Origin of the sequence: Pseudomonas sp. Irchel s3b5 (assembly GCF_900187435.1) — a bacterium.
Classification (GTDB): domain Bacteria; phylum Pseudomonadota; class Gammaproteobacteria; order Pseudomonadales; family Pseudomonadaceae; genus Aquipseudomonas.
In genome coordinates, this window is record NZ_FYDY01000001.1 from 1 (window position 1) to 115,343 (window position 115,343).

General features: G+C 60.2%; 94 protein-coding genes and 1 pseudogene (1 of these 95 running past the window's edge). 50 read left to right on the forward strand and 45 right to left on the reverse strand.

Going from position 1 to position 115,343, the window contains the following annotated elements:
• The coding region (locus tag CKW15_RS00005; RefSeq protein WP_143498303.1) for an NAD-glutamate dehydrogenase domain-containing protein at positions 1–2,665 on the reverse strand (2,665 nt) is incomplete at its 3' end.
• A gap of 503 nt (positions 2,666–3,168) precedes the next feature.
• Between CKW15_RS00005 and CKW15_RS00010 the strand changes: the two genes are divergently transcribed.
• The 11 genes from CKW15_RS00010 (at position 3,169) to CKW15_RS00060 (ending at position 18,748) form a co-directional block, all read left to right on the forward strand.
• A complete protein-coding gene (locus tag CKW15_RS00010; protein WP_095059872.1) occupies positions 3,169–3,525 on the forward strand; it encodes a hypothetical protein in 357 nt (118 codons plus the stop codon).
• Between the two features lie 736 nt (positions 3,526–4,261).
• On the forward strand, positions 4,262–5,983 hold the full coding sequence (locus CKW15_RS00015) for an ATP-binding cassette domain-containing protein (protein WP_095059936.1): 1,722 nt from the start codon (positions 4,262–4,264) through the stop codon (positions 5,981–5,983).
• Positions 5,984–6,137: 154 nt separating this feature from the next.
• Positions 6,138–7,097 carry a MoxR family ATPase gene (locus tag CKW15_RS00020; RefSeq protein WP_053158878.1) on the forward strand — a complete coding sequence of 320 codons (960 nt, stop codon included), beginning with the start codon at positions 6,138–6,140 and terminating at the stop codon, positions 7,095–7,097.
• A 5-nt stretch (positions 7,098–7,102) separates the two neighbouring features.
• Complete coding sequence (locus CKW15_RS00025) at positions 7,103–8,047, forward strand: DUF58 domain-containing protein (protein ID WP_095059873.1); 945 nt, start codon at positions 7,103–7,105, stop codon at positions 8,045–8,047.
• A complete protein-coding gene (locus CKW15_RS00030) occupies positions 8,044–8,538 on the forward strand; it encodes a DUF4381 domain-containing protein (protein ID WP_095151214.1) in 495 nt (164 codons plus the stop codon). Before CKW15_RS00025 ends, CKW15_RS00030 begins: the two co-directional genes overlap by 4 nt.
• Positions 8,531–9,613 (forward strand): VWA domain-containing protein, encoded by a 1,083-nt coding sequence (locus CKW15_RS00035; protein ID WP_095151215.1) that lies wholly within the window; start codon positions 8,531–8,533, stop codon positions 9,611–9,613. The genes CKW15_RS00030 and CKW15_RS00035 overlap by 8 nt, the downstream gene beginning before the upstream one ends.
• Positions 9,610–11,349 (forward strand): VWA domain-containing protein, encoded by a 1,740-nt coding sequence (locus tag CKW15_RS00040; protein WP_095059876.1) that lies wholly within the window; start codon positions 9,610–9,612, stop codon positions 11,347–11,349. The genes CKW15_RS00035 and CKW15_RS00040 overlap by 4 nt, the downstream gene beginning before the upstream one ends.
• A complete protein-coding gene (locus tag CKW15_RS00045) occupies positions 11,346–12,986 on the forward strand; it encodes a BatD family protein (protein WP_095059877.1) in 1,641 nt (546 codons plus the stop codon). Before CKW15_RS00040 ends, CKW15_RS00045 begins: the two co-directional genes overlap by 4 nt.
• A gap of 286 nt (positions 12,987–13,272) precedes the next feature.
• Positions 13,273–14,517, forward strand: coding sequence for an exonuclease SbcCD subunit D C-terminal domain-containing protein (locus CKW15_RS00050; RefSeq protein ID WP_095059937.1), 1,245 nt, complete (start codon positions 13,273–13,275; stop codon positions 14,515–14,517).
• The gene (locus CKW15_RS00055) at positions 14,514–18,155 is read left to right on the forward strand and encodes an AAA family ATPase (protein ID WP_095059878.1); all 3,642 of its coding nucleotides are present in this window, start codon (positions 14,514–14,516) and stop codon (positions 18,153–18,155) included. Before CKW15_RS00050 ends, CKW15_RS00055 begins: the two co-directional genes overlap by 4 nt.
• Positions 18,152–18,748: a glutathione S-transferase gene (locus CKW15_RS00060; RefSeq protein ID WP_095151216.1), complete on the forward strand. Its 597-nt coding sequence runs from the start codon at positions 18,152–18,154 to the stop codon at positions 18,746–18,748. The genes CKW15_RS00055 and CKW15_RS00060 overlap by 4 nt, the downstream gene beginning before the upstream one ends.
• Positions 18,749–18,927: 179 nt before the next feature.
• On the opposite strand, the gene CKW15_RS28595 is transcribed toward CKW15_RS00060, so the two are convergent.
• From CKW15_RS28595 to CKW15_RS00120, 12 genes are all read right to left on the reverse strand, one after another.
• Positions 18,928–19,053 (reverse strand): hypothetical protein, encoded by a 126-nt coding sequence (locus CKW15_RS28595; protein ID WP_256580366.1) that lies wholly within the window; start codon positions 19,051–19,053, stop codon positions 18,928–18,930.
• A gap of 207 nt (positions 19,054–19,260) precedes the next feature.
• Positions 19,261–19,440 (reverse strand): hypothetical protein, encoded by a 180-nt coding sequence (locus tag CKW15_RS00065; protein ID WP_095059880.1) that lies wholly within the window; start codon positions 19,438–19,440, stop codon positions 19,261–19,263.
• 156 nt (positions 19,441–19,596) lie between these two features.
• Entirely contained in the window at positions 19,597–20,766 is a 1,170-nt protein-coding gene (locus CKW15_RS00070; protein WP_095059881.1) for a lactonase family protein, read from the reverse strand.
• Positions 20,759–21,055 (reverse strand): DUF5629 family protein, encoded by a 297-nt coding sequence (locus CKW15_RS00075; RefSeq protein ID WP_095059882.1) that lies wholly within the window; start codon positions 21,053–21,055, stop codon positions 20,759–20,761. Before CKW15_RS00075 ends, CKW15_RS00070 begins: the two co-directional genes overlap by 8 nt.
• 151 nt (positions 21,056–21,206) lie before the next feature.
• Complete coding sequence (locus CKW15_RS00080; protein WP_095059883.1) at positions 21,207–23,591, reverse strand: RND family transporter; 2,385 nt, start codon at positions 23,589–23,591, stop codon at positions 21,207–21,209.
• A gap of 28 nt (positions 23,592–23,619) precedes the next feature.
• A complete protein-coding gene (locus tag CKW15_RS00085) occupies positions 23,620–24,672 on the reverse strand; it encodes a YCF48-related protein (RefSeq protein WP_095059884.1) in 1,053 nt (350 codons plus the stop codon).
• 628 nt (positions 24,673–25,300) lie between these two features.
• A complete protein-coding gene (pepN, locus tag CKW15_RS00095; RefSeq protein ID WP_095151217.1) occupies positions 25,301–27,958 on the reverse strand; it encodes an aminopeptidase N in 2,658 nt (885 codons plus the stop codon).
• Between the two features lie 10 nt (positions 27,959–27,968).
• Positions 27,969–28,799, reverse strand: coding sequence for a DUF2797 domain-containing protein (locus CKW15_RS00100; RefSeq protein ID WP_095151218.1), 831 nt, complete (start codon positions 28,797–28,799; stop codon positions 27,969–27,971).
• Positions 28,796–29,056: a YeaC family protein gene (locus tag CKW15_RS00105; protein ID WP_053158810.1), complete on the reverse strand. Its 261-nt coding sequence runs from the start codon at positions 29,054–29,056 to the stop codon at positions 28,796–28,798. Before CKW15_RS00105 ends, CKW15_RS00100 begins: the two co-directional genes overlap by 4 nt.
• A 32-nt stretch (positions 29,057–29,088) precedes the next feature.
• Positions 29,089–29,958 (reverse strand): rhomboid family intramembrane serine protease, encoded by an 870-nt coding sequence (locus CKW15_RS00110; RefSeq protein WP_095059887.1) that lies wholly within the window; start codon positions 29,956–29,958, stop codon positions 29,089–29,091.
• Positions 29,955–30,929 carry a metallophosphoesterase gene (locus CKW15_RS00115; protein WP_371856278.1) on the reverse strand — a complete coding sequence of 325 codons (975 nt, stop codon included), beginning with the start codon at positions 30,927–30,929 and terminating at the stop codon, positions 29,955–29,957. Before CKW15_RS00115 ends, CKW15_RS00110 begins: the two co-directional genes overlap by 4 nt.
• Positions 30,926–31,816 (reverse strand): NAD(+) kinase, encoded by an 891-nt coding sequence (locus CKW15_RS00120; protein WP_053158802.1) that lies wholly within the window; start codon positions 31,814–31,816, stop codon positions 30,926–30,928. The genes CKW15_RS00115 and CKW15_RS00120 overlap by 4 nt, the downstream gene beginning before the upstream one ends.
• 115 nt (positions 31,817–31,931) lie before the next feature.
• Between CKW15_RS00120 and CKW15_RS00125 the strand changes: the two genes are divergently transcribed.
• Positions 31,932–32,882, forward strand: coding sequence for a DUF1853 family protein (locus CKW15_RS00125; RefSeq protein WP_095151219.1), 951 nt, complete (start codon positions 31,932–31,934; stop codon positions 32,880–32,882).
• Positions 32,883–33,047: 165 nt separating this feature from the next.
• Here CKW15_RS00125 and CKW15_RS00130 read toward each other — a convergent pair whose 3' ends face one another.
• A complete protein-coding gene (locus tag CKW15_RS00130; protein ID WP_095059890.1) occupies positions 33,048–33,608 on the reverse strand; it encodes an NADPH-dependent FMN reductase in 561 nt (186 codons plus the stop codon).
• A 174-nt stretch (positions 33,609–33,782) separates the two neighbouring features.
• Here CKW15_RS00130 and CKW15_RS00135 point away from each other — a divergent pair, with 174 nt between their 5' ends.
• Together CKW15_RS00135 and CKW15_RS00140 are read left to right on the forward strand one after the other, a co-directional pair.
• The gene (locus CKW15_RS00135) at positions 33,783–34,007 is read left to right on the forward strand and encodes a hypothetical protein (RefSeq protein ID WP_095059891.1); all 225 of its coding nucleotides are present in this window, start codon (positions 33,783–33,785) and stop codon (positions 34,005–34,007) included.
• 88 nt (positions 34,008–34,095) lie between these two features.
• The gene (locus tag CKW15_RS00140) at positions 34,096–34,989 is read left to right on the forward strand and encodes a LysR family transcriptional regulator (RefSeq protein ID WP_095151220.1); all 894 of its coding nucleotides are present in this window, start codon (positions 34,096–34,098) and stop codon (positions 34,987–34,989) included.
• On the opposite strand, the gene CKW15_RS00145 is transcribed toward CKW15_RS00140, so the two are convergent.
• The 5 genes from CKW15_RS00145 to CKW15_RS00165 form a co-directional block, all read right to left on the reverse strand.
• Positions 34,955–35,569: a GNAT family N-acetyltransferase gene (locus CKW15_RS00145; RefSeq protein WP_095059893.1), complete on the reverse strand. Its 615-nt coding sequence runs from the start codon at positions 35,567–35,569 to the stop codon at positions 34,955–34,957. The two genes, CKW15_RS00140 and CKW15_RS00145, sit on opposite strands and share 35 nt — an antisense overlap.
• 14 nt (positions 35,570–35,583) lie before the next feature.
• The gene (locus tag CKW15_RS00150) at positions 35,584–37,839 is read right to left on the reverse strand and encodes an arginine/lysine/ornithine decarboxylase (RefSeq protein WP_095059894.1); all 2,256 of its coding nucleotides are present in this window, start codon (positions 37,837–37,839) and stop codon (positions 35,584–35,586) included.
• A 212-nt stretch (positions 37,840–38,051) separates the two neighbouring features.
• Positions 38,052–38,804, reverse strand: coding sequence for a DNA polymerase III subunit epsilon (gene dnaQ / locus CKW15_RS00155; protein WP_095059895.1), 753 nt, complete (start codon positions 38,802–38,804; stop codon positions 38,052–38,054).
• A gap of 191 nt (positions 38,805–38,995) precedes the next feature.
• Positions 38,996–39,448: a ribonuclease HI gene (gene rnhA, locus CKW15_RS00160; protein ID WP_095059896.1), complete on the reverse strand. Its 453-nt coding sequence runs from the start codon at positions 39,446–39,448 to the stop codon at positions 38,996–38,998.
• Between the two features lie 90 nt (positions 39,449–39,538).
• Positions 39,539–40,297 carry a class I SAM-dependent methyltransferase gene (locus tag CKW15_RS00165; protein ID WP_095059897.1) on the reverse strand — a complete coding sequence of 253 codons (759 nt, stop codon included), beginning with the start codon at positions 40,295–40,297 and terminating at the stop codon, positions 39,539–39,541.
• A gap of 65 nt (positions 40,298–40,362) precedes the next feature.
• Between CKW15_RS00165 and gloB the strand changes: the two genes are divergently transcribed.
• From gloB to CKW15_RS00210, 9 genes and pseudogenes are all read left to right on the forward strand, one after another.
• Entirely contained in the window at positions 40,363–41,130 is a 768-nt protein-coding gene (gloB, locus tag CKW15_RS00170; RefSeq protein WP_095151221.1) for a hydroxyacylglutathione hydrolase, read from the forward strand.
• A gap of 99 nt (positions 41,131–41,229) precedes the next feature.
• Positions 41,230–42,684, forward strand: a complete 1,455-nt coding sequence (locus CKW15_RS00175; protein WP_095151222.1) for a transglycosylase SLT domain-containing protein — start codon at positions 41,230–41,232, stop codon at positions 42,682–42,684.
• Positions 42,685–42,949: 265 nt separating this feature from the next.
• Complete coding sequence (locus CKW15_RS00180) at positions 42,950–44,779, forward strand: extracellular solute-binding protein (protein WP_095151223.1); 1,830 nt, start codon at positions 42,950–42,952, stop codon at positions 44,777–44,779.
• Positions 44,776–46,617: an extracellular solute-binding protein gene (locus CKW15_RS00185; RefSeq protein ID WP_095151224.1), complete on the forward strand. Its 1,842-nt coding sequence runs from the start codon at positions 44,776–44,778 to the stop codon at positions 46,615–46,617. The genes CKW15_RS00180 and CKW15_RS00185 overlap by 4 nt, the downstream gene beginning before the upstream one ends.
• A 4-nt stretch (positions 46,618–46,621) precedes the next feature.
• On the forward strand, positions 46,622–47,695 hold the full coding sequence (locus CKW15_RS00190) for a microcin C ABC transporter permease YejB (protein ID WP_034146535.1): 1,074 nt from the start codon (positions 46,622–46,624) through the stop codon (positions 47,693–47,695).
• Between the two features lies 1 nt (position 47,696).
• Positions 47,697–48,716 carry an ABC transporter permease gene (locus tag CKW15_RS00195; RefSeq protein WP_095059902.1) on the forward strand — a complete coding sequence of 340 codons (1,020 nt, stop codon included), beginning with the start codon at positions 47,697–47,699 and terminating at the stop codon, positions 48,714–48,716.
• A 1-nt stretch (position 48,717) separates the two neighbouring features.
• A complete protein-coding gene (locus CKW15_RS00200; protein ID WP_095059903.1) occupies positions 48,718–50,328 on the forward strand; it encodes an ABC transporter ATP-binding protein in 1,611 nt (536 codons plus the stop codon).
• Positions 50,329–50,348: 20 nt separating this feature from the next.
• Complete coding sequence (gene fabI, locus CKW15_RS00205; protein ID WP_095059904.1) at positions 50,349–51,143, forward strand: enoyl-ACP reductase FabI; 795 nt, start codon at positions 50,349–50,351, stop codon at positions 51,141–51,143.
• Positions 51,144–51,375: 232 nt separating this feature from the next.
• Positions 51,376–51,579 (forward strand): annotated as a pseudogene (locus tag CKW15_RS00210) (VOC family protein); the annotation flags it as partial.
• A gap of 145 nt (positions 51,580–51,724) precedes the next feature.
• Here CKW15_RS00210 and CKW15_RS00215 read toward each other — a convergent pair.
• The 6 genes from CKW15_RS00215 to CKW15_RS00240 all read right to left on the reverse strand — a co-directional run bounded on the left by CKW15_RS00215 (position 51,725) and on the right by CKW15_RS00240 (position 57,170).
• A complete protein-coding gene (locus tag CKW15_RS00215; RefSeq protein ID WP_095151225.1) occupies positions 51,725–52,306 on the reverse strand; it encodes a GGDEF domain-containing protein in 582 nt (193 codons plus the stop codon).
• A 74-nt stretch (positions 52,307–52,380) separates the two neighbouring features.
• Positions 52,381–52,959: a hypothetical protein gene (locus tag CKW15_RS00220; RefSeq protein WP_095151226.1), complete on the reverse strand. Its 579-nt coding sequence runs from the start codon at positions 52,957–52,959 to the stop codon at positions 52,381–52,383.
• A 1-nt stretch (position 52,960) separates the two neighbouring features.
• Positions 52,961–55,129: a xanthine dehydrogenase family protein molybdopterin-binding subunit gene (locus CKW15_RS00225; RefSeq protein WP_095151227.1), complete on the reverse strand. Its 2,169-nt coding sequence runs from the start codon at positions 55,127–55,129 to the stop codon at positions 52,961–52,963.
• 11 nt (positions 55,130–55,140) lie between these two features.
• Entirely contained in the window at positions 55,141–55,596 is a 456-nt protein-coding gene (locus tag CKW15_RS00230) for a (2Fe-2S)-binding protein (RefSeq protein WP_095059908.1), read from the reverse strand.
• A 171-nt stretch (positions 55,597–55,767) separates the two neighbouring features.
• Entirely contained in the window at positions 55,768–56,922 is a 1,155-nt protein-coding gene (locus CKW15_RS00235) for an NnrS family protein (RefSeq protein WP_095151228.1), read from the reverse strand.
• Positions 56,922–57,170 (reverse strand): transmembrane sensor/regulator PpyR, encoded by a 249-nt coding sequence (locus CKW15_RS00240; RefSeq protein WP_095151229.1) that lies wholly within the window; start codon positions 57,168–57,170, stop codon positions 56,922–56,924. Before CKW15_RS00240 ends, CKW15_RS00235 begins: the two co-directional genes overlap by 1 nt.
• A gap of 281 nt (positions 57,171–57,451) precedes the next feature.
• On the opposite strand from CKW15_RS00240, the gene CKW15_RS00245 reads away from it, so the two are divergent.
• From CKW15_RS00245 to CKW15_RS00265, 5 genes are all read left to right on the forward strand, one after another.
• Positions 57,452–57,976: a sigma-70 family RNA polymerase sigma factor gene (locus CKW15_RS00245; RefSeq protein WP_095151230.1), complete on the forward strand. Its 525-nt coding sequence runs from the start codon at positions 57,452–57,454 to the stop codon at positions 57,974–57,976.
• Entirely contained in the window at positions 57,973–58,956 is a 984-nt protein-coding gene (locus CKW15_RS00250) for a FecR domain-containing protein (protein ID WP_095151231.1), read from the forward strand. Before CKW15_RS00245 ends, CKW15_RS00250 begins: the two co-directional genes overlap by 4 nt.
• Positions 58,957–59,039: 83 nt before the next feature.
• Positions 59,040–61,529, forward strand: a complete 2,490-nt coding sequence (locus CKW15_RS00255) for a TonB-dependent receptor (protein ID WP_095151232.1) — start codon at positions 59,040–59,042, stop codon at positions 61,527–61,529.
• Positions 61,530–61,617: 88 nt separating this feature from the next.
• The gene (locus CKW15_RS00260; protein ID WP_095059914.1) at positions 61,618–62,121 is read left to right on the forward strand and encodes a VOC family protein; all 504 of its coding nucleotides are present in this window, start codon (positions 61,618–61,620) and stop codon (positions 62,119–62,121) included.
• A gap of 33 nt (positions 62,122–62,154) precedes the next feature.
• On the forward strand, positions 62,155–62,988 hold the full coding sequence (locus CKW15_RS00265; RefSeq protein ID WP_095059915.1) for an AraC family transcriptional regulator: 834 nt from the start codon (positions 62,155–62,157) through the stop codon (positions 62,986–62,988).
• A 140-nt stretch (positions 62,989–63,128) separates the two neighbouring features.
• On the opposite strand, the gene CKW15_RS00270 is transcribed toward CKW15_RS00265, so the two are convergent.
• Positions 63,129–63,716: a LysE family translocator gene (locus CKW15_RS00270; RefSeq protein WP_095059916.1), complete on the reverse strand. Its 588-nt coding sequence runs from the start codon at positions 63,714–63,716 to the stop codon at positions 63,129–63,131.
• 100 nt (positions 63,717–63,816) lie between these two features.
• Positions 63,817–65,148, reverse strand: a complete 1,332-nt coding sequence (locus CKW15_RS00275) for a PLP-dependent aminotransferase family protein (RefSeq protein WP_095151233.1) — start codon at positions 65,146–65,148, stop codon at positions 63,817–63,819.
• Between the two features lie 90 nt (positions 65,149–65,238).
• Here CKW15_RS00275 and CKW15_RS00280 point away from each other — a divergent pair, with 90 nt between their 5' ends.
• From CKW15_RS00280 to CKW15_RS00300, 5 genes are all read left to right on the forward strand, one after another.
• Entirely contained in the window at positions 65,239–66,135 is an 897-nt protein-coding gene (locus tag CKW15_RS00280; RefSeq protein WP_095059918.1) for a DMT family transporter, read from the forward strand.
• Between the two features lie 208 nt (positions 66,136–66,343).
• Entirely contained in the window at positions 66,344–67,426 is a 1,083-nt protein-coding gene (locus tag CKW15_RS00285; RefSeq protein ID WP_095059938.1) for a bifunctional transcriptional activator/DNA repair enzyme AdaA, read from the forward strand.
• A 22-nt stretch (positions 67,427–67,448) separates the two neighbouring features.
• Complete coding sequence (locus CKW15_RS00290; protein ID WP_095059919.1) at positions 67,449–68,072, forward strand: DNA-3-methyladenine glycosylase; 624 nt, start codon at positions 67,449–67,451, stop codon at positions 68,070–68,072.
• Positions 68,073–68,454: 382 nt separating this feature from the next.
• Positions 68,455–68,853, forward strand: a complete 399-nt coding sequence (locus CKW15_RS00295) for a PaaI family thioesterase (protein ID WP_095151234.1) — start codon at positions 68,455–68,457, stop codon at positions 68,851–68,853.
• A 165-nt stretch (positions 68,854–69,018) separates the two neighbouring features.
• A complete protein-coding gene (locus CKW15_RS00300; RefSeq protein WP_095151235.1) occupies positions 69,019–71,268 on the forward strand; it encodes a TonB-dependent siderophore receptor in 2,250 nt (749 codons plus the stop codon).
• 129 nt (positions 71,269–71,397) lie between these two features.
• Here CKW15_RS00300 and CKW15_RS00305 read toward each other — a convergent pair whose 3' ends face one another.
• A complete protein-coding gene (locus CKW15_RS00305; RefSeq protein WP_095059922.1) occupies positions 71,398–72,006 on the reverse strand; it encodes a tRNA-(ms[2]io[6]A)-hydroxylase in 609 nt (202 codons plus the stop codon).
• Between the two features lie 161 nt (positions 72,007–72,167).
• On the opposite strand from CKW15_RS00305, the gene CKW15_RS00310 reads away from it, so the two are divergent.
• Complete coding sequence (locus CKW15_RS00310; protein ID WP_095059923.1) at positions 72,168–73,031, forward strand: universal stress protein; 864 nt, start codon at positions 72,168–72,170, stop codon at positions 73,029–73,031.
• Positions 73,032–73,134: 103 nt separating this feature from the next.
• Here CKW15_RS00310 and CKW15_RS00315 read toward each other — a convergent pair whose 3' ends face one another.
• Positions 73,135–73,605: a DUF1289 domain-containing protein gene (locus tag CKW15_RS00315; RefSeq protein ID WP_095059924.1), complete on the reverse strand. Its 471-nt coding sequence runs from the start codon at positions 73,603–73,605 to the stop codon at positions 73,135–73,137.
• Positions 73,606–74,063: 458 nt separating this feature from the next.
• Between CKW15_RS00315 and acnB the strand changes: the two genes are divergently transcribed.
• Positions 74,064–76,664, forward strand: a complete 2,601-nt coding sequence (gene acnB, locus CKW15_RS00320; RefSeq protein ID WP_095059925.1) for a bifunctional aconitate hydratase 2/2-methylisocitrate dehydratase — start codon at positions 74,064–74,066, stop codon at positions 76,662–76,664.
• Positions 76,665–76,798: 134 nt separating this feature from the next.
• On the opposite strand, the gene CKW15_RS00325 is transcribed toward acnB, so the two are convergent.
• Together CKW15_RS00325 and CKW15_RS00330 are read right to left on the reverse strand one after the other, a co-directional pair.
• Positions 76,799–78,451, reverse strand: coding sequence for a SulP family inorganic anion transporter (locus tag CKW15_RS00325; protein ID WP_095059926.1), 1,653 nt, complete (start codon positions 78,449–78,451; stop codon positions 76,799–76,801).
• Between the two features lie 152 nt (positions 78,452–78,603).
• Positions 78,604–79,884: a serine/threonine transporter gene (locus tag CKW15_RS00330; RefSeq protein ID WP_095151236.1), complete on the reverse strand. Its 1,281-nt coding sequence runs from the start codon at positions 79,882–79,884 to the stop codon at positions 78,604–78,606.
• A gap of 426 nt (positions 79,885–80,310) precedes the next feature.
• On the opposite strand from CKW15_RS00330, the gene CKW15_RS00335 reads away from it, so the two are divergent.
• The 3 genes from CKW15_RS00335 (at position 80,311) to CKW15_RS00345 (ending at position 83,410) form a co-directional block, all read left to right on the forward strand.
• Positions 80,311–81,276 (forward strand): 2-hydroxyacid dehydrogenase, encoded by a 966-nt coding sequence (locus tag CKW15_RS00335; protein WP_095151237.1) that lies wholly within the window; start codon positions 80,311–80,313, stop codon positions 81,274–81,276.
• Between the two features lie 143 nt (positions 81,277–81,419).
• Positions 81,420–82,487, forward strand: coding sequence for a phosphotransferase family protein (locus tag CKW15_RS00340; RefSeq protein ID WP_095059929.1), 1,068 nt, complete (start codon positions 81,420–81,422; stop codon positions 82,485–82,487).
• A gap of 155 nt (positions 82,488–82,642) precedes the next feature.
• Positions 82,643–83,410 carry an SDR family oxidoreductase gene (locus CKW15_RS00345; RefSeq protein WP_095151238.1) on the forward strand — a complete coding sequence of 256 codons (768 nt, stop codon included), beginning with the start codon at positions 82,643–82,645 and terminating at the stop codon, positions 83,408–83,410.
• 497 nt (positions 83,411–83,907) lie between these two features.
• Here CKW15_RS00345 and CKW15_RS00350 read toward each other — a convergent pair whose 3' ends face one another.
• The 5 genes from CKW15_RS00350 to CKW15_RS00370 form a co-directional block, all read right to left on the reverse strand.
• Positions 83,908–84,159: a DUF1652 domain-containing protein gene (locus CKW15_RS00350; RefSeq protein ID WP_095059939.1), complete on the reverse strand. Its 252-nt coding sequence runs from the start codon at positions 84,157–84,159 to the stop codon at positions 83,908–83,910.
• A 179-nt stretch (positions 84,160–84,338) separates the two neighbouring features.
• Complete coding sequence (locus tag CKW15_RS00355) at positions 84,339–85,838, reverse strand: helix-turn-helix transcriptional regulator (RefSeq protein ID WP_095151239.1); 1,500 nt, start codon at positions 85,836–85,838, stop codon at positions 84,339–84,341.
• Between the two features lie 169 nt (positions 85,839–86,007).
• The gene (locus tag CKW15_RS00360) at positions 86,008–86,898 is read right to left on the reverse strand and encodes a LysR family transcriptional regulator (protein ID WP_095059932.1); all 891 of its coding nucleotides are present in this window, start codon (positions 86,896–86,898) and stop codon (positions 86,008–86,010) included.
• Between the two features lie 6 nt (positions 86,899–86,904).
• Entirely contained in the window at positions 86,905–89,109 is a 2,205-nt protein-coding gene (locus tag CKW15_RS00365) for a xanthine dehydrogenase family protein molybdopterin-binding subunit (RefSeq protein ID WP_095151240.1), read from the reverse strand.
• Complete coding sequence (locus tag CKW15_RS00370) at positions 89,109–89,573, reverse strand: (2Fe-2S)-binding protein (protein ID WP_095151241.1); 465 nt, start codon at positions 89,571–89,573, stop codon at positions 89,109–89,111. The genes CKW15_RS00365 and CKW15_RS00370 overlap by 1 nt, the downstream gene beginning before the upstream one ends.
• A 118-nt stretch (positions 89,574–89,691) precedes the next feature.
• Here CKW15_RS00370 and CKW15_RS00375 point away from each other — a divergent pair, with 118 nt between their 5' ends.
• The 9 genes from CKW15_RS00375 (at position 89,692) to CKW15_RS00415 (ending at position 100,675) form a co-directional block, all read left to right on the forward strand.
• Positions 89,692–90,582, forward strand: a complete 891-nt coding sequence (locus tag CKW15_RS00375) for a LysR substrate-binding domain-containing protein (RefSeq protein ID WP_095059935.1) — start codon at positions 89,692–89,694, stop codon at positions 90,580–90,582.
• Positions 90,583–91,309: 727 nt separating this feature from the next.
• Positions 91,310–92,239, forward strand: a complete 930-nt coding sequence (locus CKW15_RS00380) for an amidohydrolase family protein (protein ID WP_095151242.1) — start codon at positions 91,310–91,312, stop codon at positions 92,237–92,239.
• A 4-nt stretch (positions 92,240–92,243) separates the two neighbouring features.
• Positions 92,244–93,149: an amidohydrolase family protein gene (locus CKW15_RS00385; protein WP_053158646.1), complete on the forward strand. Its 906-nt coding sequence runs from the start codon at positions 92,244–92,246 to the stop codon at positions 93,147–93,149.
• 74 nt (positions 93,150–93,223) lie between these two features.
• Positions 93,224–94,609, forward strand: coding sequence for a UbiD family decarboxylase (locus tag CKW15_RS00390; RefSeq protein WP_095151243.1), 1,386 nt, complete (start codon positions 93,224–93,226; stop codon positions 94,607–94,609).
• Positions 94,606–95,259 carry a UbiX family flavin prenyltransferase gene (locus CKW15_RS00395; RefSeq protein WP_256583013.1) on the forward strand — a complete coding sequence of 218 codons (654 nt, stop codon included), beginning with the start codon at positions 94,606–94,608 and terminating at the stop codon, positions 95,257–95,259. Before CKW15_RS00390 ends, CKW15_RS00395 begins: the two co-directional genes overlap by 4 nt.
• A 67-nt stretch (positions 95,260–95,326) precedes the next feature.
• Positions 95,327–96,373 (forward strand): GTP-binding protein, encoded by a 1,047-nt coding sequence (locus CKW15_RS00400; protein WP_095057830.1) that lies wholly within the window; start codon positions 95,327–95,329, stop codon positions 96,371–96,373.
• Between the two features lie 241 nt (positions 96,374–96,614).
• Positions 96,615–97,982 (forward strand): nucleobase:cation symporter-2 family protein, encoded by a 1,368-nt coding sequence (locus tag CKW15_RS00405; RefSeq protein ID WP_095151244.1) that lies wholly within the window; start codon positions 96,615–96,617, stop codon positions 97,980–97,982.
• Positions 97,983–97,994: 12 nt separating this feature from the next.
• Positions 97,995–99,383, forward strand: a complete 1,389-nt coding sequence (locus CKW15_RS00410; RefSeq protein WP_095151245.1) for an amidohydrolase family protein — start codon at positions 97,995–97,997, stop codon at positions 99,381–99,383.
• A gap of 140 nt (positions 99,384–99,523) precedes the next feature.
• On the forward strand, positions 99,524–100,675 hold the full coding sequence (locus tag CKW15_RS00415) for an XdhC family protein (RefSeq protein ID WP_095151246.1): 1,152 nt from the start codon (positions 99,524–99,526) through the stop codon (positions 100,673–100,675).
• Between the two features lie 80 nt (positions 100,676–100,755).
• Here CKW15_RS00415 and CKW15_RS00420 read toward each other — a convergent pair whose 3' ends face one another.
• Both CKW15_RS00420 and CKW15_RS00425 read right to left on the reverse strand, forming a co-directional pair.
• Positions 100,756–102,039 (reverse strand): Zn-dependent hydrolase, encoded by a 1,284-nt coding sequence (locus tag CKW15_RS00420; protein ID WP_095151247.1) that lies wholly within the window; start codon positions 102,037–102,039, stop codon positions 100,756–100,758.
• A gap of 141 nt (positions 102,040–102,180) precedes the next feature.
• Positions 102,181–103,665 carry an NCS1 family nucleobase:cation symporter-1 gene (locus CKW15_RS00425; protein ID WP_095057825.1) on the reverse strand — a complete coding sequence of 495 codons (1,485 nt, stop codon included), beginning with the start codon at positions 103,663–103,665 and terminating at the stop codon, positions 102,181–102,183.
• A 602-nt stretch (positions 103,666–104,267) separates the two neighbouring features.
• Between CKW15_RS00425 and hydA the strand changes: the two genes are divergently transcribed.
• From hydA to preA, 3 genes are all read left to right on the forward strand, one after another.
• Positions 104,268–105,707: a dihydropyrimidinase gene (gene hydA / locus CKW15_RS00430; protein WP_095151248.1), complete on the forward strand. Its 1,440-nt coding sequence runs from the start codon at positions 104,268–104,270 to the stop codon at positions 105,705–105,707.
• Positions 105,708–105,861: 154 nt separating this feature from the next.
• Positions 105,862–107,229 carry an NAD(P)-dependent oxidoreductase gene (locus CKW15_RS00435; RefSeq protein WP_095151455.1) on the forward strand — a complete coding sequence of 456 codons (1,368 nt, stop codon included), beginning with the start codon at positions 105,862–105,864 and terminating at the stop codon, positions 107,227–107,229.
• Positions 107,230–108,504 carry an NAD-dependent dihydropyrimidine dehydrogenase subunit PreA gene (gene preA, locus CKW15_RS00440; RefSeq protein ID WP_095151249.1) on the forward strand — a complete coding sequence of 425 codons (1,275 nt, stop codon included), beginning with the start codon at positions 107,230–107,232 and terminating at the stop codon, positions 108,502–108,504.
• A 114-nt stretch (positions 108,505–108,618) separates the two neighbouring features.
• Here the strand turns inward: preA and CKW15_RS00445 are convergent, their stop codons facing one another.
• The 7 genes from CKW15_RS00445 to pqqB all read right to left on the reverse strand — a co-directional run.
• The gene (locus tag CKW15_RS00445; protein WP_095057822.1) at positions 108,619–109,239 is read right to left on the reverse strand and encodes a TetR/AcrR family transcriptional regulator; all 621 of its coding nucleotides are present in this window, start codon (positions 109,237–109,239) and stop codon (positions 108,619–108,621) included.
• A gap of 54 nt (positions 109,240–109,293) precedes the next feature.
• A complete protein-coding gene (locus CKW15_RS00450; protein WP_095057821.1) occupies positions 109,294–111,021 on the reverse strand; it encodes a NahK/ErcS family hybrid sensor histidine kinase/response regulator in 1,728 nt (575 codons plus the stop codon).
• The gene (gene ercA / locus CKW15_RS00455; RefSeq protein ID WP_095057820.1) at positions 111,005–112,168 is read right to left on the reverse strand and encodes an alcohol dehydrogenase-like regulatory protein ErcA; all 1,164 of its coding nucleotides are present in this window, start codon (positions 112,166–112,168) and stop codon (positions 111,005–111,007) included. Before ercA ends, CKW15_RS00450 begins: the two co-directional genes overlap by 17 nt.
• A gap of 208 nt (positions 112,169–112,376) precedes the next feature.
• Entirely contained in the window at positions 112,377–113,519 is a 1,143-nt protein-coding gene (gene pqqE / locus CKW15_RS00460) for a pyrroloquinoline quinone biosynthesis protein PqqE (protein WP_095151250.1), read from the reverse strand.
• A complete protein-coding gene (gene pqqD / locus CKW15_RS00465) occupies positions 113,497–113,769 on the reverse strand; it encodes a pyrroloquinoline quinone biosynthesis peptide chaperone PqqD (protein ID WP_095057818.1) in 273 nt (90 codons plus the stop codon). The genes pqqE and pqqD overlap by 23 nt, the downstream gene beginning before the upstream one ends.
• A complete protein-coding gene (gene pqqC, locus CKW15_RS00470) occupies positions 113,766–114,518 on the reverse strand; it encodes a pyrroloquinoline-quinone synthase PqqC (RefSeq protein ID WP_095151251.1) in 753 nt (250 codons plus the stop codon). Before pqqC ends, pqqD begins: the two co-directional genes overlap by 4 nt.
• Before the next feature lie 48 nt (positions 114,519–114,566).
• On the reverse strand, positions 114,567–115,343 hold the 3' portion of the coding sequence (pqqB, locus tag CKW15_RS00475) for a pyrroloquinoline quinone biosynthesis protein PqqB (RefSeq protein WP_095151252.1). The gene runs 138 nt beyond the window's last position; only the last 777 of its 915 coding nucleotides appear in the window; its start codon lies beyond the right edge, outside the window; its stop codon occupies positions 114,567–114,569.

A 115,343-nucleotide genomic window follows, 5' to 3' on the forward strand; every position in this document is an offset into this window, starting at 1 on the left:
GGTTGTCGGTGATGTCCAACAGACCGGAAATGAAGATGCGGTAGCAGGCAATGCCCTCGGCCGCGATCTCGTCACGGCTGCCGCCCAGTGGCAGGCGACGCGGCAGGAAGCCGCCCTTCGCACCCACCGGCACGATGACCGAGTTCTTCACTTGCTGGGCTTTTACCAGGCCCAGGACTTCGGTACGGAAGTCCTCTTCACGGTCGGACCAGCGCAGACCACCCCGAGCGACGTTGCCGAAGCGCAGGTGCACGCCTTCGACGCGCGGCGAGTAAACGAAGATTTCGAACTTCGGAACCGGCTTCGGCAACTCAGGAATCAAGTGCGGGTTGAACTTGAAGCTGAAGTACGACTTGTTATGGCCGTTGGCATCGGTCTGGTAGAAGTTGGTACGCAGGGTCGCTTTGATCAGATCAAGGTAGCGACGCAGGATACGGTCTTCGTTCAACACCTGGACGTCGTCCAGCGCGGCCAGAATGGCGTGTTCCAGACGTTGTTCGAGGTCGTCGCTGCTCAGCTTGCGCGCCAGGTAGAAACGGGTCTTGAACAACCGGGTCAGCTCGCGAGCGATGTCGGTGTGGTTGTTCAGGGTGCTGGCGATGTAACCCAGGTCGAAGCCCAGACGAATCTGCTTCATGTAGCGGGCGTAAGCACGCAGCAGTGCAACGTCACGCCATGGCAGGCCGGCGGTCAACACCAGGCGGTTGAACGCATCGTTTTCGGCATCGCCGCGCACGATGTGGACGAAGGCGTCCTGCAGCGTGTCATTGAGTTGCTGGATGTCGAGTTCCAGGCCTTCGGCAGCAGTGAACGCGAAATCGTGAATCCAGAACTCGCGGCCACTGTTGTGGCGCAGGCGATACGGGAATTCACCCAACACGCGCAGACCGAGGTTTTCCAGGATCGGCAGTACGTCAGACAGCGCCAGCGGGGTGTCGGCGTGATACAGCTTGCAATGCAGCATGCGCTGACCGGACACCTGGCCCAGCGGCTGATAGAAGCTCATCACCAACGGATTTTTTTCGTTGAGGCTCAGCAGATGCTGCATGTCGACCACAGCCGAATGCGCTGCGAAACGCTCGCGATAACCGGCCGGGAAGCCTTTCGGGAAGTCGGCCAGCACGTTGGTGCCGTGGGCTTCGCCGAAACTTTCGACGGTCAGTGCGGCGTAGTCGTCCTGCCAGCTGCGGCAGGCCTGAACCACTTCTTTTTCCAGCAGCAGCGGGTCGATATCCAGGCGGTTTTTCGGATCAACACGCAGGATCAACTGCACGCGGGCCAGCACGGACTCGGAGAAGAAGGTCCAGAACTCGCAGTCCGAAGCTTTCAGGCGATCCATCAGCACTTGCTGGATCTTCTGGCGCACTTCGGTGGAATAGATGTCACGCGGCACGTAGGCCAGGCAGTAGCAGAAACGGCCGTACGGGTCTTTGCGCAGGAACACGCGGATCTTGTTGCGTTCCTGGATCTGCACGATCGACATCACGGTGCTGAACAGCTCGTCGACCGGGGTCTGGAACAGGTCATCGCGCGGCAGCACTTCGAGCACCTGCGCCAATTCCTTGCCCAGGTGAGCCTTGGACTGGAAGCCCGAACGGTGTTCGATTTCCTCGACCTTGCGGCGGATGAACGGGATGACCCGCACGCTCTCGCCATACACCGACGAGGTGTACAGGCCCATGAAACGACATTCCTTGATGACCTTGCCATCGGCGTCGATTTCACGGATCGACACGTAATCGGGGTAAGCCGGACGGTGTACACGGCTTGGGTGTGCGGCCTTGGCGAACGACAGCAGGGTCGGTTCGCGCAGGTAGTTCACGGCGTAGTCTTCGATGCGCAGGTCATCGTAGGTCAGGCCGGCGCGCAGCAGTTTGGTCAGGCCGAGGAAGGAGTCCTTGTCGTAGACGATGTGGCCGCCATCGGCCTCGTCGTTGACCACAAATTCTTCGTAGCCGAGGAAGGTGAAGTGGTTGCCCACCAGCCATTCCAGGAAACTCTTGATTTCGTTCTTTTCGTCGGCATCGACGGCGAACTGGCTGTTGTCCAGTTTGGTCAGGATGTCCTGAACCTTGGCCTTCATCGGCTCAAAATCGCCCACTGCAACGCGGACTTCGCCGAGCACTTGCTCCAGCTCTTTGGTCAGCACATTGAGTTCGGCGGTATTGGCGCAACGGTCGATTTCCAGGTACATCAACGACTCTTGCAGGATGTCGTCGCCCTGGGTGCCTTTCGGCAGGATTTCCAGCAACTCGCCCTTGCTGCCACGACGCACGCTGAGCACGGTCGTTTGCAGGGTGTGGATGCTGTAACCGCGGCGGTTCAGCTCGGTGCGCACCGAGTCCACCAAAAATGGCAGGTCGTGGTGCAGCACTTCGACCGCAGTGTGGGTCGACTGCCAGCCGTGGCGTTCGTAATCGGGGTTGTAGACGCGCACTTGGGGTTGCGCGTGATCGAAGCGCTCAAGCAGGCGCCACGCAGAAAGAGTACAGCCAGCGAGGTCGGACAACCGACGTTGAGTCAACTCGTCCAGGGAAATGATGCCGAAGAATTGTTCAGCGAACAGCGCCACTTGTGGCAGTGCCTGTTCACTGATGTGCTGCGCCAGTGCCGCTTGCAGTTGGTGCTGGAAGTCGGCTTTGCTGGCTGCGGTGAAGAACGCCATCTGTGGTACTCCGCTTGGGCTTGTTATTGATGGAAGCGTCGCGTGCAAAACCCCTGTTCGGGGCTACCCGTCACCCCGCTCCTGATTCTCGGGCAGAGGAAACAGGGTGACAGGTGGGTGAAGCTGGACGGGACACTCGGGTCACATTCACCTTCCGTGAATGGGCATCTGCAAAAACGACTGGGCTGCGAACAGCGCAATGCCTTTACGGGTGCTCATCCGTTGCGCAGCTTAACCAGAGCGGCAAGGCCCGTGCTTGCGGTGCTGCGACATATTCGGTCAACGGTACGCAGCTCAAGGCGTACGCTTGGAACAACACTAGCATTCGCACAGGAAAATGACGGTTTTCTGTGCGGTTTTACGGGACGTACGTACTAGAAATGACCGGTAACACACTGACTGTCCGTTAGCGGGACATTGACGCTCAACGAGCAGAAATGTGTGCGGGCTGGCAGAATTGCCCTTTGTTGCGTTTACCACGCTCGTCGAGCCAGGAATTTCCCATGAAAATGAAAACCGCCCTCTTGATCGTCAACCCTTGCGACGACGAAGAAGACAACATGGCCATGGTCTGCTGCCACAGCGCCCAGGGCGAGATGTTCCTGATGAGCCGCTACCCGGATGAAGACGAGCTGGAGATCACCCTCGATGGCGAGCCTTCGACCCTCGATGGCGTCAAAGTGACCCTTAGCCCTACGCTGCTGAAGATCGAAATCGCGGCGGCGGATGCCGATGCGCTGAATGGGGATGATGTGCTGGAGATCACCTTTGATGCTGACATGGTGGATCTGGCTGAAGTGGAAGAAACCTTGCAGAACATTCTGAAAGGGACTGGAACGTATATCAGCCAGCTGGCCTGACAGACCGCTTTCGCTGGCAAGCCAGCTCCTACAGTCGATTTGCATCGCATTAGACCCGTAGGAACAGGCTTGCCAACAAAGGTGCCAGCGAGATCCCTTCATCACTCCCCCTAAAAAGTCGGATGTCCGTAAGTACGGACTACATTCCGCTTCCTTCCCAGTACAAAACTAAACACGCCATCCCATTGAATCAAAAACAAAAAAAACGATACAACAACACAATCAGAAAATTGACGACTTTCATCCTACATCCCGCCAAGAGCGGGCCTACATCGGCTTAGGAAGTGATGAACTGTCCGCACCACAAACTCACTGCTATTAATTAATCACTTCCGAAAAAAAGCCGTAACAGAACAATTTCAAGTCGACGCACTTTATGACGACACACAAGAAGCCAAAGACAGAAAAACACTAAACTTTCTAGCGAATTCAAAAATATTACGATGCCTTATCGACCTGAACCCCGTAAAAAACCTGAGACTTCCACTGCTGGACCTCCCTCTCAGAGCTTACGTAGCAAGTGTTCCTTCGCAACTAGACGCGCTGAGACAAAATCTATTGGCGACCAACAGGACCATTTACCACAGAGTCGTCACTCAATACGCTGATGACGGCATTGTCTGCCAGGCTTATATTCCTGGCCTTGAACGCTTCAACATCATAAGAAATGGGAGCCTGGTCGCCCCACAACGAATCCTACGCCAACCTCGAAACCCACTTGTTTTTCAGGCAACCCATGCAGACAATTATTAGAACAACCTGCAAAAAATACACTGCATTGCTGATCTCAACATGCACCACTATATTCGCACTAAAAATAATGTCGCTAGCCCCACCATTACTATTGGGTAAAATTGTCGACACCCTGAACAGCAGCAATCCGTCCACACTCAACACACTCTTATTGTTAACAGCAGGCTTCACACTGGCCGGATGTATTCAGGCAATCATTCACCCACTGCAAATTTTCTTCCTGTCCAAGTTGGTACAGCAGGCCGTAATGAATGCATCCATCGAGTGGATTGCCCAACTTATGCGCAAAGAATTCCTTCAATTCAGTTCTTGGCGTATTGGTTACTTTATAAAGTCAGTTGAGCGTGGGATAACGGCAAATGAGCAACTGCTGACATTTTTTGTGACCGTTGGCCTTCCTCTGTGCGTGGAGTTTCTGATTGTCGCCAGTGCTTTTGTCTACATGGGTGGCACCGGAATTTTTCTGGCAATGACCTCTCTTGGCATTGTCTATCTCTTCGTGGCTCACCAGATCATCAGGTGGCGCCGAAAGCACATCGATGCAGTCAATGAACAAGAGGATGAGCTGAGCGGCGTCTTGTTCAACACCATCAACATTGGCAAGTCTATAAAACTGGAACGCGCAGAGCACACCGCAACAAAGCCTCTGAACCGGGCCTTCGTCCAATACGCCGAAGCCGCGGTTATCGCGGCAAGCTCTGGCGGTTTCCTGAACGGAGCGAAAGTCCTGTTTGTAAGTCTCTCTACGGGAGGGCTCCTCAGTTGGGGGGTTCTCGGTCAGCTTTCAAGCGAACCTGGTATCAGCGTTGGGCAACTGGTTGCCATTTTTTCCATTGCTGGAAGCTTTTTGCTGAACATCACTGCGTTGACGGAGGGTTATCGGGTACTTGATCAGTTTCTGGCGGATCAACGACGCATGCAGCAGCTTTTGGCACTGCCAAACTTTGACGATAGTAATCGCCAGACCGACATCCAATCCCGACGCGTCTCGAAGCTGGTCCTTGAGCCTTGTGTGGTGGGCGACGCCGACACAACCCGACTCTCAATTGAGAGCAGCGTTACTTTCTCTCAAGGCCAGTCAGTAGCCATTACCGGGCCCAGCGGTGCGGGTAAATCCACATTGCTTGAGACGCTGGCCGGGTTAAATGCTTCAGTGAGGAATCACTTGAGCATTGATGACATACCGATCTCCCGCTTAAGCGCCGAGGCCCATTTGAACTCGCTGAGGTATTGCCCTCAATTACCGCAGTTTCTGGAGGGTCAATTCGATATCTCCGTATTGTTCGGAATGCCTCCCTCCCCCCATCTGAGCGATGCAATACAACGGCTTGACCTTGAAGATATCGTTTCCCATCGCAACATCAGCGAAAACGCATCCAACATATCGGGTGGAGAGGGCAAACGATTGTCATTGCTGCGCGTGATCAACAGGCCAGGGCGGTTCAATTTGTTCGATGAACCCAGTGCATCGATCGAGCCGAAGCTCGCTACGCCAGTGTGGGATTTGTTGTTTGAAACATTTGCCGCGCATGGACTGATTTGTGTAACCCATGATGTCCGGCATCTGCATCGCTTTGATCGAGTCATCGTCATGCAGGAGGGCGCCATTGTTGACGACGGTCCGTGGTGTGAATTGGTCAAACGCAAAGCCGTAAAACTGCTGCTGAGCGACCTTCAAACAGAGGAGCATTACCTGCATGGCTGATCCCTTTTCCCTGCGAAGGGCGCGAACAGGTTCAAATCCCTGCAAATTGCACAAAATGCCGTTAGTCGCCGCCCCCCGCGATGGATTAAAGTAACGCCCCCAGCCTTGGCGTATTTCGAACGCCTCGGCCACCCTTTTCCAGGAACAGTCATCGATGGAACATCGTGAGGCGCTGCTAGCGCTGCGAACCTTTCTTTCAACGCAGATTCTCGGCCAGGAAAAACTCATCGAGCGCTTGCTCATCGCCCTGCTTGCCGACGGCCACATGCTGGTCGAGGGTGCCCCTGGCCTGGCCAAGACCAAGGCCATCAAAGAACTCGCTGAAGGCATCGAAGCCCAGTTCCATCGCATCCAGTTCACTCCGGACCTGTTGCCGGCCGACATCACCGGCACGGAAATCTATCGTCCGGAAACCGGCAGCTTCGTGTTCCAGCAAGGCCCGATTTTCCACAACCTGGTGTTGGCGGACGAAATCAACCGTGCTCCGGCCAAGGTTCAGTCGGCATTGCTCGAAGCCATGGCCGAGCGTCAGGTCAGTGTCGGGCGCAGCACGTATGAGTTGTCACCGCTGTTTCTGGTGATGGCCACGCAGAACCCGATCGAGCAGGAAGGCACCTATCCGCTGCCCGAAGCCCAACTCGACCGTTTCCTGATGCACGTCAAAATCGGTTTCCCCGATGCCACCGTCGAACGCCGCATCCTGCAGCAGGCCCGGGGCGAAGCCCTGAACGGCGAAACCAAACCCGAGCGCCGGGTCAGTCAGCAGGCAATCTTCGCCGCACGCAAGGAAATCCTCGGTTTGTACATGGCCGACGCCGTGGAGGAATACCTGGTGCAACTGGTCATGGCCACGCGCACCCCGGCCAAGTTCGACCCGGAAATGGCCGAGTGGATCGCCTACGGCGCCAGCCCTCGCGGCTCCATTGCCCTGGACCGCTGCGCCCGCGCCCATGCCTGGCTGGCCGGTCGTGACTTCGTCAGCCCCGAAGACATTCAGGCCGTGCTGTTCGACGTACTGCGCCACCGCATCATTCTTTCCTTTGAAGCCGAAGCCGCCGGCATCGATCAGGACCGGGTGGTCCAGCGGATTCTCGACGTCGTAGCCGTCGCTTGACCCCGATGAATGCGATCCTGCCGCCCGAACCGGGCATCCGCGTCAGCCTCGCCGAGCTGATCGAGATGCGCCATCGCGTGCGTGAAGTGCAGTTGTTCTCCACACCGAGCCAGCGCAGCCCGCTGATTGGCCTGCACCACTCCAAGTTGCGCGGACGCGGTGTGGACTTCGATCAGGTGCGGGTCTATCAGGCCGGCGACGATGTGCGCACCATCGACTGGCGCGTGACTGCCCGGACGCAGGAGCCACATACCAAGCTGTTCCATGAGGAGCGCGAGCGGCCGATTTTCATCATGGTCGAACAAAGCCGCCGACTGTTTTTCGGCTCGGGGCTGATGTTCAAATCCGTGCTCGCCGCTCAAGCTGCGAGCCTGATCGGCTGGGCCGCGCTGGGTCATAACGACCGGGTCGGCGGGCTGGTGTTCGGCGACAACGAGCACTACGAGATCAAGCCCCGACGCAGCAAACAAAGCCTGCTGCAACTGCTCAACCGGCTCGTGCGGGTCAACCAGTCACTGCACACCGAAAGTGAGCCGGACCGCGATGCCTTTGGCATTGCCCTGCGCCGCGCCCGAGAGGTTTCGCGCCCGGGCAGTCTGGTGATCGTGATCTGCGACGAACGTGCCCTTTCAGACAGTGCCGAACAACAATTGAGCCTGTTGTCGCGACATTGCGACCTGTTGCTACTGCCGCTGTCCGATCCGCTGGATCATGCCCTCCCCGCCGCCGGACTTTTGCGCTTCGCCGAGCGCGGCGCGCAACTGGAACTCGACACCCTCAATTTCGAACTGCGCCAGACGTATCGCGCCCAGGCCGAAGTGCGTATCGCCCGCTGGGAACTGCTGGCGCAGAAATTGCGCGTATTGATGATGCCTTTGAGCACCCAAAGCGAAATGGTCGAGCAACTGCGCGAGTACCTGAACCCACAGAATGCGGGGAAAGGACGATGAGCGGACTCGATCAACTGCAACCGCTGATTCTCCCGCCTCCGATCGGTTTCTGGCCGCCGGCGCCGGGCTGGTGGTTGCTGCTGTTATTGCTGCCACTGATAGGTTTCGGTGTGTGGAAGCTGCCGAGTTTTTTTCCGAAAAAGCAGCCTGTGGTACGCGCCGAACAGCCACTGGACCCAGTGCGTCTCGCCGCGCTGGCGGAACTGGCGCTGATGCCGAAACCCTACGATGGCGCGCCCGCCGGTGCCTGGCTGCAACAACTGAACGGCTTGCTCAAGCGTTTGTGCCGCAACCATTACCCCTACAGCCAAAGCCACACGCTCAACGGACGTAAATGGCTGGCATTCCTCGATAACCGCTGCCCTGCGGCGGGACTGACGCGCTGGATGGTGCTGGTGGAAGGCGCCTACAAACCCGAATGCAAACTCGACGACAAGGCCATCGCCGGCCTGACCCAAGCCGTCGACACGTGGATTCGCAAGCATGTTTGAATTCGCCTGGCCGTGGATGTTCGCCCTGTTGCCGTTGCCTTGGCTGATGCGCCTGGTGTTGCCGGTGGCCGACAGCGGCGAACCCGCACTCAAGGTCAGTTTCCTCAGCGACCTCGAAGGCCTCGCCGGGCGCCGTGCCCGGGCCAATCTGCCAGCGTGGCGGCAACAGGCACCGTTCATGCTGATCTGGTTGTTTCTGTTGGTGGCCGCGGCGCGCCCGCAATGGCTCGGCGAGCCACTACCCATTGCCGCCAGTGGCCGTGATTTGCTGGTGGCGGTGGACGTCTCCGGCTCGATGGACTTCCCGGACATGAAGTGGCAGGACGAAGAAGTCAGCCGGCTTGAGCTGGTTCAGCACTTGCTCGGCGACTTCCTTGAAAACCGTGAGGGCGATCGCGTCGGTCTGATTCTGTTCGGCAGTCAGGCTTACGTGCAGGCACCGCTGACGTTCGATCGACGCACTGTTCGCGTGTGGCTCGATGAAGCGCGCATCGGCATCGCTGGCAAAAATACCGCCATCGGCGACGCCATCGGTCTAGCCCTTAAACGCCTGCGCCAACGCCCGGCGCAAAGCCGTGTGCTGATTCTCGTCACTGACGGCGCCAACAATGGCGGCGAAATCGACCCGCTCACCGCTGCGCGACTGGCCGCCAAAGAAGGTGTAAAAATCTACCCGATCGGCATCGGTGCCGATCCGGAACAAAGCGGTACCGTCGGTTTTCTCGGCGTCAATCCGAGCCTGGACCTGGACGAACCGGCCCTTCAGGCCATCGCTGCGGCCACCGGCGGCCAGTATTTCCGTGCCCACGATGCCAAGGAGTTGCAGGCGATCAAGGACACCCTCGACCAGCTGGAACCGGTGACTCAGCAACCGACCCAGGCCCGCCCGGCCCAGGCGTTGTATCACTGGCCGCTGACCCTGGCACTGTGGTTGAGCCTGTTGCTGGTGGGCCGTACGCTCTGGCCGGACAATCCGCTGCAACGCCTGATGACCAAACAAATGTTCGCTCAAACGCAACTGTTGCCTGACTGGCGCGAACGACTCAAACGCCTGCGTCTTCGGAGGCGAAGATGAGTGCGTTGTGGCCGTTCTGGTTCCGACCCTGGTGGTTGCTGTTGTTGCCGCTGCTTGGCTGGCTGCTGTGGCAACTCTGGCACCGCAAGAAGCGCGCCGGGCGCTGGCAAATGATTCTGCCGCCTGCCTTTCATGCCGCGCTGCTCAGTGGCGGCGACGGCCGCGACAGCAAGTTGCCATGGATCGCCCTGGGTCTGGCGTGGATGTTGACCGTACTTGCCCTGTTGGGGCCGGGCTGGACTCGCGTCGAACAGACCAGCCAGAAACCCGCCGACCCACTGGTGGTAATTCTTGAACTGACGCCGGAAATGCTCGCCACCGACGTGACGCCGAATCGACTGGAACAGGCCCGACGCAAACTGCTCGACCTGTTGCAGGCCCGCAGCGACGCCCAGACCGCGATCGTCGTCTACGCCGGCAGTGCGCACACGCTGGTGCCGCTGTCGGATGACCTGTCCACCAGCCGCAACCTGCTCGATGCGCTCAAGCCATCACTGATGCCCGAGGCCGGCCATCGCGCCGACCTGGCCGTGGACAAGGCCCTGAACCTGCTGCAACAGGGCGCCCTCGGTGACGGTCGGATCCTGTTGATTGGCTCGTCACTGACGGAACAGGAGCGCCAGGGCATTCGCCGGGCAATGCGCGGTCAATCGACAGAGTTTTTGATGCTTGGCATCGGCACCGCCGAAGGGTCGCCGATCACTCAGGAGGACGGCAGCTTCCTCAAGGACGAACAGGGCGCGATCCTGGTGTCACGTCTGGACGAGCCGGGCTTGAAGTCCTTTGTCAACGACCTGGATGGACGCTATCGCCACGCGCGCCTGAGTGATAGCGACTTGCGCGCCCTCGGCCTGCTCGACGGTCCGCGCACCCTGCGAAACGATGGCCAGACGTTGCGCCTCGACACTTGGGCGGATCAGGGTTACTGGCTGCTGCTTCCGCTGTTGCTGCTCGCGGCATGCGCGGGTCGCCGTGGCTGGCTGTTCTGCCTGCCGCTGCTGTTCGCGTTGCCGCAACCCGTCTATGCATTCGATTTCGAAGACCTGTGGCTGCGCCCCGATCAGCAAGGCCTGCATTTGCTCAAGAAAAAACAGCCGGCTGAAGCTGCGCAGCATTTCGAAGACCATCAATGGCAAGGCGTGGCACTCTATGAAGCCGGTGATTACGCCGCAGCCGCCGAACGCTTCGCCGAAGGCGATGACGCCCACGCCCACTACAATCGGGGTAACGCCCTCGCAAGAAGCGGTGAGCTGGAGGCTGCGCTCGACGCTTATGAACAGGCACTGGAACGGCAACCGGATTTGCGCCCGGCCCTGACCAACAAGGCGTTGGTAGAAAGTCTGCTCAAGCTGAAAATCGATCCGACGGCCCCTGAACCGGAGAAAACCCCGAGCACCCAGCCCGATATCGATCCGCCCCCTGCACCACCAAGCGCCGCCATCGAGCCATCGAACAGCGACGAAGCCAGTGCCGAGGGCAAACCAGCCGAGCCGGGCGACGAGCCACCGCCCACCGCACCGCCAAAACCCGGTTCCAATGAAGTCCCGGGCAGCGAACTGGGTGATGAGCAACACACCACGCCGCCCTTGCGTCCCGTCACCGACAGCCTTGAAGGTGAGCAGCGCCAGGCACTGGAGCAATGGCTACGGCAGATCCCGGATGACCCCGGTGAATTGCTCAGGCGCAAATTCTGGTACGAACAGCAACAACATCAGGATCAGGAAAATACTCGATGACCCGCTTCACCGCTTTATTGCTCGCCCTGCTGATTTGGGCAGTACAGGCCCAGGCTGGGGAGCTGGTTGCCAGTGTGGATCGCAGTCGCCTGAGTTCAGGCGAAACAGTCGAACTGACCCTGGAATCCACCGATGTCACACAGTTCGGCAAACCTGACCTGATACCACTGGAACCGCTGTTCGACGTGCGCGGCACTCGCCAGGTCAACCAGTTGAATACCCTCAATGGTGACAATCGGGCCACCACGCGATGGATCATCACCCTGCTGCCCCGCCAAAATGGCAGCGTGGTCATTCCCTCACTGCAACTGGGCGACCTCCAGAGCCAGCCGATCACCCTGCAAGTGATCGAGAGCGAAACACCCGATAACCCGAACAAACGCGCGCCGGTGTTCATTGACGCCAGCCTCGATCAAAGCAGCGTCTACGTGCAGGCTCAGGCCATATTGACCCTGCGCGTCTACCATTCGGTGTCTCTGTACGACGACAGTAGCCTGCCGCCTCTGCAAATTCCCGACGCGCGCATCGAATCACTGGGTGACCCGCGCACCTACGAAAAAGACATCGACGGCCTGCGCCACGGGGTGATCGAAAAGCGCTATGCAATCTACCCGCAACACAGCGGTGAGCTGATTATTCCGGCCCAGAACTTCAGTGCCGCGCTCGTTGCCGCACAGGCGCAACACGACTCTGGCGCTCAGGATCCGAGGTCCGGCAAACTGATGCGCGTCAGTTCCACTGAGTTGCTGCTGACCGTCAAGGCCAAACCCGCGACCTATCCGGCCGACGCCCCTTGGCTGCCTGCGCGCAGCCTGTCCCTGAGCGAAAGCTGGAATCCGGAACCGGATCGCGCACAGGTCGGCGACTCGCTGACCCGCAGCCTGATCGTGAAAGCCGATGGATTGGCCAGCACGCAATTGCCGCCCTTGCCCGGCACAGAGGTCGCCGGGCTGCGCCGCTACCCCGATCAGCCGGTGCTCGGCAACCAGAACACCGAACGGGGTCTGGTCGGCAGTCGGGAAGACCGTGAAGCCCTGGTGCCGACCCGTACCGGCGCCGTTGACCTGCCCGGCGTCGACGTGGTGTGGTGGAACACCTTTGAAGATCATCTGGAACACAGCAGCCTGCCCGCCCGCACGCTGCTTGTGGCGGTCAATCCGAGCCTTGTAGTCGATACACCGGCCAGCACCTCACCCGTCGAATCCAGTGCCGACAGCGGAACACTCTGGCGCTGGAAACTCAGTACGCTGATCCTCGCCTGCACCACCCTGCTCGGCTTCGGTCTCTGGTGGCGCGGTCGCTGGAAACCGGCGCTCCTGCGCACGGCCCAAACCGGCCCGAGCCCGCGCACCGTGCTCGACGACCTCAAGCGCGCCTGCCAGGCCAACGACTCCCACGCCACCCGCCAGGCCCTCGATGCCTGGGCCCGGCAACAGCCGGAAACCCTGGCCGACATGGCCGCCCGCTTCGTCCCCCTGTCCGACGCCCTAGACGGCCTGAACGGCGCGCTCTACAGCGAAACCGGCCAGCACTGGCAAGGCGAAGAGCTGTGGCGTGCGATCAAGGCGATCCCGATTGCCGAGCGGGTTCAGGATCCGGTGGGTGACAGTGGGTTGCCGCCGCTTTATCCGAAATAGCCCCCATCCTGATGGCAATGAATTTTGGCTGGGATCAGATGTTTTTCCGTGGCGAGGGAGCTTGCTCCCGCTCGGCTGCGCAGCAGTCGTCATTCGGCTTGCACAATATTCATCAAAGGTCTCAAGGGGGCAGCTTCGCCGCCCAGCGGGAGCAAGCTCCCTCGCCACAGGCATAAGGTTCCAAAACATCCACCGAGCGACAGGACTTTTTTGCCAGTAAACTCTCTCCCCTTTCGCCGCCTTCATTTTCCACGCGGCCATCACCTATTTTGTAGCGGAGTCCGCCTTGCGCTTGTTTCACACCTCCGACTGGCATCTCGGGCAGAACCTGCACGGCCAGGATCGCGATTTCGAACACGGCTGTTTCCTCGACTGGCTGCTGCGTCAATTGAAGCTGGACCAGCCTGATGCGCTGCTGATTGCCGGCGATATCTTCGACACGGTCAACCCGCCGGTCAAAGCCCAGGAGCGTCTCTACGACTTCATCGTCAGCGCCCACGAACAACAGCCGTTACTGACCATCGTGATGATTGCCGGCAACCACGATTCCGGCTCGCGCATCGAACTGCCCGCGCCGTTGATGCGCCGTTTGCGTACCCATGCGTTGGGTCGGGTGTTGTGGCTCGATGACGGTCAATTGGACGCCGAGCGCCTGTTGCTGCCCTTGCCCGATGCCAGTGGTGAAATCACCGGCTGGTGCCTGGCGTTGCCGTTTCTGCGGCCCGCCGAAGTCACCGGCGCGCATCTGGGCGACAATTATTTGCGCGGCATCGGCCAGGTGCATGAATGGCTGATCGAAGCGGCAAATGCCAAACGCCAGAAGGGTCAGGCACTGATCGCCATCAGCCACGCGCACATGGCCGGCGGCTCGGTATCGGAAGACTCCGAGCGCAGCCTGATCATCGGCAACGCCGAGGCCCTGCCCGCCAGCCTGTTCGGGCCGAGTATCAGCTACGTTGCCCTCGGTCACTTGCACAAGCCGCAGAAGGTCAATGGCGAGGAGCGCATTCGCTACTGCGGTTCGCCGATTCCGTTGTCGTTTTCCGAGATCGGTTATCAGCATCAGATTCTTCACGTCACGCTCGACGGCGAAACCCTGGTCAGCGTCGAGCCGAAACTGATTCCCCGCGCAGTCAATTTGCAGCGCATCGGCCCGGCACCGCTGGCGGACATCCTCCTGCAACTGGCGGACCTGCCGAACATCGACCTGCTGGCCGATCTCCAGCGTCAACCGTGGCTCGAAGTACGGGTGCATCTTGACGAGCCGCAGCCGGACTTGCGCCACCAAGTGGAAACCGCCCTGCAAGGCAAAGCCGTGCGCCTGGTGCGCATCGCCGCCGAGTACGCCGGCAACGGCAGCCGTGACGGTGCAGACGATGGCAACGCGTTGATCGAACTGGACCAGCTCACGCCCCAGGAACTGTTCAGCCGTGCCTGGCAAGACAATTACGGCAGCGAGGTCGACGAACAGACCCTCAAGGACTTTGCCGAGCTGTTGCAGGACGTACAAATGGAGAGCGAACAGCCATGAAAATTCTCGCGATCCGCCTGAAAAACCTCGCCTCGCTGGCCGGGCCGTTTGAAATCGATTTCACTGCCGAACCCTTGGCCAGTGCCGGACTGTTCGCCATCACCGGCCCGACCGGCGCCGGCAAAAGTACCCTGCTCGATGCCTTGTGCCTGGCGTTGTTCGGTGCCGTACCCCGCCTGAACAACACCGGTCGTGACGCCAAGGTGCCGGACGCCGATGGCGAAATCGGCACCGGTGATCCGCGCACCCTGCTGCGACGCGGTACCGGCGAAGGTTATGCCGAAGTGGATTTCGTCGGTATCGACGGCCGCCGCTATCGGGCGCGCTGGGAAGCCAACCGCGCCCGCGACAAAGCCGCCGGCAAACTGCAAGCCAGCCGCCAAAGCTTGCGTGACATCGATCAGGATCAACTGCTCGCCAGCCAGAAAGGCGAGTACAAGACCCAGCTCGAAGCCGCACTGGGCCTGAACTTCGAACAGTTCACTCGCGCCGTGCTGCTGGCGCAAAGCGAATTCAGCGCCTTCCTCAAGGCCGATGACAACGACCGCAGCGAGCTGCTGGAAAAACTCACCGACACCGCGCTGTACACCCGTCTCGGTCGCCGGGCTTTCGACAAGACCAAAGAAGCCCGCGAGGCCCACAAACTGCTGCAGGATAAGGCCAGCGGTGTCACACCGCTTTCGCCCGAAGCCCGTGCCGAACTGGACCAGCGTTTCGGTGAGGCACAGCAACAACTCAAGACCCAGCAGGCACAGCTCAAGCAACTCGAGCTGCAACACACCTGGCTCAAGGACCTGCGCCAATTGCAGGACCAGCAACGGGCCGCCACCGAACAATTGCAGTCAGCCCAACAGCATTGGGACAGTCTGGCCGGCGAACGCTTGAAGCTGACCCGCCTGGAACAACTGGCGCCGCAACGCCACCAGTTCGCGCGCCAGACCGAACTCACTGCCCAGCTCACGCCTCTGGCAGCGCAGATTCAGCAGCACACGGCGCAGCAAGAGCAATCGCAGGCGCGCCAGGCCCAGCTCGAAGCCAGCCAGATTGCCGCTCAATCCGCCCTGACCGAAGCGCAAAGCCAACACAGCGCCAACGCACCACTGCTGCGCCAGGCCTTCGACGAGCAAAACACCCTCGCCCGCCTGGTCAAAGACACCCGCCTGAGTGCGGACCTCAAGCAGCAAGCCGAATTGGCCTGCACGCAGGGACAAACCACGATTCAAGGCCTGCTCGAACAGCAGAAGTTGGTTGCCGAGCGCTTGCAACGGATCGGCACCGAGCTTGAGCAAAGCGCTCATCTGGCACCGTTGAGCGATGCCTGGAACGCTTACCGGGATCGCCTGCAACAGTTGATGCTGGTGGGCAACCGCCTGAACAAAGGCCAGGCCGAACTGGCCGCGCTGGAACTCAGCGCCACCCGCGCCGCCGAAGAACTGGCCGCGCAAAAGCAACATTTGGAAGTGCTCTACAAAGAGGCCGGCGCCGAGCCCGAAGCGGTAGCCGAACAGATCCAGATTCTTGGCAGCCTGTTGCAGGACAACCGCAAGCAATTGCGCGCCTTCGAAGAACTGACACGGCTGTGGGCCAGCCAGCAGGAACTGGACCAGCGCAGCGGCGAATTGCAACAACGTCAACTGACGGCGCAGCAAGACCGTGAACGCCTGACCCAGGACGGCGTGCAGGCCAAGCATGAACTGGCGGTCGCCGAACAGACCTTGAGCGTCACCCGCGAGTTACTTGAACGTCAGCGTCTGGCCCGCAGCGCCAGCGTTGAAGAGTTGCGCACCCAGCTGCAAGACGATCAACCGTGCCCGGTCTGCGGCAGCGCCGAGCATCCGTATCATCAGCCCGAAGCGCTGCTGCAAAGCCTCGGTCGCTTTGATGAAAATGAACAGGCCACTGCGCAGAAAGCCGTGGACCTGCTCAAGGAGAAGCTCACCGACCTGCGTGCGGAAGTCGGCGGCGTGATCGCCCGACAAAAAGAACTGCTGCAACAACAGGAACAACTGGCGATTCAGCAGCAGAGCCTGGCGCCGAGTCTGGAAGCACATCCGCTGTCGGGGCAGTTGCTGGGCCAGGACGCCGCCAAACGCGATGCCTGGCTGGCGCGACAAAACAGCCAGTTGAACCAGAGCATCGCCGACGACGAACAACGCCAGAGCGCCCTGCTCACCCTGCAACAGGATGCTGCACGGTTGGCTCTGCAACTGCGCAACGCTGAAACGGCCAGTCAGCAAGCGACCCAGCATCTGCTCAACCAGCAACGCGAATTGACCAGCGATCGCCAGCGTCTGGACGAAGAACTGACCGCGTTCAGCACCCTGCTCCCCGCCGACACCCTGCAAGCGCTGCGCGACGAACCTGCCGCAACGTTCATGCAGCTCGACCGGCAGATCGCCCAGCGCCTGGAACAGCTTGATCAACAGCGCGAAGAGCTCGACGAACAGCAACAGCGCCAGCAGACACTGGAAAAGGAGCAGGACCGCCAGCTCACCCGGACTCAGCAACTGGACGCAACCAGCCAACAGTTCACCGCGCTCAACGAACAGCAACACGCCATCCAGCAGAAGCTCTTGCAACTGCTCGGTCAGCACACCACAGCTGAACAATGGCAGCAGCAACTCGATCAGGCTGTCGCTCTGGCACGCTCGGCGGAATCCGCCGCCGCCCAGGAACTGCAAACGGTTCGTACGTCACTGGTGCAACTGGCCGCGGAACTCAAGGCCCAGCAAGAACGCCTGCTGGCACTGGAAACCGAAAATCGAGCCTTGAGCGGCAAGATCGCCGACTGGCGAGCCTTGCACCCGGAGCTCGACGACGGCGGTCTCGATGAACTGCTGAGTATCGACGACCAGCAGGTCAGTGACTTGCGTCATCGCTTGCAGCAAAGCGAAAAAGCCATCGAGCAAGCCAAAGTCCTGCTTCAGGAACGCGATAAGCGCCTGGCGGAGCATCAGGCACAGCACAACGGCAACCTCGACGCCGAGCAACTCGCCACCGCACTGACGGACTTGCAGCACCTGTTCGGAACCAGCGAACAGCGTTGCGCCGAATTGCGCGCAGAGCAGGCCGAAGACCAGCGCCGGCAAAACGCCAATCAGGCCCTGGCGCAGCAAATCGCCGATGCCTACAGCGAGTACCAGCGCTGGGCACGTCTCAATGCATTGATCGGCTCGGCCACCGGCGACACCTTTCGCAAGATCGCCCAGGCTTACAATCTCGACTTGCTGGTGCACCACGCCAACGTGCAATTGCGCCAACTGGTGCGCCGCTATCGCCTCAAGCGCGGCGGCAGCATGTTGGGCCTGCTGGTGATGGACACCGAAATGGGCGACGAACTGCGCTCGGTGCACTCGTTATCAGGAGGCGAAACGTTCCTGGTGTCGCTGGCACTGGCGCTCGGGCTCGCGTCGATGGCGTCGAGCACCTTGAAGATCGAATCGTTGTTCATCGACGAAGGTTTCGGCAGCCTCGATCCGGAATCCCTGCAACTGGCCATGGACGCCCTCGACGGCTTGCAGGCGCAGGGGCGCAAGGTCGCGGTGATTTCCCACGTACAGGAAATGCATGAACGGATTCCAGTGCAGATTCAGGTCCGCCGCCAGGGCAACGGCCTGAGCACCGTGGAGGTGAAATGAACACGCTGTATTCCTTCCGCCGTTGCCCGTACGCGATGCGGGCGCGCATGGCCCTGCGCTACTCGGGCGTGGCCGTGGACATTGTCGAAGTCAGCCTGAAGGCCAAGCCCGCCGAAATGCTCGCGCTGTCGGGCAAAGGCACGGTGCCGGTGCTCAGCGCCGATGGCCGGGTGATCGACGAAAGCCTCGACATCATGCGCTGGGCCCTGGCACAGAACGATCCGCAGGACTGGTTGCTCAAGGATGATCCTGGCGCAGCGGTGCAAATCGCCCCTTTGATCGAACAGAACGATCAGGTGTTCAAGGTGCACTTGAATCGCTACAAGTACGCCGAGCGTTATCCCGAGCAGCCGATGGAGGTTTATCGCGGCGAGGGCGAGGTGTTTTTGCAAAGGCTGGATGAATTGCTGGAGGGACGTGATTATTTGCTGGCCAGCCATCCAAGCCTGGCCGATGTGGCGTTGATGCCGTTCGTGCGCCAGTTCGCCCACGTCGACCGTGACTGGTTCGCGCAGACGCCGTATCGGCGCTTGCAGGACTGGTTGCAGCGGTTTCTGGACTCGGAGTTATTTACCGGCGTAATGCGCAAGTAAACAATGTGGTTCTGTAGCTCTGTGGCTCTGTGGCTCTGTGGCGAGGGAGCTTGCTCCCGCTCGGCTGCGTAGCAGCCGCAAATTGGCTAACTGGGTATACCTGAAAAAAACAGGGTCGCTTCGCAACCCAACGGGAGCAAGCTCCCTCGCCACAAAAAACCCCAGCCCGTTGAACTGTTTCAGCCTTCGATAAAACTCATCAAGCGTTCGCGGGCCGCTTCCGGTTCACCGGAAACAGTCTCCACGGAGGAAAGAATGGGGGCTGAATAGAGAAACAGGAAAACCAATGCCACACGCATCGCCATGTTGTCGATCCTTGCTCAAGGGGAAGTCGAAAAACCGGCGTCAAATTTAAGCGTATGGCCTTGTGATATCAAGCGCTACATTGATGGCCAACTGACACTGTCGTAAACGCGCTATGCAGGAGCGACATCACTCTGATGGTTTTCGACATTTCAGTCGTCGATCATCCAGTGAGTTCGCTCCTGCATAACAGGTGCAGGGCTGAAATTTCAGGCGTGAGTCTTGTGATCCAGCGCGGCGTAGAAATTGGCGCTTTGTTGCAGGTATTTCTGGGTGTAGCTCTGGGTGTGGTTTTTTTTGTCGCTGATTTCAACGTTGGCGCTGGCTGGCAGCGCAACGGTGGCAGAAATGGCGGAAGCGGCGATGACGGAGAAGAGGTTGAAGTTCATGGCGGTATTCCTCGGATTCAGTTGGCTTGTTTGCCCGGTGGGGCCGTGAAGCAAACTTAACCGTGGAGGATGGGAGCCTTGAAATGCTTTGTAGCAGTACCACATATCAGCGCAATTGATAAAAGGATGCAGGCCCCATCAACCGGGGCCTGCGGCCTATTGACGCACCAAGAACTTGAGATCGCTCGGGGCATCCATCGGCAGTTTTTGCACGGTTTTGCCCAGTAGCCCGGTCTTGGCATCGCGCTCGACGACGACAATCTGGTTGCTCTTCTGGTTGGCGATCAGCAGGAACTTGCCACTCGGATCGAGGCTGAACTCCCGAGGATGATCACCTTCAACCGCCCTGCGCTGCAGCTCCTTGAGATGTCCAGTCGCCGGATCCACGGCAAACACCAACAACTGGTTGGCCGTGCCACGGTTGCTGACATACAGAAACTTGCCATCGACCGAAGCGTGCAACGCCGCTGCTGCCTTGTCTGAAATCGGTTGGCCGGCCGCCAGATCGACCATCTGCGTCTGCTCAAGCTTGCCATCGCGGTAATCGAACACCGCGACCTGCGCGCTCATTTCCATGGTCAGCCACGCGTGCTTGCCATCGGCGCTGAACAACAGATGACGCGGCCCGCTGCCGGGTGGCAGTTGCACAAATGCCGGGGTGGCCGGGGTCAATGGCAGCTCGGGATTCGCCTTGGGGTCGAAGCGATAGACAAAGACCTTATCCGCGCCCAGATCGTTGGAAAACACGTACTTGCCGTCCGGCGATGACACCGTGGAATGCACGTGCGACGACATCTGCCGCTCGGGATTGACCCGACTCGCCGGATGGCTGCTCATCTGCACCACTGCTTCAAGTTTGCCATCGGCGGTCACCGGCAATACCGCCAGCGTACCGCCCGGGTCTTCGGCCACCGAGTAATTGCTGACGAACAAGTGGCTGCCATCGGCGCTGAGGCTCGAATGGGTCGGCTCGTTGCCCAGGCTTTGCAAATGGCTTGTCAGGCTCAGTTCATGGGTCTTGGGATCAATGGCAAAACTGCTGACGCGCCCTACCGGATCGGTCTGGCCCGGTCCGTTTTCGTTGACCACAAACAGGTGCCGCTGATCCTTGGACAGGGTCAGCCATGACGGGTTTTCGCTGCTGACCACTTGCAGGGGGACGGGGTTGATTTGCCCGGTGGCGTTGTCGAACGCCAAACGGTAAATCCCCTGGCTCGAGCCTGCCGTGTACGAACCCACGAGCAATTCGACATTCTCGGCCATCGCCGTTTGTACGCCCATGGCGCCAATGCTGCCGGCCATCAACAGCGGCCAGAGATTACGCATCGTTACTTGCGTCTTCGTCGTCGTTGTCGCCACGAAATGCTGTTAAGCACACCAGTCGGTGTTCGCCTGAGTCACCGGTGATCAGCCAGCTTTGCAGGGTTGGATCGAAGGTCGCCGCCTGGATTTGCGCTGGCGTGAACTCCCAGTGTTTGGCCGCACGGCCATCCATGCATTCAATGTGCAGGTTATCGATCTCATCGAGGGAGAATTCGAAAGCGTGCAAGCCGTCGATCTCCACCATATCGCAGTGTTCGAGGACGTTGAGCAGGGTGTCGGTTGCGGTCGTCATGGCAGTCAATCTTTGAATGGGAAAGACGCAATGATAGCGCAAGCACTACCTTTCCAGTGGGAGTGAGCTTGCTCCCACAGGCTTCAAGGAAAAACCATCGGGCATGAAAAAGCCGCAACATGCGGTTGCGGCTTTTTCATTTCAGCCTGGATCAGTGGGCAAACAGCGAATTACCCTTCTGCCCAGCCAGTTTCTCCGGCTTGATCAGGAACCGCGCCAGTGCCGGCAACAGCCACAGTGCGCCGAACATGTTCCACAGCAGCATGAAGGTCAGCATCAGCCCCATGTCGGCCTGGAACTTGATGGCCGAGAAGATCCAGGTGCACACGCCGATGGCCAGGCACAGACCGGTGAACAGTACGGCCTTACCGGTAGATTTCAGCGTCTGGTAGTAGGCTTCTTGCAACGGCAGACCGGCACGCAGGAAGCTTTCCAGACGGCTGTAGATATAAATGCCGTAGTCCACGCCAATCCCCACCCCGAGCGCCACCACCGGCAGGGTCGCGACTTTCACGCCGATACCCATGAAGGCCATCAGGGCGTTGCCGAGCACCGATGTCAGTACCAGCGGCAGCACGATGCACAAGGTCGCCGCCCAAGAGCGGAAGGTGATCATGCACATGACCGCCACACAGATGTACACCAGGATCAGGATGGTCAGCTCGGACTTCTTGATCACCTCGTTGGTAGCCGCCTCGATCCCCGCGTTACCGGCAGCGAGGATGAATTCCAGGCCATCCTTGTTGTTTTCCTTGGCGAATTCCTGCACCGCATGCACCGCACGATCCAGGGTTTCGGCCTTGTGATCGTTGAGGAACACCAGCACCGGCGCCAGCGAGCAACTGTTGTTGTACAGGCCATCGGCCCGGGCAATGGAGTTGTTCAGTACGTCTGGGTTACGCGACAGGGTTTCCCATTTCAGGTTGCCCTCGTTCATGCCCTTGATCATCTGCTTGGACACAGTCACCAAAGAAATCGCCGACTGCACGCCCTCGGTGTTCTGCATCTTCCACATCAACTCATCGATCGGCGCCATGGCTTCGTAGCGCGAGCAACCTTCGGAATTGGTCTTGACCATCACCACCAAAACGTCGGAGCTGGTGGAGTAGTTGTTGATGATGAAGTTGTTGTCCTTGTTGTAGCGCGAATCCGGACGCAACTCGGGAGCACCCTGATCGAGGTCACCGATCTTCAGGTTTTGGCTGTACCAGAGGCCACCGCCAAAGGCGATCAATGCCAGCAGAATGGAAACCGGGGCCACTTTGGCGCTGGCGAAATTCGACAGCAGACGCCAGAACGGGTGTTCACGCACCGCATCTTTCTTGCTGCGTTCGACGGCACGCTTGCTGATGCCGACATAGGAAATCGCCACCGGCAGCAGGATCAGGTTGGTGAACACGATCACCGCCACGCCGATGGACGCGCCGATGGCCAGCTCGCGGATCACGCCGATATCGATGATCAGCAGCGTGATGAAACCCACCGCATCCGCAAGGATCGCAATCATCCCCGGCAGAAACAGTTGACGGAACGTACGTCGTGCTGCCGTCAGGGCGTTGTCCGCCTCGCTGGATTGCAAGGCGATACCGTTGATCTTCTGCACGCCGTGGGAAATACCGATGGCGAAGATCAGGAACGGAACGAGCATCGAATAAGGATCGAGCCCGAAGCCGAAGAAGTGCATCAAGCCCAGCTGCCAGACCACCGCCACCAGCGTCGTGCTCAACACGGCCACGGTACTGCGCAGGCAGTTGGTGAACCACAGCAACAGGATCAGGGTGATGACGAAGGCAATGCCGAAGAACATCACCACCATCACCAGGCCATCGATCAGGTCACCGACTTTCTTGGCGAAACCGACGATGTGGATCTTGACGTTGGGGTTCTGTTTTTCAAACTTGTCGCGGATCTTGTCTTCCAGCTCGTGGGAGAACTTGCGGTAATCCAGCGCCAGCAACTTGCCCTGGTCTTGCGGGTCCGGGTAGGACTCCAGCAACGGGATGTCGACGATGCTCGACTTGAAGTCATTGGACACCAGCCGCCCGACTTGCCCGGACTTGAGCACGTTGTTGCGCAGCAGGTCGAGACTGGCCTGGGAGCCGTTGTAGCTCTGCGGAATGACTTCGCCGCCGGCAAAGCCCTCTTCCGTCACTTCAGTCCAGCGAACGCTCGGACTCCACAGCGACTTGAGGCCCGAACGGTCGACACCGGAGATGTAGAACACCTCGTCGTTGATCTGACGCAGGGTCTCCATGTACTCCTTGGAGAAGATGTCGCCATCGGTGGCTTCCACCGAAATCCGCACGGTGTTGCCCAGGTTCGCCAGATCATTGCGGTGCTCCATCATCTTCTGGATGAAGGGGTGCTCCAGCGGGATCATTTTTTCGAAACTGGTGGAAGGACGGATCAGCGTCGCCTGCCAGAACAGGAAAATGCTGACCAGCAGGCAGATCGTGATCACTGCCGGGCGGTTGTTGAAGATCAGGCGTTCGAGGAACGTCGCCTTGTCCTGTTGATGAGTACTCAAGGAAGTCATAGCTGCGCCTTCTTATTATTAACCCGGCTCATTTGCCCGACTCGGTGCCATTCGGCGAGGTGACGCGAACGCCGCCCTGCCCGGCTAGAACCAGATTGCCATTGCCTGCAGCGGTGACCGCCGAGACGGAAATGCGATCCGCACGGTTGACCACTTTGAAGGTTTCGCCATCGTCGCTGCTGCGAATCACCGAACCGCCGTTGCCGACGATCACGATGGAACCGTCATCGAGCAGCGTGCTACCGGACAGACCGAACTCCAGGTCGCCGCGTTCAGCCTTGAGCTCGACTTGCTCCCAGTTGCTGCCGAAGTCGGTGGAACGGTAGAGATTGCCGCGCAGACCGTAAACCAGCAGCGTGGAAGGTTGAGCCGTGCCCATCACGCCGAACAACGAGCCTTCGTACGGACCTTCGAGTTTTTCCCAGGTCTGGCCCCAGTCGGCAGAGCGGAACATGCTGCCCTGCTCGCCAACGATGAACAGACCGGAGTCCTTGACCGCTGCGATTGCGTTCAGGTGGTACTGGTCTTCATTGTCCATGCGGTCACTGACGTCTTCCCAGTGTTTGCCGCCATCGGTGGTTTCAAGCAGCGCGCCGTAAGCACCCACGGCGAAGCCGCTGTTGACGTCCTTGAACCAGACATCGAGCAGCGGCGACTCGCGTTGGAGATCTTCGAATTGCTTGGTCCAGGTGGCGCCGCCGTCCTCGCTGGCGAGGATCTGTGCGTCATGGCCGACGGCCCAGCCGTGTTTGTCATCGACGAAAAACACCGACGTCAGCAGTGCCCGGGTTGGCACCTTGGCCTGCGCCCAGCTGGTACCCTGGTCATCGGAATAAAGGATGTGCCCGCGATCCCCAACCGCCACCAGCCGCTTGCCGGCGTGGACGACATCGAGCATCAGGCTTTTGACCGCCTTGGCAGATTCAGTGGCATAAACAACGTCGGATGCTGGCGTCGCTGCGGCCAGCACAGGTGCCGACAGCATGGCCGAGCCCAACAGCGAGAGCGCTGTAGCCAGCAACGCGATTTTGCGTAATGCCGGCGGGCGGCAGATACCCACACCCATGACAGGCTCACTCATAGACCTTCCCCCATTATTATTGTTAGGTCATTCAACCTTTCTGGGCGCCGTAAGGGTGCGTGTCTGGACCGGCAGTTTCAGAACATAGTCCTGAAACCCGCAATCCAGAGCCCCTTCGGAAGCTGGCTTATCCTATCGGTGTTTTTGAATGTCTGACAATCGACGCCACGTTATCTTTTGTTAACCGGGGGGGATGGGGGTTGTTCTGAATGGTTGGGTATCAGGTGGGGTGATTGGGGTTTTGGTGATTGGTGTACATATCCGTTGCTGCGGTTACGGCCGCTATTGGTTCCGCCCTTACGGCGGGTCACGTTCGAAGAGCCGGAATGCCGGCCCAGGCGAAAGTAACCAAAGCGCTTGGCCCCTTACATTTGGTGCCTCGCCGTGGGCCTATCGAGGGGGGTAAGAAAACCAAAAGCCAAAGCGAGGCGGCCTACCGGCCGGCCTGTTCGTCAGGCTGTACACACCTCCCTGTAGGAGCTGGCTTGCCGGCGATGGCGCCATCTCGGCCAACCCTGCTGCAGCTGACACACCGCCATCGCTGGCAAGCCAGCTCCTACAGGGATTGAGTACATCTGAAAGAAAAAGAAATTGGTCGGCCCGAAGGCCGCCAAGGTCAACAGCAGACTCAGGCCAGACTCTTGCTGACCACTTCAAACACATCGCTGGACAACTGACCCGACGCACGAATGCGCTCCAGCTCAGCTTTCATCAAAGCCTGACGGGCACTGTCGTACTTGCGCCAGCGAGTCAGAGGCGCCAACTGGCGAGAAGCAATCTGCGGATTGAAGCCATTCAACTCGATCACCAGATCGGCGAGGAAGCGATACCCGGAACCATCCGCCGCATGGAAGTTGATCAGGTTCTGCCCGGCAAACGCACCGACCAGCGCCCGCACCTTGTTCGGGTTCTTGATGTTGAAGGCCGGGTGCTGCATCAACGCCTTCACCCGATCCAGACCGCCAGGCAATACACTGCCGGCCTGCACGCTGAACCATTGATCCATGACCAGCGGGTTGTCCTTGAAGTGCTCGGCGAAGCTCGCCAGCGCCGTGGCCTTCTGTTCTTCGAACGGCGAGTTGACCAACACCGCCAGTGCGGTCAAACGCTCGGTCATGTTGTCGCACGCGTCGAACTGCTCCAGGGTTGCCGCCAATACTTCCGGTTTGCCGCTGAGCATCAGGTACGACAACGCAATGTTCTGCAAGGCGCGACGGGCGAAATGCTCGGCCTCGGCCATGTACGGCGTCTGCTTCGACAATTCGCGATTGGCCTGATAGCGCAGCCACAGGCCTTCGAACAAGGCGTCCGTCAGTTGCTTACGGGCAAACTCACGGGCGGTGTGGATGGCGTCGACATCCGCCACTTCGCTGATTTCGGTGAGATACGCTTCGCTCGGCAACGAGAGCATTTCCGCGACCATCGCCTGATCCAGCGATTCGTCCGACAGCACAGTGCGCAACGCGGTGACCAGACGCTGATCCAGCACCAGCGCTTCGCCCTTCTGCTGCTGGGCGATCAATTCCTGCAACACCTGCACAGACAGTTGCTGCCCGGCATCCCAGCGGTTGAAACCGTCGCTGTCGTGCTGCATCAGGAACATCAACTGATCGCGGTTGTACGGGAAGCTCAGTTTCACCGGCGCCGAGAAACCACGCAGCAACGACGGCAACGGTTGTTCAGCGATGTCGACGAAGGTGAACGTCTGCTCGGCTTCGGTCACCGAGATCACGCGGGTCGTGCCTTGGGCGGCGGCTTCACCGGCAAGACGCAGGGCAATCTCGCCGCCCTTGCTATCGAGCAGGCCCAGTTCGACCGGAATCACGAACGGCAGTTTTTCAACTTTGTCCGGGGTTTCCGGGCAGCTCTGGCGGAACGTCAGGCTGTAGGTTTTTGCCGCCGCGTCGTAAGACTCGCTCACGGACAGACGCGGTGTGCCCGCCTGGCTGTACCAGCGCTTGAACTGGGTCAGGTCGACGCCGTTGGCATCTTCCATGGCCTTGATGAAGTCATCGCAGGTCACGGCCTGGCCGTCGTGGCGATCAAAGTACAAATCGCTGCCTTTGCGGAAACCTTCAGCGCCGAGCAAGGTATGGATCATGCCCACGACTTCCGAACCCTTTTCGTACACAGTCAGGGTGTAGAAGTTGGAAATCTCGATAAAGCTGTCCGGGCGCACAGCGTGGGCCATGGGACCGGCGTCTTCGGCGAACTGGTGGGTGCGCAGGTAGGCGACGTCCTGAATACGCTTGACCGTGGCCGAGTTCATGTCGGCGGAGAAGCCCGAATCGCGGAACACGGTGAAACCTTCCTTCAGCGACAGCTGGAACCAGTCGCGGCAGGTCACGCGGTTGCCCGACCAGTTGTGGAAATATTCGTGAGCGACGATCGCCTCGACCCGCTGGTGCGCGGCGTCGGTGGCGGTTTCGGCGCGGGCCAGCACGGCGCTGGAGTTGAAGATGTTGAGGCCCTTGTTCTCCATCGCGCCCATGTTGAAGTCGTTCACGGCGACGATCATGAAGATGTCCAGATCGTACTCGCGACCGTAGACCTCTTCGTCCCAGCGCATGGATTTCTTCAGGCTGTTCATGGCGTGCTGGCACTTGTCGATGTTTTCCGGCTCGACATAAATACGCAGCGCCACAGTGCGTTCGGTCATGGTGGTGAACGTGTCTTCAACGCACCACAGGTCACCGGCCACCAACGCAAACAGGTACGCCGGTTTCTTGAACGGGTCTTCCCAGGTCGCCCAGTGCCGGCCGTCTTCGCCAGGACCGGAGGCAATCGGGTTGCCGTTGGACAGCAACACCGGATAGCTGTGCTGTTCGGCAACCACGGTGGTGGTGAAGGTGCTCATCACGTCCGGACGGTCGAGATAATAGGTGATCTTGCGGAAGCCTTCGGCCTCGCACTGGGTGCAGAACATCGTGCCGGACTTGTACAGGCCTTCCAGCGCGGTGTTGGTTTCCGGATGGATCCTGACGCTGGTATCGACCGTGAACGTGGTGCTGGTCGGGTGCAGGGTCAGGTGACTCTCGGTCAATTGATAGTCGGCAGCACTCAACTCGCGGTCGGCCAACGTGACCGACACCAGCTCGAGTTGCTGGCCATCCAGCACCAGCGGCGGCAGGCCCGGGCCACGCTCGGGGTTGCGGCGCATCACCAGTTGCGCATGGACCAGGCTGTGGTCCTCGAACAACTCGAAGGTCAGGTGCGTCTCGTCGATCAGGTACTCGGGCGCCTGATAGTCCTTCAGGTAGATCATCTTCGGTTGTTCGGTGCGCATGCTGGAATCCTTACTGATGCACGGCGAGCTGGTAAGCCGTGTATTTACGAATATTGATCACGCCGGTGTCGAAAATCAGGTATTGACCTTTGACGCCCATCAGCGTGCCTTCGACGATCGGGTTCTTGTCCAGGTTGAAGCTGACGATTTTCGCCGGGTACTGCTCGACCGGGTAGCGGATTTCGAGCGGATCAACGTCAGAAATAGTCTGGATCGCCTGTAGGCCAAATCGTTCCTGCAGCGTTTGCAAACCTTCTGCGCAACTGGCGAACAGCTGATCGCGAACCTCGGCCAGATTCACCGCCGCCGCATCGCCCTTGAGTAAAGCACGCCAGTTGGTCTTGTCAGCCACTTGGCTGCGGAACAGGTCTTCGACAAACCCGGACTGCTGTCGGGTCGAGACGCGGATGATCGGCAATGCCTGGCTGGCGCCCTGATCGAGCCAGCGGGTCGGCAGCTGGGTCGCTCGGGTAATCCCGACTTTCACCCCCGACGAATTGGCCAGGTACACCACGTGGTCGGTCATGCAGAACTTCTCGCCCCACTCCGGCTCTCGGCACGTACCGGCGTCAAAGTGGCAGCGTTCCGGGCTCATGATGCACACGTCGCACTGGGCCAGTTTGGTCATGCACGGGTAGCAGTAACCCTGGCTGAAACTGGTTTTGGTTTTGCGTCCGCAATGGATGCAGTGGATCGCACCCAGGTATTCAAGGCGCACCGTGGTCCCGATCAACGGATTGACCGGCACCTCGGTTTCGCCAAGACGAAATGCGTATTGCACGTTTGGCCCGTCAAGGCGTGCCGACATTTTGCTGATTGCACCGCGGCCAATCTCGATCAATGGATGGCATCCGACTTGAACAGGATATTCGGCACTTGAATCGACTTGGAGCTGCATTCCTGCGGGCCCATGTAGCCCGTGCGCTGGTCTTCGGGCAGGTTCTGGATTTCCCAGGCGATCATCGCTTGCAGCGACAGTTCACGCTGCTCGGCGGTGAGTTTGCCGCCATCGGACCATTTGCCGATTTCCACGGCCAGTTTCAGGCTCTCGTAGATATCAGGGGTGATGTTCTTGATCATTTCGTTAAAAGAGGACATTGGGTCTCCGCGCTCTTTATTGCATATCTGATTTAGACGGCCAGTTTACGGCGGTTGTACAAACCACCCAACAAACCGGTGAAGCATCCGATGAGTAACCCGCTGACATGGGCCGCGTTGGCGATTTCGCCGAAGCCGATCATCGAGATGAGGCCGGACAGGCACAACAACAGCCACACCAGCATCATCACCAACACGCCACGGGGCAAGCGATATGCCGGGTTGGGCGCGAGCAGCTGGAAAATCCAGCAATGCCCGAGTAAACCGTACAGCACGCCGGACAGCCCACCGAACAGGGACGGCCCGCTGAACAAATATTGGGTGAAGTTGGACACGAGGCTGAACAGCAAGGTCAGGCCGATCAGGTTGATGCTGCCCTGACGCGATTCAATACGTCGACCCAGCTCCCAGTACCACATGCCGTTCATCGCCAGGTGCAGGATGCCGAAGTGGATCAGCATCGGCGTCACCAGACGCCACCACTGCCCGGCCGCCAGGCTGTCGGCCAGAGGCGTGAAATGAATGTATTCACCGACCACGCGGAATTCGAGGAAGGTCAGCCAGCGCATCGTTTCCAGGTTGTCGCCCAGCAGCGTGAGCGCGCCGACGATCACGCTCAGCAGCAATATCAGCGCGGTGGCCTTGGCGTATTTCACCTGCTCGACAAACCCCGGACGCTTGACCGTTTGCGCCACCGGGATATCCAGTTGCTGGTCGGGATCGCCCGCCGGAAAGCGCTCGTACAGAGCACGGACGTCTTCGCTGATGTTCTGCGGCACCCACAACACTTGCTCACCGGACTCTTCACTGACCCGATGGGGCACTTGCATGCGTTTGAGCAATTGGACGAACCCGCTCAGGTCCACCGCCAATGGCAGACGCAAGACCGCGACAGCACTCATTGCAGCACCTCCGGCCGCTCGACATCGACCCAGACGAATTTATGTGGATCGAGGCGGGTTTCCTGGTCCAGTCGATACGCGACCAGTTTGCCGTAGAGCACCGCGCTGTAGTCCAGGCAGGCCAGGTTTGGCCGGATCGGCGCTGGTTTGCCGCTGCGCCAATAGTGGCCGACAAACAACAGCGGCTCATCGATACCGTAGCGCAGCAGGCTGTTCTTTTCGGTAGAGGTCAATGGCGTTTGCGCGACGGGTTCAGGCAAGGCGTCTGGCTGGAACACAATGTCTCCATAGGTTTTCGGGTCGTCTTCCCAGAATTTGGTGCGGAAAAACGAACGCACCAGTCCGTCGCCGCTGGTCATGGTCAAGCCATGGGGCAAGCGCATGTCGGTGCCACGCAGCAGGCGATCGAATACGGTGCAGGCAAACGAACCCGGTTCCGCCGACGCCTGAAGAAAATGCTCGTCGACGCAACCATTGGGAAACAGTGCCCGCAACGGCTCGATCAAGCCTGCATCCCAGCACGCGTGCACCACGCGAAAACGCCCGGCATCGAGGAACAGCGGCAGTTCGTAGAACCACTGCTGGAAGTCGTGCCAGTCGCCGGGATGGTGTTCAAACTGGGTCAGGGTTTCGTGCAGCAAGCGGGCGTGGCGTGGCGTGTGCTCGCGCACGAATTGCTTGCCGCTGCCGGGCAGCGCCGGCGTGACCCAGCCCAACGCATTGAATTCATGGTTGCCCATGATGCACAGCGCCTGACCGGCCTCGACCATGTCGTGAACGATATGCAGCGCCTCGCGAATCCGCGGGCCGCGGTCGATGATGTCGCCGACGAACACCGCCATGCGCGATGCGTGTCGCCAGACACCACCCTGCTTGTGATAACCGAGCCGGTCGAGCAAATGCTCAAGGGTCATTGCGCAACCGTGCACGTCACCGATCAGGTCGTAGCTACGCGCGGGATCGAGCATCAGTCGCCTCCACCACCCAACCTGCTGCCCCAGCCGAGCTTGGTCCGGCAGACTTCATAGTAGTTGTGGTCGAGCGGATGAATCAGCCGCAACTTCTGGGCTTTCTTGCTGACGGTAATGGTGTCGCCGGGCGCGCAGGTAAAGTGGTTCTGCCCGTCACACGAGACTTGCGGGTAAATCTGCATATCCTTGGACACGACGATTTTCAGCTCACTGTTGCCATCGACCACAATGGGTCTACCCGACAAGGTATGGGGGTACATCGGCACAATGACAATGGCGTCGAGCTTGGGGTGCATGATCGGCCCGCCGGCGGACAGCGCATACGCAGTGGAACCGGTCGGCGTGGCGACGATCAGGCCGTCGGCCTTCTGGCTGCAGACGAACTGGCCGTCGATGTACAGCTCGAACTCGATCATCCGCGTCGATTTGCCGGGGTGCAGCACCACGTCGTTCAGTGCATCGCCCTGGCCGATGGCCTCGGCATGACGGCGGACTTCGGCCTGGAGCAGGAAGCGGTTTTCCACCAGATAATGCCCATCGAGCACTTCGGCGACTTTGACTTCCAGTTCATCGGGACGGATATCGGTCAGGAAACCCAGGCTGCCCCGGTTGATCCCGAGTACCGGAATATTGTGCTTGGCCAGTGCCCGTGCGGCGCCGAGCAGGCTGCCATCGCCCCCGACGACGATGACCATGTCGCAGACTTCACCGAGCATCTTGCGCGACGACGTTTGCAGGCCATGCCCCGGCAGGACTTCGGCGATGGTGTCTTCGAGGATCACATGCAGGTGACGATCGAGCAGAAACCGTTTCAGTCGGCGGACGGTATCCAGCACCTGAGAACTGCCCAGGCGACCGATGATGCCGATATTGCGAAATTGCTCCATGGGGCTCCTGCGGGATCTGTGTGGCGCGAAAAACACGATTATGGGCGAAACCCGGCCGTAGACAAAATCCTTTCAGCTTCAAGGGTGTGCTCGGGTTTCGGGCTATGCTCGCAAGATGATCCTATTTCCAGATCTGCTCCAGCTACCCCACCAGTTGCGCCACCCTGAAGTGCGCGACCTGGCGTGGGTCATCCTCGCACCGCCGATGCTTGGCGATACGCCGTGGCCACAGCGGCATCCGCTGGCCGGCAGCGATTGGGTGCAGACGCCGGAGCACCTGGAACACTGGCTGCGACAGCTCGACCGGGACAGTTACGGGTTGCTGCACTGGCTGGCCCAGGCCCGCACCCGGCGCCTGGGCTTGTATTACGAGCGACTGTGGCAATTCGCCGTGCAGCATGCGCCGGGCATCGAATTGATTGCCGCCAACATGCCGATCCGCCGCGAGGGCCACACCTTGGGCGAGCTGGATATGTTGCTGCGTGATCGCGACGGCGTGCATCACCTGGAACTGGCAATCAAGCTTTACCTCGGCCCGCAATCCGGCGATGGCCACGACACCGCACAATGGCTCGGCCCGGGTTGCCATGACCGACTGGACCGCAAACTGAAGCATCTGAGCGAACATCAACTGCCGATCTCCGCACGTCCCGAGAGCCGCGAAGTGCTCGCGGCACTGGATATCCGCCAGTTCAGCGCGCATTTATGGTTGGGTGGCTATCTGCTTTATCCGTGGCCGGGCCCTTCCGATTCCCCGCAGGGCGCACATCCACAACATTTGCGTGGGCGTTGGTTGCATCAAAAGGATTGGGCGGCGTTTGTTGCGCAAAGCCCGGCTGGCCGCTGGCAGCCCCTGCCCCGCCATGCCTGGCTGGCGCCGGCGCACTACACCGCGGAACACACCTGGAATGCAGAGCAACTGCAAGCGTGGTTGAGCGATCTGGACCCGCTGGCCCCGGCGCAACTGCTGGTGCGGCTGACGGAAAACGCCAGCGGTGACTGGGAAGAAGCCGAGCGGTTGTTTCTGGTGGCGGATCTTTGGCCGAATGTGCCGGGACAGGGTTGAGCCTCGCATTGCCTGAGCCGGCCCCTTCGCGAGCAGGCTCCCACAGGTTGAAATGCATTCCTCTGTAGGAGCGAGCTTGCTCGCGATAGGGCCAACCCGGTTTAAATGAATAACCTCACAACCGGCGCCGCCAAATTCACCCGCAACACCAGGTTGCCCGCAAACTCAAACTTTCTTGTGCTGCTCCACCCATTGCGCATAGGCATTGATGAAACTCTGCAGGAAAGGCTTCACCGATTCGGACAGCGTACCCGCCTCATCAAACGCTTTACCGGCACCACCCAGATAAGCCTCGGGTTGCTGCATCATTGGCACATTGAGAAAAACCATGGACTGACGCAGGTGATGGTTCGCACCAAATCCACCGACTGCACCCGGTGACGCGCTGATCACTGCGCCCGGCTTTCCACTCCAGGCACTTTTGCCGTACGGGCGCGACCCCACATCGATCGCATTCTTCATCGGCGCCGGTACAGAACGGTTGTATTCAGGCGTCACGAACAGCACCGCGTCGGATGTGCTCACTTGTTGTCGGAAAGTGCTGTAGGCTGCCGGCGGTGACGCACCATCGATGTCTTCGTTATAGAGCGGCAGATCGCCGATTTCGACGATGTTGAGCTTGAGATTGGCAGGCGCCAGTTCAGCCAGGGCCAACGCGATCTTGCGGTTGATCGATTCCTTTCTCAAGCTGCCGACCACGACGGCGATCGTATAGACGTTGCTCATGGGAGATTCTCGACTGTCCGGTGGAAAGAGCTTGTAGTTATAGATGACGTTTTACCCGGAGGCGGCCGAAAACACCGCACCTGACTATTTTTTTCATGTAAGAAAACTTACTTCGCACAAGCACGGTCTACAGAGCCGCAAATTGAGTGATTTATCTCCAGAGGTTCTAAGCAGATGGCAGCAGTACTCGTCGGTCAGTTCCATGCAAGAGACGCGGAAGGCCGCATTTATTCCGTGCATGAGTTTGAATCCACGCCGGCGGCAGACGTACCAGGGACGGTTACCACTTACAAAACAGCCATTGGCGATCGCCTGAACAAGATCGATGACAACGAGTTTCAGCTGGTGCAATCGGGCGTTACGCTCGTCCGGGAGCCGGAACCCACCGTTGCGTCATAACTCGATGTTATGGGTAGAAGTCATATGCACGGACTTGGGTTAGGATTCAAACGCTGACTCCTTCACCTGCTGAACATGGACTTCATGCATGCGCTTACGCCATATCGAAGTGATCCAGGCGCTCCTGCAGACCGGTCACCTGGGCACCGCCGCCGAATGGCTGCAGATGCCGGTGGCCGATGTCGAGCATTTGCTGCGCGACGCCGAGGATCAGCTGGGGTTCATGTTGTTTGCCAGCGTACGCGGGCGCTTGCAGGCCACCCGCGAGGCGCGGGAACTGCAGGTCGAAATCGAACGGGTCTACGATGCGCTCGAACCGGTTCAGCGCCTGGCCAATAGCCTCAAACAATACCTGGCGCCACCGCTGCGCATCATTTGCACCCCGCCCCTGGCCCAGCAATTATTGCCGCACAGCATCGCCGCCCTGCGTCGACGCCTGCCCGACGCGCCCTGCACCCTTCTGAGCCAGCCCACCCGAGACATCGTCAAAAGCCTGTTGCTGCGCGAAAGCGATCTGGGGCTGAGCCTGCATGACCCCGAACGCACTGAAATCGACTGCCAGGTGATTGCCCAAGGCAAGTTGCAACTGCTCGCGCCCCATGGCTGGCTGCAACCGAAACAGAAATACATCTCGCTGCAGGATCTGGCCGGTCAATCGATGATCGGCCTGGAAGGCCACGACCCGTTGAGCCCGGCCCTGGAAAACAAACTGCACGCCTTGCGTCCGGCGCCGGTTATTCAGACCCGCGTCCAGACCCATCAGATGATGCGCAGCATGGTCGAGGCAGGGGAAGGCTTGGCCATTGTCGATCCGTTCACGGCTCTCGGGGCCAAAACGACGGGGCTGGATGTCTGCCCGCTGGCGCCGGCCGTGCCGATCAGCCTGTACGCCTTGACCCTGAAAAACGGTGAGCCTTCTGCCGCGGTTCAGGCTTTGTTGAGCATCATCACGGAACAAGCCGCGGCGATGCTGGTGAACTGATCGGGTTTTCCAGCTGGTTTTCGAACATTCGATACCAGAACAACGCCACTTCGGCGGTGTTCGGGTCGATACCGCGATAACGCAGATGGTCGATCCCGCCGATCACGTAACCACACCGTTCATAGAGTCGACAGGCGCCCAGGTTATTGTTCTGGGTTTCGAGCATGATGCCCGGCAGTTTTTTCTTGCGGCTCCAGAACTGCGCCACATCCAGCAGCGCCTTGGCGACGCCATGTCGCCGGGCAGGCGCATGCACTGCCAATTCGTCGATATGGGCAAAGCCGTTCCAGTTGGTGCTGACCACCAGATGCCCCACCGGCTCATCGTCCAGATACGCCATGAAAATCGCGCTGTCCGGAGCATCGCGAAAACTGCTGAACTCCTCAGGATCAATGCCATAACACTTGCGATAAGGGGTAATCGGCGTGACCCGCCATCGCTCCACGGGCTGACCTATTTCCGGCGCGCCGTAAGCGGCAACTTCAAAACTGAAATCACTGCCCCAGATATAGGGAGCGAAACCTTCGTCGGCAACACGCACCGACAGCCCTGGATGAGTAGGATTCATGACCGGTTGCATACTGGGAAAGGTCCTCATTCCTTGATGCAATCGACGGTATAGTGCCGCCCATTGCCCTCGTCTTCATGTTGCAATCCGTGCACATCGGCGACGAATCCCGGGAAACTGGCATCGAACGTTCGGGCAAACGCCAGATAGTCAATGATTGAGCGGGTTGCCTCGGTAAAACGCTCGCCGGGCATGATCAAGGGGATGCCTGGCGGATACGGAACCAGCATCACCGCCGCGATGCGCCCGTCCAGCGCATCGATGGACACCGCCTCAACATCACCGCGCACCAACTGATCATAGGCGTCCGCCGGCTTCATCGCGACTTCCGGCAATACCGTGTACATACGCTTGAGGTGTTTGGCCGTGGCATTGCTGCGATAGCAGGCGTGCAACTGATCACACAAATCCCGCAGGCCCATGCCCTGATAGCGTGCAACGTTCTGTTGCGCCACGCAGGGCAGACAATTGATCAGACTGACATTGGCATCGTAGCTGCGCTTGAACTCCAGTAACTCGGTGAGCAGCGTGCTCCATTTGCCCTTGGTGATGCCCATGGAGAACAACACGAGGAACGAATAGAGCCCAGTCTTTTCGACCACCAGCCCACGCTCCCAGAGGAATTTGCTGACCACCGCTGCCGGAATCCCGCGCTCGCTAAGGGCGCCGCCCGCCGTCAAACCCGGCATCACCAACGTGACCTTGATCGGGTCGAGCAACACATAATCATCGGTCACGCCGCCAAAGCCGTGCCAGTCGGCATCAGGCTGCAACAGCCAGTCTTCGGTGGTCACCCGCTCGATACCTTCCACCGACGGTGGTTGCCAGATCGAGAACCACCAGTCATCAGCGGCGATGTGCTGACGCAGATTGGCCAGCGCTCGACGAAAACTCAGGGCCTCGTCGAACATCTCCTGCAACAGCGAACGTCCGGCCGGGCCTTCCATCATCGCTGAGGCGACGTCCAGCGAGGCAATGATGCCGTACTGCGGCGACGTGGAGATGTGCATCATGAACGCTTCGTTGAAGCGATCACGGTCCAGTTGCCGCGCACCGCCATCCTGCACATGGATCATCGACGCCTGGCTGAATGCCGCCAGCAGTTTGTGGGTGGAATGGGTGGTGAACACCAGCGGGCTGTCGTCAGTGCGGGATGTGCCCATGCCGTAACGTCCGGCAAAAAACTCATGGAACGCCGCATAGGCGTACCAGGCCTCGTCGAAGTGCAACACCTCGGTGCTGTTGCCCAATTGCTGTTTGATCAGTTCGGCGTTGTAGCAGAGGCCGTCGTAGGTCGAGTTGGTGACGACCGTGAGTTTGACCTTCGGCGCCCGGCCCTTGGTCAGCGGGCTCGCATCGATCTTGGCCTGGATCGATGCCGGGCTGAATTCACTCAGTGGAATCGGGCCGATGATGCCCAGTTCATTACGCTCCGGACACAGATAAAGCGGTATGGCGCCGGTCATGATGATCGAGTGCAGCACCGATTTGTGGCAATTGCGATCCACCAGCACCAAATCATCGCGAGCAACCATCGAGTGCCAGACTATCTTGTTGGCAGTGGACGTGCCATTGATCACGAAAAAGGTGTGATCGGCGCCGAAGTTGCGGGCCGCACGGGCCTCGGCGTCGGCCAGGGGGCCGGTATGATCCAGCAGCGAACCGAGTTCCGGCACTGAAACCGACAAATCCGAACGCAGGGTGTTTTCACCGAAAAACTGGTGAAACGCCTGTCCTACCGGACTCTTGTGATACGCCACGCCACCGCCGTGCCCCGGGGTGTGCCAGGAGTAATTGGAGTCGGCGGTATGCTGCACCAACGCCTTGAAAAACGGCGGCAACAGGCCATCAAGGTACTTGCGCGCGGCACGCGCCACCTGTCGGGCGAGAAACGGCACCGTGTCTTCGAACAGGTAAAGAATGCCGCGCAACTGGTTGAGCTCGGCCATGGCATCGGCCGGCGCATTTTCCAGAGTGACCTTTTCGCCCAGGGCGAAGATTGGCAGATCGGGCGCACGGACCCGTGCCAGACCGATCAGCTCGGCCATGTTCTGTAACAAATGGGAATGAGTGCTGGCGTCTTCGGACGCGATCAACATGCAGGACAGACCGTGATAAGTCGAGGCAACCAGCCGCCCCTCCGTGTAGTCCACCGCCGATACGATGCTGAAACCTTCCTGCTCCAGTTCCCGGGCAATGCCGCGCACGCGATCACCGGCGACGGTGTCAGCCTTGATGTCGCGATGCACGATCAGAACGGGAAATTTCAAATCTTTATACATGGGGCTCAGTGTCCTGAGGCGGCAGACCAGAGCCTGCCAATCACCTCAGGGTAGAGGGTTGAAGCGGATGTGGCGAGCGCGACGCACTAAAATGGGTCGGCAGCTACTTGTCGGGGTGCGGGTTGGTTTTCAAAAGATCGCAGCCTCGTTTTACTCGACAGCTCCTACAGGATTACGCATTCCCTCGTAGGAGCTCGATCTTCACGAAGGAACTACGCCTGCGCCTCAGCCAGCTGCACCCACAACGCCGGAGCGCCAGCGGATTTTGCGATGACTTCCATTCGAGCCGCGTGCCGGGCCAGGTCGTCTTCGCTGGCGCGGATGATGCGTGTGGGCTGACGGTCTGCAGGCAGGCGACGGATTTCCGTGGCCGAGTTGTCCGCGCCTTCACCGGAACCATTGCCATCGGAGGCGTTACCCGCCAGGGACAGGCTGGTCTGGCCACCGGTCATGGTCAGGTAGACGTCGGCAAGAATCTCGGAGTCGAGCAAGGCGCCGTGCAGTTCACGGCCGGAGTTGTCGACGCCATAGCGTTTGCACAACGCATCGAGGCTGTTGCGCTGCCCTGGGTGGCGTTCCCGGGCCATCATCAAGGTATCGAGGATCGAGCAGTGTTGCGTGATGTCCGCACGCTCGTGCTGGCCCATCAAGGCAAATTCGTTGTTGATGAAACCAACGTCGAACGCCGCGTTATGGATGATCAGCTGCGCGCCCTTGATGAACTCGAAGAATTCTTCGGCCACTTCGGCAAAACGTGGCTTGCCCACCAGGAATTCGTTGGTGATGCCGTGGACGCCGATGGCGCCTTCGTCACTTTCGCGGTCCGGTTGCAGGTACACATGAAAGTGCCGCCCCGTCAGCCGCCGGCCGATCAACTCGACGCAACCGATTTCGATAATCCGGTGGCCGTCGGTTACCGGCATGCCGGTCGTTTCGGTATCGAGTACAACGGATCTGGTGGCCATCAGTGCTCAGCTCTCAATCGGTCAATCATGTAAAAACGCGAATGTTAACACGCTGGACGGGGTCTTTCAGGTGGACCGTGCCGTCCCGATCGCTGGCGGGCCAGCTCCCACTCTTGATCTGCGTCATTCACAAATCTCCTGTGGGAGCCAGCCTGCTGGCGATGAGTGCACCACGGTGTATCAGCAGGAAATCAAGTCTGTTTGTAGCCGCGCACTTCGTCCACGCCACGGTTAGCCAATTGGTCGGCCCGTTCGTTGCCGTGATGGCCGATGTGCCCGCGCACCCATTTCCAGGTGACTTTATGGCGGTTGACCTGCTCGTCCAGCAGCTTCCAAAGGTCAGCGTTTTTAACCGGTTCTTTCGCAGCGGTTTTCCAGCCGCGCTTCTTCCAGTTGTCCATCCATTCATTGATGCCTTTCATCACGTACTGGGAGTCGGTCACCAGTAGCACTTCGCACGGACGCTTGAGTTCTTCCAGGCCTCGGATCGCGCCCATCAGCTCCATGCGATTGTTGGTGGTGTTGGCTTCGCCGCCCCAGAGTTCTTTCTCAACGCCTTTGCACACCAGCAAGGCGCCCCAGCCGCCAGGGCCGGGATTGCCTTTACAGGCGCCGTCGGTAAAGAGTTCTACGCTATCGCTCATGCCAATCTATCCAGAAAATGCGGTGGCCCGCCGATCGAGGATCGACGACGCCCAAAGCCGGGACACGCCCGGCCGAAATTAAAGAAGGGTTTACGGCTCGATGTTGCGCCGGTTGACCTTGGCCATCGGCAGCGGAATCAGTTTGCCCATCGGCTCACGGCGTTCCTGCCGCAGCGGCCGCAGACCGACCACGATCTTGCGCGCCACCAGCAAGTAGAAACCACCGCCCGACAGTTGCCAGGCGCCGGCCCTGCGTTCCCATCCGGCCAGACGGGTCTGCCAGGCAGGCGAAGCCAGCGGCGGACGATAGCACCCGAAGCGGCGTTTCTCCAGCGCGAAACCCAGCAGGTTCAGCCAGTCCGAAACCCGCGATGGAGAGATGCAGCGCGCCTTGCGCATCCCGTCATGGGCAAACATATGCCGCAAGCCCCAAGTGCTCCAGGGATTGATGCCGATGATCAGCAGATGCCCACCGGGCCGCACGCTGCTGGCCGCTTCGCGCAACAAACCGTGGGGCGACAGGCAGAAATCCAGCCCATGCTGCAACACCACCACGTCGGCGGCATGTTCGCTGAGTGGCCAGGCTTGTTCCTCGCAGACAATCTCGACCCCCGGCAACGGCGCACCAAGACGCACATTGCGCTGCACCTGTGGCGCCGACGGCGGCGTCTGGGCAGACGGGCCGTAATGCACAAGGTAACCGCCGAAAAAGCGCCCCAGCTCGTCTTCGAGCATGCGCCGCTCTTCGTCCAGCAAAAATTGCCCGATGGGCCCGGACAGCCAGTCGCGGGCTGCGCTGATCAACGCCAGCCAGTCCGGATCAGCCTGTGCGAACGCTTTGTCAGTCATTGCATTCTCCAACGCGCCAGGAAGTTCTAAGATGCGCCTTTGTTTTCTGCTTGGCGAATCCGACGATGATACAGATCACTGCCCTGCCCGCCTTCACCGATAACTACATCTGGTTGTTACAAGACCACGGCAGCAAGCGCTGCGCCGTCGTCGATCCGGGTGATGCCGCGCCCGTGCAAGCCTGGCTGACGGTCAATCCCGGTTGGGTATTAAGCGACATTCTGATCACTCACCACCATCATGACCATGTCGGCGGTGTCGAACAGTTGAAGAAAGCGACAAACGCGAAGGTCTATGGCCCGGCGAGCGAAAGCATTCCCGCGCGAGACGTTGCGCTCAAGGACAACGACCGTGTCAGCGTGCTCGGATGGGATTTCGATGTGCTTTCCGTCCCGGGCCATACGCTGGGGCATATTGCCTACTATCACCATGGTCTGTTGTTTTGCGGTGACACGCTGTTTGCCGCGGGCTGCGGACGTCTGTTCGAAGGCACGCCACAGCAGATGTACGCCTCGCTGACCCGTTTGGCCGCGCTGCCGGAGGACACGCTGGTCTACTGCACTCACGAATACACCCTGAGCAATCTGAAGTTTGCCGCCGCCGTCGAACCGAACAATCCCGACACTGCCGAACGCCTGGTCAAAGTCACCCGACAACGGGAATCCGGGATCATGACGTTGCCTTCGACACTGGCGCTGGAAAAGCTCACAAATCCGTTTTTGCGTGTCAGTGAAACATCTGTTAAAGAAAAAATGGACGAACGGACCGGCAGCGATAACTTGGCGCCCGATATGGTTTTTGCTGCGCTCAGGGCTTGGAAAGACGGGTTCTAAAGAGCTTGCTCGCGGGTCTGATATCGCTGAATGGTTGACCGCAGGGGGTACGCTTTCTAGAATCGCCCGACATTTTTGCCCGGAACTAACTTCCAGCCAATGTCGTCACCTATTCGTAAAGCCATCAATTCAGACGCATTGACCCGCTTGGCTCAAGCCATCGCGGTGGCTGTGTCCGCCACATTGGCGGGCTGTTCCAGCCATGCGCCGCAGACTGATGCGACGCACACCCAGAACATCGCTGCACGCGCCAAACAGAAGCCGATCTGGCTCACTGAACAACCTAGCCCGCAAGTTCCACAGGACGTCTGGGAGCGCATGCGCCAGGGCTTCCAGTTGCAGGACGGGCTGGGCGTCAACCCACGTATCGAGCAACAGCGCCTGTGGTTCGCCAGCAACCCGTCGTTTCTCGAAAACGCCGGCGAACGTGGCAGTCTCTACATGCACTACATCGTGGAGCGCCTCGAAGAGCGCAACATGCCGCTGGAACTGGCGCTGCTGCCAGTGATTGAAAGCTCCTACAACCCGATGGCCTATTCCCGGTCCAACGCGGTGGGTCTTTGGCAATTCATCCCTTCCACCGGGCGTTACTTCAACCTGCGCCAGACCCGTCTGTATGATGGCCGTCGTGATATCACCGCGTCGACCACCGCCGCGCTGGATTACCTGACCCGCCTGCATGACATGTTCAACGGCGACTGGATGCTGGCCCTGGCGGCTTACAACGCCGGTGAAGGCACCGTCAGCCGGGCCATCGAGCGCAATGAAAAGCTCGGCCTGCCTACCGATTACTGGAACCTGCCGCTGCCGTCCGAAACCCAGGCATACGTGCCAAAGTTGCTGGCGCTGTCGCAAGTGGTCATGGCTCCCAACGCCTATGGCGTGAACCTGAACCCGATCGCCAACGAACCGTACTTCCAGGCTGTCGAAATCAATCAGCGCATGGACCTGTCCAAAGTCGCTGAAGTCGCCAACATCGACGAAGACGAACTGTTCCAGCTGAACCCGGCCTTCAAGCAGCGCACCACCACCCTGGATGGCCCGCAGCATTTGCTGGTGCCGACTTCCAAGGCACAACTGCTGACCACCAGCCTGCAGACCATGCGCCCTGAAGAGCTGATCAGCAAGAAGCCACTCAAGCCTGTCTTCGACGGTGCGGACGATACGGTCGTCGCCAGTGCCAAACGCAACTACCGGGTCAAGCGCGGCGACAACCTCGGCTCCATTGCCAAGGCCAACAACGTCGACGTCAAGGATCTGCAACGCTGGAACAACCTCAGCGGCAAGAACCTCAAGGCCGGCCAGACCCTGGTCATGCAGGACACCCGCAAAAGCAAAAACAGCTCCGGTCGCGTCAATACCGTGGTCGCCGCCAACAGCAAAACCGCCAAAAGCAACAAGCAGCAGACCAAGTACAAGGTCCAGCAAGGCGATTCGCTGTACATCGTGGCCAAGCGCTTCAACGTTGAGATGCAGCATCTCAAACGCTGGAACCCTCGTGTCGGCCAGGCGTTGAAGCCCGGGCAAATGTTGACGGTTGCCAATCCGCGCTAAAAAAACAGCCCCTGAATTCAGGGGCTTTTTTATGCCTGCACAGTTTCATGGCGAGCACAAAACCTGTAGGAGCAAGCTTGCTCGCGATGAGGGCTTGTCAGTTTGCATCGATGGCGACTGACACACCGTCATCGCGAGCAAGCTCGCTCCTACAGGGATTGTCGTCCAGCCGAAATGACTGATTGATCCCCTGTCTTTTTCCTGTCCTGACAAGCTGTTACTGTACGGTCCACAAAGCCCAAGCCGCCTGGATCGGATCCCCTATTTGAAGCGTCCCCTCCTCTTCCTGATCAGCCTGGCCTTGAGCTCCACCGCAAGCGCGACGATCAGCGAAAGCCATGGTTATGCGCAGTTCGGCACGCTCAAGTATCCGGCCAGATTTACCCATTTCGACTGGGTCAACCCGCAAGCGCCCAAAGGCGGAACGTTGCGGGTAATGGCGTTTGGCACGTTCGATACGCTCAACCCTTACACGTTCAAGGGCACCAGCCCGGTCACCACGCCGAGCTTCCTGCAGTACGGCATCAACGAGCTCAACGAACCGCTGATGGTCGGCACCGGCCAGTACGCGCCATCCGGGGATGAACCGGCGTCCAGTTACGGCCTGATTGCCCAGTCGGTGGAGTACAGCGAAGACCGCAGCTGGGTGGTGTTCAATCTGCGCCCCGAAGCGCGCTTCCACGACGGCACGCCGATCACCGCGTACGACGTCGCGTTCTCCTACCGGTTGCTGCTCAAGGAAGGTCATCCGCTGTACCGCACCAGCCTCCAGGAAGTGCTGCGGGTCGACATCCTCAATCCGCAGCGCATTCGTTTTGTGTTCAAGCGTGCCGGCAATCCGCTGTTGATCCTGCGTCTGGGCGAGTTGCCGGTGCTGCCGCAGCATTACTGGAAGGGCCGCGACTTCAAAGCCACCACCTTCGAGCCGCCGCTGGGCAGCGGACCGTATCGCATCACATCGGTCACGCCAGGGCGGCAAATCGTCTTCGAACGGGTCAAGGATTACTGGGGCAAGGACCTGCCGGTCAATCGCGGCAAATACAATGTCGACCGCATGGAAGTCGAGTATTACCGTGACAGTGACGTGGCATTCGAAGCCTTCAAGGCGGACGAATTCGACATTTACATCGAGCATCAGGCAAAGAATTGGGCCACCGGCTACAACTTCCCGGCGATACGTCGCGGCGAGGTGATCAAGGCGCAGATTGCGCACCAGATCCCGACCCAGAGCCAGGGATTGTTCATGAACAGCCGTCGCCCGACGTTCGCCGATCCCAAGGTCCGCGAAGCCCTGGGGCTGATGTTCGACTTTGAGTGGACCAACCGCACGCTGTTCAGCGGCGCCTACAAACGCGCCATGAGTTACTACCCCAACAGCGAATTCTCCGCGACCGGGTTGCCGGTCGGACATGAATGGCTGCTGCTCAAGCCCTACCGGGAACAATTACCGGCCAGGCTGTTCACAGAGCCGTTCAGCCTGCCGCAGACCATCGGGCGCGGCATCCCCCGGGAAACCCTGCGCAAAGCCCTCGGCCTGCTCGCTGAAGCCGGCTGGAAGCTTAATGGCCAGCGTTTACAGAACGCGACCGGGCAACCGTTGCGCCTGGAACTCCTGCTGGTCAATCCGAACCTGGAACGCATTCTTCAACCTTACATCGAGAACCTCGCCAGTATCGGCATCGACGCCCACCTGCGCACGGTTGATCGCGCCCAGTACAAGCAACGCCTCGACCAGTTCGATTTCGACATGATCCTTATGACCCTCAACCAGACCCTCAGCCCGGGCCTGGAGCAATGGCAGTACTTTCATTCCAGCCAGGCCGGGGTCAAGGGCAGCAAGAATTACGCCGGCATCGCCAACCCGGTGGTCGATCACCTGCTGGAGCAACTGCTCGCCGCCCAGACCCGCGATGACCAGGTCGCCGCCGGCAAGGCCCTCGACCGTGTGCTGCTGTGGCAGCACTACATCATTCCCAATTGGTACCTCAACTATCACCGACTGGCCTACCGCAACCGGTTGGCCTTTGTCACGACGCCGCCCTACACCCTGGGCCTGAGCGCGTGGTGGCTGAAGTCTTCGGAGAAAGATCAATGAATCCCGTACGCGCCCTGCTCCTGCAGGCCAGCGGTCTGCTGTTCGCCGGGCTGGCCTGCGCCGCTCCGCAACATGCCGTGACCCTGTACAACGAGCCGCCGAAATACCCGGCCGATTTCAAGCACTTTGATTACGTCAACCCGGACGCCCCCAAAGGCGGGATCTTCCGCCAGGCCGGGTTCGGCGGCTTCGACAGCCTCAACCCGTTCATCAACAAAGGCGTACCGGCCGATGACATCGGCCAGATCTACGACACGCTGACCCGGCACAGTCTCGACGAACCCTTCACCGAGTACGGACTGATCGCCGGCAAGATCGAAAAATCGCCGGACAACAGCTGGGTGCGCTTTTACCTGCGCCCCGAAGCGCGCTTCCACGACGGTCATCCCGTGCGCGCCGAAGACGTGGTGTTCAGCTTCGACACGCTGACCAAGGAAGGCTCGCCGCTGTTTCGCGGCTACTACAGCGATGTGGCCGAAGTCATCGCCGAAGACCCGCTCAAAGTCCTGTTCAAGTTCAAGCACAGCAACAACCGCGAACTGCCGCTGATCCTCGGCCAGTTGCCGGTGCTGCCCAAGCATTGGTGGGTCGACCGCGATTTCAACAAGGGCAATCTGGAAATTCCGCTCGGCAGCGGCCCGTACAAAGTGGCCGACGTGAAGGCCGGTCGCTCGGTGCGTTATGAGCGGGTCAAGGACTATTGGGGCAAGGACCTGCCGGTCAATCGTGGCTTCTACAACTTCGACACGATGACCACCGATTACTACCGCGACAACACCGTCGCCCTCGAAGCGCTGAAGGCCGGGCAGTTCGATTACTGGCTGGAAATGACCGCGAAGAACTGGGCCAACGCCTACAACATTCCGGCAGTCACCGAAGGTCGGTTGATCAAGGAACAGATTCACAACGGCAACCCGACCGGCATGCAGGGTTTTGTCTTCAACCTGCGCCGTCCGGTGTTTCAGGATGTGCGGGTGCGCCAGGCGCTGAGCCTGCTGCTCGACTTCGAATGGACCAACAAGCAACTGTTCAACGGCGCCTACGTGCGCACCCGCAGTTACTTCGAGAATTCGGAAATGGCCGCCACCGGCCTGCCGGACGCCGATCAACGGGAGATCCTCGAGCCGTTTCGCAGCAAGCTGCCCGCTCAGGTGTTCAGCGAAGCCTTCGAAAATCCGAAGACTGACGCCAGCGGCATGATCCGCAATCAGCAGCGCGAGGCCTATCAATTGCTGCAAGAGGCCGGCTGGAAGATCGTCGACGACAAAATGGTCGACGCCACGGGCAAACCGGTGGCCATCGAATTCCTGCTGGCCCAGACCGAATTTGAACGCGTGCTCCTGCCATTCAAGCGCAACCTCAGTGACCTCGGCATCAATCTGGTGATCCGCCGTGTCGATGTCTCGCAGTACATCAACCGTGTGCGCTCCCGTGATTTCGACATGATCGTCGGCAGTTTTCCGCAGTCCAACTCACCAGGTAACGAACAGCGCGAATTCTGGATGAGCGCCGCCGCCGACAAGCCCAGCAGCCGCAACACCATGGGCTTGAAGGATCCGGTCGTTGATCAACTGGTCGAAAACCTGATCAATGCCGACTCGCGCAAAGGCCTCGTGGCCCACGCCCGGGCGCTGGATCGCGTGCTGCAATGGGGCTACTACGTGATCCCCAACTGGCACATCAAGACCTGGCGCGTGGCGTACTGGAACCACATCGGTCACCCGAAAAACTCTCCCGACTATGACATCGGCATTAACACCTGGTGGGTCAAGCCTGATGCGAAACCTGCGGTAGAAGTCGAAACCACATTGCAGGCCAATCCTGCGGGCACGGAGTAATCAGATGCTGGCGTATATTTTTCGGCGACTGTTGCTGATCATTCCGACCTTGTTCGGTATTTTGCTGATCAACTTCGTGATCATCCAGGCCGCGCCGGGCGGTCCGGTGGAGCAGATGATCGCCAAGCTCGAAGGCTTTGAAGGCGCCACCAGCCGCATTGCCGGTGGCGGTGCCGAAGTCTCGGTGGCCGGCTCAGCCTATCGCGGCGCCCAAGGCCTGGACCCGGCGCTGATCAAGGAAATCGAGCACATGTACGGCTTCGACAAATCGGCGCCGGAACGCTTGTGGATCATGGTCAAGAACTACGCGAGTCTGGATTTCGGCGACAGCTTCTTCCGCGACGCCAAGGTCATCGACCTGATCAAGGAAAAGATGCCGGTGTCGATTTCCCTCGGGCTGTGGAGCACGTTGATCATGTACCTCGTGTCGATCCCGCTGGGGATCGCCAAGGCCACGCGACACGGCAGCCACTTCGACGTCTGGACCAGCTCGGCGATCATCGTCGGTTATGCGATCCCGGCGTTCCTGTTTGCCATCCTGCTGATTGTGGTGTTCGCCGGGGGCAGCTATCTGGACTGGTTCCCGTTGCGCGGGCTGACCTCGAACAACTTCGATGAACTGAGCATGGGCGGCAAGATCCTCGATTACTTCTGGCACCTGGCGCTGCCGGTGACCGCACTGGTGATCGGCAACTTCGCGACCATGACCTTGCTGACCAAAAACAGCTTCCTCGACGAGATCAACAAGCAGTACGTGGTCACCGCCAAGGCCAAAGGCCTGACCAATCACCGCGTGTTGTACGGCCATGTGTTCCGCAACGCCATGCTGCTGGTGATCGCCGGGTTCCCGTCAGCGTTCATCGGGATCTTCTTCACCGGTTCGTTACTGGTGGAGGTAATTTTTTCCCTCGACGGCCTCGGGCTCATGAGTTTCGAAGCGGCGATCAACCGCGACTATCCGGTGGTGTTTGGCACCCTCTTCATCTTCACCCTGTTGGGGCTGGTGGTGAAACTGATCGGCGACCTCACCTACACCTTTGTCGATCCGCGCATCGACTTCGAAAGCCGGGAGCATTGAGATGAACCTGTCCCCTCTCAATCGCCGGCGTTTCGAGCTGTTCAAGGCCAACAAGCGTGGCTGGTGGTCGCTGTGGCTGTTCCTGATCCTGTTCGGCGCCAGCCTCGGCGCCGAGTTGATCGCCAACGACAAGCCGTTGGTGGTGCACTACGACAACAACTGGTATTTCCCGGCGCTCAAGCGCTACCCGGAAACCACCTTCGGCGGCGAATTTCCGCTGGAAGCCAACTACAAGAGCCCGTACATCCGCGAATTGCTCAAGGCCAAGGACGCCTGGGTGCTGTGGGCGCCGATTCCCTATAACTACCAGAGCATCAACTACGACCTGAAAGTCCCGGCCCCGGCACCGCCCTCGGCGGACAACCTGCTGGGCACCGATGACCAGGGTCGCGATGTGCTGGCCCGGGTGATTTATGGCTTCCGGATTTCGGTATTGTTTGCCCTGACGCTGACCGTGTTCAGCTCAATCATCGGTGTGATCGCCGGGGCTTTGCAGGGTTTCTACGGCGGCTGGGTCGATCTGGCCGGGCAGCGCTTTCTGGAGATCTGGTCCGGGTTGCCGGTGTTGTACTTGCTGATCATCCTCGCGAGTTTCGTGCAGCCCAACTTCTGGTGGCTGCTGGGGATCATGCTGCTGTTTTCCTGGATGAGCCTGGTGGACGTGGTGCGCGCCGAGTTCCTGCGTGGGCGTAACCTCGAATACGTGCGCGCCGCCCGCGCCCTGGGCATGCAGAACGGTGCGATCATGTTCCGCCACATCCTGCCCAACGCGATGGTCTCGACCATGACCTTCATGCCGTTCATCCTGACCGGCGCCATCGGCACGCTCACGGCCCTGGATTTCCTCGGTTTCGGTTTGCCGGCGGGCAGCCCGTCGCTGGGGGAACTGGTGGCCCAGGGCAAATCCAACCTGCAAGCGCCGTGGCTTGGCATCAGCGCGTTTGCGGTGCTCGCGTTGATGTTGAGTTTGCTGGTGTTCATCGGCGAGTCCGCTCGCGATGCCTTCGACCCGAGGAAGTGAAATGAATCAGGACAATCTGATTGAAGTGCGCGACCTGGCCGTCGAATTCGTCGTCGGCAAACGTTGTCAACGCGCGGTCGAAGGCGTGAGTTTCGACATCAAGCGTGGCGAGACACTGGCCCTGGTCGGCGAAAGTGGCTCGGGCAAATCGGTGACTGCGCACTCGATCCTGCGCCTGTTGCCCTACCCGCTGGCCCGACACCCGTCCGGCACCATCGAATATGACGGGAAAAACTTGCTGGACCTGAACGAGAAAACCATCCGTCATATCCGCGGCAACCGGATTGCGATGATCTTCCAGGAGCCGATGACCTCGCTCAATCCGCTGCATTCGATCGAGAAGCAGATCAACGAGGTGCTCGGCATCCACAAGGGTCTGACGGGAAAAGTGGCGACCAAACGCACGCTGGAGTTGCTGGAGATGGTCGGCATTCCCGAACCCCACAAGCGCCTCAAGGCCCTGCCCCACGAGTTGTCCGGTGGCCAGCGTCAGCGTGTGATGATCGCCATGGCCCTGGCCAACGAGCCGGAACTGCTGATCGCCGACGAACCGACCACCGCACTGGACGTGACCGTTCAGCTGAAAATCCTCGAACTGCTCAAGGAATTGCAGGCTCGCCTGGGCATGGCATTGCTGCTGATCAGCCACGATTTGAACCTTGTGCGAAGAATTGCGCATCGCGTATGTGTCATGCAGCGAGGTTGCATCGTCGAACAGGCATCGTGCGAAGAGTTGTTCCGCGCGCCGCAGCATCCGTACACTCGGGAACTGCTGGCGGCGGAGCCCAGCGGCACGCCGGCGACCAATGTGATTGGCCCGCCGTTGCTGGCGGTCGAGGACCTGAAAGTCTGGTTTCCGATCAAGAAAGGCCTGCTCAAACGCACGGTGGATTACGTCAAAGCGGTCGACGGCATCAATTTCAGCCTGCCCCAGGGTCAGACCTTGGGGATTGTGGGAGAAAGCGGTTCCGGTAAATCGACGCTGGGCCTGGCGATTTTGCGGCTGATCGGCAGCAAAGGCGTCATTCGTTTTGAGGGCAAGCAGCTAGACTGCCTGACGCAGAACGAGGTTCGCCCGTTGCGTCGGGAGATGCAGGTGGTGTTTCAGGACCCGTTTGGCAGCCTGAGCCCGCGGATGTGCGTCAGCGACATCGTTGGCGAAGGCCTGCGGATTCACAAGATGGGCACCGCGCAAGAACAGGAAGCGGCGATTATTGCGGCATTGAAGGAGGTAGGTCTGGATCCGGAAACCCGGCACCGCTACCCCCACGAATTTTCCGGCGGGCAACGGCAGAGAATCGCCATTGCCCGGGCATTGGTGTTAAAACCGGCGTTGATTTTGCTGGACGAGCCGACCTCGGCCCTCGACCGCACCGTACAACGCCAGGTGGTGGAGCTTTTGCGTTCACTGCAAACCAAGTACAACCTGACGTATCTGTTTATCAGCCATGACCTGGCTGTGGTGAAAGCGCTGAGCCACCAGTTGATGGTGGTCAAGCATGGCCAAGTGGTCGAACAGGGAGACGCGCAAAGCATTTTTGCCGCCCCCCAACATCCGTATACACAGCAGTTGCTGGAAGCCGCTTTTTTGGCACCAGCCACTGCGCAATAACCTGAAAAGAGGAGCAACACATGGGTTTTCTCGCCGGTAAGCGCGTACTGATCGTCGGTGTCGCCAGCAAGCTGTCCATCGCATCCGGCATCGCTGCCGCCATGCATCGCGAGGGCGCTGAGCTTGCCTTCACTTATCAGAACGACAAACTCAAGGGTCGTGTCGAAGAGTTCGCACAAGGCTGGGGCTCGAGCCCTGAGCTGTGCTTCCCGTGCGACGTGGCCAGCGACGAAGAAATCGCCAAGGTCTTCGAAGAACTGAGCAAGAAGTGGGACGGCCTGGACTGCATCGTGCACTCCGTCGGCTTCGCCCCGGGCGACCAACTGGACGGCGACTTCACCGAAGCCACCACCCGCGACGGTTTCCGCATTGCTCACGACATCAGCGCCTACAGCTTCGTGGCCCTGGCCAAAGCCGGCCGCGAAATGATGAAAGGCCGCAACGGCAGCCTGCTGACCCTGTCGTACCTGGGCGCCGAGCGCACCATGCCGAACTACAACGTGATGGGCATGGCCAAGGCTTCCCTGGAAGCTGGCGTTCGTTACCTGGCCGGCTCCCTGGGCCCGGACGGTACTCGCGTCAACTGCGTATCGGCTGGCCCGATCCGCACCCTCGCCGCTTCCGGCATCAAAAACTTCCGCAAGATGCTGGCCGCGAACGAAGCGCAAACTCCGCTGCGCCGCAACGTCACCATCGACGAAGTCGGCAACGCCGGCGCCTTCCTGTGCTCGGACCTGGCGTCTGGCATCAGCGGTGAAATCATGTACGTGGACGGTGGTTTCAACACCACAGCCATGGGCAACATCGAAGAGTAATCTTCGGTCAGCCAAATCAAAAACCCGCCAAGCCTGGCGGGTTTTTTTATGCCTGTGATTTCTTGAACGCGGTTAAATCCCTGTAGGAGCAAGCTTGCTCGCGATGATGTCAGCACATTCACCCTCGGTGGTGGCTGAGACACCGCTATCGCGAGCAAGCTTGCTCCTACAGGAATTGTGTTTGATCGACTATTGTTTTTTATCAACTCAATCCATCGTCGAGGCATGCACAATGCAGCTATCCCCTTTTCACTTGGCCATCCCCGTCTACGACCTGGCCGCAGCGCGACATTTTTACGGCTCGGTATTCGGCCTGGAAGAAGGACGGTCCAGCGAACACTGGGTCGACTTCAATTTCTTCGGCCATCAGCTGGTGATTCACCTGGCGCCGAAGAACGCGTCCCAGGAAGCCGCTCACACCAATGCCGTGGGTGGCATTTGCTCTTATGAAAAATCAGAGCAAATACCTGTCAGCCTGAGAGTTCAAGGTTGCCGGACAACATAGAATCTCCCACATTTGAAATGCGTACCCCTGTAGGAGCCGGCTTGCCGGCGAAGAGGCCCGCCCAGACAGCATCGCACTACAGGCCCATCACCCGCTCCGTCTCGGCCAACAATTGCTCCACCGAACCCTGAAGCGCCGAATCGTACTCAACCTGCCCCACACTGAACCGAATGTCATAACTGCGGCTCGCCGTGGCGTTGCGTTCGTCGAGAATTTCCTTGAGTCGCGTCTTTATCGATTCGATCTCCACGGTGCTGGAACCGGTCAACAACACAACAAACCGGTCGCCCCCGAGGCGTCCGACAACGTCGTTTTCGCGGAACCCGATGCGCAGCACATCGGCGAAGGTCTTGAGCACGTCATCGCCTTCGACCCGCCCATAGAGGTAGTTGATGTGTTTGAACTCATCAAGGGTGAAGTACAGCAGCGTTGCCGGAATTTCCAGCTGCTCACACGCGTCGAGCCCCAGCTGGGCCAGTGCGATGAAGCCGTGGCGATTGGACAGCAGCGTCAGCTCGTCCATGCTCGCCATCTGCACGCCCATCAATTCCTGCTCGGCCTGACGCGCCAGATCACGCAGTCGTTCACGCGCCTGCTGCGGCGTGAGCAACAGCGTCGCATATCGACCGGGTTTGCCCGGTTTGCCTGGAATTAACATCGTTGACTCCCTTGGCGGTTATGCACTTTAGAGTCGCCCATAACCGTATTGACTCCCTGTTCACGCGCCGTTGGTCAGCTTCCCGCCACCGGGCACGGTCCTCCCGCGTCTGCCCATTGTTTGAACTGTGTGACGAAAATGTCGTGGGGCACCGGCACCGGTGCGCGATGACCGCCCGGGTTCCAGCCCCACAACACCAGTTTGTCGTCGCTGACGTGCTTGATCAGGGCGGCAAAATCCCGATCGCCATTGCTGGAGCGATCCTTGATCATCGCGCACAAGCGATCTGGCGGCAGGCCTATCCAGGCCATGCGATGGGCGGCCGGTGGCAGGCTCCAGTGCGGGGCGCCGGGTGGCGCGTTAGGGCCGTAACTGGCCGGTGGATTGCTTTGGGCATGGCACGTCGCGCAGGGCAATCCCGCCGAGCCCTTACCGTCGAGGCCGCGCACGACGTTCATGGCATGGGGCACGCCGGCATCGAATTGCAGCGGCGAATCCCCTGGAATGTGGCAGTTCTGGCAACGCGGGCTCTGGAAGACTTTCTGCACGGTATCGAATGCCTTCAAGGCTTCCCGGTCATCCGCAAACAGGTCCGAGGCATAGCCGGCCAGGCCGATCAACACCACGGCAGCGAGAACCAGATGTCGTTTCATCTCACACCCCCGACAGTTGCAGCGGCAGCTCCCGCAAGCGCTGCCCGGTCAGGGCAAACACCGCGTTGGCCACCGCTGGCGCCGTGGGTGGCACGCCGACCTCGCCGACGCCGCCGGGTTTGTCACTGCTGGGCACGATATGCACTTCGACCACCGGCATTTCGTTCAGTCGCAGCACTTGGTAATCGTGATAGTTGGACTGCTCCACCTGCCCGTTCTTGAGGGTCAGCTTGCTGTGCAAGGTGAAGCTGAGGCCAAAGGTGATGCCCGACTCCATTTGCGCGGCAATGCTTTGCGGGTTGACCGCAATGCCGCAGTCCACCGCGCACACCACGCGGTGCACGCGGATGTGCAGGTTGTCCTGGGACACTTCGGCCACCTGCGCCACGTAGCTGCCGAAGGACTCATGCACCGCCACGCCCAATGCGTGGCCGTCCGGCAGCGGTGCTTTCCAGTTGGCTTTTTCCACGGCCAGGTTCAGCACGCCGAGATGGCGTGGATGGTCCTTGAGCAACGTTCGTCGATACTCGACCGGGTCTTTGCCCGCCGCCGTGGCGAGCTCATCGATCAACGATTCCATGACAAACGCGGTGTGCGTGTGCCCCACCGAGCGCAACCACAGCACGCTGATCCCGGTGGTTGGCGAGTGCAATTCGACCTGATGGTTAGCCAACCCCACGATATAAGGGCTGTCGGCCACGCCTTCGACGGAGGTTTTGTCGATGCCGTCCTTGACCATGGTCGCTTCGAGGGAAGTCCCGGCCATGATCGATTGCCCGACCATCACATGTTTCCAGGCCAACGGCAGCCCGTCGGCGCCCAAACCGATGCGTGCATGGTGCAAAAATGCCGAGCGGTAATAACCGCCACGGATATCGTCCTCCCGCGCCCACACGGTTTTCACCGGCCCGCCCGCTGCCTTGGCGACGTACACCGCTTCGCTGACGAAGTCCGAGGTCGGATTGGCCCGCCGCCCGAAACCGCCACCGAGGAACTCGGTGTGGATCTCGACCTGCTCGGGTTTGAGCCCGGTGATTTTCCCCGCGATCATCTGGTCCAGCGTCTGGAACTGCGTACCGGTCCAGATTTCACATTTGTCCTGGGTGATGCGCACCGTGCAATTGAGCGGTTCCATTGGCGCGTGTGCCAGGTACGGCACGCTGTATTCGGCGTCGATCGTCTTCGTCGCTTTCGCCAGTGCAGCCTTGGTATCCCCCGCCTGCCCGGCATTCAAACCGGGCGTCGTGGCGAGTTTGCGAAAGGTTTCCAACAATGTCTCGCTGTCGAGTCCAGCGTTCGGCCCCGGTTCCCAATCGACTTTCAGCGCATCGCGCCCCAGTTTCGCCGCCCAATAGTGATCGGCAATCACTGCCACACCGGTCGGCACCTGCACCACTTTGTGCACCCCGGGAATCGCCAGCGCCTCGGCGCCTTCAAAGGATTTGACGGTGCCGCCGAATACCGGCGAACGGGCAACCATGGCAGTCATCAGCCCATCGAATTGCACGTCCATGCCGAATTTCGCCCGGCCGGTGATTTTTTCCGGCGTGTCCAGGCGCGGGGTGGGTTTGCCGATGAGTCGCCAGTCCTTCGGCTCCTTGAGTTTGATCGACGCCGGAGCCGGGACCGCAAGCTTGCCCGCGTCATCGGCCAATTCGCCATACGTGGCGCGGTGTTCACCGGCGATGACCACGCCCGGCTCGGTGTGGATTTCGGAGGGTGCAACGTTGAAGCGCTTGGCCGCCGCGTCGATCAACATCAGGCGTGCCGCCGCACCGGCCTGGCGGTAGCGATCGAACTCCATCCAGATCGAGGTCGAGCCGCCGGTGATTTGCATCCCGCCAAACCCGGCCATGCCGTAATCGGCCGCCGATGCTGGTGAATGCACCACACGGATTTTCGACCAGTCGGCGTCCAGTTCCTCGGCGATCAGCATGGTCAGGCCGGTCCAGATGCCCTGGCCCATTTCGGAATGCCCGAGCAACACGGTGACGCTGTTGTCATTGCCGATGCGCAGGAAGGCATTCGGCGCGAACACATTGCCCTGATTCTCGGCACCGAGGGCAAAACGGTGGCCGCCGGGAATGACAAAGGCCACCACCAGTCCCCCGCAGAGCACGGCACCGCCCTTGAGGAAACCACGGCGCGAGACAGCGTTGATGTCGTTCATGATTCGATCCCTCAACCCAGCTCGGACGCGCGCTTGACTGCCGCACGAATCCTTGGATACGTGCCACAACGGCAGATGTTGCCGGAGAGCGCCTGATCGATATCGCTGTCGGTCGGTTTCGGAATTTTCGCCAGCAAGGCGGCTGCCGACATGATCTGCCCGGACTGGCAGTAGCCACACTGAACCACGTCCAGTTCAGCCCAGGCTTGCTGCACCGGGTGCGAGCCATCAGCAGAGAGCCCTTCAATGGTGAGGATTTTCTGGCCATGGGCCACCGCCGTGGCCGGCGTGATACAGGCACGCAGTGGCGCACCATCGACATGCACGGTGCAGGCGCCGCATTGGGCCATGCCACAACCGAATTTGGTACCGGTGAGATGAGCGAAGTCGCGAAGGACCCAAAGCAGCGGCATGTCGGCGGGGACATCCAGCTCCTGATCCTTGCCATTGATGTTCAAGGTCAGCATGGCGCAATTCCTCAGACGCACGGTGATCTGAAGGGGCGTCGCTGTGGTTCTGGAGCACCTACGCGCGCCTCGGGTTATCCCTTTAGCTAAGCGCAATTTTCCCCGGGGACCTGATGCATCGACCACCGGTCACAAGAAAGCCGCCTCAATGGGCGGCTATGGACGCCTGATTTAGAGCCTCGGGCGCCACAGGATACCGGCGTAACGCCACACGAACAGGCCAAACGCCGTACACCAGAGCAGTGCCGACAGTGCCAGTCCATCGCTGGAGAATGCCACCAGCACAACCCGGCACACCCCGGCCGCCAGCAAGAGGACAAAACCCGCCACAATCATTTTGGACGGTTTCAACTCTCGCCCGGTATGACCGAGACTGACCCGCGCAATCATCGCCAGGATCAGCCCGCCAATACCGCCCACCGCCAGCGCATGAGTGGCCAGGGTTTGCTGATCAAGTACACCGGCATGCCACAGCGTCATGGCCAGCGTTGCGACCACAATCCAGGCATAGGCCAGATACAACGACCACAACAACGGCACCCGCCACAATCCCCGATCATGCCAGCGCCACAGGCGCATCACATGCAGCACGCTCATCAACCCAAACAAACCGGCCAACCAAAGCCGGGGGACATCATTCAAACCACCGGCAAACGAAACCGCCGCGAGCATGGCGCTGACCATGAGCATTTTGCCGGGTAACGGATTCACCGCAGGCGCGGCAGGACGATTCAACCCTCGCTGGATGAAGAACGGAATCACACGACCACCAATCACACTCATCAGCGCGCCGATCAACCACAATGCCGCCAACACACCGTGCCGTTGCAGATTGGCGTCCTCCAGGGTGCCCCCCGTCAGCGTCAATGCCTGACAGCCAGCCAGCAACGTGATCATCAGCAGGATCGGATAATTTTCGCGCTTGCGGGCAGCCACCAGATCTCGCCCCAGCACCCAGGCGAGCAGCGGCAGGAATGGAATTTCCATCACGAACAAAAGCGCCGAAGGAATCGGCAGGAACCACGCCAGACGCGCCAGCAGCCATACCAGCACCAGCCCGATCAGTGGCCAGCCATTGAGCCCCGGCCGACCGGTCCAGTTCGGCACCGCAGTCAACAGGAACCCGGCAACGATTGCACCGGCAAAACCGAAAGGCATTTCATGCCGATGCCAGGCGAGCATGCCACCCACCGGTTGCGTACCGGGTAAATGGCCGTACAGCCAGGCACCCCAGAGGGCCACGGCGATCGCCGCGAACCCCGCACCGGCGAGAAAGAACGGGCGAAAGCCCAGACTGAAAACGGGAGCTGCAGCCAACTTGCGCATCAAGCGATCGCTCCGCCTGCCGGTGCGTCGAGGCGATACTGGGACAGCAGTCGCATCACGTAACCGATTTTCAGCAAGGTCGGACCGAGAATGGTCATTGCATGCATCGACACCAACGCCGGGATCGAAAGCGTGCCGGCGTACAGATAAGCGCCGTAGATGCCGGCGAGCAGCATGGCCACGCCCACCCCGAGCACTCCACTCGACAGCTGCAATACGTTCTGAGGGTTGCTGAACAGTTGGGACATGTTCTGGTACTCCTGAAGTCGTTCAGTTGTACGTTTGTTGTTTCACGATCCGTGCCATTTCGGCAGCCCTTGCAGATCGAGCCTTTCAGGCATCAGCAGTCAATATGACGACCACCAAAAATAGTCATAATGACTCAACACAACGTCATTTTGACTACGCTCATGTTGTTACTGACTAAAAGCAAACCAATATCATTTGCACTGCTCATGGCCTTTTGCTTTAATCGCGATCCATTCTTATTTGCACAAGGGCGAGGATCGCCCATGGACATGCACTCACGATGACGGTTGCCGATACCTCCTGCGTCCAGAACCTCTACATCAGCCATCACCGCTGGTTGCACGAGCTGCTGCGTCGACGCCTGAGCAATGCGTTCGATGCCGCCGACCTGGCCCACGACACCTTCATCCGCGTGCTCAAGCGCCCACCGGTATTCGACGGCGAAACCCACGAACGCTCTTATCTGGCGACCATCGCCCGGGGCTTGTGCATCGATCACTGGCGGCGCCGGCAGCTCGAACAGGCGTGGCTCGACACGTTGGCCGCGCAACTCCAGGCGGTTCAGCCCTCGCCCGAGCAGCGCGCGATCATCGTCGAAACGCTGTATGAAGTGGACGCCATGCTGCAACGGTTGCCCCAACGCGTGCGCGAAGCGTTCATTCTGGCGCAACTGCACGGCCTGCCATACCGCGTCATTGCCGAGGAAATCGGCGTGTGCGAGCGCATGGTGAAAAAGTACCTGGCCCAGGCCTTGATGCATTGCGCGATCCTTGAGGCCGAACTCGACGGCCTGCTGATTCAATGAACCGGATCGCCACCAACGCCATCAGCCATGGAAGCCTTGAGCAAGCGGCGCAGTGGTATGTGCAACTCAACGATGAACAAGTCGGCGAGCAGGACCGCCAGCGCTGGCAAGCCTGGCTGGCGCAAAGCGGCGAGCATCAGGCGGCCTGGCAGTATGTCGAGCGGGTCGGCCAACGTTTTGCCGCGTTGCAGGACGATCATCAGCACGCGGCCGGCCAGGTGTTGCGCAACGCCGGGCGCCTGCCAATCAGTCGCCGCCAGACCGTGAAGAGCCTGCTGATCCTGGCCTCGGGCGGCGTGTTGGGATGGAGTGCCTGGCGGGAAACCGCCCTGCCGCTCACCCTGGCGCGCAGGACCGCCGACCTCTCCACTGGCACCGGTGAAACCCGCGAAACTCGACTCAGTGACGGCAGCCAGATCTGGCTCAACGCCTTGAGCGCACTGAATGTGCGGTTCGACGCCACACAACGCTTGCTGCTGTTACAGGCTGGGGAAGTGTTGATCGACACCGCCAAGGACCACGTTCGTCCGTTGCTGGTGCAAACCACCGAGGGCCGGATGCGCGCACTGGGTACGCGTTTCAGCGTACGTCAGGACGACGGAAAAACCCTGCTGAATGTCTACGAAGGCGCCGTCGAAGTCCGCACCGCCCACGGGTTGATGCAGGTGGTCGAGGCCGGAGGACAACTGTCATTCAGCGAAGACCACCTCCCTGCCCCGATTGCTGCCACGCCAGGCCGTGAAGCCTGGCGCCGTGGAATATTGCTGGCAGATAACCTGCCGCTGGGCCAGTTGCTCGAAGAGTTAAGCCGTTACCGCCCCGGGCATCTGGGCTGCGACCCGGCCGTTGCCGAATTGCCGGTCATGGGTTCGTTCCCGCTCAAAGACACCGACCAGGCCTTGCGTCTGCTGGAAGCGGCGTTGCCGATCCGGGTGGAAAAGCCGTTGGACTGGTGGGTCAACGTGGCCGCGAAAGCGTGAGGCTGGTTTTTTTCGTCGTGCCGGTGCCCTTTTCGGGTTTTCGCTCGGTTTACCCTTAAAGCCGTTAGATTGTCGGGAACTTCATGTCGCGCTTCCCCCCTACTCGCCGCCCCTGCGCTTTGCACCTGTCGGTGCTGGCCCTGGCGTTCGGCGTGGCGGGTTTTGCGGCGCCAACCGTCCAGGCCGACACCCAGTCGAGCAATGAACGATCCAGCGCGCAACAACGCCATTACGCGATCCCTGCCGGCTCCCTGGTCAGCGCCCTCAACCGCTTTGCCGAGCAGGCGGGTGTGTTTCTCGCCGGACACAACGACCTGGCTGCCGGCAAGCGCAGCCCCGGCCTGAAGGGTGACTACAGCGAGCAGCAAGCCTTGCATCAACTGCTGCAAGGCACCGGCCTTCAGGCACAAGCCCAAGGACACGGCGGCTACGTGCTGCGCGCCGCGCCCGCTGCAACAGGCCCGCTGGAACTGGGCGCCACGAGCATTTCCGGACAAACGCAGGGGTCGATCAGCGAAGATTCACATGCCTACACCGTCGGCTCTAGCGCTTCGGCCACGGGTCTGCCCCTGTCCCTGCGCGAGACACCGCAATCGGTCACGGTCATCACCCGTCAACTCCTGGACGACCAGGGCTCCACCAGCATTGCCGACGCCCTGCGCCGCGTACCGGGCATCAGCGTGCAAAACTACGACAGCGAACGCTGGGAGTTCTCCAGCCGTGGCCTGCCGGTCACCAACTTTCAGTACGACGGCGTCAACACCGACTACGACGGTGTCTACGACTACGGCACCACCAGCACTGACATGGCGATCTTCGACCGCGTCGAAATCATCAAAGGTGCAACCGGCCTGATGACCGGTTCGGGGGATCCGTCGGCGACGGTCAACCTGATCAGGAAGCGCCCGACCCAGGCATTCCAGGCTTCGGTCAGCGCTGCCGTCGGCTCTTGGGACAGCTACCGCAGCGAAGCGGATATCGCGGGTCCGCTGATCGAAAGCGGTCATCTACGTGGACGCTTTGTCGGGGTGTATCAGGACCGCAGCGCTTACGCCGACCACTACCAGAACACCAAGGATATCGCCTACGGCATTCTCGAAGCCGACCTGACGCCGGACACGTTGCTGACTTTCGGCATCGACCAACAGAACACCCGCTCTCGCGGTGCCAGCTGGACGGGGTTTCCGATGTACAACAGCGACGGTTCGCGCACCGATTTCTCCCGCTCGTTCAACCCGGCCACGGACTGGAGCCGTCGCGACTTCAACAACCAGACATTCTTCGCCTCGGTGGATCAGCAACTGGCCCACGACTGGGCCCTCAGGGTGAGTTACGACCGCAAGCACCGCCAGCACGACACCTTCCTCGCCTCCGCCAGCGGCGGTAATCCGGACCCAGTGACCGGGGACGGCATGTTCATGTACATGGGCAAATTCGAAGGCGATCAGGTTCAGGACAATATCGACATCAACCTGACCGGCCCTTTCACTTTGCTCGGTCGCGAACATGACCTGATCGCAGGCTTCATGTCGATGAACACCCGCCAGGACATCCCGGTCTACGGCTCGGTTTATCCGCCCTTGAATAGCAGCATTTACGACTGGCACGGCGAGTTTGCAAAACCGGACATTCCACGGGTGGGCGACAACGACATTGAGCAACGCCAGACCGGTGTCTACGTGGCCACCCGACTCAAACCCAGCGACGAGCTGGCGCTGATCCTCGGCACCCGGGTCAGCGATTTCAAAGGTCACGATGATCTGGATTACAGCGACCCGGACACCGCCGACATCCGCGACAGCTATCGCCAGAGCGGTGTGGTCACGCCCTACGCCGGGCTGGTCTACGACCTCGACGATACCTACTCGCTGTACTCCAGCTACACCAGCATCTATCAGCCGCAAATGAGCAAGGATGCCAACCGGCAATTGCTCGATCCGGTGCAAGGCAACAGCTACGAAGCGGGGATCAAGGCCGATTATTTCGGCGGTCGCCTGAATGCCAGGTTCGCGGTCTATCGCGTCGAGCAGGACAACATCGCCGAGTACGTCAGCGGGGTCGACGCCGAGTCGGTGTACCGTGCGGTGCAGGGTGCGACCACCAAGGGCTTCGAAGTCGAACTCGCGGGAGAGCTGAGCGAAGGCTGGAATATTTCGGCCGGCTACACCTACAACCATACCCGCGATACCCACGGCGATTACGTCTACGGTTCGGTCCTGCAAACCACAGCGCCGGAACAACTGGTGCGGGTGTTCAGCACCTATCGCCTGCCGGGGCGATGGAGCTCGCTCACGCTCGGCGGCGGCGTGAACTGGCAAAGCGAGTTCTTCGGCAACGTGTTCCAGCCCAACCCCGCCGACAGCGTCAACTTCGGCCAGGACTCGACCATCACCCAGCGCAGTTACGCGCTGGTGGACGTGATGGCGCGCTACCGTTTCAACGAACACCTGAGCACCACGTTGAACGTGAAGAACCTGTTCGACAAAACCTACTACACCGGGCTGGGCAACTTTGGCACCGGTTTCTACGGCGAACCGCGCGCCCTGCAACTGACCACCCGCTGGCAATTCTGAACCCGGGTCGATCTACGGTACTGCCGAACGGGCTCAGGCTGGCTACGCTTTAAATCCAGCCTGCATAACCTGCCTAGGAGTGCCCGCCATGCAACGCGTTCAAAAACTCACGCCCTGCCTGTGGTTTGACGATCAAGCCGAAGATGCCGCGAAGTTCTACTGCTCGATCTTCGATCATTCGAAAATCACTGGCATGACCCACTATGGCAAAGCCGGGTTTGAATTCCACGGCCGCCCTGAAGGCTCGGTCATGACCGTCAGCTTCGAACTCGACGGGCAGAGCTTCACCGGACTCAACGGAGGGCCGCTGTTCAAGTTCAGCGAAGCGATTTCGTTCCAGGTCAATTGCCAGACCCAGGATGAAGTCGACCACTACTGGGGCAACCTGTCGGCCGGTGGCGTGCCTGAAGCGCAGCAATGCGGCTGGCTCAAGGACAAGTTCGGGCTGTCGTGGCAGATCGTGCCCGTCGCCATGATGGACATGATGAAAGACCCCGACACGAAGAAATCCCAACGTGCCATGGCCGCGATGATGCAGATGAAAAAACTCGATATCGCGGCGTTGCAGCGAGCCTTTGACGGCGAGAGCTAATACACTCAGGCGCTGACCTGCCGAGGACCGAGCATGAAGCATTCCGCCGCCAAAGACGCTGACAAGGCCCCACGCTTCTGGCGCGATGACGCCCTGCCCTTTATCGAAGCCCGCTCGATCGCCGACGGTCGTGAGGTCTGCTACACCCGGCATTCTCACGAGCACTTTTCCATCGGTGCGATCACCGCAGGCAGCAGCACCTATATCCATGAGCAGTCCGAGTTTGCGGTCGACGTCGGCACCGTCGTGTTGATGAACCCGGGAGACGTCCACGCCTGTAATCCCATCGATGATCAGCCGTGGTCCTACGTAATGCTGTACGTCGATACGCCGTGGCTGACCGATCTGCAGCATCAGCTCGGGTTCAGTGACGACTTGGCGTTTCGCCGGTTTTCGGTCACCCACACGCGAGATGCCAGTCTGTTTGCAGGCCTCAACGACTTGTATGAGGTGCTGGTCGATCCGCAACAGGATGTCTTGCGCAAACAGAGCCTGGCGGTGGAGTTCTTCGGCGAAGTGCAATTGCAGCTCAACCCGGTAGCGCAACCGCTGCGCGAACCCAACTTCAAACTGGAACGCGCTGCCGAGTACATTCGTGACAACTGCACGCGCATGCTCAAGCTGGAAGACATTTGCGCGGCTGCTCAGCTGTCACCGTCTTACCTGATCCGGGCGTTCAAACAGCATTTCGGCATGACGCCCCACGCCTTCCTGGTCAACCGCCGCATCCAGTTCGCTCAAGACCAATTGCGCAGCGGCAAACTGATCGCCGACGTGGCGCTGGAAGCGGGGTTTGCCGATCAGGCGCATTTTCAACGGGCGTTCAAACAGCATCTGGCGGCGACACCGGGACAGTATCGCGGCTGAATCCGTGGCTGATGCTGAACCTGTGCCTGACACCGAACCTGTGGCTAATGCTGAACCTGCCTGCACAATGGGATTGAAGAAAAGCGAGGGCCGCTTCGCAGCCCAGCGGGAGCAAGCTCCCTCGCCACAAAAAGCCGCGCCTATGGCAACAGCAAATACACCGCACTCACCACCAACAACAACGCCATCGCCCGGTTGAACAAGCGCATGCCCGCGGGATTGTTCAAGTAGCCGCGCAGGAACGTGCCGGCATAGGCCCAGCAACCGACCGACGCATAACAAATCACCAGATACACCGCCGCGAACTGCCACACCAGCCGCGCTTCGCCATCGGCAACAAACGCGCCCATACCGGCCACGCAAGCCAGCCAGGCTTTCGGGTTGAGCCATTGCATGACCGCGCCGTACAACATCGACGGGGCTCGCGCCGAATCCTTGGCCTCCACCTGCCCATTGTCGGCAGCCAGCTTGTAGGCCATGTACAACAGAAACGCCACGCCCGCCCATTGCACCACTTGCGTCAGCGCCGGCCACAACTGCAACAGCTCATGCAGCCCCAACCCCATCAACACCAGCAGCAAGACAAACCCCAGCGTCGCCCCGGCCACATGACGCTGGCTGGCCCTGAAGCCGAACCGCGCCCCGGAGCTCAACGCCACAATGTTCACCGGCCCCGGCGTGATTGAAGCGACCAACGCAAACGCCGCCATCGATATCATCAAACTCATCACACACCTTCTTCCATTGAGTTGAACCAGGCCTGAAGGTAAAGACCCACCGCAACCCCGTATTGAAGAAAAATGCCCTGCCCCGATTAACCAGCGAAGATCAGGTGTACAGACTGACGATTCTCTTCACCTTCACCAGCGCCTGGCGCAGTGAAACCATGTCCACCGACCCCAGCGCCAGGCGTATCGCGTGGGGCACATGGGCCGTGATCGCAAAGGGTTCTGCCGGCGACACCGACACCTGCTCGCGCATCAGTGCCATGGCGACCTGATCGGCGCGCGCATCTTCGGCCAACGGCAACCAGATGAAGTACGAAGAAGGATGGCTGATGTATTTGAGTCCTTGCAGCACCTCGCGGGCCAGGGTTTGCCGGGCTCGCGCATCGGCACGCTTTTGCAACTCCAACTGGCTGACGGTGCCGTCGTCGAGCCAGGCAGTGACAATCGCAGTCATCACGCCGGGGGTGTTCCAGGTGGTCGCCATGATCGTGCGCTCGAACGCCGCCATCCATTGGACGGGCGCGGCCACAAATCCGACGCGCAGTCCCGTGGCGACATTCTTGGATAGGCCTGAAACGTACACCGTCCTTTCGGGCGCCATCTCGGCCAAGGGTGGCGGCACGTCTTCGGCGAGAAACGCGTAGGCCGCATCCTCGATAATCATCAAGTCATGCTGGCGTGCAATCGCCACCAAATGTTTGCGCTGATCAACGTCCATCACCCAGCCTAACGGGTTGTGCAGGGTCGGCATCGAGTAGACCGCCCGAACCGATCGGCTCTGGCAGAGCTTTGCCAGCGCCGGCAAATCGGGCCCATTGTCGGTGACTGGAATGGGCAAGACTTCAAGGTGCAGGGTTTCGGCCAGCGTCTTGAAGCCGGGATAGGTCAACGCATCGGCCGCTATCACATCGCCGGGTTTGAGCAACGCCATCATCGTCACCGCCAGGCCATGCTGGGCGCCGCTGACGATCAGCACCTGCTCGGCCGGTACGTTCAACCCACGCTCCAGCAGATGCCGCGCCACCGAGGCCCGCTCGTGCAAGCGGCCCGCATGGGGCTGATAGCGCAGCAGGGATTCCAGATCACCGGACAACGCCAACTGGCGCAAGGCATTGCGCAACAGGTCCGCCTGGCCCGGTAACGACGGGTAGTTGAAGTTGAGGTCAATCATCCCCGCCGCCACCACGGACTGCGAAATGCCCTGGCCAGGCGGTAGTGACGTCTCCCGCACGAAAGTCCCACGCCCGGTTTCACCGCTGACCAACCCCATGCCCTCAAGCTCTGCATACACCCGGCTGGCGGTCACCAGCGCCAGCCCGTGTTCGGTGGCCAATTGCCGATGCGTTGGCAACCGTGTACCGGGCGGCAAAAGCCCCGACCGGATGTCGGCGGCAAAGGCGTCCACCAGGGTTTTATAGCGTGATCGCGGCATGTCGAGATGTATCCATGACAATTTTTTGATTGTATCGATAGCCGATCATACGATGGATTTCATGCAATCAAAACACTGAGCGAGCGCGAAATGGAACGGACTTCGGAATTGCCAAAACACACGTCGGACAACGCCACCCGCGGCTGGATCAATGGCCTGATCGGTGTGGTGATCTTCAGCGGTTCACTGCCGGCGACGCGGGTGGCGGTGCTGGAATTCGATCCGGTTTTCCTGACGGTCGCCCGCGCCACCATCGCCGCGATGCTGGCGTTGTGTCTGCTGTGGTTGTTCAAGGAGAAGCGTCCCGCACGCCATCAGCTCATGCCCCTGACCATCGTTGCCCTGGGCGTGGTGATCGGTTTTCCCCTGCTGACTGCGCTGGCACTGCAATACGTGACGTCCGCGCATTCCATCGTCTTCGTCGGTCTGTTGCCGTTGGCGACAGCAGTGTTCGGTGTGTTGCGCGGTGGCGAGCGACCACGGCCGGCGTTCTGGATTTTCTCGGTGCTGGGCAGTCTGCTGGTGGTGGGTTACGCCCTGTCCCAAGGGTTGACCGCCTCACCCGAGGGCGACCTGTTGATGTTGTTGGCGATCCTGGCCTGTGGGCTCGGCTATGCCGAAGGCGCAAAACTGTCCCGCACCCTCGGTGGCTGGCAGGTGATTTGCTGGGCGCTGGTGTTGTCGTTGCCGTTGGTCGCGGTGCTGACCTGGATGCGCATGCCCGCGTCCTTCAGCGGTATCAGTATGCCGGCGTGGTTCAGCCTGGGTTACGTGTCGCTGTTCAGCATGTTGATCGGTTTCGTGTTCTGGTATCGCGGGCTCGCACAAGGCGGAATCGCGGCTGTCGGGCAACTGCAACTGTTGCAACCGTTCTTTGGCCTGACACTGGCCGCCACCCTGCTGCACGAACAGGTCAGCCTCGGCATGCTGGGCGTTACTGTGGCGGTGATCCTGTGTGTCGCCGGGGCGAAGAAGTTCGCCAAGTAGCCGGTTGTACGGTGGTTTGCGCCCAGGACTGTTTCGGTCAAACCACCAAGGCGATCCTGATTTTCGCGTCGTGTCAGTCGCTTCAATAGCGAATGATTTGACGCTATCGCGAGCAGGCTCGCTCCTACAGGGGGAGTTGAGTTGAAAGAAGAAATTCTCTGTCGATTTTCCGGTGGAGGCCGACCGTGACGCGTTCTATGCTGCGTCCATGAACCTACAACACACGCTGCTTCCACCCCACGCCGAGATGGTCCGCGCCATGCTCGAACGAGACACCGCCTACGAGGGGGTGTTCTTTACGGCGGTCAGGACCACCGGCATTTTCTGTCGCCCCAGTTGCACGGCGCGCAAGCCGAAACCGGAGAATGTCGAATTTTTTGCCAATGCCGACGAGTGCCTGTCGGCCGGCTACCGCGCGTGCCTGCGGTGCAAGCCGCTGGATGCTGCCGCTATTGCACCAGACTGGGTGCAAACGTTGCTCACATCGGTGGACGCCGATCCCGAGCTGCGCTGGACCGATGCCCAGTTGCAGGCACAAGGCATCGAACCGCTGAAACTGCGCCGCTGGTTCAAGCAACATTTCGGCATGACCTTTCACGCCTGGCTGCGTACCCGGCGCCTGGGCATGGCATTGGGCGGGATCAAACAGGGCGATTCCATCGACAGCGCCGCGTTCGACTCAGGCTACGAATCCCTGAGTGGTTTTCGCGATGCGTTCCAGAAATCCTTTCACACCACGCCGGGGCGTGCTGCCCACAGTGAGCCCCTGCTGTTTACGCGCCTGACCACGCCGCTGGGGCCGATGATCGCCATGGCCGAACGCCGTGGGCTGGTGTTGCTGGAGTTTCTCGATCGGCCCGCCCTCACCCGTGAAATCGAAGCGTTGCAGCACCGCCATGGCTACGCTGTAGCCCCCGGGCACAACGCACATTTGCAAAAGATCGAGGTTCAACTGGCGGCGTACTTCGCCGGCAATCTCATGGAGTTCAGTGTGCCCTTGCACATGCCCGGCTCCGAGTTTTCCCGGCAGGTCTGGGCCGAACTGGCGAAAATCCCTTACGGCCAGACCACCACCTACGGCGCCATCGCGGCGCTCCTCGGCAAACCCGGCGCCAGTCGCGCGGTGGGCCTGGCCAACGGACATAATCGCCTGTCGATTGTGGTGCCCTGCCATCGGGTGATCGGCGCCGACGGTTCGTTGACCGGTTATGGCGGCGGACAACCGCGCAAGGCGTTCCTGCTCAGGCTTGAGCATGCGAAAACACAGATGACACGTCAGTTGGCGTTCTGAAAATTCGATCAAGAAGGACTTGATGGGTAACCTCGACCCCTATTTGCCCGCCAGTGAATTCCTGGCCTCCCTTGATGACGACTGGCGCCGTCACATCGACGCTATCGGCCCGTGCCTGCATCAACCGCATCCGGCGCGTGATCCTTATGAATCGCTGGTGCGCGCGATTGCCTATCAACAATTGCACGCCAAGGCCGGCGACGCGATTGTCGGGCGGCTGGTGGGTTTGTTGGGTACTGGGGGTTTTCCACGACCGGAACAACTGGTCGCCACGGATTTCGATCAATTGCGCAGCTGTGGCTTTTCCGCCAGCAAGATAGCGACCATTCAGGGCATTGCTCAGGCCGCGCTGGACGGCATCGTTCCCGATTACGCCACGGCGCTGGCGATGGACGATGAAGCCTTGATCGAACGCCTGATCACCTTGCGCGGCGTGGGTCGCTGGACCGTGGAAATGCTGTTGATCTACAGCCTGGAACGACCGGATATCCTGCCCGCCGATGACTTCGGCGTACGCGAAGGTTATCGGCGGCTCAAAGGGCTGGAGGTGCAACCGACCCGCAAGCAGATGATGGAGATAGGCCTGGCGTGGAGTCCATATCGGACGGTGGCAGCATGGTATTTGTGGCGCGTGCCTGGTCGGTAGACCGCGTGATCGTTCATCGCAAGCAAACTTGCTCCTACAGCTCATCGCTAGCAGGCTAGCTCCCACAGGGGATTGCATTTCAAATGTGGGAGCTAGCCTGCTAGCGATGACGTCGGCACATTCAACACATCATCCACGGTCGATCACAATCCAGAGTTCAACCGACTGAACGCCCTGACCAACGCCCGGTTGAACGCCAGCTCCTACAATGACCGGTGCGGAACAAGACCTCTGTGGAGCCCCAAAAACCTGTGGGAGCTGGCTTGCCAGCGAAGGGACCAGCCCATTCACCACAAATCCGCCTGCCTATCACCCGCTCTTATGGTCGATGACACCCACCACCTCCCGGCGCATGTTGATGCCTCAATCGGAGGGATTCGTCATGCTCAACACACTCAAACAGATCAACTCGACCTCAGCCTTCAACCGCTGGGCCGGCTTTGAAGTCACCCGCGCCGAAAGTGGCGAAGCCGAGCTCACCCTGGCGTTTCGCGAAGCCGACATGGCGCAATACGCAGGGTTCCTGCATGCCGGCCTGATTGGCGCGATGCTCGATACCGCCTGCGGTTTTGCCGCCGGAACGGTCGCCGGCAACGTGCTGGCGTCGCATTTTTCGGTCAATTGCCTTTCGCCCGCCGTCGGTGAAGTCTTCATCGCCCGGGGTCGCGTGGTGAAGGCCGGCAAGAAGCAGGTATTCGCCCACGCCGAGTTGTTCGCGCAAACCGGTGATCAGTTGAAACTGGTGGCGACGGGCGACGCGATTCTGGTGCCCGTCGAATAGCCCTGACGGTCTGTGCTGGGCGAGGTGTGGCATGAGCGCCTCGGCCTGATTTTCTGAGAATAATTATCAACTTTTTTCACGCGGCAGTTCCCCTTTGCGTTTTTGGTTCGGTTAACCCCTCAGAAGCACTTCAACTACCGACCGATTCGACGCAAAGGGATCCCCATGTCGCACCAGCTTGCCGCCCGTTTTCGTTTTGCCTTGTGCCCTCTGGCGCTGACCCTGCCCGCCGCCCTGCTGAGCCTTGCCCCCGCTGCCCACGCCGCTGAAACCAATGCCGAGAAAAAACCGGCCAAGGACGACGGCGTCCTGCAACTGGGCGCGACGACCATTTCCGGCCAGGCACTGGGCGCCACCACCGAAGGCACCCGCTCCTACACCACCGGCTCGACGTCTTCGGCCACCGGTCTGCCGCTGTCGATCCGCGAAACGCCACAATCGGTGACGGTCATTACCCGACAGCAGATGGACGATCGCGGCGTGCAGAGCATCGGCGATGCACTGCGCAACACCCCCGGCATTTCGACGCAGAAGTACGACAGTGACCGCACCGAGTTTTCCGCCCGTGGGTTTGCCATCACCAATTTCCAGTACGACGGCGTCAACATTCCTTATGACGGCGTGTACGGTGAAAACCCCAACAACGGCGACGACGCGTCCAGCCTGGACCGCATCGAAATCGTCAAGGGTGCTACCGGCCTGATGACCGGCTCGGGCGATCCGTCCGCGACCGTCAACCTGATCCGCAAGAAGCCGACCAAGGAATTCAAGGCGTCGATCAGCGGCACCGTCGGTTCGTGGGACGCCTATCGCGGCGTCGGCGATATTTCCGGTTCGCTGAACGATACCGGCAGCGTGCGTGGGCGCTTCGTCGGCGCTTACTCCGACAAGAATTCCTACCAGGATCATTACAGCCAGAAAAAAGACCTGTTCTATGGCGTGCTTGAAGCCGACCTGACGCCCGACACCTTGCTGACGTTCGGTATCGACAAGTCGAGCACGACACCGCGAGGCTCGTCCTGGACCGGCAACCCGGTGTATTTCTCGGACGGCGGCCGTACCGATTTCTCGCGTCACTTCAACCCAGGTGCCGACTGGAGCCGTCGCGATTTCGACGACATCACTTACTTCGCGTCCCTCGAACAGGCCCTCGCCAACGACTGGAAGTTCAAGGCCAGCCTCGATCAGAAAACCACCGATCACGACACGCGCCTGGCCTCGGCCAGCGGCGGCAACCCGGACCGCGCCACCGGCGAAGGCATGTTCCTCTACTGGGGTCGCTGGGAAGGTCATCGCGTGCAGAACACTGCGGATGTGAACGTCACCGGTCCATTCAGCCTCGGTGGCCGTGAACATGAGTTGGTAGCCGGTTTCATGGCGTCCCATTCACGCCAGACCGGCTCGACCTACGACACCAGCGCTTTCGAAATGGTCCCGGGCAGCATCTACGACTGGAACGGCGACTTGCCGGAGCAGGACTTCCCGAAAAACGGCAAGTACGAGCGCACCCAAAGCCAGAACGGCCTGTACCTGGCCACGCGCCTGCACGCGACCGACGACCTGTCGATCATCCTCGGCAGCCGTCTGAGCACGTTCAAGTACAACGAAGACTATTCGTATTATCCGGGTGCGGGACTCGATGACACTCACGCCAGTTACAAGGAACATGGCGTGGTCACGCCTTACGCCGGTGTGGTCTATGACCTGGACGACACCTATTCGGTGTACGCCAGCTACACCAGCATCTACCAGCCGCAAACCTACAAGGATGCGGCGGGCTCAACCCTGGCGCCGGTCGAAGGCGACAGCTACGAGGCCGGCCTGAAAGGCGCTTACTTCGACGGTCGCCTGAACGCCAGCCTGGCCTTCTTCCGCATCGAGCAAGACAACGTCGCCGAGTCGATCGGCACTAACCCGGTCACCAACGAAGGCATCTACAAAGCCGTCGACGGTGCAACCACCAAAGGTGTGGAACTGGAACTGGCCGGGGAAGTGGCCGATGGCTGGAACGTGTCGGCCGGCTACACCTACGCCCGCACCCGGGACGCCGACGAACAGCGGATCTACGGCTACCCGTTGTCGACCACCAAACCGGAACACGTCGTTCGCACCTTCACCACCTACCGCTTGCCGGGCGCACTGGATCAAGTGACCGTCGGTGGCGGCATCAGCTGGCAGAGCGCGTTCTACGGCAAGATCTACAGCCCGACCGTGGGCGACTACACGAGCATCAAACAAGGTGGCTACACCCTCGTCGACCTGATGAGCCGCTACGAATACAACGAGCACCTGAGCTTCACCGTCAACGCCAACAATGTCTTCGACAAACGCTACCTGACGGGCCTGGGCAACTTCGACACCACGTATTACGGCGAACCGCGCAACGTGATGCTCACCACCAAGTGGGATTTCTAAGCTGAACGCCTGAACCAAAAAACCCTGTAGGAGCGAGCCTGCTCGCGATGGACGTCAACGATAACGCGCGCTGTCTGAATGCACGCGTCGCGCTTGAGTTCTTCGCGAGCAGGCTCGTTCCTACAGGGGTTATGCGGCGGCGGGTATGCCGCTGTGGAAGCGGAATTCCACATCCGGTGATTCGATCAGTTCCTGCTCGGCTGCGCGAACCTTGTCGATCACCTGGGCGATGTCCTTCGCGTCCCCGTACTGATAGGCCAGCTTCAAGTAACCCTGGAAATGCCTGGCCTCGCTCTTGAGCAGACCGAAATAGAACTTGCCCAACTCTTCATCCAGATGCGGCACCAGCGCCTCGAAACGCTCGCAACTGCGGGCCTCGATGAAAGCGCCCACCACCAGCGTGTCCACCAGCTTCACCGGCTCATGGCTGCGCACAACCTTGCGCAACCCCGAGGCGTAGCGCCCGGCGGACAGCTGGCGCAGTTCGATCTTGCGCCGCTTCATCAAACGCATGACCTGTTCGTGGTGCACCAGCTCTTCCCGGGCCAGGCGCGACATCAAATTGATCAGGTCAACGTGGGAATGGTACTTGGCGATCAGGCTCAATGCCGTGCTGGCGGCTTTGAATTCGCAGTTCTTGTGGTCGATCAGCAGGGTTTCCTGATCGGCCAGCGCGGCTTGGACCCAGCCGTCAGGGGTGCGGCAGCCAAGGAACTCGTGAATTTCGGGAAGGATCATGGGGCTCACGGATAAAAGGTTCAAAACGAAGGGCGCCGATTATACCGGCCTGCCCGCAGACCACCAGACGCCAACCGTTGATATGCATCAAGTCCCCGAATGCCGGGCAGCAACTATAGTTGTGCAACGCCGTGCATTTTTAATTTCAGGAGATCCCGATCATGCAAGCCATTCGCAGCATCCTGGTGGTCATCGAACCCCAGCACTCGGAAAGCCTGGCGCTCAAACGGGCCAAGTTGATTGCCGGCGTGACCCAGGCGCATTTGCACCTGCTGGTCTGCGACCCCAAGCATGATCACAGCGGCATGCTGAGCGTGCTCAAGTCCGCCTTGCTTGAAGATGGTTACAGCGTCACCACCGAGCAGGCCTGGAATGACAGCCAGCATAAAACCATCGTCGATGTGCAGCAGGCTGAAGGCTGCGGGCTGGTGGTCAAGCAGCACTTCCCCGATAACCCCTTGAAAAAAGCCCTGCTCACTCCGGAAGACTGGAAACTGCTGCGGGCCTGTCCAACCCCGGTACTGTTGGTCAAAACGGCAGGCTCGTGGAAAGACAAGGTGATTCTGGCAGCCGTCGATGTCGGCAACACCGACCTTGAACACCGTCACCTGCACAACACCATCATCGACCATGGCTACGACATCGCCAGCCTCGCCAAGGCTCATTTGCACGTCATCAGCGCCCATCCGTCGCCGATGCTGTCGGCCGCCGACCCGACGCTTCAACTGAGCGAAACCATCGCTGAGCGTTATCGCGATCAGTGCAGGGCATTCCAGGCAGAGTTCGATATCGACGATCAACACCTGCATATCGAGGAAGGACCGGCGGATGTGCTGATTCCGTTCCTGGTGCACAAGCTGCAGGCGGCCGTGACCGTGATCGGCACCGTGGCGCGGTCCGGGCTGTCAGGGGCATTGATTGGCAATACGGCGGAAGTGGTGCTGGATAAGGTGGAAAGCGATGTGTTGGTGCTTAAGCCGGCGGAAGTGGCGGATCATATTGATGAGTTGATCGACAGGCGTTGAGTTCTTTGGTGTCGATTCGGACGTCATCGCGAGCAGGCTCGCTCCCACATTGGATCTGTGTCGCTACAAATCCCCTGTGGGAGCGAGCCTGCTCGCGATGCTCTTAGCCGCCAAAGGCGTCTTTCAGAAACCCCGGCGCGATGTAGCGCTGGTAATGCGCCTCGGACAGCAGGAAAAATTCCCGATCAATGGCATCGCGCAGTTCCGGCAGGTTCCAGTCGCGGAATTCCGGCAACAACACCATGCCGTAGGCTTCCAGATTGTTGATGACCCGCGCGCCCCGGGCGATCAATTGATAAGCCCAGCAATATTCCGACTGATGGGGCACGAAGCGAATCTTGCGTTGTTCCAGCTGCATTCTGAGCAGCACCGGGTCGAAAACTTCCACTTTGGCGGCCATTACCTGGGACAGCAACTGCTCCAGACGCAGCCACACCGCGCGCTTTTCTTCCTCGTTGTAGCCGTTCCAGTGAATCACTTCGTGATGGAACCGCTTGCAGCCACGGCACACCAGGTCACCGTAGACAGTGGAGCAAAGGCCGACGCAGGGCGTCTTGATGGTCTGATTGGGCATAATAGGCAAAACGCGAAAAAGCAAAACAGGCCGGCATGGTAGCCCTTTGTCGAATATTCATCACCCCTCAAAGTTCGGGGCCAAAGCGCTCGGTGGCTCTTTGCCGACGGCCACCACCAAAGTCCAATAAACACTGACTTACCTTTAATTTTTTTTTGCCGTAGAATCAGCCTGCCTTTTTAGGCGCCAATGTCCGTTAGAAGCTGTTTTCAAAGCGTCACGAGCACAGTCGTTCCTTCAGAGCGGTGTTGGCGAGGGGTTTTTCCAGCGGGGAAAAGCCCAACGCCAACCCTCATCAGCTCCCGTTCTGCAGGCGTAAAACTTTGAAAGCAGCTTCTGTAAGGAATTGTCGGTAATTCTGGCTAAGTGGCTCACAACGCCATGCAGCGCATGAGTACGGCAATTTCGGGATGAGCGTCCCGGACACCCATTTGGGACCACTGATGAGGGTAATAACTGTGCTTGAAGCCTACCGCAAACATATCGAAGAGCGCGCAGCACTGGGTATCGTTCCCCAGCCGCTAAACGCCGAACAAACTGCAGGCCTGGTCGAGCTGCTGAAAAATCCCCCGGCTGGCGAAGAAGCATTCCTCGTTGACCTGATCACCAATCGCGTTCCGCCAGGCGTGGACGAAGCAGCCTATGTAAAGGCCGGCTTCCTGTCTGCCATCGCCAAAGGCGAAGCCAACTCCCCCCTGATCGACAAGAAGCGCGCTGTTGAACTGCTCGGCACCATGCAGGGCGGCTACAACATCGTGACTCTGGTAAACCTGCTGGACGACGCCGAACTGGCACCAGTAGCTGCCAAAGAACTCAAGCACACCCTGCTGATGTTCGATGCTTTCCACGACGTCGCTGAAAAAGCCAAGAACGGCAACGTTCACGCTAAAGGCGTACTGCAATCCTGGGCTGATGCCGAGTGGTTCGTGAAGCGCCCGACCCTGGCCGACAAGATCAGCCTGCGCGTGTTCAAGGTTACCGGCGAAACCAACACCGACGACCTGTCCCCTGCTCCTGATGCCTGGTCCCGTCCAGACATCCCGCTGCACGCCCTGGCCATGCTGAAAATGGCTCGCGACGGCATCGTGCCGGACGAGCAAGGCGTCACCGGTCCGATGAAGCAGATCGAAGAAATGCGCGGTCAAGGCTTCCCTATCGCCTACGTCGGTGACGTGGTCGGTACCGGTTCTTCGCGTAAATCGGCCACCAACTCCGTACTGTGGTTCTTCGGCGACGACGTTCCTTACGTGCCGAACAAGCGTGCCGGCGGTTTCTGCTTCGGCAACAAGATTGCACCGATTTTCTACAACACCATGGAAGACGCCGGCGCACTGCCGATCGAATTCGATGTGTCCAGCATGAACATGGGCGACGTGATCGACCTGTACCCGCATGCCGGCAAAGTCTGCAAGCACGGCACCGACGAAGTCCTGACCACCTTCGAAATGAAGACCCCGGTCCTGTTGGACGAAGTACGTGCTGGCGGCCGTATTCCGCTGATCATCGGCCGTGGCCTGACCGAGAAGGCGCGTGCCGAGCTGGGTCTGCCACCTTCGACTCTGTTCAAGAAGCCAGAAGCGCCCGTTGAAAGCACCAAGGGTTTCACCCTGGCGCAGAAAATGGTCGGCAAGGCTTGCGGCGTGACCGGCGTTCGTCCGGGCACCTACTGCGAACCGAAGATGACCACCGTAGGTTCCCAGGACACCACCGGTCCTATGACCCGTGACGAACTGAAAGACCTGGCGTGCCTGGGCTTCTCGACCGATCTGGTGATGCAGTCCTTCTGCCACACCGCGGCTTACCCTAAGCCGATCGACGTGAACACCCACCACACCCTGCCTGACTTCATCATGACCCGCGGCGGCGTTTCCCTGCGTCCGGGCGACGGCATCATCCACTCGTGGCTGAACCGCATGCTGCTGCCAGACACCGTCGGTACCGGTGGTGACTCCCACACCCGTTTCCCGATCGGCATCTCGTTCCCGGCCGGTTCCGGTCTGGTTGCGTTCGCCGCAGCTACTGGCGTCATGCCGCTGGACATGCCTGAGTCGGTTCTGGTTCGCTTCAAAGGCGAGCTGCAGCCAGGCGTCACCCTGCGTGACCTGGTTCACGCCATTCCTTACTACGCGATCCAGGCTGGCCTGCTGACCGTAGAGAAGAAAGGCAAGAAGAACGCCTTCTCCGGTCGCATCCTGGAGATCGAAGGTCTGCCTAAGCTGACCGTAGAGCAAGCGTTCGAACTGTCTGACGCCTCGGCTGAACGTTCGGCTGCCGGTTGCACCATCCAGCTGTCCAAAGAGTCGATTGCCGAATACCTGCAGTCCAACATCACCCTGCTGCGCTGGATGATCGGCGAAGGCTACGGCGATGCACGTACTCTGGAACGTCGCGCTCAAGCAATGGAAGCCTGGCTGGCCAACCCTGAGCTGATGCAAGCGGACAAAGACGCCGAATACGCTGAAATCATCGAGATCGACCTGGCCGACATCAAAGAGCCTGTGCTCTGCGCGCCGAACGACCCGGACGACGCCCGCCTGCTCTCCAGCGTTGCTGGCGAGAAGATCGACGAAGTGTTCATCGGTTCGTGCATGACCAACATCGGTCACTTCCGCGCTGCCGGTAAACTGCTGGAACAGGTCAAGGGTCAGCTGCCAACTCGTCTGTGGCTGTCGCCGCCGACCAAGATGGACGCTCACCAACTGACCGAAGAAGGCTACTACGGCATCTACGGCAAGGCCGGCGCTCGCATGGAAATGCCGGGTTGCTCGCTGTGCATGGGTAACCAGGCACGTGTAGAGCCGAACTCGACTGTTGTGTCGACTTCGACCCGTAACTTCCCGAACCGTCTGGGTGACGGCGCTAACGTCTACCTGGCTTCGGCTGAGCTGGCGTCCGTGGCTTCCATCCTGGGTCGCCTGCCGACCGTCGAGGAGTACATGGAATACGCTGGCAAGATCGACAGCATGGCGGCCGATGTCTACCGCTACCTGTCCTTCGACCAGATCGCCGAGTTCCGTGAAGCTGCTGCGAACGCCAAGATCCCGGTCGTTCAAGCCTAACGTAGCAACGCAATGAAAAACGCCGCCCATCGTGAGATGAGCGGCGTTTTTTTATGCCTGAAAATTCGCCAGTGAAGTGAGAGCTTTTTGTGGCGAGGGGGCAAGCCCCCTCGCCACAAAAACCCTCCCACCGATTATGTGTTCCGTTTGAGCGCTTGCTGCACCGCTCCATCCACACTCAACCCACTCAGCACCGCCCCGTTTGCCTCCACCTCCGGCAACGCTGCCAACACCGACTGCGCTTGATCCTTAAGCCGCGCCAGCATCAACCGCTTGCCTTCCTGATGCACCCGCACAAAAAACTCCTGCAACGCCTCAATGCTGGTGCCATCCAGGTCGGGGGACTCCTCAAGACTGAGAATCACCGTATGAATCGGTGTTTGCGAATGCCGGATCAAGCGCATCGCACCGCCAAGAATCCGCTCGACATTGGCAAAGAACAACGCCTCACCCGGCCGCACAATCAACACGCCCGGCACGGCTTGCGCCGTTGGATGGCGTTGCAGGTCGACAAAGTCGTGACCGCCATCGATGCGCCCCAGAATCTGGATATCCGCCGCCGACATTTGCTTGAGCATCAGCAGCACACTGATCGCCACCGCTACCAACAAGCCGTCCAGCACCCCGAGCATCAGGACCGCGCCCACCGCGCAGATCACCAACAGCCGGTCACGGCGCCAGATGAAGTAGCGCCCCAACGGTTGCAGACTCAAGCCGCGCCCCAACGCATGAATGACGATGGCAGCGAGGACCGGTTCAGGTGTCAGGGCAATGTAAGGCAGGACCGTCAGCACAATAATCAGTACCACCAGCGCCGCCACGATGCCTGCCAGGCGCGAAGTTGCACCGGCCGCTTCGTTCGCCGATGTCGCCGAATACCCCGCCCCCGCCGGCATCCCGTGGAACAGGCCGGACAGCAGGTTGGACGCGCCGAGGGCCAGCAAGTCGCGGTTCGACTTGACGCGATCACCATGCTTGAGCGCGTAGGAACTGATCGAACCATAAGACTCCGCGTACAGGATCATCACCATCGCGAACGCCAGTTCACCCAAGCGCAACCAGTCGGAAAACGGCAGCACCGGCAGTCTTGGCACCTCAAGGCTCAGATCGATCATGCCGATCAGTTTCACACCATAAGCCGGCAGGTTCAGCCACTGGCCCGCCGCAATGCCAATCACCACCACCAACATCCCGCCCGGCAAACGCCGAAACCGCCCAAACAGCCATAACAAGGCCAATGCCGCCGCGCCAACCGCCGCCGCCACCCAGTTCCATTGCGGCAATTGTTCAAGCAGTTGCGGCAGAAAGCGCACCAGGCTGGTGTCGGTCAAATGCACCCCGACCACGCTGGCGATCTGCTTGAGAATGATGGTCAGGGCCAGGCCAAAGGCAAACCCGCGCAACACCGGCTTGGCAATAAACGAGGTCACGCTGCCGAGTTTGAACAACCCGGCCAGCAAGAAGAAAAGCCCGGTCATCAGCACCAGCCCGATGGCCAGCGTCGAGCGAAGCTCAGAGTCGCCATTGGCCAATGTCGCAGTGGCCGCCGCGAGCACCGCGGCGGACGACGACGTCGCCGAGACAATCGCAAAGCGACTGGTACCCAGCAGGCCATAACACAGCAACCCGGCAAACAAGGCGATCACCCCGGCCTGGGGTGCCACTGCGGCGATGCTTGAATAAGCCACCGCTTCGGGCAACAACAGGCCGGCAATCGACAACCCGGCCAACAGGTCCTGCCAGCGACTGGGTCGTTCGGTGGAATGGGTAGTCGAGGCGCTGGGCAATCCGATGTCTCCAGGCGAAAAAAAACCGCTGCACGTATCACGTGCAGCGGCCACTGTAGCTGAAAATCAAAAGATCGCAGCCTTCGGCAGCGCCTACGGATGATCCGATCCCGGTAGGAGCTGCCGCAGGCTGCGATCTCTTGACCTTTAAATCAGGCCGTCAGCGAGTAAATCAACGCCGTGATCGCCACCAGGCCCACCGCCGTCACGAAGACGTTGGACGCCTGACCGCGATAACGCGCCATCGCCGGCACTTTGCGGATCGCGTACATCGGCATCAGGAACAGGATCGCCGCGATAATCGGGCCGCCCAGGGTCTCGATCATGCCGAGGATGCTCGGGTTCAGCGTGGCGACGATCCAGCACACCACCAGCATGAAGGCCGCGGTCATGCGGTCCAGAGCCTTGGCTGTTGGACGCTTGCCGCTCTTCACGATCAAGCCCTTGAGGCCTTCGCTGGCGCCGATGTAGTGCCCCAGGAACGACTTGGAAATGGCCACGAAAGCAATCAACGGCGCGGCGAAGGCGATGGTCGGATTGCTGAAGTGGTTGGCCAGGTAGGACAGGATCGACAGGTTCTGCGCCTTCGCTTCCGCCAGTTGTGCCGGCGACAGGGTCAGCACGCAGCTGAAGACGAAGAAAAACACCATCACCACCATCAACAGATGGGCGCGCGACAGGATCTGCGAACTGCGCTCTTCGGCGTGTTGACCGTAACGACGCTTCTGGTCCACCGCGAACGCCGAAATGATCGGCGAGTGGTTGAACGAGAACACCATCACCGGAATCGCCAGCCACAGGGTATGCAGCAACGCCGAAGGCGCAGGCACCTGGCTTGCAGTGGCGAGGATGCCGCCGTTCCAGTGCGGAACCAGGTACACCGCCAAAAACAGCAGCGCGACGATGAACGGGTACACCATCAGGCTCATGGCCTTGACGATCATCTGCTCGCCGCAGCGCACCACTGCCAGCAGGCCGAGGATCAGCACCAGCGACAGCACAGCGCGCGGTGGCGGCGTGATGTGCAGTTGATGCTCGAGGAAACTGCCCACGGTATTGGTCAGCGCCACGCTGTAGATCAACAGGATCGGGAAAATGGCGAAGAAGTACAGCAAGGTGATCAGCGCACCGGCCTTGATGCCGAAATGCTCTTCCACCACTTCCGTGATGTCGGCGCCTTCGCGACCGGACAGCACGAAACGGGTCAGTCCACGGTGTGCGTAGAACGTCATGGGAAACGCCAGCAACGCCAGGATCAGCAGCGGCCAGAAACCGCCCAGGCCCGCATTGATTGGCAAAAACAGGGTTCCTGCACCAATCGCCGTGCCAAACAGGCCCAGCATCCAGGTGGTGTCTTGGCGATTCCAGCTCGAAAGCGTCGCGGGTGTCGCTTCTACATAGCGTTTGTTGACGCTATTGGCCTGATCATTCATCCGGTGGGATCTCCACATTCCGGTCACTTGCCACCCGGCCCGGACGCGTCGGAATACCCGACAGGCAGCGCCCTGGCCGAAACAGGGGCGCGATTCTGGAGGATTAGTGAGCAGAAGCAAAGACTTAGGTGAGGAACGGTGGTACCAGATTGTCGAAAAAAACCGATAAAAATGAACTTGCTCACGATATACGGTGTGTCCGATCAAACAACTGTCGAATGTGCCAATGCATTCCGGAGCACGCTAGCTCCGTTTCACAGCCGCCTGAAAAGCAGACACAATCAGAAATTCATCGCAGGCTGTGCCAGCTCCTACACTGAGTAAAGTAGCCAGTAATGGCAAACGTTGGCGATTGCCAAACCTCGCACAGCCCGCCATCTCAATTGACGTTCGAGCCCACCTTTCCGACGCCCTCAGGAGCCAAGCATGCCTACAACCGTTCTGGTACTGGTTGAAACCATCAACGATTACCTGCCGATCCTCGAACATCAGGGCTTCCACTTGATTCTGGCCCCCACCCCCTCCGAGCGCGCCGAAGCCATTGCCCGGCATGCCAGCCAGATCGATGCCGTTCTGACCCGTGGGCCTTTGGGGCTGTATGCCGATGAAATCGCGGCGCTGCCCAACCTCAAGATCATCTGTGTGATCGGCGCCGGCTATGAACATGTCGATTTGAAAGCCGCTGCCGACCGGGGCATCACCGTCACCAACGGCGCCGGGGTCAACGCCTCCTCCGTCGCGGACCACGCCATGGCGCTGCTGCTGGCGCTGGTACGCGACGTGCCGCGCTGTGATGCCGCCGTGCGCCGTGGCGAATGGCCAAAAATCATGCGCCCTTCCCTCGCCGGCAAACGCCTGGGCATCCTCGGCCTCGGCGCGGTCGGCATGGCCATCGCCAAACGCGCAGCCGCCGGTTTTGACATGAGCGTTTGCTATCACAACCGCCAGCACCGCAGCGACGTGCCCTACACGTTCTGCTCCACCCCCACGGAACTGGCGCGGGCCTCGGATTTCCTGATCATCGCCACGCCCGGCGGCCTTGGCACCAAACACCTGATCAACCGCCAGGTGCTCGATGCCCTGGGTCCGAACGGGTTCATCGTGAACATCGCCCGGGCCAGTGTGGTCGCCACCGCTGACCTGATCACTGCCCTTGAACAGCGCCGTATCGCCGGTGCCGCGCTGGATGTATTCGATGCCGAGCCGCAAGTGCCGCAGGCCCTGAAAACCTTGTCCAACGTGATTCTCACCCCCCACGTTGCGGGGTTGTCCCCGGAAGCCACACAGGCCACCGTCGAACTGGTGGGCAAAAACCTCACGGCATTTTTTGCCGGTCAACCCGTATTAACCCCGATCGAAATGCCGAGCAGCGTCGGCAGCGCTGTCATGTAAGACAATTCAAACGCGTGTATCAAAAGCAATGATTGGCCGGCAACACGCTCACCAATAAGGGCCGCTCCTTGTTGTGGGCGTGGGGTATGCGCATTAGATTAGCCAATAGTTTCAGGCCTCCAGAATAAGCAGAAGGGATAAGCATGACGCTTACTGACCAGTCCACCCGTATCCGCACCGGCGAAGAGCTCGATGCCAGCCTGATCGATCCATACCTCAAGGCCCATATTCCGGGTCTCAGCGGTCTGCCGAAGATCAGCCAGTTCCCGGGCGGTGCGTCGAACCTCACCTATTTGCTGGAATACCCGGGGCAGGAGTTCGTCCTGCGTCGTCCGCCTTTCGGTCACAAGGCCAAGTCCGCCCACGACATGGGCCGCGAATTTCGCATCCTCAATCAATTGCGCGACGGTTTTCCGTACTGCCCGAAAGCCTACGTGCACTGCACCGACGAATCGGTGATCGGTGCCGAGTTCTATGTGATGGAACGGGTCAACGGCATCATTCTGCGTTCCGAAGTGCCACCGGAGCTGGGGCTGGACTCTGCAAAAACCGAAGCCCTGTGCAAAAGCTTCATCGACAAGTTCGTCGAGCTGCATCAGGTTGACTACAACGCCTATGGCCTGGGTGACCTCGGCAAACCCGAAGGTTATGTGGCGCGGCAGATCAAAGGCTGGAGCGATCGCTACGAAAAAGCCCTGACCCCTGACGCCCCGCAGTGGGAAGCGGTCAAGGCCTGGCTCAACGACAAGATGCCGGCCGATCACCCGACCTCCAGCATCGTCCACAACGATTACCGCTTCGATAACGTGATCCTCGACCCGAGCAACCCGATGCAGATCATCGGCGTACTCGACTGGGAACTGACTACCCTCGGCGACCCGCTGATGGACCTGGGCAACACGCTCGCCTACTGGATCGAAGCCGATGACCCGGCACCGGTGCAACTGATGCGCCGCCAGCCAAGCCACGCACCGGGCATGTTGACCCGCCGCGAGTTCGTCGATTACTACGCCCAGCGCTCAGGCATCCAGATCGACAATTTCGACTTCTACTACACCTACGGCTTGTTCCGCCTGGCCGGCATCGTGCAGCAGATCTACTACCGCTTCTACCACGGCCAAACCCAGGACAAACGCTTCGCGCAGTTCATTCACATGAACAAACTGCTGGAGCAGATGAGCTTGCAGGTCATCCAGAAATCCACCCTCTGACCTCGATGCGATCCCCTGTAGGAGCGAGCCTGCTCGCGAAGATCGTGAACGATAACACTCGTTCAATGACCTATCGCAGCAAGCCGCCCCGACCAAACAGCATCAGCGACACCCCGGCATTTGACACAACAACAAGACTTTTTTAAGGGAATCCCATGTCCAAGACTCAGTTGTTCGACCTCGACGGCAAGATCGCTTTCGTCTCCGGCGCCAGCCGTGGCATCGGTGAGGCCATCGCCAAACTCCTGGCCCAACAAGGTGCCCACGTCATCGTTTCGAGCCGTAAGCTCGAGGGTTGCCAGCACGTGGCCGACGCGATCATCGCCGCTGGCGGCAAAGCCACCGCCGTCGCTTGCCACATTGGCGAGATGGAACAGATCAGCCAGGTCTTCGCCGGTATCAAGGAACAGTTCGGACGCCTGGACATCCTGGTCAACAACGCCGCGACCAACCCGCAATTCTGCAACGTACTGGACACCGACCTCGGCGCTTTCCAGAAAACCGTCGACGTGAACATCCGCGGTTACTTCTTCATGTCGGTCGAAGCCGGCAAGCTGATGCGCGAAAACGGTGGCGGCAGCATCATCAACGTGGCGTCGATCAACGGTGTTTCGCCGGGGATCTTCCAGGGTATCTATTCGGTGACCAAAGCGGCGGTCATCAACATGACCAAAGTGTTTGCCAAGGAATGCGCGCAGTTCGGCATCCGTTGCAACGCCCTGCTGCCGGGTCTGACCGACACCAAGTTCGCCTCGGCACTGGTGAAGAACGAGGCCATTTTGAACACCGCGTTGCAGCAGATTCCGCTCAAGCGTGTGGCTGATCCAAACGAAATGGCCGGCGCGGTGCTTTACCTGGCCAGCGATGCTTCCAGCTACACCACCGGCGTTTCGCTGAATGTGGATGGCGGTTTCCTGTCCTGATGACCTGACCACCAAAAAATCCTGCAGGAGCGAGCCTGCTCGCGATGGGCGTTAACGATGACGCGTGCTGACTGGCTAAACACCGCGTACTTGAGACCATCGCGAGCAAGCTCGTGCCTACAGAAGCCATGCGACGGGCTTACTGCGTGACACACCGGGTAGTCGTGGTCATTCGTGTGACCTCGCCGTTTTCGCCCCGTACATCGCCCAGGACATCGGTCTTATCCTGAGTTTCACAGGTGCGTTCAGGCGGTGGCAGCGGTGCCGGGGGTGGTGGGCTGGAGCAGCCCGCGAACATCGCCGCGCAGAAAGCGAGCGACAGTGGAGTACAAACGCGTTTCCCAAGAGTTTTCATCGGTTGACCCGCGATAAGTGAAAAGACACTTTTTTGTGACAACAGAACCCGCGTGCAAAGTCCATGCACCTGTCACAAAAAAATGATTTGCACTCCACTTATCGCCACGCCAGTGACCGTTGCCAGCAAAACCTGACAGTTCTTACATCGCCTGATCGGGTCGGTTCAGGCTGCTGGTCTCAAGTTCGTAGCGCAGCTCTTCGATCAATGCCGTCACTGATTCGGCCGACTGCAGTGTCATCATGTTCAAGCCACTGACCACCAGATCCACCTGTCCCGTGACCGGGTGATAGAGCTTGACGGTCAGCGAATGGTCACCCGTGACGCTGCACTCACAGGCCAGCGGCGCAAAACCCTGTTCAATCTGCATCCGCAGTTGCGCTTGCGTGATCATCGCGAGGGAGCCTTGGCGCAAGCCACATCGTATTGTTGAGTCATTGGGGCGGTTCCTGAGCGATTTCGAAGGGAACACGCAGGGCATTCGAAGGCACCTGCCACACGCTTCCAGCCTAAAAACAGCCGCACCCGCTCAACACATGAATTTGCACCTTGCTTCCTGGTGCATTTGCACCTTTATAGCGGCCCCCTGGACCGCCACTCACCGCTGAACAAACCGCGCTCCCGGGCCCAGACAATCGCCTCACTGCGGCTGTGCACATCGAGCTTGGAATACACCATAGCCACATGATTGCGCACGGTGTTCGGCGCCAGTTTCAGGCGTGCGGCGATTTCCTTGTCGGCCAGGCCTTCGCAAATCAGGCCCAGGACGTCGCGTTCGCGGGCCGTAAGGTCGGCGAACGAGACACTGGCCAGTTTCGGTGAGTTGACACTCTTCACGTTCGCCAGTTTTTCGATCAACGTGCGGCTGAACCACGAAGCGTCTTTCATCACCTCTTCGATGGCCGACACCAACTCGAGCTCGGTACGCTTGCGCTCGGTGATGTCCATCAGTACCAGCAGATAGCAGCGATTGTCCTGAATATTCACGGTCTCGGCCGAGACGGCGCAGTCGATCAATCCGGCGTCTTTTTTGCGCAGGCGCACCTCGATACGATCCAGTCGCCCGGCTTTCTCCAGCGCCGCGAACAGCCGTGTACGGGCCGACTTGTCGTCGATGAAATCGATCTGCGCCATGGTCACGCCAAGCACCTCCTCACTCGAATAACCGAGGGTATCGAGGAACGCTTCGTTGACGTCCAGCACCACCTGTTCGGCGGCAGCACACACCAGAATGGGCACCGGCGACAGGCGAAACGCCTTGGCAAAACGCTCTTCGCTCTGGCGCAGGGCCACTTCGGCCTTGCGTCGCGGTTCCATGTCGACGAAAGAAAACAACATGCAGGCTTCGTCGTTGAGATCCAGCGGCTGGCCGGCGACGATGACCTGTTTGCTACCGCCGTCCCGTAGCCGCAACTCAGCCGACATCTGTGGAATGGTGCCCCCCTCGCGCAAACGCTGCTTGGCCAGTTCTTTGTTTTCGGCTTGCTCCAGTACATCCAGTTCATAGGTGGAGGTGCCGATCACCTGATCGCGGGCATAGCCGGTCATTTCAAGGAAGCCGGGATTGACCTTGATGTAGCGCAAATCACTGAGGCGACAAATTACCGCCGGTGCGGGGTTGGCCGCGAAGGTTTTCTCGAAACGCTGCTCGGCGTTGGCCCAGTCAGTGACGTCGTCCATGATCAGCACCAGGGACTCCGGCTCGCCTTGGCTGTCCGCCAGGACCAGGCTGCGGACACGGTGAACCCACGCACGTTCTTCTGCGTCTGCCGTGGGGTTCACTTCCACCACGACGTCACCGAAGGTCTCGCCGCACGCAACGCGGTTGATCGGATAGCTGTCGACGGGCACCCGGTGATTATTGCGATAGCGCAGGACGAAACGCTGGGTGTAGGCCTTGGCATCGGGGCCCAGATCGCTGACGCGCGAGACGCCATGCATGGCCAAAGCCGCTTCATTGGCCCAGCGGATGGACTGGTCGGGGTCGAGCAGGATCACGCCGTCGGACAGGCCCGCGATGATCTGCTGCAACTGGCGACGGTTGGTTTCGGTGGTCAGGACGTCCTGGCTCATTGCGGCTCCACAAGTGATGTGACCCTGTGAAAGTACGACCTCCGAGGTTTTGGATAGTGCAAAGAACCTTTGTAGGAGCCGGCTTGCTGGCGAAGGCGTCAGGCTGCCAACCAATGTGTTGAATGACCCACCGCTTTCGCTGGCAAGCCGCCTCCTACCTGTACAGCGTTTATCGGGCGTCTTGCAGCACCAATTCGCGCAAGGTATCGAGAAACAACTTGAGCACCGGTGAGTCGTCGTCCGCGCGGTACGTGGCGTACAGCGGCACTTCCGGCATTGCCGGGGTCAGGCGTCGAAACACCAGTCCGGCCGGTGCCAATTGCTCGATGGACGCCGGCAACAACGCCACGCCGAAACCGGCCCGGACCAGGCTCAGAAGCGTTTGCACCTCAATCACTTGCTGGCGAATCTGCGGGGTAAACCCGGCCTGGATGCAGCACTGGAACAGAAAATCGGCGAACCGCGACTGCTTCAGTTCCAGCGCCACAAAGGGTTCCTGAGCCAAATCCGATGGCGCCAGGGTTGCACGCGTTGCCAGCGGATGATCGGCCGGCATGACCACCCGGATCGGCTCGTAGATCAACAGTTCGTTGCGCAACTGCGGATCGTCGTAACCGACCCGGAACACACAGGCATCGATGCGTTTTTCCTTCAACGCCTTGACCTGCGCCGCCGGGGTCATTTCATGCAACCGCCAGTTGACGTGCGGATAACGCTCGCGAAAAAGGTGTAAGGCGCGGGGTAGCACACCGACCATCACCGAGCTGATCATGCCGATTTCCAGTTCGCCCAACTGGCCACGGCCGGTCTGACGCGTCAGGTCCAGCGCGCGGTTGAGTTGCTCGAACACCAGCGGCGCCTGTTCCTTGAGCATTTGCCCGGCGGCCGTCAGCTCAACCCGGTGATGGCTGCGCTCGAACAACGGCGTACCCAATTCCTCCTCCAGCAGACGAATCTGCTGGCTCAGCGGTGGCTGGCAGATGTGCAAACGGGTCGCGGCGCGGCCGAAATGCAGCTCTTCGGCCAGTGCCATGAAGTACCTCAACAAGCGCAAGTCCATACCCGGTTATCCCAACGTCAATGGCGTCGAACGCTGGCGCACACCGGTCAGGCTGAACAACGCGTTGGCAATGGCCGGGGCCACCGACGGGCTGCCCAGTTCGCCAACGCCACCGGGTTTGGACGGTTCGCCGTCGACGACCAGGATGTCCACCGCTGGCATGTCCGACATGCGTGGCACCCGATAGTCGTGGAAATTACTCTGCACCACCCTGCCCCGTTTGATGTCCATTTGATCGAACAACGCATGGCCGAGCCCCCACATCAAGCCGCCATAGATCTGCTCTTCGACGCCACCGGGCGACACCGCGAGGCCGCAATCGACCACGCAGGTGAGCTTGTCGATCTTGATCGCGCCGTCCTTCTTCGACAGGCGCGCGACCACCGCGATGAAACTGGTGTAACCCTGATTGGTGGCGACCCCCAGCGCCGTGCCCTTCGGCAATGGCTGGCCCCAACCGGCGCGTTCGGCGGCGCTTTTCAGCACCGCGACATGCCTTGGCCGGTCTTGCATGTGGGCCAGGCGAAAGGCCAACGGATCTTGCCCTGCGCCATGGGCCAGTTCATCCATGAAGCTTTCCACGGCGAACACGTTGGGGATGAAGCTCACCGAACGATACCAGCCGCTGGGCACGTCACTTTCGTGCTTGACCCAGACCAGATCCAGGTTCGCCGGGCGATAGGCAAAATCCCAAGCGGTGATGGCTTCGGTGGTGCTGTAATCCATCTTGTCCGGGCGCTCGAAATAGCCCGGTTCCCATTGTTCCGGTGAGGCTGGCGACACCGCGTTGAGCTGCAAAGCAGTCAATCGACCTTGAGCATCCAGCGCCCCTTTGACCCGGTGCAGCGTGGCCGGGTGCATAAACAATGAGCGCATTTCATCTTCGCGGCTGTTCATCAACTTCACCGGCACCTTGGCCTGTTGCGCCAGGTAGGCCACTTCAAACAGCCAATACTTTGCTTCCCGCGCACCGAAGCTGCCGCCGGACACCAGCTCGTTGATGGTGACCTTGTCCTTGGCGATCTTGCACACGACGTGCGCCGCTTCCAGCGCCGATGACGGCACCTGCACCCCGCCCCAGTAGGTGATGGCGTTGTCCTTGACCTGCGCGGTGATGCAAATCGGTTCCAGCGGGTTCTGCACTTTGTACGGCATGCGGTAATCGGCTTCGATCAGCTTCGCGGCGGCGGGCCATTGCGCGCTCACATCTCCCGCAGCCATGGCAGAGACCCGTTGCGCGCCTTTGTCGCTCAGCGCTGCCGTTTGGGCCTTGACCAGCTCATCACTGTCGAAACCGGCCAAGGGAGAATCGCTCCACTGCACCTTCAGCAGTGCCCGGCCCTGGTGCGCCGCCCAATAGTTGTCGGCCAGCACCGCGACGCCTTCCAGGTTGCCGCCGAGCACATCCGGCCGTCCCGGCACCACAATCACCTTGCGTACACCCGGTACTTGCAGCGTCGCAGCCGAGTCCACCGACAGCACTTTCGCCCCCACCACCGGCGTACGCTGGATGACTGCCACCTGCATGTCCGGCAGCACCACATCAATGCTGTACTTGAAGCGCCCGCCGACCTTGGCCTGGGCATCGCGCTTATGCCGCAGTTTGCCGATGTACTTGAACTGCGACGGATCCTTGAGCGTGACCTTGGTCGGTGCCGGCAGGTGCGCGGCAACATCGACCAATTCGCCGTAACCTAGGCTGCGCTTGCTCGCCGCATGAACAACACGGCCCTCTTCGGTTGCGCAGCTGTCGGGGCTGACTTTCCACTGTTTGGCCGCCGCTGCGATCAATAGCGCTCGGGCCGTGGCGCCGGCCATGCGCAGGCGATCGTATTCCAGCGAGACGCTGGTACTGCCGCCGGTGGAGAAGACTTTCCAGATCGGATGAATGTAGGTTTCGAAGAACGGGTCTTCCGGCGAGATCACCTGCACGGTCATCGGGTTGACGTCCAGCTCCTCGGCCACACAGGCGGCCAAGGCCGTATGCGTTCCGGTGCCGGAATCGTGCTTGTGCACCACCAGTTTCACCGTGCCGTCGGGCAGGATCCGCACCCAGGCGTTGGGTTCGAATTCACCGGCAGGTGCTGGGGCTTTCGGGTCAGTCGCGGCAAGGCTGGACGGCAGGTAAAACGCAATGGCCAGGCTGGAGGCAACGGTTGCAGTTTGCTTGAGAAACACGCGCCGCGAGAGATCCATCGGGGAGATCGTCATCACGCCTCCTTCTGCGCGGACGCCGCACGTTTGATCGCTTTGTTGATGCGCCCGTAAGTTCCGCACCGGCACACGTTGCCGGACATGGCGTTGCGGATCGAATCGTCGGTGACCGCCGCGCCGGTGTTAAGCAGCGCAGCGGCGGACATGATCTGACCGGATTGACAGTAACCGCATTGCGGGACATCTTCGGCAACCCACGCCAGTTGCAGCGGATGCTGTTCAGTCGGCGACAAGCCTTCGATGGTGGTGATGCTGTGCCCCGCCGCTGCGGCGACCGGCAGCTGGCAGGAACGCACCGCGACGCCGTCCAGGTGCACGGTGCAGGCGCCGCACAGGCCCATGCCGCAACCGAACTTGGTGCCGGTGAGTTTCAAGTGGTCACGCAATACCCATAACAAGGGCATGGAGGGCGATGTCTCTACCAGCTCGCGTCGTTCGCCGTTTACCGTGAATTCGATCATTGTCAGGCTCCAAGAGAGCGGCCCGTCTTTGTGCAGGCCTGGTGATCGATTATTGGAAGCCTTGTGAAAATCGGGCCAGCGACGATTTCTGCCATCCTGTGTAAGTAGGACTAACAGCATGTACAAGCGATACCCGTCGGTGCAGTCCATGAATGCGTTTATCCAGGCGGCGCGCAGCGGCAGTTTCTCCAGCGCGGCGCGCAAACTGGACCTGACCCACAGCGCCATCAGCCAGCAGATTCGCTCGCTGGAAGAGTTCATCGGCCAGCCGCTGTTCGTACGCGAAGGCGGCGGCAGCAACCTGACCGACGCCGGGCAACTGTTCGCCAGCGTGCTGTCCGACGGCTTGGCGCAGATCGACCGGGCGCTGTCTTCGGTGAAGAACCGCAGCGTGGCGCAACGCCTGACCCTGGATGTCGACAGTGAACTGGCCCAGAGCTGGCTCAACCCGCGCTTGCCGCAATTGCTGGATCTGTTGCCCGATCATGAAGTGGTGTTGCTGTCGATGCCGCGCTCGGACCGCAGCGCATTCGAACGCGTGGACCTGGCCTTGCGCTACGGTTATGGCGAATGGGAAGACTGCGAGATGACGCAGATCTGCGGGGATCGGGTCATGGCGGTGGCCTCGCCCGCGCTGCTGGAGCGCCAGGGTTCGCAACTGCCGTTGAGTCCGGCGCAGATCCTTGAACTGCCGCTGTTGGGTTACACGCGACGCTCGTGGATTCCGTGGCTGGATGCTGCCGGTATGGAGCCCACCGAGCCACCGGCGCGGGTGGTGTTTGATAACGCGGCGAGCCTGATTGCGGCGGCCGAGGCCGGTGTCGGCGCAGGGTTGGTGCGCGGATTGCTGGCGGCGGATGCGTTGCGCAGCGGGCGATTAGTCGCGCTGAACGACGCGCAGATTGTGGCGCATTACAACCTGTATGCAGTGTGGCCGCCGGGTCAGGCCGAGCGAGTGGCGCCGGTGGTTGAAGCGGTCAAGCAGTTGGCTTTGCGTACACAATCCTGACGCCATCGCTGGCAAGCCAGCTCCTACAGGGTTTTGTGGGGTGTAACAGATTGGGTTAACACCATCGATCACTGTGGGAGCTGGCTTGCCAGCGATGAGGCCCGCCCAGCCAACACAAAAACCCTTTCAAACGCCATCGCTGGCAAGCCAGCTCCTACAGGGTTTTGTGGTGTGTAACAGATTGGGTTAACACCATCGATCACTGTAGGAGCTGGCTTGCCAGCGATGAGGCCCGCCCAGTCAACACAAAAAACCTATCGAACGCCTTCGCTGGCAAGCCAGCTCCTACAGGGTTTTGTGGGGTGTAACAGATTGGGTTAACACCATCGATCACTGTGGGAGCTGGCTTGCCAGCGATGAGGCCCGCCCAGCCAACACAAAAAACCTATCGAACGCCATCGCTGGCAAGCCAGCTCCTACAGGGTTTTTTGGGGTGTAACAGATTGGGTTAACACCATCGATCACTGTAGGAGCTGGCTTGCCAGCGATGAGGCCCGCCCAGCCAACACACAGCCATATCGAACACATATCAACCCCTCGCCCAATTAATATTGTACGAACCCGACACCCCCTTCCAATACTTCCCCCCAAGCAGCCAGCGTCCCGAGCCGGATGCGACCAGGCGAGGGAATGCGTGATTTTTTGCGCATAGAAATGGCCGATTGCCCGGGACGTGGCTGCTGTGAACCGCAAGGTTCCCTACCCCGCTATCAGGAGATCGACTTCAATGATCATCGATATCAGCTGCTATCCCACCGATCTGGTGGACCTCGCCTGGAGGCATGACGGTGACCCGTTCACCGGCGAGCGTCTGCTGGAGATGATGGATGGCCCGTACATGGTCAACGGCAAGCCTCGCCGCATCTACAAAGCCTTCATCCAGCCCCCGCAGGGCAACACCATTTACACCTGGACCGACGGCGACCTGACCGGTCGCGAGTCCATCGACGCCTACATGGCCTACACGCTGAAAATGGTCCAGACCTACCCGGACCGCTTCATCGGCTGCTTCGTCTACAACCCGCGCTGCGGCGTGGAAAACGGCGTCGAGGCGATTGAGCGCTACGTCAAGGAACACGGTTTCAAGATGGTGCAGATGCAAGCCAACATGCACGCCTACCGTCCCGACCGCGCGCTGGACTGGGTGCGCCCGTGCTTCGAAAAATGTGCCGAGCTGGGCATCCCGGTCAAGCTGCACACTGGCGACGGGCCGTACAGCATCCCGTCTGAATGGGTGCCGATGATCAAGGAATTCCCCAACGTCGATTTCATCATGGCCCACTTCGGCGTGCAGACCGGTGGCGTCTATGTGTTCGAACCGATGCAATGGGCGATGGAACTGCCCAACGTCTACTGCGAATCGGGCTGGTGCCTGCAATCGCGGATCGTCGAGTTCGCCAAGGTCCTGCCGACCCACAAGATCCTCTTCGGCACCGACACCCCGCCGAACGAACCGGGCATGTGGCTGCGCCTGCTGGAAGTGCTGTGCCACGAACCGCCGCAGGGTTTGAACCTCGACGAGGACACCCTCGAAGAGTACCTGGGCAACAACACCGCACGAATGATCGGCCTCGAACCGACCCCGCCACCACGCACGGTTTGCGAAGCAGAGGCGCAGCTAAAGCGCCCCGTCACCACGCAACTGGCCAGGAGCTGAACCGATGATTATCGACACCCATCTGCACCCTACCAACCTGGTCGACGAGGCCTGGCGCCACACCGGCGAACCCTTCACCGGCGAGCGCATGCTCAAGCTGATGGACGGCCCGTACATGATCAACGGCAAACCGCGCCGCATCGACATGGGCTTCATCCAGCCGCCACCGGGCAACACCGGTTATCGCGACGGCAACCGCCGGGGCCGCGAAGGTGTGCGTGACTACATGTCCTACGTCGCCGAACTCTGCGTGAAATACCCGGACCGCTTCATCGGCAACTTCAACTTCAACCCGCGCTGGGGACCGGAAAACGGTGCGGCGGAGCTGGAATTCCACATCAAGGAATACGGTTTCAAGATGCTCAAGCTGCACGCCAACATGCACGGCTATCGCCCGGACCGGGCGCTGGACTGGCTGCGCCCGGCGATGAAGGTCTGCGCCAAGTACAACATCGTGGTGCTGATCCACACCGGCGACGGGCCATACACCATTCCGACGATGTTCTACCCGATCATCCGCGAGTTCCCGATGGTCAATTTCATCATCGGTCACTTCGGAATCCAGACCGGTGGCAACTACTCGTTCGAAGCGTTCTGGATGGCCATGGACACGCCGAACGTGTACTGCGAATCCGGCTGGTGCTTCCAGTCGCGGATCGTCGAGTTCGCCAAGGATTTGCCGCGCAACAAGATCGTGTTCGGCACCGACTCGCCGCCGAACGAACCGGGCATGTGGCTGCGAGAACTGGAGGTGTTGTGCTCACCGGCACCGCAAGGGCTGGGCATCGATGAGGATCACCTTGAGGATTACCTGGGCAACAACATCGCCCGGTTGTGCGGCATCGAACCGACGCCACCGCCCAAGGACCTGATCGAGGCGGACATTCGGCTGACCACGACGTACCTCTGACCCTCGACCTCTCTGTAGGAGCCGGCTTGCTGGCTCCTACAGGTGCACAGCACTGCTTCTCACGAGGTGAAACCATGACCCTCTCAACGCTCGGCGATACCCAGGATTTTCACGACTTCATCGACGCCTATCGCCGGCAATACCCGGACGATGTGCTCACAGTCCAACACAGTCTTTCAGCCGATCAGGACGTTACCGCCCTGGTCGATGCCCTCGCCACCCAGGGCCGCGATCCGCTGCTGATCTGCGAAAAGGTCGGCAGCTTCGGCGTGCCGGTGGCCACCAACCTGTTCGCCTCGCGAACCCGCATCGCCCGGATGTTCGGCGTTGCCCCGGCGCAATTGCACGAGACGTTCCAACAACGCGCCAACCACCCCATCGCCCCGCGCTATGTAGAAACCGGGCCGGTGCTGGATGAAATCTTCGAAGGCGAAGCCGTGGACCTGGCGCTGCTGCCAATGCTCAAGCATTTCGACAGTGATCGCGGCCCGTACATCACCAACGCGATCATCATTGCCGAAGACCCGGTCACCGGCATCGCCAACATGAGCTATCACCGCTCGATGCGCCATGCCCGGCAAACACTCGCCACCAGCCTGCATTCACGCGGTCACCTATGGCGCATGCTGCAAACCGCTCGCGAACGCGGCGAAGAACTGCGCGTGGCCATGGTGGTCGGCGCACATCCGCTGTTCATGCTCGCAGCGGCGGCGCGTTTGCCGTTCGGCAGTGATGAGCGTGCGGTGGCCGGGGGCTTGTTCGGCGCACCGCTGGAGCTGGTGAAAACCCCGCGCTACGGTATCGGTGTGCCCGCCTACGCAGAGTTTGTCCTGGAAGGTGCGATCGATCCGGCGGCCTATGCCGAGGAAGGTCCGTTTGGCGAGTTCAGCGGTTATTCCTCGGATCGCTCGACCAACAACGTGCTGCGGGTCGACACCCTGATGCGGCGCAAGGACGCCTGGCTGGTGGACGTGGTCGGCGGGCGTTACGCCGAACACCTGACCCTGGCGCGGCTGCCCCGGGAAGCGGAAATGAGCGAAAAGCTCAAGGCACGCTTCCCCGCCGTCACCGCCGTGCATTACCCGAATTCCGGCACGCACTTTCACTGCTACGTGGCGCTGGACCAGAGCCGCGACGGCGAGGCGCGGCAGATCATGCTCGCGTTGCTCGGTTGGGACCCGTACCTGAAAACCGTGATCGCGGTGGACAGCGACATCGACATCAGCGACGACAGCCAAGTGCTGTGGGCCCTGGCCACGCATTTCCAGCCGCATCAGGACATCTTCGTCATCGACGGCCTGCCCGGCAGCCCATTGGACCCGTCGTCATCGGTCAACGGCACCACCTCGCGCATGGGCCTGGACGCCACACGCGGCTCGGGATTCGACGGGATCAAGGCGCAGCTGAATCAGGACGTGCTTGAGCGCGCTCGCGATCTGCTCAGGAGCTATCTGCCATGAACTGTCAGCGCATGGTGGTCGGCATCAGCGGTGCGTCGGGCTTCATCTACGGCGTGCGCCTGCTGCAATTGCTCGCCGAGTTGAACATCGAAACCCATCTGGTCATCAGCCGCGCCGCGCTGCTGACCATGGCCCACGAAACCGACTACAAACTGGCCGACGTCACCGCGCTGGCCAGCCATTACCACCGTGCCGACGACGTGGCCGCCGGGATCGCCAGCGGTTCGTTCCGCTGTCTGGGCATGGTGGTCGCGCCGTGCTCCATGCGCACCCTGGCGGAAATCGCCACCGGCACCTCTTCGGGCCTGATCGGACGCGCCGCCGACGTCACGCTGAAAGAACGCCGCACGCTGGTGTTGATGGCCCGCGAAACGCCGCTGACCCTCGCCCACCTGCGCAACATGACCGCTGTCACCGAGATGGGCGGGATCATCGCCCCGCCTGTGCCGGCCTTTTACGCCCGCCCACAAGACCTTGCGCAAATGGTCGACCACAGCCTCGGCCGTGTCCTCGACCTGTTCGGTCTCGATGCCGGGACTGCGCAACGCTGGAGAGAACCCCAAAACTCTGTGGGAGCTAGCCTGCTAGCGAAGCCGGAGGACCAGTCGGCATCACCGTTGAATGACACACCGCAATCGCTAGCAGGCTAGCTCCCACAGAAAAGCCACCTCACCCAAATTCATTGTGCATTGGTCAATTGTTATCAAGGAGCATCACATGAACACTCCATTCAACGCCCCAACCCCGAACACCAAAATCCCGGTGACCATCCTCACTGGCTTCCTCGGCGCCGGCAAAACCACCCTGCTCAACTACATCCTCAAGGAAAACCACGGGCGCAAGATCGCCGTGATCGAGAACGAATTCGGCGAAGTCGGCATTGATGGCGACCTGGTGCTCAGTTCCGAAACCGAAGAAATCTACGAGATGGTCAACGGCTGCGTGTGCTGCACCGCCGAAGTCCGCGAGGACCTGGTGCGCATCGTCCGCGAACTGGTGGCGCGGCCCGTGCGGCTCGACCACATCCTGATCGAAACCAGCGGCCTGGCCGACCCGTATCCGGTGGCCCAGAGCTTCTTCATCAACGACCCGATTGCCGATGAAGTGGAACTCGATGCCATCGTCACCATGGTCGACGCCAAGCACATCGCCCAACACCTGGAAGACCTGCAACTTGATGGCGTGGACAACCAGGCGGTGGATCAGATCGTCTGCGCCGACCGCATCGTGATCAACAAGGTCGACTTGGTCAGCGCTGCCGAAGTCGCGTCCCTGAGCGACAAGATCCGCGGATTGAACGCCACAGCGGATCTGGTGACGTCCAGCTACGCCGAAATTGATTTGTCGAAAATCCTTGGCATCGGCGCCTTCGAGTCCACGCAAAAGCTCATGGAAATCGGCGCTGAGCACGACCATCACGCCGATGAGCATCACCACGACCATGACGATCTCGACCATGACCACGACCCGAGCGTGTCGTCGGTGGGCATCGCCGTGGACGGCGCGGTCAACCTCGGCGACTTCCATCGCTGGATCACCAAACTGCGCACCGAGCAGGCCGACAACCTGTACCGCATGAAAGGTGTGCTGGCGGTGGCTGATCAGGACCAGCGCTATGTGCTGCAAGGGGTGCATAGCCTGGTGGAGTTCCGTGCTTCCACTTCATGGGGCAATGAGCCTCGCTCCAGCAAGATTGTGTTCATCGGCCGCGACCTGGATCGCGCGGCGTTGAACCAGGGCTTTGCCGCCTGCCTCGCAGGCTGAACAAAGGCATCGGAGCCGGTGGATGGCGGTTCCGGGCACATGAATGACTGATGCCAATTACTCAGGACAACACAAAACCTGTAGGAGCTGGCTTGCCAGCGATAGCGGCCTGTCAGCCAACAAAAATGGCGACTGGCCGGCCGCCATCGCCAGCAAGCCGGCTCCTACAGGGGCCGCGATGTTCCGGCATCAAAACGAATACCCCTCTTTACCGAATAACAACAGCTAGAGGTGTTTCCCCATGTCGTCAGCCACTACCCCTTCCAAACCCGTTTCCGTCCTCCATCCCGTCGACCAGGTGTTATCGGTGCGACAAATGCTCACCCTCGGCCTGCAACACATGGCCGTCTCGTACATCGGCGCCATCGCCGTGCCGTTGATTGTCGCCAGTGCCTTGAAAATGTCCCAGGCCGATACCGTGGTACTGATCAGCACCACGCTGTTCTGCTCCGGCATCGCCACCCTGCTGCAAACCGTCGGATTCTGGAAATTCGGTGTTCGTTTGCCGATTCTCCAGGGCGTGGCATTCAGCAGCGTGGGCCCGGTGATTGCCATCGGCAGCAACCCCGAGGTCGGTTTTGCCGGGGTCTGCGGGGCGGTGATCGGCGCGGGTATTTTCACCATGCTGATCGCGCCATTCGTGGGGCGTTTACGCCGGTTTTTTCCTCCGGTGGTCACCGGTTGCATCGTCACCGTGATCGGCTTGCAGCTGTTTCCGATTGCCTATGAATGGGTCGGCGGCGGGCGTCATGCCGCCGATTTCGGCGCACCGGCGTACCTTGCGGTCGCGGCGTTGGTGTTGCTGACCATCCTGTTGGTCAACCGTTACGGCAGCCCGATGCTGCGCAACATGGCGGTTTTGGTGGGCATGCTGGTCGGTGCGGGGCTGGCCTACGCGATGGGCATGGGCAGTTTTCACAGCGTGCAGGAATCGCCGTGGCTGACCGTGCCTTACCCGTTCTACTTCGGTCTGCCGACCTTCAGCCTGATCCCCATCGCCACCATGGTCGTGGTGATGATCGTGCAGATGGTCGAGTCCATGGGGCTGTTCGTGGCCATCGGCGACATCGTCGAAAAACCGGTGGAGGAGAAACAGGTCATCAACGGCCTGCGCGCCAATGGCCTGGCCAGCACCATTGCCGGGATGTTCGCCGCGTTCCCGTTCATTGCCTTCATGGAAAACGTCGGGCTGGTGATCCTCACCGGCGTTCGCAGTCGCTGGGTGGTGGCTGTCAGCGGCCTGCTGATGTGCGCGGTGGCGCTGGTGCCCAAAGCCGGCGCGATCATCGCGTCGATGCCGACTGCGGCCCTTGGCGGTGCGGGGATCGCCATGTTTGGCGTGGTTGCGGCGGCGGGGATTCAGACCCTGGCCAAGGTTGACTACGAACGCAATCGCTACAACGTGCTGATCGTCGGTTTCACCATTGCCGCCGCGCTGGTGCCGGTGTTGGCACCGGCCTTGTTCAAGCAATTACCCGAGTGGTCGCAGCCGTTCCTGCACAGCAGCGTGGTGATCGCCTGCCTGGTGTCGGTGTTGCTCAACGCCACCCTCAACGGTGTCAGCGTGCCTGATGCCGCCGCCAGCAAATCCGCTACCCACAGCCTCTGACTGGAGCCGCCCATGACTCAACTTCAAAACATCCTGATCAAAAACCCGGTGGCGGTGATGACCGGCCTGCGCGGCCCGCGTGCCCGGGCCGGTGCCGTGGACATTCGAATCGTCAACGGTCGCATCGCCGAAATGGCCGCGAACCTTGAAGCGCAACCGGGTGAACGGGTGATCGATGCGCGCCATTCGGTCGTGTATCCAGGCTGGATCAACACCCACCACCACCTGTTCCAGAACCTGCTCAAAGCCGTGCCCGAGGGTCTGAATCAAGACCTGCAAGGCTGGCTGGCCAGCGTGCCCTACCCGCGCCTCAACCGTTTCACCCCGCAACTGGCGCGGATCGCCGCCCGGCTGGGCATGGCCGAACTGCTGCTGTCGGGGGTAACGACCTGCGCCGATCACCATTACCTCTACCACGCCAACGGCACCACCGAGACCGGCGACCTGCTGTTCGACATGGCCGATGAATTTGGCCTGCGCTTCGTGCTGTGTCGGGGCGGCGCACTGGAATCGGCCAGCGCCCATCCGGGGTTCTCGAAAACCGCGCTACAACCGGAAACCCTGAACCAAATGGTCGGCGATATCGAACGGTTGAAGTCGCTGTATCACCAGGACACCCCGGATGCGATGCGGCGGGTGGTGGTGGCGCCAACCACGCCGACTTTTTCGCTGCCGCCGACGCTGTTGCGCGAACTGGCGCACACCGCCCGTGGCCTCGGCTTGCGCTTGCACACGCACCTGTCCGAAACACAGAACTACGTGAATTTCTGCCGCGAGAAATACAACTGCCTGCCGGTGGAGTTCGTCGCCGAACACGAATGGCTCGGCCCGGACGTCTGGTTCGCCCATGCGGTGCACATGCAACCAGGTGAAATTCGCATGCTCGCGCAAACTGGCACCGGTGTTTCCCACTGCCCGGTGAGCAATGCGCGCCTGGGCAGCGGTGTCGCGCCGATCCCGCAGATGTTCGAGGCCGGTGTGCCGATCTCCCTTGGCGTCGACGGCGTGGCATCCAACGAATCCGGGAGCATGGTTGGCGAGGTGAACACGGCATGGCTGATTCATCGGGCGGAGCAAGGCGCCTCGGCAACCACCGCCGAAGATGTCATTCACTGGGGCACGGCGGGTGGTGCGCAGGTGTTGGGCCTGGGCGCGGTCGGCACCCTCGAAGTCGGGCAAGCGGCGGATCTGGTGATCTATGGCCTGGATCATCCGCGGTTCTTCGGTTTCCACGACATTGCTGTGGCACCGGTGGTGGCGGGTGAACCGATTGCCGTGCGCTACAGCCTGGTCGGCGGTCGCGTGGTGGTCGATGACGGCGTGATCCCGGGGCTGGACGTGCAGCAGATGCGCGCCGAGGCGTGGGAAGGCGTGCGGCAGTTGATGCATGTAGACGACTGACCCACTACCAACACAAATCCCCCTGTAGGAGCTGGCTTGCCAGCGAAGACGGCCGTCGACCCAGCGCATATCGCCTGACACACCGCTTTCGCTGGCAAGCCAGCGCCTACAGGGGATTGCGTCATATTCAGGTGAATGCCATGTCCGGCCTCAACGATCTCCTACAAGCCATCGACAGCGCCGCCCAAGCCGGCGAAGAAACCATCCTCGCCACCGTGGTCAAGGTCGAAGGCTCGGCCTATCGCCGCCCTGGCGCGCGCATGCTCATTCCGCTGCACGGCCGTACCGTCGGCACCGTCAGCGGCGGTTGCCTGGAACAGGACCTGGCGAAAAAAGCCTGGTGGCTGACTGATTCCGGCGAGCCCGTGGTGCGCCGCTACAGTACCGGCGCGACCGAAGACGAAGACGAAGACGACGAGCAAAGCGCCCTGACCTTTGGCCTCGGCTGCAACGGCACAGTGTTCGTGCTGCTTGAACGCCTGCGTGCGAAAAATCCCTCGCCGGCCATCGACCTGCTGCGGCGAGTCCGCGAACACCAACAACCGGCCGCCATGGCTACCGTTATTGCCACTTCGCGCAATGCCTCGGCACGGGTCGGTGACCGGTTGCGGTCGGACACCGATGAAACCCTGCGCAACGCTCAACTGAGCAGCGCCATCCGCAACGACCTGCACAAGACGCTGCTGCAGAAAAAATCATCGCTGCGCCTCTACACCGACGCCCGCGGCGAAGTCGAAGTGTTCTTCGAATACGTCGCTCCACCAGCGCGCCTGGTGATTTTCGGCGCCGGTCACGACGCGCAGCCGCTGGTGCGCATGGCGAAATTGCTGAACTGGCATGTCAGCGTCATCGACAGTCGCAGCCACTTTGCTCGACCGGAACGCTTCCCTCAGGCGGACGCGGTGATCTTTGCCAACCTCGAAAACCCGTTCGAATTGAACCCCGTGATCGACGGCGCGGCGGTGGCCGTGATGACCCACAGCTATCGCCAGGACCGGCACTGGCTCGGGCAACTGCTGCAAGCCGCGCCCGCCTACCTCGGCCAACTCGGGCCCAAAGAGCGCACCGAACGCCTGCTGACAGACATCGGCCGCAGCTCGTCAGCCTTGCATTACCCGATGGGTCTGGATCTCGGCGGCGATGCCCCGGAAAGTGTGGCGCTGTCGATACTCGCGGAGATGACGGCGGTGTTGAACCAACGCCAGGGCGGGATGCTCAGGCATCGGGTCAAACCGATTCATCAGGCGGATTTACTGGTCAGTGAAAAACTTGCGGCCATGGCAGATTTGTAGGAGCTGGCTTGCCAGCGAAGACGGTCGCACAATCGACACTTGTATCGCCTGATGCACCGCTTTCGCTGGCAAGCCAGCGCCTACAGGGGTGTTTGAGCGCTGGTCAACGCCGCCGAAGCCGCCAGCATCGCCCGCAACAACACCGCGCACCCGGCGGCCAGGTCGTCCGGTGCGGCGTTTTCGATTTCGTTGTGGCTGATGCCGCCCTCGCACGGTACGAAAATCATCCCGGCCGGGCCGAGTTCGGCGAGGAAGATCGCGTCGTGCCCGGCGCCGCTGACGATGTCCATGTGCGACAAACCCAGGCCTTGGGCCGCACCGCGCACCGCTTCGACGCAGCCTTTGTCGAAGTACAACGGCGGGAAGTCGGCGGTCGGCGTCAGTTCGAAAGTAAGCCCGTGTTCTTCGCAGGTGGTTTCGATGACGTCACGCACTTCGGCGATCATCGAGTCCAGCCGTGCCGGCTCCAGATGGCGAAAATCCAGGGTCATGCGCACTTCACCGGGGATGACATTGCGTGAACCGGGATACGCTTGCAGGCAACCGACGGTGCCGCAGGCATGGGGTTGATGGCTGAGGGCGGCGCGGTTGAGCGCACCAACGATCACCGCTGCGCCGACCAGAGCATCCTTGCGCAAGTGCATCGGGGTCGGGCCGGCGTGGGCTTCGACGCCGCGCAGTTTCAGGTCAAACCATTTTTGCCCGAGCGCGCCCATCACGACGCCGATGGTTTTGCGCTCGTCTTCAAGGATCGGGCCTTGTTCGATATGCGCTTCAAAGTAAGCGCCGACCTTGTGCCCGCTGACCTTGCGCGGTCCCGCGTAACCGATGGCGTTGAGTGCTTCGCCGACCGTCACGCCCTCGGCGTCGACCTTGGCCAGGGTTTCTTCCAGGGTGAATTTTTCGGCAAAGACGCCGGAGCCCATCATGCACGGGGCAAAACGCGAACCCTCTTCATTGGTCCAGACCACCACTTCCAGCGGCGCTTCAGTCTCGATGCTCAGGTCATTGAGGGTGCGCAGCACTTCGACGCCCGCCAGCACACCGAAGCAACCGTCGAACTTGCCGCCGGTGGGCTGGGTGTCGATGTGGCTGCCGGTCATCACCGGTGGCAGATCGGGATTGCGGCCGGGGCGGCGGGCGAAGATGTTGCCCACGGCGTCGATGCTGACGGTGCAACCTGCTTCTTCACACCACTGGACAAAAATGTCCCGCGCCTGGCGATCCAGGTCGGTCAGGGCCAGGCGACAGACGCCGCCCTTGACCGTGGCGCCGAGTTTGGCCAGCTCCATGAGCGACTGCCACAGCCGGTCGCGGTTGATGTGCTGATGGGTGGATTGCAGAACGTCTATGGCCGCGTTCATGAATGATCTCCTCGGGCTGTTCTTATGGATTTCTTCAGGCAGTTTGTCGGCGTGCTGGAGGCCTCATCGCTGGCAAGCCAGCTCCTACAATTGAAATGCGATCCCCTGTAGGAGCTGGCTTGCCAGCGATGAGGCCCTCCCTCACACCGCAGATTTAGCAACAGACGGGCTGGGCCGCATCACATTCAACCCGTAATAAATCACCCCACCCAACGCCGAACCGGTAAACCAGCCGTAACTGTAGAACCAGCTGAACGCATCACTGCCCAACGACAGCAACGTGAGCACCACCGGCACACCAAACGCGATGAAGCCGCTCCAGTTCCACGCCGGGTACACGTCATCGCGGTACAGGCCCGCGAGGTCAAGCTGCTGCTTTTTGATCAGGAAGTAATCAACCACCATGATCCCGGCAATCGGCCCGAGCAGGCTGGAATAGCCGAGCAACCAGTTGGAGTAGACCGTTTCAAGGCTAACGTCAGACACGATCAAGCCGAGCTTTTTCAGCAGTTCGTGGGCCATCAGGCCCAGCCCTACCAGCCCGGTAAGAATCACCGCTTTCGTGCGGTTGATCGCCTTGGGCGCAATGTTCTGGAAGTCATTGGTTGGCGAAACGATGTTGGCGGCGGTGTTGGTCGACAGCGTGGCAATGATGATCAGTGCCATGGCTATCGCGACCCAGAACGGGCTCTGGATATGACCGATCAGGGTCACCGGATCAGACACCGTCACCCCGACCAGTTTGACCGACGCAGCAGTCATCACCACACCGAGGGAAGCAAACAGGAACATGGTCAGCGGCAAGCCGATGATCTGCCCGACGATCTGGTCCTTCTGGCTTTTCGCGTAGCGACTGAAGTCCGGAATGTTCAAGGACAACGTGGCCCAAAAGCCGACCATCGCCGTCAACCCGGCCGCAAAGTAGCTGGCCACACCCGCCCCTTCGGGACGCTTGGCCGGGATCGCCAGCAGTTCGGTCATCGACACATTCGGCATGGCCCACACCAGAAGCCCTGCGCCCACTGCGACCAGCAGCGGCGCCGACAGGGTTTCCAGCCATTTGATCGACTCGGCGCCGCGAATCACCACCCACAGGTTCAGCGCCCAGAACACCATGAAACCAATGACTTCACCGGTGCCGCCCAAAGATTTCCAGCCATCGAACACCGAGCCCAGAAACAGGTGAATCGCCAGCCCGCCGAACATGGTTTGAATGCCAAACCAGCCGCACGCCACCAGAGCGCGGATCAGGCACGGGATGTTGGAGCCGAGGACGCCGAAGGATGAACGCAGCAACACCGGAAACGGGATTCCGTACTTGGTGCCGGGGAACGCGTTAAGTGTCAGCGGTATCAACACGATGATGTTGGCAAACAGAATCGCCAGCAGCGCTTCACCGACGCTCAGCCCGAAGTACGCCGTCAGCACGCCGCCGAGGGTGTAGGTCGGCACGCAAATCGCCATGCCGACCCACAACGCGGTGATGTGCCATTTGTTCCAGGTTCGTTCGCGCACCTTGGTCGGTGCAATGTCGTGGTTGTAACGGGGACTGTCGAGGACGTCGCTGCCGGCTTCGAGCTCAAACAAGCCGTCGCGCTCGGTCACTTTCGAACTGATCTGTTGCATGGCCGCTCCACTGTTTTTTTTGATTATTGTTGCTCATCAGGGGGGCTGGCGCTTATGGCGCAAACCCGACGATGGCCGGAGAAACTGACAACTTTCATGGACCGGCCAAGGTGTCAGCGGCGGCATCAATAAACGTGCCGGGTGCCCCGCTTACGCATCGGGCAGTGCCAATACAACGTTCTAACGTGCTGATGTTTATCAGCTTTATATATTCAACCAGTGTCACTCAAGCCAAATGCCAAGCCGTTGGCAAAACATTCAAGGCTCAATCTGGTGCGTCATACTTTTTTTCAAACGCACGCATCAATCATAGACCCTGTACAAACAGCTGATTTCACTTAAGAAATCTTGACCATATTTCGTTCCTGTCAAGTGCGTCAAAATGGTGAACGGCCTCACCATTTTGGTGAATTTAACTTTTAACGCTTATTTATCAATTAGTTAATAACTGCATAAGCTTATAAAAAATATTCTTGCCGATTCCATAAACTGCAGCTAGCGTTTAATCCTGACAGTGTTGACAGGAATTACTTGTTCGCACTTGCTTCATATAGAACATTTAGAACCGATATCAGTCGGTCATTGCCTGCGAGGAATCCGGAATGTCTCTGTTGATTCGTGGCGCTACCGTTATTACCCATGATGAAAGTTATCGCGCCGATGTGTATTGCGCAGACGGCGTGATCAAGGCCATCGGCGAAAACCTCGATATTCCCGCGGACGCCGAACGACTCGACGGCACCGGCCAATACCTGATGCCCGGCGGCATCGATCCACACACGCACATGCAACTGCCCTTCATGGGCACCGTGGCCAGCGAAGACTTTTTCAGTGGCACGGCGGCGGGACTGGCCGGTGGCACCACGTCGATCATCGATTTTGTGATTCCCAATCCGCAGCAATCCTTGATGGAAGCCTTCCATCAGTGGCGCGGCTGGGCTGAAAAATCGGCGTCCGACTATGGCTTTCATGTGGCGATCACCTGGTGGAGCGAACAGGTGCGCGAAGAGATGGCCGAGCTGGTCAGCCAACATGGCGTCAACAGCTTCAAGCATTTCATGGCCTACAAAAACGCGATCATGGCGGCCGATGACACGCTGGTGGCGAGTTTCGAGCGCTGCCTGGAACTGGGTGCCGTGCCGACCGTTCACGCGGAAAACGGCGAACTGGTTTATCACCTGCAACGCAAACTGATGACTCAGGGCATGACCGGGCCTGAAGCCCATCCGTTATCGCGTCCGTCGCAGGTGGAAGGTGAAGCGGCGAGTCGGGCGATCCGTATTGCCGAAACCCTCGGCACGCCGCTCTATCTGGTGCACGTTTCGACCAAGGAAGCCCTCGACGAAATCACCTATGCCCGCGCCAAGGGCCAACCGGTCTACGGCGAAGTGCTGGCCGGGCACTTGCTGCTGGACGACAGCGTCTACCAGCACCCGGACTGGCAGACCGCTGCCGGTTACGTGATGAGCCCGCCGTTCCGTCCGCGCGGACATCAGGAAGCACTCTGGCATGGCCTGCAAGCTGGCAACCTGCACACCACCGCCACCGACCACTGCTGTTTCTGCGCCGAGCAGAAAGCGGCCGGCAAAGACGATTTCAGCAAAATCCCCAACGGCACGGCCGGCATCGAGGACCGCATGGCCGTGCTGTGGGAGGAAGGCGTCAACACCGGGCGTTTTTCCATGCAGCAATTCGTGGCGCTGACGTCGACCAATACCGCGAAGATCTTCAACCTTTACCCGCGCAAAGGTGCGATCCGTGTCGGTGCCGACGCCGATCTGGTGCTGTGGGACCCGCAGGGCACGCGAACCATTTCCGCCAAGACTCACCACCAGCAGGTCGACTTCAACATCTTCGAAGGCAAGACCGTGCGCGGTGTTCCGAGCCATACCATCAGCCAGGGCAAGGTTGTCTGGGCCGATGGCGATCTGCGGGCCGAGCGCGGTGCCGGGCGGTATATCGAACGGCCCGCGTATCCGGCGGTGTTTGATTTGCTGAGCAAGCGGGCCGCGCTGAATCAGCCGGTTGCCGTGAAACGCTGAGATCGGCCTTCGGCCTATCGCTGGCAAGCCAGCTCCTACAAGGGATCGCATTTCAAACTGTAGGAGCTGGCTTGCCAGCGAAGGCGTCCTCGCAGGCAACGAAAAACCAATGCCCATCAGAGGCAGCACCTCAAATAACCGTGAGGCCAATACCGTGATCAAGTCCCTGACCCACCTCCCGCATCCTTACGAGACTGCGGCCGCCCTCGCCGGCCATTTCACTGACCTGGCGCCACCGCTCAATGATCGCCAGGCGCACCTTGAGGCCTCGCGTTGCCTGTACTGCTACGACGCACCCTGCGTAAACGCCTGCCCGAGCGAGATCGATATTCCCTCGTTCATCCGCAACATTCATCAGGACAACGTACAGGGCGCGGCGCAGACAATCCTCTCGGCCAATATTCTCGGCGGCAGTTGCGCCCGGGTCTGTCCGACGGAAATCCTTTGCCAGCAGGCCTGCGTGCGTAACAACGCCCACGAGTGCGCGCCGGTGTTGATCGGTCTGTTACAGCGCTATGCCGTGGACAACGCACACTTCAGCGAACACCCGTTTGCGCGTGCGGCGGCCACGGGTAAGCGCGTCGCCGTGGTCGGCGCCGGTCCTGCCGGTTTGTCCTGCGCCCACCGCAGCGCCATGCACGGGCATGACGTGGTGATTTTCGAAGCACGGGAAAAGGCCGGTGGCCTCAACGAATACGGGATCGCCAAATACAAACTGGTGGACGATTACGCGCAGAAGGAGCTCGACTTCCTGCTGGAGATTGGCGGCATCGAAATCCGTCATGGGCAGAAACTTGGAGAGAACCTGACCCTCAGCGAGCTGCATCAGCAATTCGACGCGGTGTTCCTCGGCCTCGGGCTCAACGCCAGCAAGCAACTGGGACTGGACCACGAAGACGCCCCCGGCTTGCTCGCCGCCACCGATTACATCCGCGAACTGCGCCAGGCCGATGACCTGACGCAACTGCCACTGGCCGATCACTGCATCGTCCTCGGCGCGGGCAACACCGCCATCGACATGGCCGTGCAAATGGCCCGCCTCGGTGCGCACGACGTCAACCTGGTGTACCGCCGTGGCGTCGAGGACATGAGCGCCACTCACCACGAACAGGACATCGCCAAGGCCAATCAGGTACGCCTGTTGACCTGGGCCCAACCCGAAGAAGTCCTGCTCGACGCCAACGGACAGGTGCGCGGCATGCGCTTCGCTCGTACGCAAATGGTCGACGGTCGTCTGCAAACCACCGGCGAAACCTTCGAACTGGCCGCCGATGCGATCTTCAAAGCCATCGGCCAGGCCTTTGACAGCAGCGCCCTCACCGATCCGTTGGCCCGTGAACTCAAGCGCCAGGGCGAACGCATTGAAGTGGACGAAAATCTGCGCACCAGCATTCCCGGCGTGTATGCCGGCGGGGACTGCACCAGCCTCGATCAAGACCTGACCGTGCAAGCGGTGCAGCATGGCAAACGCGCCGCCGAGGCGATCAATGCTCAACTGATGCTCAACGTGGAGGCTGCGTAAATGGCCGATCTGTCGATTGTCTTCGCTGGCATCAAATCCCCGAATCCGTTCTGGCTGGCCTCCGCGCCACCGACCGACAAGGCCTACAACGTGGTCCGCGCCTTCGAGGCCGGCTGGGGCGGCGTGGTCTGGAAGACCCTCGGTGAAGACCCGGCTGCGGTGAACGTGTCGTCGCGCTACTCAGCGCATTTCGGCCCTAACCGAGAGGTGCTCGGTTTCAACAATATCGAGCTGATCACCGACCGCTCGCTGGAGATCAACCTGCGGGAAATCACCCAGGTGAAAAAGGACTGGCCGGACCGTGCGCTGATCGTGTCCTTGATGGTGCCGTGCGTCGAAGAATCCTGGAAGCAAATCCTGCCGCTGGTGGAGGCCACCGGCGCTGACGGCATCGAACTGAACTTCGGTTGCCCGCACGGCATGCCGGAACGGGGCATGGGCGCGGCAGTCGGCCAAGTGCCGGAGTATGTCGAACAGGTCACCCGCTGGTGCAAGACGTATTGCTCGCTACCGGTGATCGTCAAGCTCACACCGAACATCACCGACATCCGCGTCGCCGCCCGGGCGGCCCATCGCGGTGGCGCCGATGCGGTGTCGTTGATCAACACGATCAACTCGATCACCAGCGTCAACCTGGAACGCATGGTCGCCAACCCCATGGTCGGCAGCCAAAGCACCCACGGCGGTTATTGCGGGTCAGCGGTGAAACCGATTGCCTTGAACATGGTCGCTGAAATCGCCCGTGACCCGCAGACACAAGGCCTGCCAATCAGCGGGATTGGCGGCATCAGCAACTGGCGCGATGCCGCGGAATTCATCGCGCTCGGCAGCGGCTCGGTGCAGGTGTGCACGGCGGCGATGCTGCATGGCTTCCGGATTGTCGAGGAGATGAAAGACGGGTTGTCGCGGTGGATGGACAGTCAGGGCTACGCCAGCGTTTCAGAGTTCTCCGGGCGTGCGGTGGGCAATACCACGGACTGGAAGTACCTGGACATCAACTATCAGGTGATCGCAAAAATCGATCAGGAGGCGTGCATCGGTTGTGGTCGTTGCCATATCGCCTGTGAGGACACTTCGCACCAGGCCGTGACCAGCCTGAAAATGCCTGATGGAACCCACCGCTATGAAGTAATCGAAGAGGAATGCGTGGGCTGCAATCTGTGCCAGATCACCTGCCCGGTGCAGGACTGTATCGAGATGGTGCCGATGGAGAATGGCAAGCCGTTTCTGGACTGGAACCATGATCCGAGGAACCCGTATCACGTTGTCGTCTGACTACGGCGGTGTCTGAACTGACGCCATCGCTGGCAAGCCAGCTCCTACAAGGATAGCGATAATCCTGTAGGAGCTGGCTTGCCAGCGATGGGCCCCGAACAGCCACCACAAAACTCAAGGTTCCAACCCAATCCCGCGCAAAATCACACTGGTCACCGTCTGCACGGCCTTCTCGAACTGCCTGTCCGACAGCGGCTGGTGGTCATTGAGGATATTCACTTGGTGATCGAAGTCGGCATAGTGCTGGGTCGAGGCCCAGATCATGTAGAGCAGGCTTGAAGGCTCTACCGGCAAGATGCGCTTGTCGTCGACCCACTGGCGGATTTTCGCTTCTTTCATCTTGGCCCAGTCGTACAGGCTGGCGTCCAGCGCCGTGCCCAAGGTCGGCGCACCGTGGATGATTTCGTTGGCCCAGACTTTCGAACCATAGGGCCGGCTGCGCGAATGGTTCATCTTGGCGCGGATATAGCTGCTGAGCACCACACGCGGATCGTCGAACATCTCGAAGCACATCGCGTCCTGCTTCCACACTTCCAGCAAGTCGAACAATACGGCGCTGTACAGCTCGGTCTTGGTGCTGAAGTAGTAATGCAGGTTGGAACGCGGCAGTTGCACTTCGGCGGCGATGTCAGCCATGGCAGTGCTGCCGAAGCCTTTTTCAGCGAAGACTTTTTCCGCCCCCAACAGGATTTTCTCGACGTTACTGCGACGAATCTCGATCTTGTGATTGCCCATGAGGGCTCCCTGACAACAGCGTTAAACAAGACTAGCATCCGCGATCCAAACGCGTTAACCCAGTAACTGACTCAACACCGCGCGCAACTTGCCCGGCTTCACCGGTTTGTTCAGCAGCGGTGCAGCGAGTCGTTCCAGGGAGCGCCGACATTGGTCGGTGCGGTCGGCGGTGATGATCACCGCGGGAATGTTCAGCTCGAAGTGCTCGCGCAAATGCCGGACCACCTCACAGCCAACCACGCCGTGGTCGAGGTGATAGTCCGCCAGAATCAATTCCGGGGCCTGCCCGCCCAACGCTGCCAGCGCCGACGCTTCATCGGTGGCCGTCACCACCTCGCAACCCCACTGGCCGAGCAGCGCGCTCATGCTGTCGAGGATGCTCACTTCATTGTCCAGCACCAGCAGGCGGCGCCCTGGCAACGGGTCGCCCGCCCCTGGCTGCGGCACCGCCTGGCTGACGGGCAATGGAACCTCGGCGGAAATCGGTACGTCGATGCTGAACATCGAACCGCGTCCCGGCGACGATTTCACACCGATGGCATAACCGAGAATCTTGGCGATGCGCTCGACTATCGCCAGCCCCAGGCCGACACCTTTGCGGTCGGCGGCGCGTCCGACGTCCAGTTGATTGAACTCCAGGAAGATCGAGTCGAGCCGATCTGCCGCGATCCCGCGCCCGGTGTCCCACACCTCGATGCGCAACATCTCGCCGCGACGCCTGGCCCCCAGCAGAATGCTGCCTTCTTCGGTATAGCGACAGGCATTGCTGAGGAAATTTCGCAGGATCCGCGTCATCAGGCGCAAGTCGGTATTGATCGCGTAATCGACCGCGTGCACGCGCAGGTTCAAGCCTTCCGCCTGGGCGACGGACTGGAACTCCGACACCAGCGGCCCGAACAACTCGTCGAGGCGATACGGCGCAACGTCCGGCTTGACCGCGGCCTGATCGAGCCGGGAAATATCGAGCAGATCCGTCAGCAGATCCTCAGCCCCTTCCAGCGCCTGGTGAGTGCGTTCCACCAGCACTTGTTCGGATGCCGGCAATTGGCGCTCGCGCAAAGTAGAGATCAGTAAACGTGCGGCGTTCAACGGTTGCAGCAAGTCGTGACTGGCGGCGGCGAGGTATTTATCCTTGCTGTGATTAGCCGCCTGCGCTGCGTCGCGGGCATGGCGCAAGGCCCTGGCGATCAATTTACGCTGGACGATCTGCTGCTGAAGATTACGATTGGCCTCGAGTAATTCATCGGTACGTGCTGCGACGCGCTGCTCTAGTTCATCGTTGAGCTGCTGCAAGTGTCGCTGAGCCTGTTTGCGCTCGGTGATGTCGGCGACAAATCCCTCGACCAGCTCTTCATGCCCCGGCTTGAGCAGCAGGTTCATCAGCACATCGATGTGGCTGCCATCCTTGCGGCGCAAACGGGTTTCATAGCTGTTCAGGCTGCGTTCGCGGGTGAGGATTTCGCCGATGTGTTCCAGCTCCGGCGTGCCGTCGATAAACAGGTTGGCGGCCAGGTCCGTCAGGGAAAAAAGTACCTCCTGCGGATCCCTGTAGCCGAGCATATGGGCCAGCGCCGGATTGGCGGCGCGCATGCCATCGCGCAGGCTGGCCTGGAAGATGCCGTTCACCGCGTTTTCAAACAGCCATTTGTAGCGATTGCGCTCGGCCTCCAGTTCATCCAGGCGCGCAGCCAGCTCCGGGTAATGGCTCTTGCGGGCCGAATGATTGCCGAGTCCCAGCAGGCCGGTCAGCGCCCTTTGCTGTTCGTCAGAGGGCTTCGCCATACACGACCTCGACGTCACGCTGACTGGACTCACGCGGGTTGGTCAGGATGCACGGATCGTGCATCGCATGTTGCGACAGGAACGGAATGTCCGAGGTCCTGACCCCATGCAAACCAAGGGTTTCGTGGAAACCGATAGCGTGTTTCAACGCGATCAGGTGTTCAACCAGGCGCCCGCAAATCTGCCGGTGGTTCAGGCCTCGGCAATCGATGCCCAGCGTCTCGGCGATCACCTTGAAGCGATCCGGCGCCGAGTTGTAGTTGAACGCCACCACATGTTCCACCAATACCGCGTTGCACAAACCATGAGGCAGATCGAGAAAGCCGCCCAGACTATGGGACATGGCATGCACTGCGCCAAGGATCGCGTTGGAGAACGCCAACCCGGCCTGCATGCTGCCGAGCATGATTTTTTCGCGCAACGCAATGTCCGTCGGGTTGGCGATCATTTGCACCAGGTTGCCGTTGATCAGACGCATGGCTTCAAGCGCATGGGGATCGGTCAGCGGTCCGCTACCGGTGGAAACAAAGGCTTCGATGGCATGCACCAAGGCGTCGATGCCGGTACAGGCCGACAGGAACGGGTCCATGCTCAAGGTGGTTTCCGGGTCGATCAGCGAAACGTCCGGCACCACGGCCTTGCTGACAATGGAGAACTTCATGCGCTCCTGTTGGTTGGAAATGATCACGAATTGCGAGACATCGGCCGAGGTGCCGGCGGTGGTCGGAATCAGGATCAGCGGCGGGCTGGGCACGCGGATGGTGTCCACGCCTTCAAACTCAAGGATGCTGCGGCCATGGGCAACAACGATACCGATGCCTTTGCCACAATCCATCGGGCTGCCGCCACCGACGGCGACGATCACGTCGCAGTGGTTTTCCCGGTACAACTCGGCACCGCGCATCACTTCCTCCACCCGTGGGTTCGGTGAAACGTCGGTATACAGGCAGTACTCGATGCCCAGCGCTTGCAGGCTGGCCTCGACATCGGCGACCCAACCGGCGGCAACCACACCGGGGTCACTGACCACCAGGACCTTGCGTGCGCCAAAGGTCTTGGCGTAATTGCCGACACTGTGCCGGCTACCGGCGCCGAAGATGATTTCTGGGGACACGAATTTACGCAGCTGGTTGAGACTCTGGCTCATTGGAAAGCCTGTTTTTATTGTTTTGGAAGGTAGAAACCACACTAAACCATCCAGCTGTGAATGCAATCAGACCAAGGTCATTGGCCCAGCCACAGATCACTGTAGGACCAAGCTTGCTCGCGATAGCGGTTTAACATTCAGCTCTATGTTGACTGACACTCCACCATCGCGAGCAGGCTCGCTCCTACAGGGGATTTTTGTCGTTGGGCTAGCCGCGATAGATCAGCTGCGAAGCTTTCGCATTGCGCAGCGTCAGGTGTTCGATCCCCTGCCCCGGTTCCTCGGCTTCTTCACGGGCCTTGAGGATCACCCCGTGGTGCGGCGACTTGCTGCACACCGGGTCGGCATTGCTGGCATCGCCGGTCAGCATGAAGGCCTGGCAGCGGCACCCGCCCAGGTCCTTGTGCTTTTCATCGCAGGAGCGGCACGGTTCCTTCATCCAGTCATCGCCGCGAAATCGATTGAAACCGAAGGACTCGTTCCAGATGTACTCGATACCGTGATCGCGCACGTTGGGAAACGCTACCGGCAACTGCCGCGCACTGTGGCAAGGCAAGGCCGTGCCGTCGGGGGTGATGTCGAGAAACAGGTTGGCCCAGCCGTTCATGCAGGTTTTGGGACGTTCTTCGTAGTAGTCCGGGGTGACGAAGATCAACTTGCACGGATGGCCCTGGGCTTCAAGGCGTTCGCGGTATTCATTGGTAATGCGCTCGGCACGCTGCAATTGCTCGCGGGTGGGCAACAGGCCGACGCGATTCAGTTCCGCCCAGCCATAGAATTGGCACGTGGCCAACTCGACGAAATCCGCTTCCAGTTCCAGGCACAAGTCGATGATCTGCGCGATCCGGTCGATGTTGTGCCGATGGGTGACAAAGTTCAGCACCATCGGATAGCCCTGGGCTTTCACCGCACGGGCCATGGCGAGCTTCTGGGCAAAGGCTTTGCGCGAACCGGCGAGCATGTTGTTCACCTCCTCGTCGGCAGCCTGGAAACTGATCTGGATATGGTCCAGCCCGGCCACCTTGAAGTCGCGCACTTTCTGCTCGGTCAGGCCGATACCGGAGGTGATCAGATTGGTGTAGTAACCCATGTCCCGTGCGGCTTTGATCAGTTCGGCCAGGTCCTGACGCACCAGCGGTTCGCCACCGGAAAAGCCCAATTGCGCGGCCCCCATCTCTCGGGCTTCTCGGAAAACGCGAATCCATTCTTGCGTACTCAGCTCCTCGCCGTGCCGGGCGAAATCCAGTGGGTTGGAGCAATACGGGCATTGCAACGGGCAGCGATACGTCAGTTCGGCAAGCAGCCACAACGGCGGGCCGGGCTGCGTCTCACTCGATCCAGAACTGCGCATGCGCCACCTCCAGGAATGCCAGGACGTCTTCGTCGATCCCCGGCACGCCGGGAAACACCGTGGTCAATTGTTCAATGATGCTTGCAACGCTGCGCTGGCCGTTGATCAGGCCAAGAATCTGCCCGGCACTGGCGTTGAGTTTGATCATGCCTTCGGGGTACAGCAGCACATGACAGTCCTGACGTGGCTCCCATTGCAGGCGAAAACCGCGACGCAAGGCCGGTGACTGCTGGCGATTGATCAGGCTCACAGGGCGATCCCCCGATGCCAGACGTTGTCGCTGGTGACCGTGTGATACGGCGGGCGTTCGAGTTCGTAGGCCATGCTCATGGCATCGAGCATGCTCCACAGTACGTCGAGTTTGAATTGCAGGATTTCCAGCATGCGTTGTTGCCCCTCGGCGGTCACGTAGTGCGCCAGCGTAATGCGCAAACCATGCTCGACATCGCGCCGTGCCTGGCTCAGGCGGGTGCGGAAATAGTCGTAGCCGGCGACGTCGATCCACGGGTAGTGAGTCGGCCAGGCGTCGAGTCGCGATTGATGGATCTGCGGCGCGAACAACTCGGTCAGCGAGCTGCTTGTCGCTTCCTGCCAACAGGCGCGACGGGCGAAATTGACGTAGGCGTCCACGGCGAACCGAACGCCGGGCAGCACCAGTTCCTGAGACAGAATCTGCTCGCGATCCAGCCCCACCGCTTCACCCAGGCGCAGCCAGGCTTCGATGCCGCCCTCGCTGCCGGGGACGCCATCGTGGTCGAGAATCCGTTGCAGCCATTCCCGGCGCACGTCGCGGTCCGGGCAGTTGGCGAGAATCGCGGCGTCTTTCAGGGGGATGTTGACCTGATAGTAAAAGCGGTTGGCGACCCAGCCCTGGATCTGCTCGCGGCTGGCGCGGCCGGCGTACATGGCTTGGTGGAATGGGTGGTGGATGTGGTAGTAGGCGCCCTTGGCGCGCAGGGCCTGCTCGAATTTGCTTGGGGTCATGGGGGTGTCGGTCATTGCGGGTCTCCGGGGAATCTGCTGTGTCTGGTCTGGCCTCATCGCTGGCTACAACACAATGCTCATGCCGTCATAAGCCACTTCAATCCCCCGTCGCTCCAGCAAGGCCCGCTCGGCCGAGTCTTCATCGAGGATCGGATTGGTGTTGTTGATGTGGATCAGCACCTTGCGCTGGCGGTTGAAACCCTCGAGCACTTCGAGCATCCCGCCAGGGCCGCTTTGTGCGAGGTGCCCCATGTCGCTGCCCAGGCTCTGGCCGACTTCGCAGATACGCATTTCGTCGTCGCGCCATAGCGTGCCGTCCAGCAGCAGGCAATCGGCACGCTGCATCCAGTCCAGCAATTCATCGTCGACTTGCCCAAGGCCCGGGGCATAGAACAGCGAGCTGCCGTTGCGCAGGTCTTCAATGAACAGGCCAATGGTGTCGCCCGGTTGTGGGTTGCCGCGATTGGGCGAATACGGCGGCGCGTTACTCACCAGGGGAATCGCGCGAAATTGCAAATGTTCGCAGGCCGGGATGCTAAACGGCTGACGCTCAAGACCGATCGGCTGCCATTGCAACCCACCGTTCCAGTGTCCGAGCATGTTGAACAGCGGGAAACCGCTGCTCAGGTCCTGGTGCACGCGTTCGGTGCACCACACGTCATGCGGGCAACCTTCGCGCAGGCTGAGCAAACCGGTGCAATGGTCGATCTGGCTGTCGAGCAGCACGATGCCGGCGATGGCGCTGTCACGCAGGCGCCGTGCCGGTTGCAGTGGCGCAAAACTTTCGAGTTGCGCACGAATATCCGGGGAAGCATTACACAGCACCCACTCCACACCGTC

Coding starts and splice junctions, on each gene's coding strand:
- CKW15_RS00265 (WP_095059915.1), top strand. CDS start 62,155: ATGAAGCATTCCGCCGCCAAAGACGCTGACAAGGCCCCACGCTTCTGG.
- CKW15_RS00235 (WP_095151228.1), bottom strand. CDS start 56,922: ATGCGCAAGTTGGCTGCAGCTCCCGTTTTCAGTCTGGGCTTTCGCCCG.
- CKW15_RS00275 (WP_095151233.1), bottom strand. CDS start 65,148: ATGCCGCGATCACGCTATAAAACCCTGGTGGACGCCTTTGCCGCCGAC.
- CKW15_RS00165 (WP_095059897.1), bottom strand. CDS start 40,297: ATGACTGACAAAGCGTTCGCACAGGCTGATCCGGACTGGCTGGCGTTG.
- gloB (WP_095151221.1), top strand. CDS start 40,363: ATGATACAGATCACTGCCCTGCCCGCCTTCACCGATAACTACATCTGG.
- dnaQ (WP_095059895.1), bottom strand. CDS start 38,804: ATGGCCACCAGATCCGTTGTACTCGATACCGAAACGACCGGCATGCCG.
- CKW15_RS00105 (WP_053158810.1), bottom strand. CDS start 29,056: ATGTCCTCTTTTAACGAAATGATCAAGAACATCACCCCTGATATCTAC.
- CKW15_RS00250 (WP_095151231.1), top strand. CDS start 57,973: ATGAACCGGATCGCCACCAACGCCATCAGCCATGGAAGCCTTGAGCAA.
- CKW15_RS00065 (WP_095059880.1), bottom strand. CDS start 19,440: ATGAACTTCAACCTCTTCTCCGTCATCGCCGCTTCCGCCATTTCTGCC.
- CKW15_RS00130 (WP_095059890.1), bottom strand. CDS start 33,608: ATGAGCAACGTCTATACGATCGCCGTCGTGGTCGGCAGCTTGAGAAAG.
- CKW15_RS00215 (WP_095151225.1), bottom strand. CDS start 52,306: ATGTTAATTCCAGGCAAACCGGGCAAACCCGGTCGATATGCGACGCTG.
- CKW15_RS00200 (WP_095059903.1), top strand. CDS start 48,718: ATGAATCAGGACAATCTGATTGAAGTGCGCGACCTGGCCGTCGAATTC.
- CKW15_RS00400 (WP_095057830.1), top strand. CDS start 95,327: ATGAACACTCCATTCAACGCCCCAACCCCGAACACCAAAATCCCGGTG.
- pqqC (WP_095151251.1), bottom strand. CDS start 114,518: ATGACCGACACCCCCATGACCCCAAGCAAATTCGAGCAGGCCCTGCGC.
- CKW15_RS00330 (WP_095151236.1), bottom strand. CDS start 79,884: ATGAATGATCAGGCCAATAGCGTCAACAAACGCTATGTAGAAGCGACA.
- CKW15_RS00300 (WP_095151235.1), top strand. CDS start 69,019: ATGTCGCACCAGCTTGCCGCCCGTTTTCGTTTTGCCTTGTGCCCTCTG.
- CKW15_RS00305 (WP_095059922.1), bottom strand. CDS start 72,006: ATGATCCTTCCCGAAATTCACGAGTTCCTTGGCTGCCGCACCCCTGAC.
- CKW15_RS00230 (WP_095059908.1), bottom strand. CDS start 55,596: ATGCTGACCTTGAACATCAATGGCAAGGATCAGGAGCTGGATGTCCCC.
- CKW15_RS00060 (WP_095151216.1), top strand. CDS start 18,152: ATGAACACGCTGTATTCCTTCCGCCGTTGCCCGTACGCGATGCGGGCG.
- CKW15_RS00395 (WP_256583013.1), top strand. CDS start 94,606: ATGAACTGTCAGCGCATGGTGGTCGGCATCAGCGGTGCGTCGGGCTTC.
- CKW15_RS00150 (WP_095059894.1), bottom strand. CDS start 37,839: ATGTATAAAGATTTGAAATTTCCCGTTCTGATCGTGCATCGCGACATC.
- CKW15_RS00120 (WP_053158802.1), bottom strand. CDS start 31,816: ATGGAGCAATTTCGCAATATCGGCATCATCGGTCGCCTGGGCAGTTCT.
- CKW15_RS00370 (WP_095151241.1), bottom strand. CDS start 89,573: ATGATCGAATTCACGGTAAACGGCGAACGACGCGAGCTGGTAGAGACA.
- pqqE (WP_095151250.1), bottom strand. CDS start 113,519: ATGCGCAGTTCTGGATCGAGTGAGACGCAGCCCGGCCCGCCGTTGTGG.
- CKW15_RS00040 (WP_095059876.1), top strand. CDS start 9,610: ATGAGTGCGTTGTGGCCGTTCTGGTTCCGACCCTGGTGGTTGCTGTTG.
- CKW15_RS00055 (WP_095059878.1), top strand. CDS start 14,514: ATGAAAATTCTCGCGATCCGCCTGAAAAACCTCGCCTCGCTGGCCGGG.
- CKW15_RS00365 (WP_095151240.1), bottom strand. CDS start 89,109: ATGACGATCTCCCCGATGGATCTCTCGCGGCGCGTGTTTCTCAAGCAA.
- hydA (WP_095151248.1), top strand. CDS start 104,268: ATGTCTCTGTTGATTCGTGGCGCTACCGTTATTACCCATGATGAAAGT.
- CKW15_RS00410 (WP_095151245.1), top strand. CDS start 97,995: ATGACTCAACTTCAAAACATCCTGATCAAAAACCCGGTGGCGGTGATG.
- CKW15_RS00080 (WP_095059883.1), bottom strand. CDS start 23,591: ATGACTTCCTTGAGTACTCATCAACAGGACAAGGCGACGTTCCTCGAA.
- CKW15_RS00035 (WP_095151215.1), top strand. CDS start 8,531: ATGTTTGAATTCGCCTGGCCGTGGATGTTCGCCCTGTTGCCGTTGCCT.
- CKW15_RS00020 (WP_053158878.1), top strand. CDS start 6,138: ATGGAACATCGTGAGGCGCTGCTAGCGCTGCGAACCTTTCTTTCAACG.
- CKW15_RS00450 (WP_095057821.1), bottom strand. CDS start 111,021: ATGGCGAAGCCCTCTGACGAACAGCAAAGGGCGCTGACCGGCCTGCTG.
- CKW15_RS00385 (WP_053158646.1), top strand. CDS start 92,244: ATGATTATCGACACCCATCTGCACCCTACCAACCTGGTCGACGAGGCC.
- pepN (WP_095151217.1), bottom strand. CDS start 27,958: ATGCGCACCGAACAACCGAAGATGATCTACCTGAAGGACTATCAGGCG.
- CKW15_RS00030 (WP_095151214.1), top strand. CDS start 8,044: ATGAGCGGACTCGATCAACTGCAACCGCTGATTCTCCCGCCTCCGATC.
- CKW15_RS00310 (WP_095059923.1), top strand. CDS start 72,168: ATGCAAGCCATTCGCAGCATCCTGGTGGTCATCGAACCCCAGCACTCG.
- CKW15_RS00345 (WP_095151238.1), top strand. CDS start 82,643: ATGTCCAAGACTCAGTTGTTCGACCTCGACGGCAAGATCGCTTTCGTC.
- preA (WP_095151249.1), top strand. CDS start 107,230: ATGGCCGATCTGTCGATTGTCTTCGCTGGCATCAAATCCCCGAATCCG.
- CKW15_RS00280 (WP_095059918.1), top strand. CDS start 65,239: ATGGAACGGACTTCGGAATTGCCAAAACACACGTCGGACAACGCCACC.
- CKW15_RS00380 (WP_095151242.1), top strand. CDS start 91,310: ATGATCATCGATATCAGCTGCTATCCCACCGATCTGGTGGACCTCGCC.
- CKW15_RS00445 (WP_095057822.1), bottom strand. CDS start 109,239: ATGGGCAATCACAAGATCGAGATTCGTCGCAGTAACGTCGAGAAAATC.
- CKW15_RS00070 (WP_095059881.1), bottom strand. CDS start 20,766: ATGCGTAATCTCTGGCCGCTGTTGATGGCCGGCAGCATTGGCGCCATG.
- CKW15_RS28595 (WP_256580366.1), bottom strand. CDS start 19,053: ATGGCGATGCGTGTGGCATTGGTTTTCCTGTTTCTCTATTCAGCCCCC.
- CKW15_RS00260 (WP_095059914.1), top strand. CDS start 61,618: ATGCAACGCGTTCAAAAACTCACGCCCTGCCTGTGGTTTGACGATCAA.
- CKW15_RS00045 (WP_095059877.1), top strand. CDS start 11,346: ATGACCCGCTTCACCGCTTTATTGCTCGCCCTGCTGATTTGGGCAGTA.
- CKW15_RS00295 (WP_095151234.1), top strand. CDS start 68,455: ATGCTCAACACACTCAAACAGATCAACTCGACCTCAGCCTTCAACCGC.
- CKW15_RS00195 (WP_095059902.1), top strand. CDS start 47,697: ATGAACCTGTCCCCTCTCAATCGCCGGCGTTTCGAGCTGTTCAAGGCC.
- CKW15_RS00350 (WP_095059939.1), bottom strand. CDS start 84,159: ATGATCACGCAAGCGCAACTGCGGATGCAGATTGAACAGGGTTTTGCG.
- CKW15_RS00420 (WP_095151247.1), bottom strand. CDS start 102,039: ATGAACGCGGCCATAGACGTTCTGCAATCCACCCATCAGCACATCAAC.
- rnhA (WP_095059896.1), bottom strand. CDS start 39,448: ATGAGCGATAGCGTAGAACTCTTTACCGACGGCGCCTGTAAAGGCAAT.
- CKW15_RS00110 (WP_095059887.1), bottom strand. CDS start 29,958: ATGAGTGCTGTCGCGGTCTTGCGTCTGCCATTGGCGGTGGACCTGAGC.
- CKW15_RS00225 (WP_095151227.1), bottom strand. CDS start 55,129: ATGAACGACATCAACGCTGTCTCGCGCCGTGGTTTCCTCAAGGGCGGT.
- CKW15_RS00175 (WP_095151222.1), top strand. CDS start 41,230: ATGTCGTCACCTATTCGTAAAGCCATCAATTCAGACGCATTGACCCGC.
- CKW15_RS00375 (WP_095059935.1), top strand. CDS start 89,692: ATGTACAAGCGATACCCGTCGGTGCAGTCCATGAATGCGTTTATCCAG.
- CKW15_RS00015 (WP_095059936.1), top strand. CDS start 4,262: ATGCAGACAATTATTAGAACAACCTGCAAAAAATACACTGCATTGCTG.
- CKW15_RS00185 (WP_095151224.1), top strand. CDS start 44,776: ATGAATCCCGTACGCGCCCTGCTCCTGCAGGCCAGCGGTCTGCTGTTC.
- CKW15_RS00425 (WP_095057825.1), bottom strand. CDS start 103,665: ATGCAACAGATCAGTTCGAAAGTGACCGAGCGCGACGGCTTGTTTGAG.
- CKW15_RS00190 (WP_034146535.1), top strand. CDS start 46,622: ATGCTGGCGTATATTTTTCGGCGACTGTTGCTGATCATTCCGACCTTG.
- CKW15_RS00245 (WP_095151230.1), top strand. CDS start 57,452: ATGACGGTTGCCGATACCTCCTGCGTCCAGAACCTCTACATCAGCCAT.
- CKW15_RS00010 (WP_095059872.1), top strand. CDS start 3,169: ATGAAAATGAAAACCGCCCTCTTGATCGTCAACCCTTGCGACGACGAA.
- ercA (WP_095057820.1), bottom strand. CDS start 112,168: ATGAGCCAGAGTCTCAACCAGCTGCGTAAATTCGTGTCCCCAGAAATC.
- CKW15_RS00140 (WP_095151220.1), top strand. CDS start 34,096: ATGCGCTTACGCCATATCGAAGTGATCCAGGCGCTCCTGCAGACCGGT.
- CKW15_RS00145 (WP_095059893.1), bottom strand. CDS start 35,569: ATGCAACCGGTCATGAATCCTACTCATCCAGGGCTGTCGGTGCGTGTT.
- fabI (WP_095059904.1), top strand. CDS start 50,349: ATGGGTTTTCTCGCCGGTAAGCGCGTACTGATCGTCGGTGTCGCCAGC.
- CKW15_RS00240 (WP_095151229.1), bottom strand. CDS start 57,170: ATGTCCCAACTGTTCAGCAACCCTCAGAACGTATTGCAGCTGTCGAGT.
- CKW15_RS00075 (WP_095059882.1), bottom strand. CDS start 21,055: ATGACGACCGCAACCGACACCCTGCTCAACGTCCTCGAACACTGCGAT.
- CKW15_RS00025 (WP_095059873.1), top strand. CDS start 7,103: ATGAATGCGATCCTGCCGCCCGAACCGGGCATCCGCGTCAGCCTCGCC.
- CKW15_RS00220 (WP_095151226.1), bottom strand. CDS start 52,959: ATGAAACGACATCTGGTTCTCGCTGCCGTGGTGTTGATCGGCCTGGCC.
- CKW15_RS00285 (WP_095059938.1), top strand. CDS start 66,344: ATGAACCTACAACACACGCTGCTTCCACCCCACGCCGAGATGGTCCGC.
- CKW15_RS00340 (WP_095059929.1), top strand. CDS start 81,420: ATGACGCTTACTGACCAGTCCACCCGTATCCGCACCGGCGAAGAGCTC.
- CKW15_RS00255 (WP_095151232.1), top strand. CDS start 59,040: ATGTCGCGCTTCCCCCCTACTCGCCGCCCCTGCGCTTTGCACCTGTCG.
- CKW15_RS00125 (WP_095151219.1), top strand. CDS start 31,932: ATGATCCTATTTCCAGATCTGCTCCAGCTACCCCACCAGTTGCGCCAC.
- CKW15_RS00270 (WP_095059916.1), bottom strand. CDS start 63,716: ATGAGTTTGATGATATCGATGGCGGCGTTTGCGTTGGTCGCTTCAATC.
- CKW15_RS00360 (WP_095059932.1), bottom strand. CDS start 86,898: ATGGACTTGCGCTTGTTGAGGTACTTCATGGCACTGGCCGAAGAGCTG.
- CKW15_RS00390 (WP_095151243.1), top strand. CDS start 93,224: ATGACCCTCTCAACGCTCGGCGATACCCAGGATTTTCACGACTTCATC.
- CKW15_RS00355 (WP_095151239.1), bottom strand. CDS start 85,838: ATGAGCCAGGACGTCCTGACCACCGAAACCAACCGTCGCCAGTTGCAG.
- CKW15_RS00315 (WP_095059924.1), bottom strand. CDS start 73,605: ATGCCCAATCAGACCATCAAGACGCCCTGCGTCGGCCTTTGCTCCACT.
- CKW15_RS00085 (WP_095059884.1), bottom strand. CDS start 24,672: ATGAGTGAGCCTGTCATGGGTGTGGGTATCTGCCGCCCGCCGGCATTA.
- CKW15_RS00135 (WP_095059891.1), top strand. CDS start 33,783: ATGGCAGCAGTACTCGTCGGTCAGTTCCATGCAAGAGACGCGGAAGGC.
- CKW15_RS00290 (WP_095059919.1), top strand. CDS start 67,449: ATGGGTAACCTCGACCCCTATTTGCCCGCCAGTGAATTCCTGGCCTCC.
- CKW15_RS00415 (WP_095151246.1), top strand. CDS start 99,524: ATGTCCGGCCTCAACGATCTCCTACAAGCCATCGACAGCGCCGCCCAA.
- CKW15_RS00405 (WP_095151244.1), top strand. CDS start 96,615: ATGTCGTCAGCCACTACCCCTTCCAAACCCGTTTCCGTCCTCCATCCC.
- CKW15_RS00335 (WP_095151237.1), top strand. CDS start 80,311: ATGCCTACAACCGTTCTGGTACTGGTTGAAACCATCAACGATTACCTG.